The following is a 113,583-nucleotide window of genomic DNA, read 5'->3' as shown; positions in this document are numbered from 1 at the left end:
TGATGGAGCAACTGCCCCATCTGCTGATCGAAGGCATGCTGATCAGCGCCCGCGCGCTGAAAACCTACCGCGGCTACATCTTCCTGCGGGGCGAGTACACCACCGCCGCCAAGCACCTCAACCGTGCTGTGGAAGAGGCCAAGGCCGCGGGCCTGCTGGGCAAGAACATCCTGGGCAGCGGCTTCGACTTCGAGCTGTTCGTCCACACCGGCGCCGGGCGTTACATCTGCGGTGAAGAAACCGCGCTGATCAACTCCCTCGAAGGCCGCCGCGCCAACCCGCGCTCCAAGCCGCCCTTCCCTGCCGCCGTCGGCGTGTGGGGCAAGCCGACCTGCGTGAACAACGTCGAGACCCTGTGCAACGTGCCAGCGATCATCGGCGACGGCGTGGAATGGTACAAATCCCTCGCTCGCGAAGGCAGTGAAGACCATGGCACCAAGCTGATGGGCTTCTCCGGCAAAGTGAAGAACCCTGGCCTGTGGGAACTGCCGTTCGGCGTGACCGCGCGCGAGCTGTTCGAAGACTACGCTGGCGGCATGCGCGACGGCTTCAAGCTCAAGTGCTGGCAGCCAGGCGGCGCCGGTACCGGCTTCCTGTTGCCCGAACACCTGGATGCACAGATGTACGCCGGCGGCATCGCCAAGGTAGGCACCCGCATGGGTACCGGCCTGGCCATGGCGGTCGACGACAGCATCAACATGGTGTCGCTGCTGCGCAACATGGAAGAGTTCTTTGCCCGCGAATCCTGCGGCTTCTGCACCCCTTGCCGCGATGGCCTGCCGTGGAGCGTCAAGCTGCTGCGCGCCCTCGAGAAAGGCGAAGGGCAAGCCGGCGATATCGAGACCCTGCTGGGTCTGGTCGGTTTCCTCGGCCCAGGCAAGACCTTCTGTGCCCACGCACCGGGCGCCGTGGAGCCATTGGGCAGTGCCATCAAGTATTTCCGTCCAGAGTTCGAGGCCGGCATCGCAGCCACCAGTGCTGCCGTCGTCCCGCCCCTGGCCCGGCCGATCGTAGTCGGCGCGTAAACGTATCGAACGAGGGGGGTCCGTGCCGCCCTCGTATCGCCTGAAGACGCCGCGACGCGCCAGGCGAGCACCAAGATTCCATTAGCCACGCCCGCTGACAACGGGCCAACGAAGAACTTTGAACCATGGCCACTATCCACGTAGACGGCAAAGCGCTCGAAGTCGATGGGGCGGACAACCTGTTACAGGCATGTCTGTCACTAGGCCTCGACATCCCTTATTTCTGCTGGCACCCCGCTCTCGGTAGCGTCGGTGCCTGTCGCCAGTGCGCGGTCAAGCAGTACACCGACGAGAACGACACCCGTGGTCGCATCGTCATGTCCTGCATGACGCCCGCCACCGACAACACCTGGATCTCCATCGACGATGAAGAATCCAAGGCCTTCCGCGCCAGTGTCGTCGAATGGCTGATGACCAACCACCCGCACGACTGCCCGGTCTGCGAGGAAGGCGGTCACTGCCACCTGCAAGACATGACCGTGATGACCGGCCACAACGAGCGCCGTTATCGCTTCACCAAGCGTACCCACCAGAACCAGGAACTCGGCCCGTTCATCGCTCACGAGATGAACCGCTGCATCGCCTGCTACCGTTGCGTGCGTTTCTACAAGGACTATGCCGGCGGCACCGACCTCGGCGTGTTCGGTGCCCACGACAACGTGTACTTCGGTCGCGTTGAAGACGGCACCCTGGAAAGCGAGTTCTCCGGCAACCTCACCGAGGTCTGCCCGACCGGTGTGTTCACCGACAAGACTCACTCCGAGCGCTACAACCGCAAATGGGACATGCAGTTCTCGCCGAGCATCTGCCATGGCTGCTCCAGCGGTTGCAACATTTCCCCGGGCGAGCGCTACGGCGAACTGCGCCGCATCGAGAACCGCTACAACGGTTCGGTGAACCAGTACTTCCTGTGCGACCGTGGCCGTTTCGGCTATGGCTACGTCAACCGCACAGACCGTCCACGCCAGCCGCTGCTGAACGACGGCACCAAGCTGAACCTGGACCAGGCGCTGGACAAGGCCGCCGACCTGCTGCGCGGCCGCAATATCGTCGGTATCGGTTCGCCTCGCGCCAGCCTGGAAAGCAACTACGCCCTGCGTGAACTGGTAGGTGCCGAGCACTTCTACAGCGGTATCGAAGCCGCCGAACTGGAGCGCATCCGCCTGGTCCTGCAAGTGCTGAAAAGCAGCCCGCTGCCCGTGCCGACCATGCGCGACATCGAAGACCACGATGCAGTGTTCGTCCTCGGCGAAGACCTGACCCAGACCGCCGCCCGCATGGCCCTGGCCCTGCGCCAGTCGGTCAAGGGCAAGGCCGAAGAAATGGCCGACGCCATGCGCGTCCAGCCATGGCTCGACGCCGCGGTGAAAAACATCGGCCAGCACGCGCTGAACCCGCTGTTCATCGCCAGCCTGGCTGAAACCAAGCTCGACGACGTTGCCGAGGAGTGTGTACACGCCGCTCCCGACGACCTGGCGCGCATCGGTTTCGCCGTGGCCCACGCCCTGGACGCCAGCGCCCCGGCCGTCGAAGGCCTGGACACCGAAGCCCAGGAACTGGCCAAGCGCATCGCCGACGCCCTCCTCGCCGCCAAGCGTCCACTGATCATCGCCGGCACCTCCCTGGGTTCCAAGGCGCTGGTCGAAGCCGCGGCGAACATTGCCAAGGCCCTGAAGCTGCGCGAGAAGAACGGCTCCATCAGCCTGATCGTGCCTGAGGCCAACAGCCTCGGCCTGGCCATGCTCGGTGGCGAATCGGTGGACGCCGCGCTGCAAGCGGTGATCGACGGTAAGGCCGACGCCCTGGTCGTGCTGGAAAACGATCTGTACACCCGCACCGACGCCGCCAAGGTCGATGCCGCGCTGAACGCCGCGAAAGTGGTGATCGTCGCCGACCACCAGAAGACCGCCACCAGCGATCGCGCGCACCTGGTCCTGCCAGCGGCCAGCTTCGCCGAAGGCGACGGCACCCTGGTCAGCCAGGAAGGCCGTGCCCAGCGCTTCTTCCAGGTGTTCGATCCGACCTATATGGATGCCAGCATCCTGGTTCACGAAGGCTGGCGCTGGCTGCATGCCCTGCGCTCTACCCTGCTGAACAAGCCGGTGGACTGGACCCAGCTGGACCACGTGACCGCCGCCTGCGCCCAGAGCAACCCGCAACTGGCGCGCATCGTCGATGCCGCGCCATCGGCGTCGTTCCGCATCAAGGGCCTGAAGCTGGCCCGCGAACCGCTGCGTTACAGCGGCCGTACCGCCATGCGCGCCGACATCAGCGTGCACGAGCCACGTACCCCGCAGGACCAGGACACCGCGTTCTCCTTCTCCATGGAAGGTTACTCGGGCTCCGTGGAGCCACGCTCCCAGGTGCCGTTCGCCTGGTCGCCGGGCTGGAACTCACCGCAAGCCTGGAACAAGTTCCAGGACGAAGTCGGTGGTCACCTGCGTGCCGGTGATCCGGGCACCCGCCTGATCGAAAGCCAGGGCGACAGCCTCGGCTGGTTCGCCAGCGTGCCGCGCGCCTTCTCCCCGGCCCAGGGCACCTGGCAGGCGGTGCCGTTCTACCACCTGTTCGGCAGCGAAGAGAACTCTTCGAAAGCCGCTCCGGTCCAGGAACGCATCCCGGCCGCCTACGTTTCCCTGGCCAAGTCCGAAGCCGATCGCCTGGGTGTCAACGATGGCGCGTTGCTCGCCGTGAAGGTGGCGGGCCAGACACTGCGTCTGCCGCTGCGCATCAACGACGAGCTGGGCGCTGGCCTCGTGGCCCTGCCAGCCGGCCTGGCGGGCATTCCTCCGGCGTTCTTTGGCAAATCCGTTGACGGTCTGCAGGAGGCAGCGCAATGACCTGGTTCACCCCTGAAGTGATCGACGTGATCCTGGCGGTCGTCAAAGCCCTGGTCATCATGCTGGCCGTGGTGGTCGCCGGTGCCCTGCTCAGCTTTGTCGAGCGTCGCCTGCTGGGCTGGTGGCAGGACCGTTACGGTCCGAACCGCGTTGGCCCGTTCGGCATGTTCCAGATCGCCGCCGACATGCTGAAGATGTTCTTCAAGGAAGACTGGACCCCGCCGTTTGCCGACAAGGTGATCTTCACCCTGGCACCGGTCGTGGCCATGAGCGCCTTGCTGATCGCGTTCGCGATCATCCCGATCACCCCGACCTGGGGTGTGGCGGACCTGAACATCGGCCTGCTGTTCTTCTTCGCCATGGCCGGCCTGTCGGTCTACGCGGTGCTGTTCGCCGGCTGGTCGAGCAACAACAAGTTCGCCCTGCTCGGCAGCCTGCGGGCCTCGGCCCAGACCGTGTCCTATGAAGTGTTCATGGGCCTGGCGCTGATGGGCATCGTGGCCCAGGTCGGTTCGTTCAACATGCGCGACATCGTCGACTACCAGGCGCAGAACCTGTGGTTCATCATTCCGCAGTTCTTCGGCTTCTGTACCTTCTTCATCGCTGGCGTGGCCGTGACTCACCGTCACCCGTTCGACCAGCCGGAAGCGGAACAGGAACTGGCCGACGGTTACCACATTGAATACGCCGGCATGAAATGGGGCATGTTCTTCGTTGGCGAGTACATCGGCATCATCCTGATCTCGGCACTGCTGGTCACCCTGTTCTTCGGTGGCTGGCACGGTCCGTTCGGCATCCTGCCGCAACTGTCCTTCGTCTGGTTCGCCCTGAAGACCGCGTTCTTCATCATGCTGTTCATCCTGCTGCGGGCTTCCATCCCGCGTCCGCGTTATGACCAGGTGATGGACTTCAGCTGGAAATTCTGCCTGCCGCTGACCCTGATCAATTTGCTGGTGACTGCTGCGCTTGTGTTGTTGAACACGCCAGCGGGCGCGGTTCAGTGAGGATTTGACCCATGTTCAAATATATTGGCGACATCGTTAAGGGTACTGGTACCCAACTGCGCAGCCTGGTGATGGTCTTCGGCCATGGCTTTCGCAAGCGCGACACCCTGCAATACCCGGAAGAGCCGGTCTACCTGCCGCCCCGCTACCGTGGCCGCATCGTACTGACCCGCGACCCCGATGGCGAAGAGCGTTGCGTAGCCTGCAACCTGTGCGCCGTGGCGTGCCCGGTGGGTTGCATCTCGCTGCAGAAAGCTGAAACCGAAGACGGTCGCTGGTACCCGGACTTCTTCCGCATCAACTTCTCGCGTTGCATCTTCTGCGGCCTCTGCGAGGAAGCCTGCCCGACCACCGCGATCCAGCTGACCCCGGATTTCGAGATGGCCGAGTTCAAACGTCAGGACCTGGTTTACGAGAAAGAAGATCTGCTGATCTCCGGTCCCGGAAAGAACCCTGATTACAACTTCTATCGTGTTGCAGGTATGGCCATTGCCGGTAAGCCAAAGGGCTCCGCGCAAAACGAAGCCGAGCCGATCAACGTGAAGAGCTTGCTGCCTTAAGGAAGAAAGATGGAATTCGCTTTCTATTTCGCGTCAGGTGTCGCCGTTGTCTCCACGCTACGTGTGGTGACCAACACCAACCCTGTGCACGCCCTGCTCTACCTGATCATTTCGCTGATCGCCGTGGCGATGACGTTCTTCAGCCTCGGCGCACCGTTCGCCGGCGTGCTGGAAGTGATCGCCTATGCCGGCGCCATCATGGTGCTGTTCGTGTTCGTGGTGATGATGCTGAACCTGGGCCCCGCCTCGGTTCAGCAGGAACGCATCTGGCTCAAGCCGGGGATCTGGCTCGGGCCGGTGGTGCTCGCCGCCCTGCTGCTGGTGGAACTGCTGTACGTGCTGTTCAGCCACCAGAGCGGTACCGGTATCGGCCACACCACCGTAGACGCCAAGGCCGTGGGCATCAGCCTGTTCGGTCCTTATCTGCTGGTGGTCGAACTCGCCTCGATGCTGCTGCTCGCCGCAGCCGTCACGGCGTTCCACCTGGGCCGCAACGAGGCGAAGGAGTAAGACCATGCCTACTATCGGAACTATCCCTCTGGAGCATGGCATGGCCGTTGCCGGCATCCTGTTCTGCCTCGGCCTGGTCGGCCTGATGGTGCGACGCAACATTCTCTTCGTGCTGATGAGCCTGGAGGTGATGATGAACGCCTCCGCCCTGGCCTTCATCGTCGCCGGTAGCCGCTGGGCGCAGCCGGATGGACAGGTCATGTTCATCCTGGTGATCAGCCTGGCAGCCGCCGAGGCCAGTATTGGCCTGGCGATCCTGTTGCAGCTGTATCGCCGCTTCCACACTCTCGATATCGACGCTGCCAGCGAGATGCGCGGATGAACCTTCTCTATCTGACTTTCCTGTTCCCCCTGATCGGTTTTCTGCTGCTGTCGTTCTCCCGTGGACGCCTCTCGGAAAACCTCGCCGCCCTGATCGGTGTCGGCTCCGTTGGCCTGTCGGCGATTGTCGCGGCTTATGTGATCTGGCAATTCAACGTCGCCCCGCCGGAAGGTGGCCACTACACCCAGGTGCTGTGGCAGTGGATGACCGTTGGCGACTTCAAGCCAACCTTCGCCCTGTACCTGGACGGCCTGTCCGTGACCATGCTCGGCGTGGTGGTGGGCGTGGGTTTCCTGATCCACCTGTTCGCGTCCTGGTACATGCGCGGTGAAGACGGTTACTCGCGCTTCTTCGCCTACACCAACCTGTTCATCGCCAGCATGCTGTTCCTGGTGCTCGGCGACGACCTGTTGTTCCTGTACTTCGGCTGGGAAGGCGTGGGCCTGTGTTCGTACCTGCTGATCGGTTTCTACTACAGCAACCGCAACAACGGTAACGCGGCACTCAAGGCCTTCATCGTCACCCGCATCGGCGACGTGTTCATGGCCATCGGCCTGTTCATCCTGTTCCAGCAGCTGGGTACGCTGAACATCCAGCAACTGCTGGTCGCGGCGCCTGCGAAGTTCCAGGCCGGCGACTTCTGGATCGTCCTGGCGACCCTGATGCTGCTGGGTGGCGCGGTCGGTAAATCCGCCCAGCTGCCGCTGCAGACCTGGCTGGCGGATGCGATGGCCGGTCCTACCCCGGTTTCGGCACTGATCCACGCCGCAACCATGGTGACCGCCGGTGTCTACCTGATCGCCCGTACCCACGGCCTGTTCGCCCTGGCGCCGGACATCCTGCACCTGGTGGGCGTCGTCGGTGGCGTGACCCTGGTGCTGGCCGGCTTCGCCGCGCTGGTACAGACCGACATCAAGCGGATCCTCGCCTACTCGACCATGAGCCAGATCGGCTACATGTTCCTGGCCCTGGGCGTTGGCGCCTGGGACGGCGCGATCTTCCACCTGATGACCCACGCCTTCTTCAAGGCCCTGCTGTTCCTTGCCTCCGGTGCGGTGATCGTTGCCTGCCACCACGAGCAGAACATCTTCAAGATGGGCGGCCTGTGGAAGAAACTGCCGCTGGCCTACGCCAGCTTCATCGTCGGCGGCGCGGCCCTGGCGGCCCTGCCACTGGTCACCGCCGGTTTCTACTCCAAGGACGAGATCCTCTGGGAAGCCTTCGCCAGCGGTAACCATGGCCTGCTGTATGCCGGTCTGGTGGGGGCCTTCATGACCTCGCTGTACACCTTCCGCCTGATCTTCATCACCTTCCACGGTGAAGCCAAGACCGAAGCCCACGCCGGCCACGGCATCAGCCACTGGCTGCCGCTGTCGGTGCTGATCGTTCTGTCGACCGCCGTCGGCGCCATGATCACCCCACCGCTGCACGGTGTGCTGCCACTCAGCGTCGGCCATGCCGGCGGCGAAGCCAAGCACAGCCTGGAACTCGCGTCCGGCGCCATCGCCATCGCCGGTATCCTGCTGGCCGCGCTGCTGTTCCTCGGCAAGCGTCGCTTCGTTACCGCCATCGCCAACAGCGGCATCGGCCGCCTCCTCTCGGCCTGGTGGTTCGCTGCCTGGGGCTTCGACTGGATCTACGACAAACTGTTCGTCAAGCCATATCTGGCGATCAGCCATGTACTGCGCAAAGACCCGCTCGACCAGACCATCGGTCTGATCCCGCGCCTGGCCAAAGGGGGCCACAACTCCCTGAGCCGTACGGAAACCGGTCAACTGCGTTGGTACGCCGCCTCGATGGCTGCTGGTGCCGTGCTGGTTATCGGCGCCGTCGTGCTGGTAGCGGTCTGATATGAACCTTGCGAACTTGCGAAAGGAATTGAGCCCGTCATGATTCTGCCTTGGCTAATCCTGATCCCCTTCATCGGCGGCCTGCTGTGCTGGATGGGTGAGCGCTTCGGCGCCACCCTCCCCCGCTGGATTGCGCTGATCACCATGTCCCTGTTGCTCAGCCTCGGCCTCTGGCTGTGGGCCCACGGCGACTATTCACTCGCTCCGGCGCCTGGCGCCGATCCGACCTGGACCCTGGAGTTCAAGCACGTCTGGATCGAGCGCTTCGGCATCAACGTGCACCTGGCCCTCGACGGCCTGTCGCTGTTGATGATCCTGCTGACCGGCCTCCTGGGCGTGCTTTCCGTCCTCTGTTCCTGGAAAGAGATCCAGCGTCACGTGGGCTTCTTCCACCTGAACCTGATGTGGATCCTGGGCGGTGTCGTCGGCGTGTTCCTCGCCCTCGACCTGTTCATGTTCTTCTTCTTCTGGGAAATGATGCTGGTGCCGATGTACTTCCTCATCGCGCTCTGGGGTCACAGTTCTTCGGACGGCAAGAAAACCCGGATCTACGCCGCGACCAAGTTCTTCATCTTCACTCAGGCTTCCGGCCTGATCATGCTGGTGGCGATCCTCGGTCTGGTGCTGGTCAACTTCAACGACACCGGCGTGATTACCTTCAACTACGCCGACCTGTTGAAGACCAAGATGTCGACCACCACCGAGTACGTGCTGATGCTCGGCTTCTTCATCGCCTTCGCAGTGAAGCTGCCAGTGGTGCCGTTCCACTCCTGGCTGCCCGATGCCCACGCCCAGGCACCGACAGCGGGTTCCGTGGACCTGGCGGGGATCCTGCTGAAGACTGCGGCCTACGGCCTGCTGCGCTTCGCCCTGCCGCTGTTCCCGAATGCCTCGGCCGAGTTCGCGCCGATCGCCATGACCCTGGGTCTGATCGGCATCTTCTACGGTGCCTTCCTGGCTTTCGCCCAGACCGACATCAAGCGCCTGGTGGCATTCTCCAGCGTTTCGCACATGGGCTTCGTGCTGATCGGTATCTACTCCGGCAGCCAGCTGGCCCTGCAGGGCGCGGTGATCCAGATGCTGGCTCACGGTCTGTCGGCGGCAGCACTCTTTATCCTGTGCGGCCAGCTGTACGAACGCACCCACACCCGCGACATGCGTGAAATGGGTGGCCTGTGGTCGAAGATCGCCTACCTGCCAGCCATCAGCCTGTTCTTCGCAGCAGCCTCGCTGGGCTTGCCGGCGACCGGTAACTTCGTCGGCGAATTCCTGATCCTGATCGGTACCTTCGCCAGCGCACCATGGGTCACCGTGCTCGCGACTTCCGGCCTGGTGTTCGGTTCGGTCTACTCGCTGATCATGATTCACCGTGCCTACTTCGGCCCGGCCAAGTCGGACGCGGTCCTGCACGGCATGGACGCTCGCGAACTGATCATGGTGGTCGGACTGGCGGCGCTGCTGATCTACATCGGCATCTACCCGCAACCGTTCCTCGATACCTCTGCCGCCACGATGAGTGGCGTGCAGCAATGGCTCGGCACCGCCTTCACTCAACTCGCTTCGGCCCGGTAAGAGCGCTATGGACTTTACGATTCAACACTTTATCGCGCTTGCGCCGCTGTTGATCACCAGCCTCACCATCATTGTGGTGATGCTGGCTATCGCCTGGCGTCGCAACCATTCGCAAACCTTTCTGCTGTCGGTCGCCGGTCTGAACCTGGCGTTGCTGTCGATCCTGCCGGCCCTGAAAGTCACCCCTCTGGCGGTGACTCCATTGCTGCAGATCGACCAGTTCGCCTGCCTGTACATGGCGCTGATCCTGGTGGCCACCCTGGCCTGCGTCACCCTCGCCCACGCCTACCTGGGCGACGGCGGCACCGGTTACCCGGGCAACCGCGAAGAGCTGTACCTGCTGATCCTGATGGCCGCCGCCGGCGGCCTGGTCCTGGTCAGCGCGCAACACCTGGCCGGCTTGTTCATCGGCCTGGAACTGCTCTCGGTACCGGTCTACGGCCTGGTGGCTTATGCCTTCTTCAACAAGCGTTCGCTGGAAGCCGGCATCAAGTACATGGTGCTGTCGGCCGCCGGTTCCGCGTTCCTGCTGTTCGGCATGGCCCTGCTCTACGCCGAAGCCGGCAGCCTGAGCTTCAACGGCATCGGTCAGGCCCTGGCCGCGACCGGCCTGCCTAGCCCGATGGCCCAACTGGGCCTGGGCATGATGCTGATCGGCCTGGCGTTCAAGCTGTCGCTGGTACCCTTCCACCTGTGGACCCCGGACGTCTACGAAGGGGCTCCAGCGCCTGTGGCGGCCTTCCTGGCCACCGCGAGCAAGGTGGCGGTATTCGCGGTGATGGTGCGTCTGTTCCAGATCTCGCCGGTAGCCAGCAGCGGTGTCCTGAACACCGTGCTGACCCTGATCGCGATTGCCTCGATCCTGTTCGGCAACCTGCTGGCGCTGACCCAGAGCAACCTCAAGCGTCTGCTGGGTTACTCGTCCATCGCCCACTTCGGTTACCTGCTGATCGCCCTGGTGGCGAGCAAGGGCCTGGCGATGGAGGCCATCGGCGTCTACCTGGTCACCTACGTGATCACCAGCCTCGGCGCCTTCGGCGTGATCACCCTGATGTCCTCGCCTTACAAGGGTCGCGATGCGGATGCCCTGTACGAGTACCGCGGCCTGTTCTGGCGTCGTCCGTACCTGACCGCCGTACTGACCGTGATGATGCTGTCCCTGGCCGGTATCCCGCTGACCGCGGGCTTCATCGGCAAGTTCTACATCATTGCCACCGGTGTCGAAGCGCACCAATGGTGGCTGGTCGGTTCCCTGGTCCTGGGCAGCGCCATCGGTGTGTTCTACTACCTGCGCGTCATGGTCACCCTGTACCTGATCGAGCCGAACCTGCGCCGCGTCGACGCCCAGCTGCACTGGGAACAGAAAGCCGGCGGCGTGATGCTGCTGGCCATCGCGGTCCTGGCATTCTTCCTCGGCGTCTACCCACAACCGCTGCTGATCCTGGTCCAGCAATCCGGTCTGGCGGGCTGATCGCTCAAGAACGATCCGCAGCAAAACAAGACGGCGCCTTCGGGCGCCGTTTTGTTTTCCAAAGAAAAACCACCCTGCCCTTCCTCCTGCCATCTGAAAGGAATTGCCTTTCAGGCTTTAAAGACGCGTCCTACGTCTCATCCTGATTGCCAAGTCTAAGGTCATTAAAAGGCGACGAGCGCCATGCGCAACGCCTTGACCTCTCGACCCATTCAACCAAAATATACGCAGATTACGTACAGATCATGGACGCACTTTTTATTGAGCTGCCCCCGTCCCAACGCCATCGACAGGACTACCTGGACGACGAGCTTTTTCGTAGCTTGCAGCTTGAGTTGCTGAAAGCCCCCGAAGCCGGAGATCTCATCGAGGGAACCGATGGCTTGCGCAAGATCCGCTTTGTCGATGAGCGACGGCACAAGGGCAAACGCGGCGGGATCCGGGTGATTTATTACTGGTGGTCCGGAGGCGCCCAATTCTGGCTCTTCACCCTTTACGCAAAGAACGAGCAGAACGACCTGACACCCCATCAGAAAAAACTGCTCAAGCAACTGCTGAACAGAGAAGTCGAGGCGAGAACCCATCATGAAACGTGACATCTTTTCCGAACTGGTCGAAGGTTTCGACGCCCTGGCCAAAGAGCGCCAAGGCAAGCTCACGCTGCGCACCTACAAGGTCAAGCTGAACGCACTGCTCCCGATCACCGCTGAAGAAGTGCTGGCCGTGCGCGAGCAGTTGAACCTGTCCAGATCGGTATTTGCCATGTACCTGCGCACCAATACTCGGACCCTGGAGAACTGGGAGCAAGGACGGGCAAAACCCAACGCTCAGGCCACCACCCTGATCCGCCTGGTACAGCGTTTTCCCGATACGGTGGAGCGGCTGGCAGCATTGGCCTGAAGGTCTGCGCTGGTTCGAAGGACGTCATCGCGGGCAAGCCTCGCTCCGACGGATCACCCTCTTCTGTAGGAGCGAGGCTTGCCCGCGATAACAATGGTCCGGGCACTACAGCTCCCAAAACAGAACGGCACCCGAAGGTGCCGTTGCGCATTACCGATCCACAACCTTACTTGCGCGCCGCCTCCCACGACTTGAGCAGTTCGTTGTAGCTCACGGTCTCGCCCTGGGGTTTCTCGTTGGCCAGTTTCGGTTTCGGCGCGCCCGGTTGGTCGAACCAGTATTGCGCGTCGCGCTCGGGGTTCATTTTCGGGGCGCAGGTGGCCTGGGCTTTCGAGCGCTCGAGCCGGGTCATGATTGCGTCCTGGTCCTTGGCCAGGCCATCGAGTGCCTGTTGCGGGGTTTTCTCGCCGCTGGCCGCTTCGGCGATATGGCTCCACCACAGCTGTGCCAGGCGTGGATAGTCCGGCACGTTGGTGCCGGTCGGCGTCCACTGCACGCGGGCCGGACTGCGATAGAACTCCACCAGGCCACCGAGTTTCGGCGCCAGGTCGGTCATCGCCTGGGAGTTGATGTCCGACTCGCGGATCGGTGTCAGGCCGACGATGGTTTTCTTCAGCGACACGGTTTTCGAGGTCACGAACTGGGCATAGAGCCAGGCCGCGAGTTTCTGTTTCTCCGGAGTGGACTTGAGGAAGGTCCAGGAACCGGCGTCCTGATACCCCAGCTTCATGCCCTCCTCCCAGTACGGCCCCTTGGGCGACGGCGCCATGCGCCATTTCGGCGTGCCGTCGGCGTTCATCACCGGCAGGCCCGGCTTGGTCATGTCGGCGGTGAAGGCGGTGTACCAGAAGATCTGCTGGGCGATATTGCCCTGGGACGGCACCGGCCCGGATTCGGAGAAGGTCATGCCCGCCGCTTCCGGTGGCGCGTACTTTTTCATCCAGTCGACGTACTTGGTGGTGGCGAACACCGCCGCCGGGCCGTTGGTGTCGCCGCCGCGGGTCACGCTGGAGCCCACCGGATGGCAATCCTCGACGCGGATCCCCCACTCGTCCACCGGCAAACCGTTGGGCAAGCCCTTGTCGCCGCCGCCGGCCATGGAGAACCAGGCATCGGTGAAGCGCCAGCCCAGGGACGGATCCTTCTTGCCGTAGTCCATATGCCCGTAGACCCGCTTGCCGTCGATCTCCTTGACGTCTTCGCTGAAGAACTTAGCGATGTCCTCATAGGCCGACCAGTTCACCGGCACACCCAGCTCGTAGCCGTACTTCTCCTTGAACTTGGCTTTCAGGTCGGCCCGCTCGAACCAGTCGGCGCGGAACCAGTACAGGTTGGCGAACTGCTGGTCGGGCAACTGGTAGATCTTGCCGTCCGGCGCGGTGGTGAAGGAGATGCCGATGAAGTCCTTGATGTCCAGGGTCGGCGAGGTGTAGTCCTTGCCCTCGTTGGCCATCAGGTCGGTGATGGATTCGGTCTTGCCATAACGGAAGTGCGTGCCGATCAGGTCGGAGTCGTTGACCCAGCCGTCATAGATATTCTTGTCCGACTGCATCTGGGTCTGCAGCTTCTCCACCACGTCGCCTTCCTGCAGCAGGTCGTGGGTCAGCTTGATCCCGGTGATTTCACTGAAGGCCTTGGCCAGCACCTTGGACTCGTATTCATGGGTGGCGATGGTCTCAGAGACCACGTTGATCTTCATCCCACGAAACGGCTCGGACGCCTTGATAAACCACTTCAGCTCTTCCAGCTGTTGTTCCGCGGTCAGGGTGGATGGCTTGAACTCGCTGCCGATCCATTTTTTCGCGGCGTCCTCGTAGGCGTCGGCCCAGGCCGTCGCGCTCAAGCTGCTCAGAGCCAGCATGGCCGCCAATGAAACGCTATGTCGCAGCTTATTGTTTTTGTCGAACATAGAGACCTCCCGGTTAAGTTCAAAGAGGACCGATACCAATACCTCCCTGTAGGAGCGAGCTTGCTCGCGAAGGTCGCTAACGATGACGCGTAGAACCAGCCTGTACGCGGCGCGCTGGAATTCTTCGCGAGCAAGCTCGCTCCTACAGGAATGGGTATCAGCATTAGCCCCAACGCATCACAGCCAACAGCCACACCAGGGACAGCACGAACGCCACCCAGATGCTCCAGTCGGTGACGCCGATTACCAGCAGATGCAGGTAGGCGCTGCCGAGAAGACCGATAAACAGACGATCGCCACGGGTGGTGGCAATCGGCAGGAAGCCGCGCCGAGGGATGCTCGGCGAACGTAATTCCCACGTGGTCATGCCCAGCAGGATCAAGGCAATGACACCGAAGAATGCCGCCGTCGGGGCGGTCCAGTTCATCCATTCCATCAACGGATCCTCATACCCGGCCCAGGGCGAAGCCCTTGGCCACATGGTTGCGAACAAACCAGATCACCAGCATGCCCGGCAGGATGGTCAGCACCCCGGCCGCCGCCAGCACACCCCAGTCGATACCGGAGGCGGACACGGTGCGGGTCATCACCGCGGCGATCGGCTTGGCGTTCACCGAGGTCAGGGTCCGCGCCAGCAGCAGCTCGACCCAGGAAAACATGAAGCAGAAGAACGCCGTCACGCCGATCCCCGAGCCGATCAGCGGGACGAAGATCTTCACGAAGAACTTGGGAAAGCTGTAGCCGTCGATGTAGGCGGTCTCGTCGATTTCCTTCGGCACCCCGGACATGAAGCCTTCGAGAATCCACACCGCCAGCGGCACGTTGAACAGGCAGTGGGCCAGGGCCACGGCAATGTGCGTATCGAACAGGCCGATGGACGAATACAGCTGGAAGAACGGCAGCAGGAACACCGCCGGCGGCGCCATGCGGTTGGTCAGCAGCCAGAAGAACAGGTGCTTGTCGCCGAGGAAGCGGTAGCGCGAGAACGCATAGGCCGCCGGCAGTGCCACACTCAGGGAAATCACCGTGTTCAGGCTGACGTAATACAGCGAGTTGAGGTAGCCGGTGTACCAGCTGGGGTCGGTGAAGATCACCTTGTAGTTGTGCCAGGTGAAGTCCTGGGGCCACAGGGTCAGGCTGCCGAGGATCTCGTTGTTGCTCTTGAACGACATGTTCAGCAACCAGTAGATCGGCACCAGCAGGAACAGGATGTAGATCAGCAGCGGTATCAGCTTGCGCTTGATCATGGCGGCCGTCCTCAGCGATTGGCGTCGGAGTGGGTCATGGCGGTGTAGAACAGCCAGGACACCAGCAGGATGATCAGGAAGTACACCAGGGAGAACGCCGCGGCCGGGCCCAGGTCGAACTGACCGATCGCCATCTGGGTCAGGGTCTGGCTGAGGAAGGTGGTGGCGTTGCCCGGCCCGCCGCCGGTGAGCACGAACGGCTCGGTGTAGATCATGAAGCTGTCCATGAAGCGCAGCATCACCGCGATCAGCAGCACGCTTTTCATCTTCGGCAACTGGATATGCCGGAACACTGCCCAGTTCGACGCCCGGTCAATGCGCGCCGCCTGGTAGTACACGTCCGGGATCGCCCGCAGCCCCGAATAGCACAGCAGCGCCACCAGCGAGGTCCAGTGCCACACGTCCATCACCAGCACCGTGACCCAGGCATCCATGGTGTTGGCCGCATAGTTGTAATTGATGCCCAGGGCATTCAGCGCCGAGCCCATCAGGCCGATGTCGGCGCGGCCGAAGATCTGCCAGATAGTGCCCACCACGTTCCACGGGATCAGCAACGGAATGGCGAGGATGATCAGTACCACCGACGACCAGCGCCCCTTGCTCGGCATGGTCAGGGCAATGGCTATCCCCAAGGGAATCTCAATCAGCAACACGCAGGCCGAATAGATGAACTGGCGCAGCAACGAGTCGTGCAGGCGCGGGTCGAGCAGCACCTGGCGGTACCAGTCGGCGCCGACGAAATAGCGGCTGGACTGGTCGAAGATGTCCTGCACCGAGTAGTTGACCACGGTCATCATCGGGATCACCGCACTGAAGGCCACCAGCAGGAACACCGGCAATACCAGCCACCAGGCCTTGTTGTTCTGCACTTTGTTCATGGCTGAACCTCGTTCGTGGCGTGGGCCTCCAGCAGGTATTCGTCGGCGTAGACCATCAGCCACTGCGCGGGGAAGCTGATGCAGGCCCTGCCCTGCGGCACTGGCTTGTCTTCGGCCAGGCGCACTTTTAACACCGCGCCGTCGAGGTTCAGGGTCATGATCTTGTAGGTACCCAGGTCCTCGATGTGGACCACGTCGGCCTGCAGCGCCTCCTCGTAAGGCTCGTCCCAGACATGGATGAATTCCGGGCGGATGCCGACTTTCAGGCTCTGGTAATCGCTCTCGGCGATCCGCTGCTGCAAGGCCTCGGGCAGTGCCAGATGGGTGCCGGCGAACCTGACACCGCCGGCCTCTGCCCGGACCTCGATCAGGTTCATCCCCGGGCTGCCGATGAAGTAGCCGACGAAGGTGTGGCTCGGTCGCTCGAACAGCTCCCGCGGGGTGCCGAACTGGACGATCTGCCCGCCGTACATCACCGCGATCTTGTCGGCGAAGGTCGAGGCTTCGAGCTGGTCGTGGGTGACGTAGACCATGGTGATGTTGAACTGCTCGTGGATCTGCTTGAGCTTGCGCCGCAGCTTCCACTTCAGGTGCGGGTCGATCACCGTCAGCGGCTCGTCGAACAGGATCGCCGACACGTCGTCGCGCACCAGGCCGCGGCCCATCGAGACCTTCTGCTTTTCGTCGGCGCTGAGGTTGCGCGCCTTCTTGTTCAACAGCGCCTGCAGGTCGAGGACCTCGGCGATCTCCTGCACCTTGCTGTGCACCTTGGCCTCGGCCATGCCCTGGTTGCGCAGCGGGAAGGCCAGGTTGTCGAACACCGTCATGGTGTCGTAGACCACCGGGAACTGGAAAACCTGGGCGATATTGCGCTTCTCGGGAGTCAGCTCATTGACCACCCGGGTGTCGAACAGCACCTGCCCCTGGGACGGGCTGAGCAGCCCGGAAATGATATTGAGCAAGGTCGACTTGCCGCAGCCGGACGGCCCGAGCAAGGCATAGGCGCCGCCCTGCTCCCAGATGTGGTTCATCTCGCGGATCGCATAGTCCTCGGGACCAGCCGGAGTGCTGGTGTAACTGTGGGCGAGGTTGTGCAAACGGATCTCGGCCATCAGGCAACCCTCGCGACGCGTCGCCCCGGCGCCTGGACCAGACGGCCCTGGGCATCGAAGACGAACAGTTTGTGGGTGGGGATATAAATGCGGATCGGCGCGTCGACGTCATATTCGTGCACGCCGGGCAAGTGCAGCACCAACAGGAATTGTTCGTTGCGCACATGCAGGAAGGTTTCCGAGCCGCTGATTTCCGCCACCTCGACGGTCACCGCCAGCTCCAGGTCGTCGTCGTTGCTCGGCACCAGGGAGATATGGCTGGGCCGCACGCCAAAGCGGAACTCACCCTCGCCGACCGGGCGCAGATCGACGTTCAGCGGAAAGTGCACGAAGTTGGCGAAGCTCACTTCATTGCCCGCGATGCGCCCCGGCATCAGGTTGATCGGCGGTTCGGAGAACAGCTCGGCGGCCAGCACCGTCTGCGGCTGGTGATAGACCTCGGCGGTCTTGCCGCTCTGCACCAGGCGCCCCTCATGGAGAATGGTGGTAGTGCCGCCCAAAGCCAGCGCCTCGTTGGGCTCGGTGGTGGCGTAGATGGCGATGGTGTGGCGGGCCTGGAACAGCTCGCGCATCTCCTGGCGCAGCTCTTCACGCAGCTTGTAGTCGAGGTTGACCAACGGCTCGTCGAACAGGATCAGCTCGGCATCCTTGACCAGCGCCCGGGCCATCGCCGTGCGCTGCTGCTGGCCGCCGGACAGCTCCAGCGGATGGCGCTGCAGGAACTTCTCGATCCGCAGCATCTTCGCCGTCTCCAGCACCTTGCTCTCGATCAGTTGCGCGGCGACACCGGCCTGGCGCAGCGGCGAGGCGATGTTCTCGAACACGGTCATGGTCGGGTAGTTGATGAACTGCTGATAGACCATCGACACGTTGCGCAGCCGCACCGGGCGCCCGGTGACGTCCACGCCATTCATCAGGATGCGTCCGCTGGCGGGCTTGTCGAGCCCGGCGATCAAGCGCATCAGGCTGGTCTTTCCGGACAGCGTACGTCCCAGCAGAACATTGAAGGAACCGGGTTCAAAGCGCAGCGAGATGTCATCGATCCAGGTCTGGCCCTCGACGACACGGCTGACGTGTTCCAGCGTTAATGACATGGCTCGGCCTTTTTTATTATTGGAGTCAAGCGACCGGAGCAGCAGAGCGACTTTCGTGCCAGAACCGCGGCAGCAAACCAAGCCACTGATAAGCCTGATATTTATTCCAAGACAGGTTATCCGCGGGTTCATAGCTGAACAGAAATGAACAACCCGCACTGAACAACTGAACAGTCCGGCGGTTGACAATGAACAAGAGTGAACAACACTGGATGGACGTTTTTGCCGGCAAGATTGCTTCTTGTAGCCGCTGCCGCGGGCTGCAACTACAAAGGCCAGGCCATACGCCAATAACAACAATAAAAGCGTTTTCAGAGACCTACCGCCATGAGCGCACCTGCCTCACCGCTGTCTCACGAGACCATCATCAAGGACTCCTGGAGCCGCTGCCGGGCCTTTGGCCTCAGCCACCAGAGCGCCCCCGCCTTCGATCAACTGCCCGCCGAGCGCATCGCCCAGTTGCTGGAAAGCCAGCATGCCCTGGTGCAGACCACCCACCAGGAAGTCCTGCCCTACTACGAGAACATCCTCAGCAACTCCAATTGCCTGATCATGCTCGCCGACAACCAGGGCCAGGTGCTGACCTCCTGGGGCACCCAGCGTTTTATCGAGCCGAGCCTGGCCCGTGGTTTCAGTGCCGGCGCCAGCTGGCTGGAACACTGCAGCGGGACCAACGCCATCGGCACCGCCCTGGCCTGCGAGCAGGCGGTGCATATCGAGCACGATGAACACTTTCTCAAGGCCAATCGCTTCATGACCGGCTCGGCCGCGCCGATCTTCGATACCGAGCGCCGGGTGATCGCGGTGCTGGATGTCTCCAGCGACAGCTACCTGCCGCCCTCCCACACCCTGGGCATGGTCAAGATGATGAGCCAGACGGTGGAGAACCGGCTGATCCTCAACCTGTTCGAAGGCCGGCATTTCCAGCTGACCTTCAACACCGGCCTGAACAACCTCGACAGCCAGTGGGCCGGCTTGCTGATCTTCGATGAAAGCGGCCAGGTGCTGTCGGCCAACCGCCGCGCCGACAACCTGCTGGGCATCAGCCTGTCGCGGGTCGGCATCGAAAGCCTGTTCAAGGTGTCCCTGCTGGAATTGCTCAACCAGCCGGAAGGCCTGCCCTTCGCCCTGCAGGCCGCCGGACGCAACCGCTTCCATTGCCTGCTCAAGCGTCCAAGGCAGGTGCCGATCCAGGCCCGGGTCTTCGCCGAAGCGCCTGCCCGCCCGGCCCCCGCCAACGCCGATGCCATCGGCCTGAACACCCTGCACTTCGGCGACAGCCGCGTGGAGAAAGCCGTGCGCCAGGCCGAACGGCTGCTGGAAAAGGACATTCCGTTGTTGATCCACGGCGAAACCGGCGTCGGCAAGGAAGTCTTCGTCAAGGCGCTGCACCAGGCCAGCTCGCGGAGCAAACAGGCATTCATCGCCGTCAACTGCGCGGCGATCCCCGCCGAACTGGTGGAGTCCGAGCTGTTCGGCTATGAAAAAGGCGCCTTCACCGGCGCCAACCAGAAAGGCAGCATCGGCCTGATCCGCAAGGCTGACAAAGGCACGCTGTTCCTCGACGAAATCGGCGACATGCCCCTGCCGACCCAGGCCCGCCTGTTGCGGGTGCTGCAGGAGCGCTGCGTGCAGCCGGTGGGCAGCAGCGAACTGTTCCCGGTGGACATCCGCATCATCTCGGCGACCAACCGCTCCCTGCGCGAACAGGTGCAACTCGGGCGCTTCCGCGAGGACCTGTATTACCGCATCGGCGGCCTGACCCTGGAGTTGCCGCCCCTGCGCGAACGCAGCGACAAGCAGGCGCTGTTCAAGCGCATCTGGGAGCAGCACCGCGAGCCCGGCCAATGGGCCGGGCTCAGCCGCGAAGTCCAGGACCTCTTCGAGCGCCACCCCTGGCCGGGCAACCTGCGCCAGGTCAGCAGCGTGATGCAGGTGGCGCTGGCCATGGCCGAAGACCAGCCGATCCGCGCCGAGCACCTGCCGGACGACTTTTTTGTCGACCTGGACATGGAGCCAGCCGCCAGCCACGAACCGCCCGGCGACATCGCCCTGGAAGACAGCGCCGACCTGCACCGCCAGCTCAAGGCCGTGGGCGGCAACATTTCCCAGCTGGCGCGACGGCTGGGGGTGAGTCGCAATACCCTCTATAAAAGATTGCGTCAGCAGGAGGATTGATCCCCCGCCCCCTCCATCCCCAAATGGCAAGCAAACAAAAACCCGCACAAGGCGGGTTTCTGTTTGTAGCCAGTACCGCGATCAGTCAGCCAGACGCCAAGTAGTCCCACCCTTGCCGTCTTCCAGCACCACGCCCATGGCGGTGATCTGGTCGCGGATGCGGTCAGACTCGGCCCAGTCCTTGTTGGCACGGGCCGCCAGGCGCGCCTGGATCAGCGATTCGACCTGCGCCGCGTCGACCCGGCCGGCGGCACCGGCCTGCAGGAAGTCGTCGGCTTCCAGTTGCAGCACACCCAGCACATCCGCCAGTTCCCGCAGGCGCGCCGCCAGACCGGCCGCCGCATTGAGATCGCTCTCACGCAGACGGTTGATCTCGCGCACCATCTCGAACAGCACCGCACAGGCTTCCGGGGTGCCGAAGTCGTCGTTCATCACCTCGGTGAAACGCTCGACGAAGGCTTCGCCACCGGCGGCCGGCACGCTCGGCAGGCCCTTGAGGGCGTGGTAGAAACGCTCCAGGGCGCCCTTGGCGTCCTTGAGGTTGTCTTCCGAGTAGTTGATCGCGCTGCGGTAGTGGCTCGACACCAGCAGGTAACGCACCACTTCCGGATGGTACTTGTCGAGCACGTCGCGAATGGTGAAGAAGTTGTTCAAGGACTTGGACATCTTCTCGCCATTGATGCGGATCATGCCGCAGTGCATCCAGGCATTGGCGTAGGTCTTGCCGGTGGCCGCCTCGCTCTGGGCGATCTCGTTTTCATGGTGCGGGAACTCGAGGTCGCTGCCGCCGCCGTGAATGTCGAAGGTCTCGCCCAGGCAGCAGGTCGACATCACCGAGCATTCGATGTGCCAGCCCGGACGCCCGGCGCCCCATGGCGATTCCCAGCTCGGCTCGCCCGGCTTGGCGGCTTTCCACAGCACGAAGTCCAGCGGGTCCTGTTTCGACTCGTCGACTTCGATGCGCGCGCCGATGCGCAGGTCTTCGATCTTCTTGCGCGACAGCTTGCCGTAACCCATGAACTTGGCCACGCGGTAGTACACGTCGCCGTTGCCCGGCGCGTAGGCGTAGCCTTTGTCGATCAGGGTCTGGATCATCGCGTGCATGCCGGCGATATGGTCGGTGGCACGCGGCTCCATGTCCGGCTTCTTGATGTTCAGGCGCGCTTCGTCTTCGTGCATCGCCGCGATCATGCGCTCGGTCAGCGCTTCGAACGACTCGCCGTTCTCGTTGGCCCGATTGATGATCTTGTCGTCGATGTCGGTGATGTTGCGCACATAGGTCAGGTCGTAACCGCTGAAACGCAGCCAGCGGGTCACCAGGTCGAAGGCGACCATGCTGCGACCGTGGCCCAGGTGGCAGTAGTCGTACACGGTCATGCCGCACACGTACATGCGCACCTTGTTGCCATCGAGCGGCTTGAAGACTTCTTTGCTCTTGGTGAGCGTGTTGTAGATCGTTAGCACAAGGAGTTCCTTAACTGATCACTGACCCCAGGAGTCGCGCAGGGTCACGGTACGGTTGAATACCGGTGCGCCCGGTTTCGAGTCCTTGATATCCGCGCAGAAGTAACCTTCGCGCTCGAACTGGAAACGGTCTTCCGGCTGTGCGTTGCCCAGCGAGGGTTCGGCACGACAACCAGTGAGGACCTGCAGGGAGTCAGGGTTGATGTTGTCCAGGAAACTTGCGCTGTCTTCGGCCTTCTCCGGGTTCGGCGAACGGAACAGGCGATCGTACAGGCGCACTTCGCACTCGACGCTGGCGGCGGCCGGCACCCAGTGGATCACGCCCTTGACCTTGCGGCCTTCCGGGTTCTTGCCCAGGGTGTCGGGATCGTACGAGCAACGCAGCTCGACGATGTTGCCGTCGGCATCCTTGATCGCCTCGTCGGCGCGGATCACGTAGCTGCCACGCAGGCGCACTTCGCCGGCCGGCTCCAGGCGCTTGTAGCCCTTTGGCGGCTCTTCCATGAAGTCGTCGCGGTCGATGTAGATTTCACGAGCGAACGGCAGGACCCGCACCCCCATGTCTTCTTTCGGGTGACGCGGCAATTCGAGGTTCTCGACCTGGCCTTCCGGGTAGTTGGTGATCACCACCTTCAGCGGACGCAGCACGCACATGGCGCGCGGGGCGCTGTGGTCGAGGTCGTCACGGATGCTGAATTCGAGCATGCCGAAGTCCACCACGCCGTCGGAACGGTTGGTGCCGACCATTTCGCAGAAGTTGCGGATGGATTTCGGCGTGTAGCCACGACGACGGAAGCCCGACAGGGTCGACATGCGCGGGTCGTCCCAGCCGTTGACGTGCTTCTCGTCCACCAGTTGCTTGAGCTTGCGCTTGCTGGTGATGGTGTAGTTCAGGTTCAGGCGGCTGAACTCGTATTGGCGCGGCTGCGCCGGCACCGGCAGGTTCTCGAGGAACCACTCGTACAGCGGACGGTGGCTTTCGAACTCCAGGGTGCAGATCGAGTGGGTAATGCCTTCGATGGCGTCCGACTGGCCGTGGGTGAAGTCGTAGTTCGGGTAGATGCACCACTTGTCGCCGGTCTGGTGGTGATGCGCATGGCGGATGCGGTACATGATCGGGTCGCGCAGGTTCATGTTCGGCGAGGCCATGTCGATCTTGGCCCGCAGCACGCGTGCGCCATCCGGGAATTCACCCGCCTTCATGCGGGCGAACAGGTCCAGGTTCTCTTCCACCGAACGGTCACGGAACGGGCTGTTCTTGCCCGGTTCGGTCAGGCTGCCACGGTATTCCTTGGCCTGCTCGGGGGTCAGGTCGTCGACATAGGCCTTGCCCGCCTTGATCAGCTCCACCGCCCATTCGTGCAACTGGTCGAAGTATTGCGAGGCGTAGCGCACTTCACCGGCCCACTCGAAGCCCAGCCACTTGACGTCGCTTTCGATGGCATCGATGTATTCCTGGTCTTCCTTGGCCGGGTTGGTGTCGTCGAAGCGCAGGTGGGTGACGCCGCCGAATTCCTGGGCCAGCCCGAAGTTCACGCAGATCGACTTGGCGTGACCGATGTGCAGGTAGCCGTTGGGCTCCGGCGGGAAGCGGGTCACGATCTGTGTGTGCTTACCCGAGTCCAGGTCCGCCTGGATGATCGGGCGCAGGAAGTTGACCGGCACGGCCGGTCCGGTCTTGGAATTCGAGGTAGGGTCGACAGTGGGCTTGCTCATAGGATCCTTGAACGTACAAGTGCGCGGCCGGTGCGGCCTGATAAATCAAAACGGATATCATAGCCGATGCGGTCAAGCCCCTGACAGAGCGGGCTTTAAATCTGCCGCGATTAATCCGTCGCAAATGAAAAAACAGCCTCGAATTTCACGCCCGGCACGCTAAACTGCGCACCTTGGCGGATTTTTGCCAGCGCGGTTCCGGCCCGCGGGCCCCAGGCCCGCCTCCCGGAACCCGGGAATTCCTTGAAAACGCTCCTCCTTATAAAGAGTACCGATCATGACTCAAGTCAAACTGACCACCAACCACGGCGACATCGTGCTGGAACTGAACGCCGAGAAAGCCCCGGTCACCGTGGCCAACTTCGTCGAATACGTTAAAGCCGGTCATTACGAAAACACCGTATTCCACCGCGTCATCGGTAACTTCATGATCCAGGGCGGCGGTTTCGAGCCAGGCATGAAAGAGAAGAAAGACAAGCGTCCAAGCATCCAGAACGAAGCCGACAACGGTCTTTCCAACGACAAGTACACCGTCGCCATGGCCCGCACCATGGAGCCGCATTCGGCTTCCGCGCAGTTCTTCATCAACGTCGCTGACAACAGCTTCCTCAACCACAGCGGCAAGACCGTCCAGGGCTGGGGCTACGCGGTATTCGGCAAAGTGGTTGCCGGCACCGAAGTGGTCGACAAGATCAAAGGCGTGGCCACCACCATGAAGGCTGGCCACCAGGACGTACCGGCAGAAGACGTGATCATCGAGAAAGCCGAGATCGTTGAGTGATACTGCTGATTTCAGATTTGCATCTGGAAGAGGAGCGCCCGGACATTACCCGGGCGTTTCTGGATTTACTGGGCGGGCGTGCCCGCTCGGCGCAAGCGCTGTACATCCTGGGAGATTTCTTCGAGGTCTGGATCGGCGACGACGCCATGACCCCCTACCAGCTTTCCATTTGCCAGGCACTGCGCGAGCTCAGCGACAGCGGCACGCAGGTTTTCCTGATGCATGGCAACCGCGACTTCATGCTCGGCAAGGCCTTCTGCAAGGCCGCGGGCGCGACCCTGCTCAAGGACCCGAGCGTGGTCGACTTCTATGGCGAACCGGTGCTGCTGATGCACGGCGACAGCCTGTGCACCCGTGACGAAGCCTATATGCGCATGCGCCGTTACCTGCGCAACCCGGTTTCGCTGTGGATCCTCAGGCATTTGCCGCTGCGCACCCGGCACAAGCTGGCGCGCAAGCTGCGCAACGAAAGCCGCGCGCAAACCCGCATGAAGGCCAACGACATCGTCGACGTGACCCCGGACGAAGTGCCGCGGATCATGCAGGAGTTCAAGGTGCGGACCCTGGTCCACGGCCACACCCACCGCCCGGCCATCCACAAGTTGCAGATCGGCGACCAGGCTGCCAAGCGCATCGTGCTGGGCGACTGGGACCGTCAAGGCTGGGCGCTACAGGTGGATGAACAAGGCTTCCAGCTGGCGGCTTTCGACTTCGTCCCATCGCAGTTGGCGTTGCCCCGCTCATAACAGCGCCGCCTTCCGGGCGAACGCTGCGCGTTCTATCGCGAGCAAGCTCGCTCCTACAGAGGGACGTACCTTTTTGTAGGAGCGAGCTTGCTCGCGATAACGCCTCTGCCCCACCGCGATATCAATGCCCCGCCGACGCCGGCCCGGCCTTGGCCGTGAACGGCGGCTTGGCCAGCCACACCAGCAGAATCAGGCCCATGAAGCTCCAGCCCAGCAGCGTGAAGTAGTCCACGGTGGACATCATGTACGCCTGGCCGGTCAGCACCTGGTCCAGCTGCGCGTAGGCCTGGTTGCTGGCACCGCCCAGGGCGCCCAGGGCATCGCGGGTGGCCGGCTCGAAGGTGCTGATGTGTTCACTCATGTAGGCATGGTGCTCGTTCGCCCGACGGATCCAGATCCAGGTGGTCAGCGAAGCGGCGAAGCTGCCACCGAGGGTCCGCAGGAAGGTGGCCAGGCCGGCGCCATCGGCGATCTGGTGCGGTGGCAGGTCCGACATCAGGATGCTCAGGGTCGGCATGAAGAACAGCGCCACGCCGATGCCCATGAACAGCTGCACCAGGGCGATGTGCTGGAAGTCCACTTCGTTGGTGAACCCGGCGCGCATGAAGCAGCTCAGGCCGATCGCCAGGAACGCCAGCCCGGCCAGCAAGCGCAGGTCGAACTTGTGCGCGTACTTGCCGACGAAAGGCGACATCAGCACCGGCAGGATACCGATCGGCGCCACCGCCAGGCCGGCCCAGGTCGCGGTATAGCCCATCTGGGTCTGCAACCACTGCGGCAGGATCAGGTTGATGCCGAAGAAGCCGGCATAACCGCCCACCAGCACGATGGTGCCGATGCGGAAGTTGCGGTGGGCGAACAGCCGCAGGTTGACCACCGGATGGCGGTCGGTCATTTCCCAGATCACGAACACCGCCAGGGCAATCACCGAAATCAGCGTACCGATAATGATGAAATTGGATTCGAACCAGTCCAGGTCATTGCCCTTGTCGAGCACGATCTGCAAGGCGCCGACGCCGACGATCAGGCTCAGCAGGCCGATGTAGTCCATCGGCTGGCGACTGGTCACCACCGGCCGTGCCTTCAGCTGTTGCTTGACCACCCAGGCGGCGAACAGGCCGATCGGTACGTTGATGAAGAAGATCCACGGCCAGCTGTAACTGTCGGTGATCCAGCCGCCGAGAATCGGCCCGGCAATCGGCGCCACCACCGTGACCATCGCCAGCAGCGCCAGGGCCATGCCCCTTTTCGCTGGCGGGTAGACCGCGATCAACAGGGTCTGGGTCATCGGGTACAACGGCCCGGCCACCACCCCTTGCAGCACCCGAAAGCCCACCAGCTCGGGCATGGAAGTGGAAATCCCGCAGAGGAACGAGGCCAGCACGAACAGCAGGGTGGCCCAGATAAACAGCTTCACTTCGCCGAAACGCCGGCTCAGCCAGCCGGTCAGCGGCAAGGCGATGGCGTTGCTCACGGCAAACGAGGTGATCACCCAGGTGCCCTGCTCCGAACTCACCCCGAGGTTGCCGGAGATGGTCGGCAAGGCCACGTTGGCGATGGTGGTGTCGAGCACCTGCATGAAGGTCGCCAGCGACAGGCCGATGGTGCTGAGCAACAGGCTGGGCGGCGTGAAAGAGGCGTTATTGCTCATCGCGAATCCTATGAAGCGAGGCTGGCGCCGCGGCCGCTAACGGCCGCAGCAGAGGGATCGGCGAATCAACGCTGCGCGGTCTTGCCGATGGCGGCGCTGTTGTCGTGGATCAGGCGGGCGATCAGCGCATCGGCCTCGCTCAACTGGCGGTCGTAGACGTTGGTACTGAACGACGCCTTTTGTGGCGGCTGCTGGGCCAGCACCGGGCCGCTCTGGTCGTGCAGGTCGACGTTGACCACCGTCGACAGGCCGACCCGCAGTGGGTGCCTGGCCAGTTCTTCGGCATTCACGTGGATGCGCACCGGCACCCGCTGCACGATCTTGATCCAGTTGCCGGTGGCGTTCTGCGCCGGCAACAGGGCGAAGGCGCTGCCGGTACCGGCGCCCAGGCTGTCGATGGTGCCGCTGTACTTGACCTCGCTGCCGTAGATATCGGCCTCGATGTCCACTGGCTGGCCGATGCGCATGTCACGCAGCTGGGTTTCCTTGAAGTTGGCGTCGATCCACAGCTGGTCGAGCGGGATCACCGCCATCAACGCGGTGCCCGGCTGTACCCGCTGGCCCAGTTGCACGGTGCGCTTGGCGACATAACCGGTCACCGGCGCGATCAGCGTGCTGCGGGCATTGGTCAGGTAGGCCTGGCGCAGTTGCGCGGCAGCCGACTGCACGTCCGGATGGTTGGAGACCACGGTGTCGTCCACCAGCGCGTTGGTGGTGTTGAGCTGCTGCTGGGCATTGGCCAGGGCGTTCTGCGCCGAGGTCAGGTCATCGCGGGCGTGGGACAGTTCTTCCTGGGAAATCGCCCCGCTGGTGGCGAGGGTCCGGCGACGGTTGAAGTTGTCCTGGGCTTTCTGCACTTCGGCCTTCTGCGCCGCCACCTGGGCGCGCATGCCGTCGACATTGCTGTACAAACCGCGCACCTGGCGCACGGTGCGGGCCAGGTTGGCCTCGGCGCTTTGCAGGCCGACCTCGGCATCGTTGGGGTCGAAGTTGATCAGCACCTGGCCTTCATGAACCAGGTCGCCATCGTCGGCGCCGATGCTGACCACCGTACCGGTGACCAGCGGGGTGATTTCCACCACGTTGCCGTTCACATAGGCGTCGTCGGTGCCTTCATTCCAGCGTCCGTAGAGTTCATACCAGGCAAAGACCCCCAGCCCGCCCAGGGCGATCAGCGCCACCAGGCCCAGCAGCATGACCTTGCGTTTGCGCGGGTTGGCGCTGTCCGACGTATTTTCAGGAGCGTTGTTGGTTTCGACAGTGGCCATGATGAGTACCTTGAATTATTGATTGCGCGAGGCTGGGGTCGGGGTGGCCGCGGCCAGATTGTCGGTCTGGAAACCACCGCCCAGGGCTTGCATCAGCTGGATCGACAGGTCGATCTGCTGGGCATTCAGGGTCGCCAGCTGACGCTGGGCCTGCAGCAATTGCTGCTCGATGCTGAGCACGTCCAGGTAATTGCCGATCCCCGAGCCGTAGCGCTGGACCACGGTGTCGTAGGAGTCCTGGGCGATGTCGGTGGCGTGTTGCTGGGCGGCGATTTGCCGACCGATGTCACGCAGCTGGGAGATGGTGTCGCTGACATCCCCCAGGGCAGTCACCAGGCTCTTGTTGTATTGCGCCACGGCCAGGTCGTAGTCGGCGTCCCGGGCATCCAGGTCGGCGCGCAGGCGGCCACCGTCGAAGATCGGCAGCGACACGGTCGGGGCGATGTTGAAGAAGCGGCTGGCCGATCCGAACATCGCATCCCCCAGCAACGCTTGAGTGCCGGCGGCAGCGCTCAGGTTGAGGTTGGGGTAGAAGTTGGTCTTGCCGGCGTCGATGCTCTTGCTCGCCGCCTCGACCCGCCAGCGCGCGGCCACCAGGTCCGGACGGCGGCCCAGCAGTTCCGCCGGCAGCACCGATGGCAACGCCACCGCGCTGGCCTGGAGGACTTTCGGCCGGGCGATGTCGTTGCCCCGGTCCGGGCCTTTGCCGAGCAATACCGCCAGGGCGATCTTGGCGCTCTGCAGGTTTTTCTCGGCGTCGATCAGGCTGGCTTCGGAGCTGGCCTCCAGGCTTTCGGTCTGCTGGTACTGATACTGGCTGTCGATGCCCGAGCTCAGGCGCTTCTGGCTCAGCTCGAGCATCTGCCGGGTGCGCTTGAGGTCTTCATCGGCCAGGTCATGGACGATATGCGCCTGGCCCAGGTCGCTGTAGGCACGGGCCACGTCGGCGGCCAGGGTCAGTTGCGCGGCCTGGCGATCGATCTCGGCGGCGCGCGCCTGGCCCAGGGCGGCTTCCCAGGTATCGCGCTGGCCGCCCCAGAGGTCGAAGGTGTAATTGAAGGTGCCCGTCAGGCTGCGCAGGGTGCTGTAGTTGTCGCCCTGCCCCCTCGGGTCCTGCGAGCGAGACAGGCGCGAGCGGCTGACACTGCCGCTGGCATCCAGGGTCGGCATGCGTGCCGCATCCGCGGCATAGGCCGCCGCGCTGGCCTGGTGCGCGCGGGCGCTGGCGATCTGCATGTCGGGGCTGTCGTGCAGGGCTTCGCGGATCAGGCCATCGAGCTGTGGATCGCCCAGGCTCTTCCACCAGTCGCTCTTCGGCCAGGCCGCCGGCGACAGGGTCACGCCACTCAGGGATTGTCCGGCCTTGAGGGATTTGGCATCGAGGCTCACCCCTTCGGTTGTCAGGCCGCTGTAGTTGGCACATCCGGCCAGGCTCATGGCCAGCAGTACCAGGCTGAAACGGGTACGCAAGGTTTTACTGCTCATTTACTTATCACCTACCCGCAACACGGTGATCGGGTCACCGGCCGCCAGCAAAATTTTCTTGAGGATCTGTTCCAGGGTTTTCAACTCTTCGGGGGTGATGGCGCCCGCCAGTTCGTTCATGGCGTTGGCGCCGATGTGCGGCAGGCAGTCGGCGAGCTTCTGGCCCTCCTCGGTGAGCACCAGGCGCACCTGGCGGCGGTCGTGCTCCGAACGTTGGCGGGCGAGGAAGTCCTTCTGCTCCAGGCGATCGAGCATGCGGGTCATGGAACCGCTGTCGAGGGACAGGTAGCGGCACAGCTCGGCCGGGGTGTCGACGCCGAACTGGGCCATGATGATCAGCACCTTGAACTGCGCGGCGGTGATGCCGTGGGGTTCCATGTGGGTGTCGATGATCCGGTCCTTGAGCAGGGCCGCGCGGCCCAGCAAGAGCCCAAGGTGGCAATTGTGGAAATCGTCTGGGGTGAAGTGCTTCATCTGACCACCTGTTAGCTGCCTAGGCAGCGAAAGTATGTCGAGATATTACTGCCTAGGCAGCCAATATCCAAACAATAATTAGCATGCTCACTATCAAGCTAATTAATGGGAAAGCCTTGACGTCGAAAATCGGGGGGAGGAATACCGGTTGGAGGGGTGGCGAAAGCCCGTCCCCTCGCCAAAGGGGACGGGCTTGCCGACCGCTATCAGAAGTCGCGCTTGTAGAAGATGTCCAGCGAGCTGGCGACGCCGCTGGCCGCTTCCAGGTAGACCTTTTTGCTCAGTTTGTAGCGCAGGGCGATGGTGTTGGCCGGTTCGAAGACCCCCACCCCGTACCGCAGGCTGAGGCGCTCGGAGATATTGCCGCTGGCCACCACGCTGGTGGTGTTACCGCTGCCCTGGGTGTCGAGCTGGAAGTCTTCGATCCCCAGGTTCTTGGCCAGCCCGCCGGTGATGTTCGAGCTGCCCATCAGGCCAAGGCCCAGGGCGGCTTGCGCCAGCATGTTGTTGTCCTCGCCGGTGGTGCTCAAGGGACGCCCGAGCACCAGGTAGGACAGCGCCTGTTCCTGGCTCATCGCCGGCTCCGAGAAGATCTGCGTGGTCGGCTGTTCGGCGCTGCCACTGAGGCGGATCCCGGCGATCACGTCATCGGTCTGGCGGATCGCCTCGATGTCCAGGTACGGCTGGTCGATCGGCCCGGCGAACAGCAGGCGCGCCCGGCGCACGGTCAGGCGCTGGCCGTAGGCGCGGTAGCGGCCGTCGTTGAGCCACAGCTCGCCACGGGTGTCCATGTTGTCACCGATGTGCACGTGGCCTTGCAGGTTGGCGGTCAGGCCGAAACCGGTGAAGCTGAGCTTGTCCTCGCCGACCACCACGTCGATGTCCATCGCCATGGCCATCGGCGCTTTGCCCTCCTCGGTCTGGTGGCCGATGATCACCGTGTCGTCCGACACCTTGACCGTCGATGGCGGCAATTCGCGAACGGTGATTTCGCCCTTGGGCACGTGGACCTTGCCGGCGATCGCCAGCTTGTCGTCCTTCATCGAGATCTTCAGGTCCGGCGCCACGTCCAGCACCGCATAGGGCTCGACGGTGACCGGCAGCTGCGAGCCTTTCAGGCTCAGGTCCACCACCAGCGCCTGGCCCCAGGCGATATTGCCGTTCAGGCTGCCCTGCCCGGCCTTGCCGCTCTTCCAGCCACCGCTCAACTGCACATTTTCACCGGCGATCAGCGCCTGCAATTGCAGGTCCTGGAGGCTGATGGGCAATTCGGGACCGGAGACTTCGCCACCGCTGAGCGCCAGGCTGCCGTTGACCTGCGGCGCCAGCAGTCCACCGGAGATGCGCCCGCTGCCATTGAGGGTGCCGGCAAGCTTCTCGACCATCGGCACGAACGGCCGCGCCACCGCCAGGTCCAGGCCGCTGAGGCGGAACTCGCCGGACAGCGGCTTGTTTTTCGGCAACGGATTGATCTGCGCCTGCAGCATCAGCTCACCGAGCTTGCCGCCACTGAACGCCAGCTGCGTGTCGATACGCTTGGGGTTGAGGGTGGTGTCGAGTTTCAGCGTCTGGTACGGGAAGTCCAGCCACTGCTGCTTTTCCTTGACCCGCAAGGTGCCGCCGCTGGCGTCCAGCAGGATCCGCCCCTGCGGGCCGCCGGCCGGTACGTCCAGCTGGATATCGGCATTGAGCCGGCCCTTCCAGGCGAAGTCCTTGGGCAGCCACTGCGCAAGGCTGTCGATCGGGAACTGCTTGAGGTGGTAGCGCAACTTGGGCTCGGGCATCAGCCGCTGATCCTCGCCACACAGGCTGGCATCGCCGCTGGCCCAGCAATGGGCGCCGAAATTGAGCTTGCCGTCGGCCAGGTATTCGAGCTTCGCCGGGGCTTGCAGCCTCCAGTCCTGGCCACCGGTCTGGATATCGCCGCTGGCCAGGCGTCCGCGCCAGTTGCCCTGGTCCAGCTTGCCGTCCAGGCCCAGCGCCAGCTTGAGCTGCGGGCCTTGCAGGTCCAGTTGCAACTTCTGGCTCTTGATATCGCCCTGGCCGCTGGCCGTCAGCGTCCCCAGCGAGGTTTCGCCGACCTGGATGCCGGCCCCCCTGAGGTCGATCCGCGCCCGTTGCGCGCTGTCCAGGTTGGCATCGAGCTTGAGGCTCTGCAGGCGATTGTCGGCGAACACCAGTTGCTGGCCTTGCAGGTCGAGCTTGCCCTGCGGCGCCTTCAGGGTGCCGGCCACATCGAGGCGGCCGTTGAGCTGGCCACGCAGCTCGGGCCACAGCTGGCCGAGACGTGGCAGCTTGATATCGAGCTGCCCGGCCAGGCGTTGTTGCAGGCGGCCGGAACCGTTGATGCGGTTGTCGCCCAGGCGGATGTCCAGGGCGCTCAGGTTCCACTGCTCGCCAGCGCCATCGGCCTTGGCCTGCAGCACCACGGGCTGGCCGCGCAACTTGCCCTTGAGGTCGAGGTCGGCGTTGAGCTTGAGTTGCTCGTTCTTCATTTCGCCCTGGCTGCGCAGCGGTCCAGCTAACGTACCCGGCAGCTCGGCGACCCAGTACGCCGGGTTGATCGCCGACAGATCCAGCGCGGTATCCCAGGCGATGCCGTCGGCGAATTGCAGGTTCAGGTGGCCTTCGGCCTTGCCCTGGCCGGCCGCCAGCTTGAACTGGGGCAGGAAGATTTTCGTCAGGTCGCCGCTGAACGGGCTGCTGAGGCTGAACGCCCCCGCCGGGCCATCGAGGTCGCCCTTGAAGTTGCCCAGGTAGTTGCCATCGCGGTAGGCGACTTCAGCATTGAAACGGCGCACCGCCACCGCGGGTTCTTCGATCAGCGGGTACAGGCGATGCCAGGGGAAATCCAGCCAGTCGAGCTTGGCTTCGGCGTTCAGGCCCTGGCTCCAATCCAGCTGGCCGGTCAGCTTGAGGTTTTGCTTGTCGTTGGCGGTCAGGTCCAGCGCGGCGATCTGCGCGCCCTTGGCGTCGACCTTGCCTTGCAGCGCCAGTGCCACCGGCCCCTGCTCGGCCGGCAAGGTGGCCTTGCCCAGCAGTTGGTAACCCGCCTTGAGATCACCTTTGCCGGTCAGTTCCAGCTGATTGAGCATCAGGGTATCGGGCAGATCGGCGCTGGCCTTGAAGCCATCGGCGGTGATCCGCACCTCGGCCGGCAGGTTCTCCGCCAGCGGTTGCAGCTCACCGCTCAACCGTCCTTGCAGATAACCGCTGCTGTCGGCCGCAAGCTTGAGGGTCTTCAACAGGTCGCCGTCGACCTTCAGCGCCAGCGCCCAGGATTCGCTGCCGGGCGCCGGCAGGGTCAGGGTACCGGTGGCGCTCAATGGCCAGTCGCCGCTGGGCGACAACAAGCCCGAAAGTTTGAGGCTGAGGTCGTCGCGTTGCAGGCTCACCGAGTCGATCTGCAAGCCCTTGGCCGTCCACTGCGCCGCCAGTTGCAGGCCCTTGAGCTCCTCGGCGCCATTGAACTGCAGGCTGCCGACCCGCACCTGACCCAGCTCGATAGCCAGGGGCAGTTGCAGATCCGGCAGGCTGATCGGGCCGCTGCTTTCTTCTTCCGCACCCGGCGGGAATTGCAGGCTGACCTGCTCCACGTCCAGTTGCTCGATGCACAGGGTCATGCGCATCAGGCACGCCGGCGACCAGGCGAATTTCGGCGCCTGGAGTTCGACCCGGCTGCTGTCTTGCTGCCACAACAGGTGATCGGCGCTCCACTGCCCGCCCAGGCGGCCGGCGAAGTTCTCCACCGTCAAGCCCGGCACCAGGCCCAGGGCCCAGCGACTGCCGGCCTGGGTGCCGAGTATCGAAGCCAGCGCCAGTATCAGCACCGCCACCAGTACAAGCAGCGCCAGCGCCGCGATCTTCAAACCACGCTTCACAGCTCTGGCCCCATGGAAAAGTGCAAGCGAATGCCGCCGTCGTCGTCCAGCGCACGGGCCAGGTCGAGACGGATCGGCCCCACCGGGGAGATCCAGCGCACACCGACGCCGACCCCGGTCTTGAGGTTCGGCAGTTCAAGTTTGTCGAAGGAGTTGCCCTGGTCGACAAAGGTCGCCAGGCGCCATTTTTCCGCGATGGAGTACTGGTACTCGACGCTGCCGGCCACCATGTAGCGCCCGCCGATCCGGTCGCCGTCGGAGTTCTCCGGCGACAGGCTCTGGTAATCGTAACCACGCACGCTCTGATCGCCACCGGCGAAAAAGCGCAGCGATGGCGGGACCTTCTTGTAACCGTTGGTGGCGCTGCCACCGAACTGCACCCGGCCAAGAAACCGGTGGTTGTCCCACACCGTGGTCAGGCCCTTGAGCAGCACGGTGCCATACAGCAGGTTGGTGTCCGAGCCCAGCCCTTCCTTGGCCACCTTGCTGTCGAATTGCAGGCGATAGCCATTGTGCGGGTCGATGCGGTTATCGCTGCGCAGGTAGGAATAACTGATGCCGGGCATCAACAGGGTACTCAGGCCCGAGTCGTCGCCAAGGCGGTATTCCTCGCGCTGCCACTTCAGCGAGATGACCCGCTGCCAGCCGCTGGGCAACTTGCTGTGCCACTCGGGACCGAGGGTGAGCAGTTTACTCAGGGTGTCGGTATTGGAGATTTCTTCGTTCTGGTAGCCGCCGGCAAAACGCAGCTTGTCGGTCAGCGGCGGGTCCAGCGGTATGTCGTAGAACAGGCCGACGTTCTGCCGCGGCGCGGAGATTTCCGCCTCCCAGCCATAGCTGTGGCCTTGGGCATTGACCCAGTGCCGGGTCCAGTTGGCCTTGGCCCGCGGCCCGACGTCGGTGGAAAACCCCAGGCCCAGGCCCATGGTGCGCGGCTTGCGGGTTTCCAGCTGGACCGCCACCGGAATCACCTCGGCGGCGGCCGCGGTCGGCGCCGCGTCGACCCGCACGCCTTCGAAGTAGCCGCTCGATTGCAGCGCCTGGTTGAGTTCGGCGATCAGTTCGGAATCGTAGGGCGTGCCGGCCTTGAACGGCACCATGCGTTGCAGCAGGTCTTCGTCGAACGGCGTATCGCCGGCAAAACTGACCTTGCCCAGGGCGTAGCGCGGACCGCTTTCGTACACCAGTTCGATGTCCGCCACCCCAGCCTGGGGGTCCACGGCCAGCTTCTGCCGGGTGAAACGCCCGCTGAAAAAGCCGTAGCGCGACGCCTGGTTCTGGATCAGCCGCTTGGCGTCTTCGTAATGACCGTGATTGAGGACCGCGCCGCTTTTCAGCTGATCACTTTTGGGCACACGAAAGCCCTTGAGGGAGGCCGCTGGGCCGTCGACCCGGATGGTGACGTTGCGCAGGTGCACCGGCTCGCCAGGATCGATATTCAGCACCAAACGCGGCTTTTCGCCGCCTTTGACTTCGCTGCTGATCTGCGGCTGGTAGTAGCCCAGGGCCTGGGCGGCCTTGCGGGCCTGCTCCTCGGCGCCACGACTGAAGCGCAGCAGCGCCTCCTCGTCGCGATCGCCCACCCCGCCAATGTAGCCTTCCACATTGACCTTGAGTTCATCGTTGGAGGGTTTGACCCTGACGTCCAATTCGCTTTGCGCCAGTGCCGCACAGCTTGTGAACAGCAGCAACAAGCCGCTGGTGAATCTTCCTGAAAACTTCATAGGCGCGAATGCTATCACGAGCTGGGAGCCCGATAGAGCGCACAAATGTGAGGAAAGTTCTGTTCAGCCGGTCGCGCTTTGCAGAACCTGCGGGTTGGCGTGAAAGAAAACGTGCTCACGGATCGGACCGACAGCGATCTCGCCAATCTCTTCGTAACCCTGGCGCTCATAGAACGCCAGGTAACGCGGGTTGCCGGTGTCCAGCACCACGCCCTGGGAATGCTCGTCCACCGCGCACCAGTTGTGCACCGCCTGCAGCAACTGCTCACCGAAATGCCTGCCCTGGAACTGCGGGTGCACGCCCAGCAATGGCAGGACGTGCACCGAGTCGGTGGGCAGGCAACCCAGCACTGCCGCGTGATAGTCCAGGTAACGCCGGGTGCAACGGAAACCGGTACTGAGCACCATGCGCAAGCGCCAGGCCCAGCTCTCGGTAATGCCCAGGCGACGCTGGGGTGGCGCGATCAGGGCGATGCCGATCAGCCGGTCGTTGACCAGCAGGCCAATGGCCGGCAGGTCCTGAATGAAGTGCTGCTTGACCAGCTCCCGCACCGTGGCCCGCACCCGCTGCTCGTAACCCGGGCGTTCGGACTCGAACAGATAGGCGAAGGTCGGCTCGTGGCGATAAGCCTGGTACAGCAGGGAACGGGCTTCGCGCGCGTAGCCGCTGTCGAGCATATGAATGTCGGCGATGGCAGTCGAGGTTTCAGGCATGGCGATGGGTCTCCCCCCTGGGGCCGGCTTGAAGTGGCCGCGCTGAATGGCGGCGAACATGTGCCAGTTCTTGATGTGCTTCATAGCTACGAGCCTTCCAGGCCCGCGATCGTTCCACTACGCTGCGCTGCTCATGGACCTTAGCAGCGCAGCCGCCACGCCGCCACGCTGGCCGCCGCGCGACTTGTCGGCTAGCATCGCAGTTTTGCCAGGACTGCCGACCATGAAGATCGTCTCGTTCAACATCAACGGGCTGCGCGCCCGCCCCCATCAGTTGGCGGCGCTGATCGAAAAGCATCAACCGGACATCATCGGCCTGCAGGAAACCAAGGTATCGGACGACCAGTTCCCCCTGGCCGAAGTCCAGGCGCTGGGCTATCACGTGAATTTCCACGGGCAGAAAGGCCACTACGGCGTCGCCCTGCTTTCGCGCCAGGCGCCACTGGACCTGTACAAAGGCTTCGACGGTGACGATGAAGACGCCCAGCGGCGTTTTATCTGGGGCACCTTCGTCGACGCCAACGGCACCCAGGTAACCATCATGAACGGCTACTTCCCCCAGGGCGAAAGCCGCGACCACCCCACCAAGTTCCCGGCCAAGCAGCGTTTCTACAGCGACCTGCAGCACCTGCTGGAAACCCGTTTCAGCAACGAGCAGCCGCTGGTGGTCATGGGTGATGTGAACATTTCCCCGGAAGACTGCGACATCGGCATCGGCCCGGACAACATGAAACGCTGGCTGAAAACCGGCAAGTGCAGCTTCCTGCCGGAAGAGCGCGAGTGGATGGACCGCCTGAAGAACTGGGGCCTGGTCGACAGTTTCCGTCACCTCAATCCCGAGGTGGTCGATCGCTTCAGCTGGTTCGACTACCGCAGCCGCGGTTTCGAGGACGAGCCCAAGCGCGGCCTGCGCATCGACCTGATCATGGCCTCCCGCGGCCTGCTGCCACGGATCAAGGATGCCGGGGTCGACTACGACCTGCGCGGCATGGAAAAGCCTTCCGACCACGCACCGATCTGGCTCGAACTGAGCTGATCGCCAGGCACAAAAAAGCCCATCCTGCGATGGGCTTTTTTATGGCTTCAGCGTCTCAACACAACTCGACCCGGGTGCTGGTGCCGGCCTGCATGATGGCCTCGATGGCGGACTCACGGGTCGGCTCCGAGTCATACAGGTGGCTGACCAGGATCACCTCCTTGCCGGCCTTGAGATTGAAGTAGGATTTGCCACCAGGGGCGATCTTCTTTTCGTAACTACCCGGGGACGTGCAGTGCTTGCGCAACAGCGCGATGGCTGCCTCGACACTCTCACGACAAGGGTAACGGTCGCTTTGAAGCATGGTCTGCGCGTCCTTGGACTTCAGCAAGAACCTGAAACCTCCGCTGCCATATTGCTTCAGCTCGAACCAGCCACTCATTTCATACTCCTTTGACACAAGCAAATTGCAGCCAGGGCTGCATCGACGCCTGGTGAAGACGAGAATCGGCTTGCGCCAATTCCCCTCCAGACAAAGTTTTCAACTGTACTGAGCCAGCCGTGCCGGGTCTTTAAGAGCATTCCGAAAAGCCACGAGAAGACTCTGATTACCCGCATCAACCGTCATATCTCCGTCACCTCCCTGACTTAATCTCGCCGCACTCGCTCCCGCCATAGAAGGCCATTGCCGCATGTCACGCGTTTGTACCGTCAGTGAACGGGACCTCTGGTGCCGAACCCTCTGCCTGCTGCTGGTCGGCTTCGTTTGCTACGCCCTGCCCTGGTCGGTGTTCGCCGCCCTGCCCCTGGCCGGCGGCGACCAGCCGGTGCTGCGCATCCAGGGTTCCAACACCATCGGCGCCGCGTTGGGCCCGGCCCTGGTCAAGGGCCTGATGCAAGAACAAGGTTTGCTCGACATACGGATCGAGGCCTCAGGCAAAGACAACGAGCGTCGGGTGACCGGCCAGGATGCCCAGGGCCGGCGCGTTTTCGTCGAGATCGCCGCCCATGGCTCCAGTACCGGCTTTGCCGCGTTGAAGAACGCCAGCGCCGACCTCGCCGCCGCGTCACGGCCGATCAAGGACAGCGAACTGGTGGAACTGGAAGCCCTCGGCGACCTGAAAGATCCCGAGGCCGAACAGGTGATCGCCATCGACGGCCTGGCGATCATCCTCCACCCGCAAAACCCGCTGACGCGGCTGGACACCGAACAACTGGCGCGGGTCTTCAGCGGCGAGGTGAAAACCTGGGAAGAACTGGGTGGCATCGGCGGTGCCATTCACCTGTACGCCCGCGATGACCGGTCCGGCACCTACGACACCTTCAAGGAGTTGGTGCTGGCCCAACGCGGCAAGAACCTCAGCGCCACGGCGCAACGCTTCGAGTCCAGCGAGCAGCTCTCCGACGCGGTCAGCCACGATCCCCAGGGCATCGGTTTTATCGGCCTGCCTTATGTGCGCCAGGCCAAGGCCGTGGCGATCGTCGACGGCGGCTCGCAACCGATGTTGCCCCTCGACAGCCTGATCGCTACCGAGGACTACCCGCTGTCACGGCGCCTGTACTTCTACCTGCCACCCGATGAGCAAAACCCCTGGGCCCGCGCCCTGGTGCGTTTCGCCCAGAGCCCCAGGGGCCAGGCGATAGTCGCGGCCAACGGTTTTATTGCGCAGACGGTGCTGGCCATGAGCGTCACCCCCGCCCCGCAGATGCCCGAGGGGTACCAGGCCATCGCCCGGCAGGCGCAGCGCCTGACCGTGAACTTTCGCTTCGAGGAAGGCAGCGCCACCCTCGACAACAAGGCGCACCAGGATCTGACACGGGTCCTGGATTTTCTCAAGCGCCACGACAAACTAGCCAAGCGCGTGACCCTGGTCGGCTTCGGCGACGCCAAGAACGATCCGGCACGCGCGGCGCTGCTGTCCAAGCTGAGGGCGATGACCGTGCGCCGGGAACTGGTGAGAAACGGTGTGGTGCTGCGCGAGATCCGCGGTTTTGGCGCGCAGATGCCGGTCGCGGCCAATACCGCGGACGAGGGACGGATCAAGAATCGGCGGGTGGAGGTCTGGGTGTATTGAGGGAGGGAAAATCGGCGGCGTAATCGAGGACGTTATCGCGGGCAAGCCTCGCTCCTACGGAAGATTCTGTAGGAGCGGAGCCCACGATCGTTTTTAATGCCCGCTGCGCAGCATTTCCTTGGGCACGTACTTGCCGATTTCGAACTTGCCGATAGCCGCGCGGTGCACTTCGTCCGGGCCGTCGGCCAGGCGCAGGGTGCGTTGCATGGCGTACATGTAGGCCAGCGGGAAATCGTTGGAGACCCCGGCCCCGCCATGAATCTGGATGGCCCGGTCGATCACCTTCAAGGCCACGTTCGGCGCCACCACCTTGATCTGGGCGATTTCGCTTTTCGCCACTTTGTTACCGACGGTGTCCATCATGTACGCCGCCTTCAGGGTCAGCAGGCGCGCCATGTCGATCTCCATCCGCGAATCGGCGATCTTGTCGACGTTACCGCCCAGGCGCGCCAGCGGCTTGCCGAACGCGGTACGGCTCACCGCACGCTTGCACATCAACTCCAGTGCGCGCTCGGCCATGCCGATCGAGCGCATGCAGTGGTGAATCCGGCCCGGGCCAAGGCGACCCTGGGCGATCTCGAAGCCACGACCCTCGCCCAGCAGCACGTTCTCGTACGGCACCCGTACGTTGTCGAACAGCACTTCGGCATGGCCGTGGGGGGCGTCGTCGTAACCGAACACCGGCAGCGGCCGGACAATCTTCACCCCGGGGGTGTCGACCGGCACCAGGATCATCGAGTGCTGCTGGTGGCGCGGTGCGTCCGGGTTGCTCAGGCCCATGAAGATCAGGATCTTGCAGCGCGGGTCGCAGGCCCCCGAGGTCCACCACTTCTTGCCGTTGATCACCCATTCGTCGCCATCACGCACGGCGCGGGCGGCCATGTTGGTGGCGTCGGACGATGCCACGTCCGGCTCGGTCATGGCGAAGGCGGAGCGGATCTCGCCGCGCAGCAGCGGCTCCAGCCAGCGTTGCTTCTGCTCTTCATTGGCGTAACGCACCAGCACTTCCATGTTGCCGGTGTCCGGTGCCGAGCAGTTGAAGGGTTCCGGCCCCAGCAGGGAACGGCCCATGATTTCCGCCAGCGGCGCGTATTCGAGGTTGGTCAGGCCGGCGCCGAGTTCCGACTCGGGCAAGAACAGGTTCCACAGGCCCTCGGCCTTGGCCTTGAGTTTGAGCTCTTCCATGATCGCCGTCGGCTGCCAGCGATCGCCTTCGGCGACCTGGCGCTCGAACACGGCTTCAGCCGGATAGACATAAGTGTCCATGAACGCGGTCACGCGCTCACGCAGTTCCTGAACCTTGGGTGAATAGGCGAAATCCATGGGCAGCTACCTTCTTGGCAAGGTGGTTGAGGGCATGGAACCGATGCTAGAACAGCTTACGAAAATTTACCTAGCCTATTCTCGGCGTGTATTAACATTCATCACCGATATATGATTGACTGATCAGGCAGGCCATCAACCCATCCCTCCCGACCCTAACAATAAGAGTGCAGCGCAATGAATCTGAGCAAGGTCGACCTCAACCTTTTCATCGTCTTCGACGCGATCTACACCGAAGCCAACCTGACCCGCGCCGGGCAGATCGTCGGCATCACTCAGCCCGCTGTCTCCAACGCCCTGGCCCGCCTGCGCGAGACCTTCAACGACCCGCTGTTCGTACGAACCGCCCAGGGCATGGTGCCCACGCCCATGGCGCAGAACATCATCGGCCCGGTGCGCAACGCCCTGTCGCTGCTGCGGGTGTCGGTGCAGGAAAGCCGCATCTTCAATCCCTTGCAGGCGGTCAAGACCTACCGCATCAGCATGACCGACCTGACCGAGGCGGTGATCCTGCCGCCGCTGTTCCAGCGCCTGCGGCGCCTGGCCCCGACGGTGATCATCGAGAGCTTCCTGTCCAAGCGCCGGGAAACCACCAAGGAACTGGCCGCCGGCCGCCTGGATTTCGCCGTCGATGCCCCGCTCAACACCGACCCGCAGGTCCGCCACGTCAAGCTGATGGAAGACCGCTACGTCTGCGCCATGCGCAAGAGCCACCCGCTGGCGAACAAGGAAAAACTCAGCCTCGACGACTACCTGTCGCTGACCCATATCCACATTTCCAGTCGCCGCAGCGGCCTGGGTTATGTCGACCTGGCGTTGGGCAAGATGGGCATCCAGCGCAAGATCGCCCTGCGCTCCCAGCATTACCTGATGGCCTCGCAAGTGCTGCAACAGACCGACATGGTCATGACCGTGCCCGAGCGCTTCGCCCGGCGCCATGACCTGCAGGCGTTCAACCTGCCGGTCAACGACGTGCCGCCGCTGGAAACCCACCTCTACTGGCACGAAAGCACCGACCAGGACCCGGCCAACCGCTGGATGCGCGAACAGATGATCGAGTTGTGCCAGCAGGTGACGGCCCACGAGAAAAAACTCGAAAAGTAATCTGTAGGAGCGAGGCTTGCCCGCGATAAGGGAGAACGTGGCGGTTCAGGGAAACCTCAGCGTATCCATCGCGGGCAAGCCTCGTGCCTGCGGATAGGGTTGCATCTTGCTTGACGTATACGTCAACCTCGAATTAGCTTAACGCCAAGACCTTTTTCGAGTGCCCCCATGAGCAGCCAGACCTACAGCATTTCCGACCTCGCCCGCGAGCTCGACATCACCACCCGGGCCATCCGCTTTTATGAAGAACAAGGCCTGCTCGCCCCCGAACGCCGTGGCCAGGAACGCATCTACTCGCCACGGGACAAGGTCAGCCTGAAGTTGATCCTGCGCGGCAAGCGCATCGGCTTCTCCCTGGCCGAATGCCGCGAGCTGATCGAACTCTACGACCCCAGCAGCGGCAACCTGAAGCAGTTGCACAGCATGCTGGCGAAAATCGCCGAGCGCCGCGAGCAGCTGGAGCAGCAGTTGCTGGACATCGAACAGATGAAGCTGGAGCTGGACACCGCGGAAGAGCGCTGCACCCAGGCGCTGGAGCAGACCATTCAGAATCAGAAAAGCGCCGTGCAGTAACCGCCCCGATTACGGTCGCCCGCAAAGCGGCCGCACCAGTAACACAGATAATCTGCCAGACAGACCGTAGCGCCTGGTTTTGCGTCGACTTCGTCGACGATCGCAGCCTGCGGCAGCGGCTACATCAGCGGCCCTACATATAAAAGGTAAAGCCCCATGTCCCTCCCCACCCATGTGCGCCTGGTCGAAGTCGGTCCTCGCGACGGTTTACAGAACGAAGCCCAGCCCATCAGCGTCGCCGACAAGGTGCAACTGGTGGACGCCCTGAGCGCGGCCGGGCTCGGCTATATAGAAGTCGGCAGTTTCGTCTCGCCCAAATGGGTGCCGCAGATGGCCGGGTCCGCCGAGGTGTTCGCGCAAATCCAGCGCAAGCCGGGAGTGACCTACGGCGCCCTCGCCCCGAACCTGCGCGGCTTCGAAGATGCCGTGGCCGCCGGGGTCAAGGAGGTCGCGGTGTTCGCCGCCGCCTCCGAGTCCTTCTCCCAGCGCAACATCAATTGCTCCATCAGCGAGAGCCTGGAGCGCTTCGTGCCGATCATGGAGGCGGCGAAACAGCATGGCGTTACCGTGCGCGGTTACGTGTCCTGTGTGCTGGGCTGCCCTTACGAAGGCGAGGTGGCGCCGGAACAGGTCGCCGTGGTCGCCCGCGAGCTGTACAGCATGGGCTGCTACGAAGTGTCCCTGGGCGACACCATCGGCACCGGCACCGCCGGCGCTACCCGGCGGATGTTCGAGGTGGTGGCCGCCCATGTCCCGCGGGACAAGCTCGCCGGGCACTTCCACGACACCTACGGCCAGGCCCTGGCCAATATCTACGCCAGCCTGCTGGAAGGCATCGCGGTGTTCGACAGCTCCATCGCCGGGCTCGGCGGCTGCCCCTACGCCAAGGGCGCCAGCGGTAACGTCGCCAGCGAGGACGTGCTGTACCTGCTCAATGGGCTGGGCATCAAAACTGGTATCGACATGGAGCGCCTGATCCTCGCCGGCCAGCAGATCTGCTCCGTGCTGGGGCGGCCCACCGGCTCGCGCGTCGCCAAGGCCCGTTACCCAGGTTGAGGGGGTTGCCTGTTTCAGGGTGTTACCGACTGCTCTGGCGCACGCTCGAAACGGGTAACACGGAAACAGTTTGTCGATTTTCTAGCGGTACAGATGAAATGCCATTTTTATCAAACCATTGATTTTAAAGGACTTTAAAAAGTTGGCATGGCTTCTGCTATATCTCTGGCATAACAAGAATAAAAAGCAGCAAAGCTAATAAAAATAAGACGAAACGACTCTGACATAACAAAAACAACACGGCAGAGACGCAGCTAACAGATTTTTTTGGAGAGGATGTGTTTTCCAGGGTGTCTTCAACAACAAGAGCCACCCGCAACCGGGCAGAGAACAATAAAACTACCCCAAGGTAGCTCCCGAACTGGTTGGTCGCTCAAGCGAGAAAATAGATCAGCGCTCAAAAAAATACGTTTGCTCTTGATCCCGGATGGGGATCGCCAAAAACAGCGGTAAAGGGTAACGGTTGCCAAAAACAACAACAGACCGCCCCTCAATAATAAAAAAAGAGCACGCAACGACAAAATTAAAGGGGAGCTTCGGCTCCCCTTTGTGCTTTCTGCCATTCCTGTTTTCTTCCCTGATTCGGCGGCGACCTTGGGGTCGCTATCGCGAGCAAGCTCGCTCCTACAAAGAGCGAGCTTGCTCGCGATGACATCAGGAATGCCCGCGCAACTCCTCGATGCTGATCTCGCGCATCCTGAACTTCTGGATCTTGCCGGTCACGGTCATCGGGAACTCCTCGACGAACTTGAAGTAACGCGGCGTCTTGAAGTGAGCGATACGCTCCTTGCACCAGGCCTGCAGCTCCTCCTCGCTGGCCGTGTGGCCGGGGTGGAACTTGATCCAGGCGACAATCTCTTCGCCGTATTTCGAGCACGGGATGCCGATCACTTGCACGTCGGCCACCGCCGGATGGGTGAAGAAAAACTCCTCCAGTTCGCGCGGATAAATGTTTTCGCCGCCGCGGATGATCATGTCCTTGTTGCGCCCGGCGATGCACACGTAACCCTGCTCGTTCATGGTCGCCAGGTCGCCAGTGTGCATCCAGCCGGCCTGGTCGATGGCTTCAGCCGTGCCCTGCGGGTTGTTCCAGTAGCCCAGCATCACGCTGTAACCGCGGGTGCACAGCTCGCCGATGGTGCCGCGCGGCACGATATTACCCGCCTCGTCGATGATTTTGCTTTCCAGCTGCGGCTGGGTGCGGCCGACCGTGGTCACGCGCAGTTCGAGGTCGTCCGCCGGGCCGGTCTGCAACGACACCGGGCTGGTTTCGGTCATGCCGTAGGCGATCTGCACTTCGCTCATGTGCATCTCGCTGATCACCCGGCGCATCACCTCGATCGGACAGGTGGCCCCGGCCATGATCCCGGTGCGCAGGCTCGACAGGTCGAACTCGGCCCGTTGTGGCTGGTCGAGCATGGCGATGAACATGGTCGGCACGCCATACAGCCCGGTGGCCTTTTCCTCGGCCACGGCGCTCAGGGTCAGCAGCGGATCGAAGGCATCGTTGGGGTAGATCATGGTGGTGCCGTGGGTCACGCAGCCCAGATTGCCCATGACCATGCCGAAGCAGTGGTACAGCGGCACCGGAATCACCAGGCGGTCCTCGTGGCCCAGGCCCAGGCTCTCGCCGACCATATAGCCGTTGTTGAGGATGTTGTAGTGGCTGAGGGTCGCGCCCTTGGGGAAACCGGTGGTGCCGGAGGTGTACTGGATATTCACCGCCTGGTCGGGGTCCAGGCTGTCCTGGAGTTCGCGCAGCGCTTCGACACTGACGCCGGCCCCCAGGTCGGCCAGCTGCGACCAGGGCAGAAAACCCGACGGCGGCTGCGCGTCGAGGCTGATCACGCCGCGCAAATCCGGCAGGCGTTCGCTCTGTAGCTGGCCGATGGACTGCTGCGCCAGCTCGGGTGCCAGGCCCTGCAACATGGCGTGGTAGTCGGAGGTCTTGAACGCACCGGCGCACACCAGCCACTGGCAACCGGACTGCTTGAGCACGTATTCCAGCTCGGAACTGCGGTAGGCCGGGTTGATGTTCACCAGGATCGCGCCGATCTTGGCGCTGGCGAACTGGCTGATGCACCACTGGGCACAATTAGGGGCCCAGATGCCCAGCCGGTCGCCGGTCTTGAGCCCCAGGGCCAGCAGCGCCCGGGCATGCAAATCGACGGTTTCGGCCAGCTGCTGCCAGCTGTAGCGCAGCTGCTGATGACGCACCACCAGGGCTTCGCCCCGAGGGTATGACGCCACCGTGCGATCGAACGCCTGACCGATGGTCAGCGCCAGCAAGGCTTTGTCCTGGGTGCCGCGAGTGTAGCTGCGCCCCGGCGCGGGTGCGGGTGCGGGTTGATCCATGATGACCCCCTATTGTCTTTATTGTAGGAGCGAGGCTTGCCCGCGATTGGAGCGCCGCGATGTCGCTATACGACCGCGTGATCCTTCATCGCCAGCAAGCTCGGCTCCTACAGATTCGCGCAAGTTGACGTTTACGTAAAGGGTGATTGACAGCCACCCGTCGCAGGCTTACGTTAACGTAAAGGTGAGAGCTGAATCAGCCGCTCTCCACAGCCCGACTCCCTTACATAAAAACAAGTTTGAAGGTGCCCCCATGAGCTATCCGACCCTGAACTTTGCCCTCGGCGAAACCATCGACATGCTCCGCGACCAGGTGCAGGCCTTCGTCAAGGCCGAGCTGGCGCCACGGGCGGCACAGATCGACATCGACAACCTGTTCCCCGCCGACATGTGGCGCAAGTTCGGCGACATGGGCCTCTTGGGCATCACCGTGCCGGAAGAATACGGCGGTGCCGGCCTGGGTTACCTGGCCCACGTGGTGGCCATGGAAGAAATCAGCCGCGGCTCGGCTTCGGTCGCCCTCTCCTACGGCGCCCATTCCAACCTCTGCGTCAACCAGATCAACCGCAACGGCAACCACGCACAGAAAAGCCAATACCTGCCCAAGCTGATCAGCGGCGAACACATCGGCGCCCTGGCCATGAGCGAACCCAATGCCGGCTCCGACGTGGTCTCGATGAAGCTGCGCGCCGACAAGCGCGGCGACCACTACGTGCTCAACGGCAGCAAGACCTGGATCACCAACGGTCCCGACGCCAACACCTACGTGATCTACGCCAAGACCGACCTGGAAAAGGGTCCGCACGGCATCACCGCGTTCATCGTCGAGCGCGACTGGAAAGGCTTCAGCCGCAGCAACAAGTTCGACAAGCTGGGCATGCGCGGCTCCAACACCTGCGAGCTGTTTTTCGATGACGTGCAAGTGCCGGAAGAAAACATCCTCGGCGTGCTCAATGGCGGCGTGAAGGTACTGATGAGCGGCCTGGACTACGAGCGCGTGGTGCTCTCCGGCGGCCCGACCGGGATCATGCAGGCCTGCATGGACCTGGTGGTGCCCTACATCCACGACCGCAAGCAGTTCGGCCAGAGCATCGGCGAGTTCCAGCTGATCCAGGGCAAGGTCGCCGACATGTACACCCAGCTCAACGCCAGCCGCGCCTACCTGTATGCCGTGGCCCAGGCCTGCGAACGTGGCGAGACCACGCGCAAGGACGCCGCCGGGGTGATCCTCTACAGCGCCGAACGCGCCACCCAGATGGCCCTGGACGCGATCCAGATCCTCGGCGGCAACGGCTACATCAACGAATTCCCCGCCGGCCGCCTGCTGCGCGACGCCAAGCTGTATGAAATCGGCGCTGGCACCAGCGAGATCCGCCGCATGCTGATCGGTCGCGAACTCTTTAACGAGACGAAGTAAGAGCAGCTGCAAGTTGCGAGCTACAAGCGGCAAGCCATAGCTGCCGTAACGCCGATTTACTCTTGCAGCTTGAAGCTTGTCGCTTCGAGCTGCGCTGGGAGCCCCAATGATTCTGAAGTCTCAGCTCAACCCGAAATCACCAGAGTTCGCGCAGAACGCTGCCAGCATGCTGGCCCAGGTCGATGCCCTGCACACCCTGCTCGCCCAGGTCCAGCAAGGCGGTGGCGCCAAGGCCCAGGAACGGCACACCTCGCGCGGCAAGCTGCTGCCGCGCGAGCGTATCAACCGCCTGCTCGACCCGGGCTCGCCCTTCCTCGAAATCAGCCAACTGGCGGCGTATGAGGTGTATGGCGAAGACGTGCCGGCCGCCGGGGTGATTGCCGGCATCGGCCGGGTAGAGGGTGTCGAATGCATGATCGTGGCCAACGACGCCACGGTGAAAGGCGGCTCCTACTACCCGCTGACCGTGAAAAAACACCTGCGCGCCCAGGCCATCGCCCAGCAGAACCGCCTGCCCTGCATCTACCTGGTGGACTCCGGTGGCGCCAACCTGCCGCGCCAGGACGAGGTGTTCCCCGACCGCGAGCACTTCGGGCGGATCTTCTTCAACCAGGCCAACATGAGCGCCCAGGGCATCCCGCAGATCGCCGTGGTCATGGGTTCCTGCACCGCCGGTGGCGCCTACGTGCCGGCCATGGCCGACGAAGCGATCATGGTCCGCGAACAGGCCACCATCTTCCTCGCCGGCCCGCCGCTGGTGAAGGCCGCCACTGGTGAAGTGGTCAGCGCCGAAGACCTTGGCGGCGCCGATGTGCACTGCAAGATCTCAGGTGTCGCCGACCACTACGCCGACAGCGACGAACACGCCCTGGCGCTGGCCCGGCGCAGCATCGCCAACCTCAACTGGCGCAAGCAGGGCGAGTTGCAGCAACGCGCGCCGATCGTCCCGCTGTATGCCAGCGACGAGCTGTACGGGGTGATTCCGGCGGACGCCAAGCAACCCTTCGATGTGCGCGAAGTCATCGCGCGGCTGGTGGACGGTTCGGTCTTCGATGAGTTCAAGGCGCTGTTCGGCACCACCCTGGTGTGCGGTTTCGCCCACCTGCACGGCTACCCGATCGCCATCCTCGCCAACAACGGCATCCTCTTCGCCGAGGCCGCGCAGAAAGGCGCGCACTTTATCGAGCTGGCCTGCCAGCGCGGCATCCCGCTGCTGTTCCTGCAGAACATCACCGGCTTCATGGTCGGGCAGAAATACGAAGCCGGCGGCATCGCCAAGCACGGTGCCAAGCTAGTGACCGCGGTGGCCTGCGCCAAGGTGCCGAAGTTCACGGTGATCATCGGCGGCAGCTTCGGCGCCGGTAACTACGGCATGTGCGGCCGTGCCTACGACCCACGTTTCCTGTGGATGTGGCCCAACGCGCGGATCGGCGTGATGGGCGCCGAGCAGGCCGCCGGGGTGCTGGTGCAAGTCAAGCGCGAGCAGGCCGAACGTGGCGGACAGACTTTCAGCGCCGCCCAGGAAGCCGAGATCAAACAGCCGATCCTCGATCAGTACGAGCACCAGGGCCATCCGTATTACTCCAGCGCCCGGCTGTGGGACGACGGCGTCATCGACCCGGCGCAGACCCGCGACGTGCTGGCGCTGGCCTTGTCCGCGTCCCTCAACGCCCCTATCGAACAGAGCCGCTTCGGCGTGTTCCGCATGTGACCCGGAGCGCAATCGACATGAACGACTTCAACACCCTGGAACTGCTGAAGGACCCGCGTGGTTTCGCCACCCTGTGGTTCAGCCGTGAAGAAAAGAACAACGCCTTCAACGCCGAAATGATTCGCGAGCTGATCCTCGCCCTGGATCAGGTGCAAAGCGATCCGGCCCTGCGTTTCTTGCTGGTACGCGGCCGCGGCAAGCACTTCAGCGCCGGCGCCGACCTGGCCTGGATGCAGCAGTCGGCCGAACTCGACTACCACACCAACCTCGACGACGCCCGCGAGCTGGCCGAGCTGATGTACAACCTGGCCAAGCTGAAGATCCCGACCCTGGCCGTGGTGCAAGGCGCGGCCTTTGGTGGCGCCCTGGGCCTGATCAGTTGCTGCGACATGGCCATCGGCGCCGACGACGCACAGTTCTGCCTCTCGGAAGTCCGCATCGGCCTGGCCCCGGCAGTGATCAGCCCGTTCGTGGTGCAAGCCATCGGTGAACGCGCGGCACGCCGCTACGCCCTGACCGCCGAGCGCTTCAGCGGCCAGCGCGCCCGGGAAATCGGCCTGCTGTCGGAAAGCTACCCGGCAACCGAGCTGGAGCGACAAGTGGCGTCGTGGATCGACAACCTGTTGCTCAACAGCCCGTGCGCCATGCGCGCCAGCAAAGACCTGCTGCGCGAAGTCGGCAACGGCGCCCTGACCCCGGCCCTGCGTCGCTACTGCGAAAACGCCATTGCCCGCATCCGCGTCAGCCCCGAAGGCCAGGAAGGCCTGCGCGCCTTCCTGCAAAAACGCCCGCCCAGCTGGCAGCCCGCCCCGACCACCAAGGAGCCGCGTTGATGAGCGCCCCTGTCCTGACCACCCTGCTGGTGGCCAACCGCGGCGAGATCGCCTGCCGCGTGATGCGCACCGCCAAGGCCCTGGGCCTGACCACAGTGGCCGTGCACAGCGCCACCGACCGTGACGCCCGCCACAGCCGCGAAGCCGACCTGCGCGTCGACCTGGGCGGCAGCAAGGCCGCCGACAGCTACCTGCAGATCGACAAACTGATCGCCGCCGCCAACGCCAGCGGCGCCCAGGCGATTCACCCCGGCTACGGCTTTCTCTCGGAAAACGCCGGCTTCGCCCGCGCCATCGAAGCCGCCGGCCTGATCTTCCTCGGCCCGCCGGCGTCGGCCATCGACGCCATGGGCAGCAAGTCGGCGGCCAAGGCGCTGATGGAAACCGCCGGCGTGCCCCTGGTCCCCGGTTACCACGGCGAAGCCCAGGACCTGGAAACCTTCCGCGTCGCCGCCGAACGCATCGGCTACCCGGTGCTGCTCAAGGCCACCGCCGGCGGTGGCGGCAAGGGCATGAAAGTGGTGGAGGACGTCAGCCAGCTGGCCGAAGCCCTGGCCTCGGCCCAGCGGGAGGCGCAGTCGTCCTTCGGCGACTCGCGGATGCTGGTGGAAAAGTACGTGCTCAAGCCGCGCCACGTGGAGATCCAGGTGTTCGCCGACCAGCACGGCAACTGCCTGTACCTCAACGAGCGCGATTGCTCGATCCAGCGACGCCACCAGAAAGTCGTTGAAGAAGCCCCAGCCCCCGGCCTGAGCGCCGAACAGCGCAAGGCCATGGGCGAAGCCGCGGTACGCGCGGCGCAGGCCATAGGTTACGTCGGCGCCGGCACCGTGGAGTTCCTGCTGGACGCCCGCGGCGAATTCTTCTTCATGGAAATGAACACCCGCCTGCAAGTGGAGCACCCGGTCACCGAAGCCATCACCGGGCTGGACCTGGTGGCCTGGCAAATCCGCGTGGCCCAGGGCGAAGCGCTGCCGATCACCCAGGATCAGGTGCCGCTGATCGGGCATGCGATCGAAGTGCGGCTGTACGCCGAGGACCCGGGCAACGATTTCCTCCCGGCCACCGGGCGCCTGGCGTTGTACCGCGAATCGGCGGCGGGCCCTGGACGGCGAGTGGACAGCGGCGTCGAGGAAGGCGACAGCGTGTCGCCGTTCTACGACCCTATGCTCGGCAAGCTGATCGCCTGGGGCGAGAACCGCGAGCAGGCGCGTTTGCGTCTGCTGGGGATGCTCGACGAGTTCGCCATCGGCGGGCTGAAGACCAACCTGGCGTTCCTGCGGCGCATCATCGCCCACCCGGCCTTCGCCGCCGCCGAGCTGGATACCGGCTTTATCCCGCGCTATCAGGATCAGTTGCTGCCACCGGCCACCGCCTTGAGCGACGAGTTCTGGCAAGCCGCCGCCCAGGCGTTCGCCCAGAGTCAGCCGGACCAGCTGCGCGCCGACGACCGTCATTCCCCCTGGGCCAAGGCCAATGGCCTGCGCATCGGCCTGCCGCGGGAAACCGTGCTGCACCTCGACTGCGAGGGCCAGGACCGGGCGATCAAGCTGGACACCAACGCGGCCATTGCCTTGCACGGCGAACAGCTGTCGATCGAACACAAGGGACTGCGCCAGCAGCACCGGGCGATTCGCCAGGGCGACAGCCTGTACCTGCAGTGGCAGGGCGAGATGCACCGGGTCACGGCCTATGACCCGATTGCCGCGGTGGAGGCCAGCCACAGTCATCATGGCGGCCTGACCGCGCCCATGAACGGCAGCATCGTGCGGGTCCTGGTGCAGGCCGGGCAGAGTGTCGAAGCCGGCGCGCAACTGGTGGTTCTGGAGGCGATGAAGATGGAACACAGCATCCGCGCACCGCAAGCCGGGGTGGTCAAGGCGCTGTATTGCCAGGAAGGCGAGATGGTCAGTGAGGGAAGTGCCCTGGTGGAGCTGGAATAAGCTCCTGAGGCAGAAGATCGTTCCCGCAGCCTTGCGGGAACGATCGTATTTTTACGTCAGAATTTAGCGGTAGCCTGCACTACCACACCAATAATCCGACACTCATCGCTGTAAAGCGTCTTCGGATAAGTCGGATTCAACGGCACCAGATAACGTTGCCCACCCTCTTCCACCAGCTTGCGGAAAATCGCTTCGGTACTGCCCGGGCATTGCACGATCACCAGCTTGCCGGGAACCGCTTCCACCGCCGGATCCACCAAGATCAACATGTCCTGGGCGATGCTCAGGCCGCTCGGGGCAATCATCGCGTCGCCCACCACGACCAGCCAGAACGCCGAGCCTTCGGCCTGGTAGTCGGAGAGCTCGTAACGCTCGGCGGCGTAGCCCGCGCCACCGGCCTCGCGCACCTCGCCAACGCCCCGCCAGTCGCTGACCGGGTAGCGAAAGTACGGGTTGTACTTCTGCACCAGTGACGGCCCTTCCAGCAGCAACTGGCCCTCGTCATCCACCTGTGGTTTTTCGCGGATCACCAGCGCGACTTCGAGAAAACCCAGGCCGATTTCTTCCAGCACCCGGTTCATGTCTTCGATCTTCGGCTGGCGCCGTTTGCTCAGCCAATGGCCGATGCCGCCCTGGGACATGCCCAGGCGCTCCGCGAGCTTTTCTTGTGTGACCTTGCGGTCCTTCATGTTGGATTTAACCAACTCGATCCATTTGTCCATGGACCGGAACAATACGTTGTGTATTTCCGCCCTCAACACACAAGTTGTAGTATTTGAAACCTAGTCACAAATACATTAAGTATTACCATTCCTCAGACCCTCTTATTCCACGTCAAAGGATGGAACCGCTCATGAGCACAACCAGCAAAGATGCACCGGAACTGGAAACCGATGTCGGCTTCAACGCCCTCAAGGACAGCGAGGCCGCCCGCCGGGCCATGGACTACTACTTGAAGCCGGCTATTGCAGAAGCGTCGATCGACGAGAAGTTCTTCGAAGTCAAAGACAGCATCAGCAGCGAGGAAGCGATGATCCACGCTTCCGACCTGCTGCGTTGTGCCGCGGCCAGCGCCTACGAGGCCGCCGACCACCTGCGGGGAACCCGGCGGGACCTGGCGTTTTCCGTGGTGCACATGATCGACATGGCCAAGGCGCTGGTGGATCGCTCGCTGGACAGCCAGCGCCAGGAATGAGAGGCGCGGCAGAATTCGCCCACGGCCGATCCGGCCGATGAACAAGGCTGACAACAGGGACAGGAAATTATTTTCTAAACGGCGGGGAAAAACATTTGACTTGCAAATGATAATGATTATTATTGCAAGCAACTGGTCGCGAGATCAGTCGATAACCCAAGAGACCTTAGGTCGGACTCCTGGATTATCTCCTCATCAGGCTAATCACGGTTTTTGACCCGGCTTTTTGCCGGGTCTTTTTTTTCTGCCAGTTTTTCTGGCTTGGCTTCAGGCTAATGAAGACTGGGTCCCGCTAAATTGGCGGCGATGATAGCAAAAGAATGCCTCATTGCAAGCCGACGCCCGCCGCAACGGCTCGCAAATGCAAAAACAGCGCTTGAGAATCAATCGCATAGCTTCTAAGCTGCTTTCGCGTCAAGGACGACGCCCCCCTCTCCCGTGGAAATTACCCCGGTATTTTCCCTGCCTTGCTAAAGTAACGGCCATAAAAAATCCTGTTCAGGAATCGACCATGACCGTGGCTCAAAGCTCGTTTCAAATCTCTGCCAATTTCGACAGCGGCAATATCGAAGTACTGGATGCCAGCAACCCCTCGCAAGTCCTGCTGGCCATCAAGCCCGATACTCGCAGCGCGCATTTCCAGTGGTTCCACTTCAAGGCCAGCGGCCTGCGTGTCGGCCAGGAACACTGGTTCCGCCTGAGTAATGCCAGCAAGTCCTCGTACAACAAGGCCTGGAGCGGTTATCAGGCGGTGGCGTCCTACGACCACGTCAACTGGTTCCGCGTGCCGACGATTTTTGAAGGCGACACCCTGCGCTTCTGCCTTGAAGCCACCCAGACCCACGCCTGGTTCGCCTATTTCGAACCCTACAGCCGCGGCCGGCATGACTGGCTGATCGAGCAGGCGCTGATCAAGGCCGGCGCCGAACTGCTGGCCACCGGCAAAAGCGTCGAGGGTCGCGATATCCAGCTGCTGCGCAAAGGCAGCGGCGGCGAAGGCCGACGCAAGGTCTGGATCATCGCCCAGCAGCACCCTGGCGAGCACATGGCCGAATGGTTCATGGAGGGCGTGATCGAACGCCTGCAGCACCGTGACGATGCCGAGCTGAACAGGCTGCTGGCCAGCGCCGATCTGTACCTGGTGCCGAACATGAACCCCGACGGCGCCTTCCACGGTCACTTGCGCACCAACGCCATGGGCCAGGACCTGAACCGCGCCTGGCAGAGCGCCAGCCAGGAGCTCAGCCCGGAAGTGCTGTTCGTCCAGCAGCAGATGGAGCAGTACGGCGTCGACCTGTTCCTCGACGTGCACGGCGACGAAGAAATCCCCCATGTGTTCACCGCCGGCTGCGAAGGCAACCCGGGCTACACGCCGCGCCTGGCCAAGCTCGAGGAGCACTTCCGCAGCCACCTGAAACACAAGACCCGGGACTTCCAGACCACCCACGGCTACACCAGGGACAAGCCCGGCGAAGCCAATATGACCCTGGCCTGCAACAGCGTCGGCGAGAAGTTCGACTGCCTGTCGCTGACCCTGGAAATGCCGTTCAAGGACCACGACGACAACCCCAACCCGCTCACCGGCTGGTCGGGCAAACGCTCGATGCAACTGGGCAAGGACGTCCTCAGCACCGTGGCCGACATGGTCGGCATCCTGCGCTGATCCTGCTGCGCTGGCCGCGGCGCGAACCGCGGCCGGCGCCTATTGCACCGGCACCCGCCGGCAATCCTCGGGCCCGAGCAAGCGCCCATCCGCCGAGCGCAGCTCCAGCGGTCGCAGCGGCAGCCCCTGCTCGCGGTCGACCATCAGCGAATGCGCTTCCCCCTCCTCGTAGAAATACGCCTCGCCCCACTGCCGCAGACCGATGATCAGGTTGAACAGGCCGTTGCCCTTCTGCGTCAGCACGTACTCCTGATAGGCACTGCCGTCGGACGCCGGCAGCACCTCGAAGATGCCGTGGGCCACCAGGGTCCGCAGGCGGGCAGCGAGGATGTTCTTGGCCATCCCCAGATTGCGCTGGAACTCGCTGAAGCGGCGGATGCCGTCAAAGGCATCACGAATGATCAGCAGCGACCACCAGTCACCGATAGCGTCCAGCGAACGGGCCACCGGGCACTCGGCGCCCTCCAGGCTTGTGCGTTTGACCATGATGCAGACTCGCGACAGGAAAGTGGTTGCAATATAAAACCAGCCTCTCTACCGTACAACTGGTTTCATAAAGCAACCAGAACTCACGGAGCCGAGCATGACAGCCGCAATCGCCCCTTTGCCATCCGCCACCATTCCGGCGTCGGTGGTGCTGCTCTTTGCCATTGCCTGCGGGCTGGCGGTGGGCAATGTCTATTACGCCCAACCCCTGCTCGATGCCATGGCCCACAGCCTGGACATGCCGCGAGCGACCATCGGCCTGGTCATCACCCTGACCCAGGTCGGCTACGGTCTCGGCCTGCTGTTCCTGGTGCCGCTGGGCGACCTGCTGAACCGCCGGCGCCTGATCGTCGGCCAGACGAGCTTGTCGGTCGTGGCCCTGTTGATGGTGGCGCTGGCGGCGGACAGCACTTGGCTGTTGCTGGGCATGGCCCTGACCGGGCTGCTCGCGGTGGTGACCCAGGTGCTGGTGGCCTATGCCGCCAACCTGGCCGCGCCAGGCGAACGTGGCCAGGTGGTGGGTAGCGTGACCAGCGGCATCGTGCTCGGGATCCTGTTGGCGCGCACGGTCTCGGGAACCATGGCCGACCTGGCCGGCTGGCGTTCGGTGTACCTGCTGTCGGCCGGGCTGACCCTGCTGATGGCGCTGCTGTTGTGGCGGGTGCTGCCCAAGGTCGAGCAACCGGCGGCAATGCACAGCTACGGCCAACTGATCCGTTCGCTGTTCGGCCTGTTCCGCGAAGAAAAGGTCCTGCGCGATCGAGCGGTGCTGGCGATGCTGATCTTCGGCGCCGGCACCGTGTTATGGACCCCGCTGGTGCTGCCCCTGAGCGCCCCGCCGCTGTCGCTGTCGCACACCGAGATCGGCCTGTTCGGCCTCGCCGGCGCCGCCGGTGCCCTGGGCGCCTCGCGTGCCGGACGCTTGGCCGACCGTGGCCTGGGACAATGGACCAGCGGCCTGGCGCTGAGCCTGATGCTGGCCTCCTGGTTGCCGATCGCCTACACCCAATCGTCGCTCTGGGCCCTGCTGCTGGGGGTGATCGTCTTCGACCTGGGTTTGCAGGCGGTGCATGTCACCAGCCAGAGCCTGATCTACAGCACCCGCCCCGAGGCCCAGAGCCGCCTGGCCGCGGGCTACATGCTGTTCTATTCGATCGGCAGCGCCAGCGGCTCGATCGGCGCCACCGCCCTGTACGCCTGGGCGGGCTGGACCGGGGTATGCCTGCTGGGCGCCGCGATCAATGGCGTGGCGCTGCTGTACTGGCGGTGGAGCCTGAACCCGCGCAAAGCCCCGGTGTGTGCCGGTTGAAACACATTGCCAGGGCTCTTGAGCGCACCGCCCTGCTCTCAGTCCTTGCCGCGCAGCATGCTTTCCAGCACCCCGTCGCGGCGCACCCAGCCATGGAACAGCGCCGCCGCCAGATGCAGCAGCACCGTCAGGAACAGCAGGTAGGCGAGAAAGCCGTGGGCCTTGCGCAACCAGGCGAACAGCGGGGCATTGGCCGGCAGGAGCGACGGCAGCTGCAGCGAACTGCCAAGCATCACCGGGTCGCCCGCCGCCGAAATCATCGCCCAGCCCAGCAGCGGCAGGATCAGCATCAGCGCGTACAGCAGCACATGGGAGGCCTTGGCCGCCAACGCCTGCCAGCCCGGCAGGTCCGCCGGCAGTGGCGGTTGCCGGGTGGAAAAGCGCACGACCAGGCGCACGATCACCAGCAGCAGAATGGCAATGCCCAGCGGCTTGTGCAGGTGGATCAACCACTCATGGCGCTCGGACACCGAGGCCACCATGCCGGCGCCGATAAACAGCATGGCAATGATCATCAGCGCCATCAGCCAGTGCAGCAGGCGCGCCAGTGGCGCGAAATGATTCGGTTGGGCGCTCATGGGCGGGACTCCTGGGCAGCATGGGGCAATTGATCGACTTCACTGGTGCGGCGCAGATAGGAACTGGCGTAGGCCGCCGAACGGGCCGCCAGCAGCGGGTCGTCGGAGGCGGCAATGCCACTCGGCAGCACCAGCGGGTCGTAGTTGATGTCGCGGCATTCGCCCTCGTTCTGCGGCTGGCTGCGCTCCAGCACCAGGGTCCCGGCATTCAGCACCTTGCGCTCGCTGGGCCAGGCCTTGCTGGCATCGTCGGTCGGGTCGCCCGGGTTGGCCAGGGTGATGCTCAAGCGCCAGCGCAACGGCCCCGCGGCCAGGCGCTGCACCAGGTCTTTTTCCAGGAAGTCGTTACCCTCAGGCACCACCGCGCCGGGCGCGTCCTGGGTCAGCGGCACCACGCCCCAGCGCACCGCCTGGCGTTGCCCGGTGGCGCTCACCAGGTAAAACGCGTTGATGCCGTTGTAGGTTTCGGTGGCGTAGCTGACCGAGGGCTTGGCGCTTTTGATCCATTGCAGGAACGGCATGGCTTCCGGGTGGGCGGCGAAAAACGCCGGCACGCTGGCCGGGTTCGGCTTGCCGGTCGCCGGGTCTGGCGCACTGGCCTGCTGCAACTGGTAAAACGCTTCGGGGGTGCCCACCGGGAACACCGGCATGCTGTTCATCCCGGTGCGCCATTGCTGGCCGTTGGCCTGGGTGAAACGCAGCGCCAGGCTGCGGATCGGCACACTGCCGTCAGGTGCATAGGGGTTGCCGGGGGGCAAGGCGAAACGCCCGACCACCGGGGTCCGCGCTTCGTTGAACACCTGGGCGCTGGAATAGCTGCGGGCTTCGCCGCTGCTCTCGAAATAACCGACCACGCACACACCCTTGGCGTGGTTGCGACGGAAGCCCGGATGCACGCCGTTGTTTTTCTCCAGCACATCCACCAGGGCCTTGGGGGTCAGGCGCTGCGGATCGAAAGTGCCGTGCACATAGGCCATGGCGCCGGCCAGGGCCGCGACCACCAGGGCGATCCCGCCCAGGCGCAGGCTCAGGCTGGCCGCGCTCAAGGGCGGACGATCAGGGGGGGATGGACGATCTACCATGAATATCTCCAGGGCCGCGGGCCACAGGTGGAAAGGACAGGTCAGACGTACCCCGGCAAGCTTTATTCCCGTCGCCGATATTTATTTTCCGAGCACTGGAATAACCTGCACGACCAGGCGTCTGGCTGTTGCAAGCACGCTGTTGCAAGCGTAGCGACTGGCCAACGATCCGCAGGACCCCATGAACGATATCGACGAACAGCTGCGTGAAATCATCCCCCGGTTGCGGCGCTTCGCCCTGTCCCTGAGCCGTCAGCCCAGCAGCGCCGACGACCTGGTGCAAGCGAGCCTGGAACGGGCGCTGTCGAGCTGGGGCGAAAAACGCCCCGAGGGCGATCTGCGGGCCTGGCTGTTCGCCATTCTCTACCGCCAGTTTCTCGACGCGCACCGCCGCTCACGGCGTTATGCGCGCATGCTGGAATTCTTCACCGGGCGCGACGACGCCCAGCCTTCGGTGGAACGCAGCGTGGTCGCGCAATCGACCCTGGAAGCCTTCGACCGCCTGCCCGCCGAACAGCGCGCGCTGTTGCTCTGGGTCTCGGTGGAAGGCCTGAGCTACAAGGAAGTCGCCACTATCCTCGACGTGCCCACCGGCACCGTGATGTCCCGCCTGTCCCGGGCGCGCCAGGCCCTGCGCCAGCTCAGCGACGGCGAAATCAGCAGCCCTTCTTTGCGGATACTCAAATGATCAGCCTGCCCCCCAGCGAACGCGATCTGCACGCCTACGTCGACCATCAGCTCAGCGAGAGCGACCGGCGCCTGCTGGAGACCTACCTGAGCAGCCACCCGCAGCTCGCCGCCCAGGTCCAGGCCTGGCAGCAGGACGCCCAGCAGCTGCGCGCGGCCCTCGGCGGCGCTCTGCAGCAACCGGTCAACCCCAACCTCGACCCGGCGCTGATTCGCCAGCGCCTCAAGCGCCAGTCGCGCCGCCACCTGGCCAGCGCCGCGCTGCTGTTGATCGCCCTCGGCGTCGGCGGCCTGAGTGGCTGGCAGGCGCGGGAAATGACCCTGGCCAGTGCTCTGCCGCTGCCAATGACCGACGCCCTGCAGGCCTATCGCCTGTTCGCCCAGCAAGGCGTCCTCCCGGCCGACCTCGAGGTCCGGGGCAACGGCGCCATGCAGGCCTGGCTCGATCGCTACTTCACCCAGGCCGAGCGCCTGCCGGACCTGCGCGAGGCCGGGTTCCAGGCGGTCAGCGGGCGTTTGCTGAGCACCGATCAAGGACCGGCGGCGATGGTGCTGTACGAGGACCAGGGCGGGCACAGGATCAGTTTCTATATCCGCCCGCCGGGACCGAAGAACTACCTGCTGCCCCGGGGCAGCCGCAGCGATGGCGAACTGCAGGCCGACTACTGGTCCGACAGCGGCTACAACTACGCCATGGTCAGCCCCAGCGGTTCGGCGGTGGCGCAGCGGCTGCAGGATACCCAGAAGTTCTGACCCATGGCAGCCGCATCCCCGTGGGCCGGCCTTGAGACCGCCAGAGGTCCTTCGGACCTATCGCAGCCTGCGGCAGCGGCTACCTCGACCCCGTCATCTGGGCCATCACCTTCTCCTGTAGCCGCTGCCGTAGGCTGCGATCGGCAGCGAAGCAGCCGCAGGATCTGCGCCACACCACAAACACCTGCGACTAGCACAATAGGGTCACTCCCTCCTTAAAACCCCACATCCAGCACCACATTGTCGATATAGGTCCCCGCCGGCGGCGTGGCCTGGTCGGTGTAGATCCGGGCGTTGTAGTTGAACACCTGGCTGCCGGTGCCCAGGCCGTTGCCGGGGTTCACCTCGGCGTCGGAACTGGCCCGCCGCGCCGCGCCCACGCTGCCCCAGCGGGTGGTGCCGGCGCTTTTGAAGATGTCGTAGGCCAGGTAGTTGCCCCCCGAGATCATCCGCCGCCGCCCGCCGACGCTGACGGGCTGCTGGCCATCGTCCAGGCCCACGGTGTAGGCACTGCCCTTGGTACAGGCGAGGTTGATGGTCTGCCCGCTGACAGTGGCGAAGGCGCTGATCACCGGCGCGCTGCCGAAGCTGATGTTGGGCGCGGTGATCACGCAGTCGTTGGCCACCGTCAGGTTGACCGTCAGGCTGGCGACGCCGCTGCCGATATCGCGCCCCAGGCATGCGCCCAACGCACCGATCCCCGCGCAGTAGTTCCAGCTCCAGGCAATGCTCAGGGTCTCGGTGTAGATGCCGGCGGCGACGTTGCTGCCGGTGATGCTGCCCAGGTAGACCGGAATGGCCTTGGCCACGGTCGGGCTGCCCAGCAGCCCCAGGGCGTCGACGATGGAGTTGCGCGCGAAGTCGAACTGCACGCCGCGGGTGATGGGGTAATTGGTGCTGTTGTCGCCGTAGATCGTGTAGCCGATGACATCGCCGGTGGGGCCCAGCAGCCCGCTCTGCGAGGAGGTGATGGTGGCGTAGAAATGGTCGTTGCTGGCCATCAGGGTCGCCAACGAGCCGGTGCAGGCCAGGCCGGCGTTGGTGCTGGAAGCAGGTTGCGAGGTGGTGCGCACCAGGATCGAACTGAGGGTGCCGAAACTCGCCGGCGAGGTACTGACCACCGAGCACAGGGCCTGGGCCGCCCCTGGCAACAGCAGCGCCAGCAGCAACAACGCCAGCCCCCAATAACGACGCAACCTGTCCATGTTCACTGACTCCCGATTCCGTTCATAAACCCTCACTGACACACCAGCGGCCCGATCAACGGCACCTGTTCCTGTTCCGGCTCCAGGGCAAAGCTCACCTGGCAGCTGCTGCCGTCGGCGAGGCTGACCCGCAGGTTGTTGTTCGGCGCCAGGTTTTCCAGGTACACCAGGCCGTCCCAGCCCACCACCGTCTGGGCGCCGCTCTGTTCGTGGGTCACCAGGCTGCCCAGGGGCAACTCATGGTGCCGAGCGTCCACCAGGACCACGCTGGCGGCGAGGATGCGGGTCAAGGGGAACTCCACCAGATAGCCGCTGCCACGACGCACCGCGACCCGCTGTTCGACCAGCGGGCTCTGCACGTTGGCCGGCAGGTTCAGCGGGTCGATCTCGTATTTGCCGCGGTAATAGGCGCTGCTCCAGGGCACCAGCAGATGGCCGTTCTTATCGGTGCTTCCTACCAGCTGGTTTTCGTAGCGCACCGGAATATCCCGGTAACCGTCGGTGCTGACCACCACGAAGGCGTCATCGATGCGGTTGGCGGCGAACACCTGGCGGTCCATCCACACCAGCGAACCGCTGGCATCGGCCCAGCGGGTTTGCGCCTCGCTGGAACCATAGACCCCGGCCTGCAATTGCACCGACTGCAAACGCCAGGTCAGGTCGGCCTGGCGGTAGGCCGGCGCATCGCCCTGGGCATATCCGAGATTGAAGCCGAAGCCGCCCTCGCTGGGCACCGCCCGGCTGTAGTTGACCCGCTGCCGGTTCTGCCCGTCCTTGCTGCGTTCGCTGCTCAGGCTGAGGCTGCCGTGGAGGTCGAACGGAATCACCAGTTGGGCCTGGACCGCCCAGTTGCTGTCGCCGATCTCGCGGTTGGCCGACAGGTAGAAACTGCTGCTGCGCCACAGCGGCTTGCTCCAGGTCAGGTTGAGCAGGCGGGTGCGCGAATCGTCCGCGGCGCGCACATCGAAATAGCCGGCGCCGAGGCTGCCGTAGCGCTCGAGGTTGAGGCTCAGGGTCAGCTGTTCGCTGCGCTGGCTGAGGCTGGCGTAGGGGCTGTCCACCAGCGTCAGGTCGGCATAGCCGTCGCGGCGCTGCATGCGCTGGTAGGAGAGGCTGTAGCGTTGGCTGCTGTACTGATAACCGAGGCTGATCTGCTGCCCGCCCTGGCCGTCGAAGCGGCTCTGGCTGATGGCGCTGTTGAGCACACCGAAGTTGCCCAGGCGCAGGTTGCCGCCGAAGCCGCCGAGGGTCAGGGACTCTGCAGCTTCGGCATGGCCTTCCAGGGTCAGGTTATTGCTCAGACCGTAGCGCAGGCTGCCGGAGGTGACGCCTGGGCCATAGCTGAAATCCTTTAGCGTGTAGTCGCGGCGCAGGGTCCCGGCGGCTACCGAGAAATCGCTCAGGCCTTGTCGCAGCAGGCTGCTGGTGACATAGAACGGCACGGTGGTGGACACCTGTCGCCCCAGGGCATCGGTGGTCACCACCACCGCTTCGCCGGCACCGTTGATGAACGGGATATTGGTCAGGGTGTAGGGCCCCGGCTGCAGGTCGGCGCTGCTGGACTTGTAGCCGTTGATAAACAGGTCCACCGAGGACGGCACCGCCGCCTCCCCGGCGAACTGCGGCAAGGGGTAGGTCACCAGATCCGGGCGCACGGCAAAGTCGCGGGACAGTTGCACGCCGCCCAGGCGCACCGCGTTGCTCCAGGGCAAGGCGCCGCTGACCAGGTCGCCGGCCTCGTAGGTCAGCAGGCGCTCGTCGTCGGAGTAGCGCCAGGTCGTGTCGTAGCGGCGGTAGCCGTTGTTCAGCGTGCCCTCGCCGAGGCCGGAAAAGGTCCGCCGGTACTGGCCGGTGTTGGACAGGGTGCCCCAGCTGTCGAACAGCCGCACCTCGTTCCAGGCGGCCAGGTAGGTGCCGGCATCGTCGGTGTCGTTGAGGTACAGATCGTAATTGAGCAAGGCGCCGAAACTGCTCAGCGCCGGGGTTCGTGGATAGGCCTGGCGGCTGCCGATCCGTTGCTCCGGCAGCCAGTCCGGCGGCACCTCCAGCAACAGGCGCTGGCCCTGGCTGTCGTAGTCGCTGTGCAGCCCTCGCAGACTGTCGAGGGCGACCTGCGCATCGAGCCCCTCGGGCAATTTCATCCCGCTTTCCCGCAGGGCCTGGGCCGGCACGAACAGGCGCCCGGCACGTTGCTCGACAGCGATCACTCGCCCGGTATTCATCTGATTGACCACCAGTTCCAGGAACAGCTGGGCATCGCTGATCGCTTCCATGCCGCTGGGCGGCGGCGGCAGTTCGCCCCCCAGGCTGGCGGAGGCGAACACCCAGCAACACAGCCCGCTCGCCGCCCACCCCGGGCGCCAGAAACGACGAGCCGCGCCGAGGCTCATTGTGGCTTTTCGTCCATCGATGGAGACCTTTCTTCCATGGTCAGCCGTGGTTCCCGTTACCGGTCAGCCCGAGCGGCAGCTCTGCAACCCCGCCTGTCCGCGGCGGCAAGCGGCTTTAGCGGGCCGGCGCAACGCTCTGCACCTGCGGCGCGCCATTGACCCGCACCTGCAGCACCGCGTCCGTGGTCGGCGCAGCGGGCAACGGCCAGCGCATGATCGCCCCCGGCAGCACGTAGCCCAGCAGCCCTTCCACCAGGGGCCGGGTCTGCCCCGCCTGCTTGAACGCCACGTCGGTCAGGCGCGCATGCACCGCGCCCTGGTTGCGCACCTCCACGTAATTGCGCCCATCCACCGTCACCTTGCGCCAGCTCAGCTCGGGCACGCCGGCGCTTTTCGGGTCGCGCTGGCGGGTGCTGTCTTCCTTGCTCCAGAGCCCGGCCCCGTAGGCGAACAGCGGCACCGAATAGCGCATCTGGAACCGGATGGCCGCCGCCGTCTTGCCCTCGCCTTCGGCAATCGGCGGCTGGGCCGAGGGGATTTCATCGATGATGATGCGGTAGGCCAGTTCCTGGCCGGGCGGGACTTCGCGGGTCCGGGTCAGGCGCACCAGTTGCTTCTGCCCGGGTGCGATCTTCGCCACCGGCGGGCTGCCGATCACCTCCCGCTGGTTCTGGTACTGGTCCTCGAAGCCGCTCTGGCTCCAGGCAAAGACCCGGATCTGCAGGTTGGCGGTTTCCGTGCCGCGGTTTTCCAGCCACAAGGCGCTGGCTTGCTGGTCGGCCTCCAGCACCGGGTCGATCGGCCAGATCAGCACCGAGCTGGCGGCGCTTGCCTGGGCCGCCCCCAGCAACGCCATGGCCAGCACGGCACAACGAATGGCCTGCAAGCGCCGGGAAGTCGAATACATGCTGCTACTCCTTATGGTCTTGCCCCATCACCACGACAGCTGCACCTGCAGCACATCGCTGTACGTCCCCCCAGGCTGGTTACCCGGTAATTGCATCTGGCCGTAGATCGGCAGGCTGATGTCGTTCGCGTCGCTGTAGGCCACCGCTACGCTCTGGCCGATGCCCAGGCTCTGGCTGAACGCCGCGTCGCGAAACAGCTGGTAAGCCACCCGCGCACTGCCGCCATCGAGCTGCATGTGCCGTCCGCTGCTGTTGTACTGGCCGCCGTCGACACTCATGTTCAGGGTCACCCCCGGCGTGCATTGCAGCTGCACGCTGCTCGCCAGGGCAACCTGCAGCGTGCTGGTGGACAACGCCGACTGGCTGCCGAAGTTCAGGCTGCCATAATTGCTCACCCCGCCCACCACCAGGCACCCGGCGACCACCGTGGCGCTGACCTGGAAGCTCTGGCTGGTCACCGCCGCCAGGGGCAGCGGCAGGCTGCTGGCACCGAGCAGCACCAGCGCCGTGCACGCGTGACGGGCCATGGCGTCAGAAGGTCAGTTCGACGGCGACGGTATCGGTGTAGGTCCCCGCCGGCAGGCCGGCCTTGCCAAGCGCCTTGCCGTAGATATTGACGGTCTGCGCCACACCGGTGCTGGTGGCCAGGTTGATGACATCGTCGATGGCCAGGAGCTGCGAGTGGCCGGAGTCGGTGTACAAGTCGTAAGGCACGAAGTTGCCGCTGCCATCGGCCAGGGCCCGGGTACCACCGGCGGACTCACCGTCATGGGCGCCCGCGCGGACCTTCACCACCGGGCTGGTGCCGCTGGAGCAGAGGATCGACAAGGCCCCGCCGCCGCCACCGAGCACCTGGGCCGTGGCCTGGGTGAACAGGCTGTCGGTGGTGCCGAAGTTCAGGGCGCCGAAGTTCAGGCCGCTGCTGCCGCCTGCGCCGTTGACCTGGCAACTGCTGGTGAGAATCAGGCTGGACGTGATCTGGCCGGTGACCGTCGCGGCCTGGGCACTGGAGAAGATCGCGAGGCCAAGCAGGGCCAGGGCCATCCGGGATACAAACATATGCATGACATTCGTCCTCTTGGGGTTTACCAATCCAGCGTGACCGTCAGGGTGTCGGTGTAGACCCCTGCCGGCAGCGCGCGGGTATTCGCGACCACCGAGCCAAACACCGGGATCGGTACCTGGGCTCCACTGGTAACGGCGAAATTGTGTTGTTGACCGATGCTGTAGCTGTCGCTGCCGGACGCATCGAGGAACAGCCGATAGGCAATGGTCTGGCGGCCATTGCTCAGGCGCCGGGTGCTGCCGTCGCCGTTCAGGCCGCCGTCGATGGTCACGGTGAACCCGGTCACCGAAGGGTTGCAGGCGACTTCCAGGTGGCCATTGCCAGCGCCGCTGAGGCTGGCATTCAGGGGATTGGCCCAGGTCGGGCCGTGCTGGCCGAAATCCAGCAGGCCGAAGTCGCTGAGCGGGCTTTCGGGGGTGCTGGTGGCGCCATTGGTCACTTCACAGCCGGCGATGATGGTCAGCCGCGCATGGATCTGCCCGCTGATCGCCGCTTGCGCGTGCTCAGCCAGCAGTAGCAGGGAACCCAGGGCCGCCAGCGCCCAGCGTCTACTTGTCATACCGCATCCATCCCAGATCCATCAGGATCTCTCCCTTGACCGCTCATGGCGAGCGACTTCCCTGTACCGCCCGGACCCACCGGACGGCTCCTTCACAGTCACTACCAGGTAACCGTCACTTTCAGCAGGTCGGAATAACGACTGACCCGCGGGATCTCGGCCAACGGTTCGATCCGCCCGTACAACGGCAGGTCCACCGACCCCGAGTCCGGCACCCGGCCGCTCACCGGCACGTTCACCGGCAGCGGAATGCGCCGGGCCGGGTCCTGGTACAGGCGATACGGAATGGGTTTGCTGTGTTCGGCACTGCCGGCCAGGTAGCGCACTTCGCCGACGCCTCCGTGTTGTCCGCCGTCGACGCGCAATTGATAAGGGGTGTCCGGGTTGCATTCGAGCCTGGGCCGGCGGGCGTCGAGCAACGCCGCGCTGAGGGGACCGGCGGGGTTGTCGAGGCGCGGGCCGCTGCCGAAATCCAGCACGCCCAGTTGCTCGATGCCGGCATCGCGCTGCTGCCCCACCAGCTGGCAGCCACGCTGTACGTTGACCCGGACCTCCACCTGGAGCTCCGCGGCCCATGCCGTCGCGCCGAGCAGCATGCTCATGACTGCGAAAACCAGCTTGCCATTCAACGCCTCAATCCTTTTGAGGAACGATAGGTACAGCTCAGGTTAGTCAGCGCTGGGGAAATCGCCAGCGTCGGGGGGCAAGCCGCGTGCCAATAAAACAGCCCCCTGAGCGCCCGGTGCACCGTGGTCGAACACAGTGACACGGGCAAAAAGCTGTACCGACCCGAGCTTTTCGTAGAACCAATCGGCGCCTTCAGACAGCGCTGGATGCCGGGCCGGGGATTGGTTAAATTACCGCGCCGGTTCCAGGGGGGGAGCGGGCCTGGAACAATCGGGGTGACACCATTGGCCGCTTTACCGCCAAACCGCTCGCTACGCCCATCGCGCTGGCCCAGGCTGCGCGCGTTCTTCGGCAAGGCCTTCGCCCGGCCCGCCGCCAGCACCAGCCATGGCCGGGTGATTCACGAGTATTTCCGGCACAAGGCCCACGACCAGGGCTACACCCTGAGCCACAGCCAGCAGCGGGTGATCGACTACATGGCCCAGCAGGCCAACGCCCTGCTCCAGCCAGACGCCAGGCCACACGCCAGCCGCAGCCTGTATCTTTATGGCGCGGTGGGACGGGGCAAAAGCTGGCTGCTGGACGGCTTCTTCCGCGCCATCCCGCTGGCGGAAAAACAGCGCCTGCACTTCCACGATTTCTTCGCCCAACTGCATCAGGGCATGTTCCGTCACCGTGAGCAGCCCGACGCCCTGGAGGCCACCCTCGACGAACTGCTCAGCCATTGCCGGGTGCTGTGCTTCGACGAGTTCCACGTCCACGATATCGGCGACGCGATGCTGATCACGCGGCTGTTCAAGGCCCTGTTCCAGCGCGGCATCCTGCTGCTGGTGACCTCCAACTACGCCCCCCAGGGTTTGCTGCCCAACCCGCTCTACCATGCGCGCTTCAAGCCGGTGATCGACCTGATCGCCAGCCGCATGCAGGTGATGGAGGTCGGCGGCCCACACGACTACCGCAGTCAGCCCCGCCGCCATTCGCAGCAGGTATTCACCCAGGGCCGTTACCTGTGGCCCGGCAGCGAGCAGCAGCGCCAGAGCCTGGGCCTGCCACCACGCAACAGCCCGACCTCGGCGCTGATGGTCGGCGCGCGCCAGCTCCAGGTGCGGTTGTGCGAACAACACCGCGTGGGTTTTGCCTTCAGTGACCTGTGCGAACAGCCGACCGCAGTCATGGACTACCTGGAGCTGAGCCGGCGCTTCGATCACTGGATCATCGACGAGCTGCCCGAACTGGGCGAATGCCCGATCGCCGTGCAGCAACGCTTTATCAACCTGATCGACGTGCTGTACGACCAGGACAAGCACCTGACCCTGATCGGCGAACGTTCCCTGCGCGAAAGCCTGGGCGGCAACGCCATCGACCTGGCGCGCACCCGCAGCCGCCTGGGCCAGCTGCAGGAAATCAGCGCGGATACGCCGCCGAGCTGAACCGGCGGTCGCCACTCGCCGCCCCGCGCCGCTATCATGGCGACCATTTCCAGGGCCGTGTGCCCTCCTCCTGCCTGAGTGTCGAACCTGTTCATGGATACCCTTGCCCAACTGCGGGCCGGCCAATTGGCCGGGCTCAAGCGTCTGGACCTGTCTTGCGGACTGACCGAATTCCCCCGGGAAATCTTCGACCTGGCGGACTCGCTGGAAGTCCTCAACCTCAGCGGCAATGCCCTGAGCAGCCTGCCGGACGACCTGCACCGCCTGACCCGCCTGCGGGTGCTGTTCTGCTCCGATAACCACTTCACGCAAATGCCGGCCAGTGTCGGCCAGTGCGCGCAACTGAGCATGGTCGGCTTCAAGGCCAACCGGATCGAACGGGTGCCCGCCGCCGCCCTGCCACCGCTGTTGCGCTGGCTGATCCTCACCGACAACCGCATCGAGGAACTGCCGGACGAGCTGGGCCAGCGCCCGCACCTGCAAAAGCTGATGCTCTCCGGCAACCGCCTGACCCGGCTGCCCCAGAGCCTCGGCCAATGCCACCGGCTGGAGCTGATCCGCATCGCCGCCAACCGCCTCAGCGCATTGCCGGCCTTCCTGCTGGGCCTGCCATGCCTGACCTGGCTGGCCTATGCCGGCAACCCGCTGGAATCCGAGGCCGACGCGGCGGCGCTGGAGTCAGTGGCGCAGATTCCCTGGGCCGAGCTGGAGTTGCAGCAGCGCCTGGGCGAAGGCGCCTCCGGGGTGATTCACCAGGCCCGCTGGCAGCGCCCCGGACAAGCATCAGTCGAGGTGGCGGTCAAGCTGTACAAGGGCAGCATGACCAGCGACGGCTCGCCGCTGCATGAAATGAACGCCTGCATCAGCGCCGGCCGGCACCCGAACCTGATCCGGGTCGAAGGCCGGATCAGCGATCATCCCCAAGGGCAGAACGGCCTGGTGATGCAGTTGATCGAGCCGAGCTACCGCAACCTGGCGGCCTTACCGAGCCTGGCCTCCTGCACTCGCGACATCTACGACGAGAGCAGCCGTTTCAGCGCCGACGCGGCCTTGCGCATGGCCCGCGGCATCGCTTCGGTCGGCGCGCACCTGCACCACCAGGGCATCACCCACGGCGACCTGTACGGCCATAACATTCTGTGGAACCCGGAGGGCGAGTGCCTGCTCGGGGATTTTGGCGCGGCGTCCTTCCATGCGCTGGCCGACACCGAGGAAACCCGGGCCCTGCAACGCATCGAAGTACGGGCCTTCGGCATTCTGCTGGAGGAGTTGCTGGCAAGGATCGAGTCGGGCCTGAGCCCGCGGCAGCACGAACGCCTGCAAGCGCTGGTCAGCGACTGCTGTCAGCCGCAGGTGCTGGCGCGGCCGGGGTTTGCTGAAGTCGGGGACGTGTTGCGGGGGATTTGAAGAGCATCGCCAGCCAGCTCGCTCCTGCTGGAGCTTGCCGGCTGGCGCAAGAATCGCTCAGGTAGCGCGATTCACCGGGCCGGATTAACCCGCCAGGCCGACGAACATGTCCTGCACGTCGTCATGGTTGTCCAGGCCTTCGAGGAAGGCTTCGACTTCCGCCATCTGCTCGTCGGACAGGCCGCTGACCGGGTTCTTCGGCTGGTAGCCCAGCTTGGCCGAGAGCACGGTGAAGCCTTGCTCGGGCAGGGCTTTCTGCACTGCGTCGAGGTCCGCAGGCTCGGTCAGGAACAGGGTCGCGCCCTCTTCGCCCGGCTCGAAATCCTGGGCCCCGGCTTCGATGGCCGCCAGTTCCGGATCGGCGTCCGGGCTGTCCGGCATGGCTTCGATCATGCCGACATGGTTGAAGTCCCAGGACACCGAACCCGAAGCGCCCAGCTGGCCCTTGCGGAAAGCCACGCGGATTTCCGCGACGGTGCGGTTGATGTTGTCAGTCACGCACTCGACGATCAGCGGCACCTGGTGCGGCGCGAAACCTTCGTAGGTCACGCGGTGGTACTGCACGGTCTCGCCGAGCTGGCCCGAACCTTTCTTGATCGCACGCTCCAGGGTCTCGCGGGGCATCGAGGCCTTTTTCGCCTGCTCCACCACCAGACGCAGGTGTGCGTTGGTGGCGACGTCAGCGCCGTTGCGGGCAGCAATGGTGATCTCTTTGACCAGCTTGCCGAAGATCTTGCCCTTGGCGTTGGCTGCTGCTTCTTTGTGTTTAACCTTCCACTGTGCGCCCATTACTCACTCTCTTTGATCTGTGGCGTCGAGTTGGATTTGGCCGACGCGATGGGCAAGTTTATACGGCCTGAAGGCACCAATCGACCAAAAAGTCAGATCCGCGACCACCTGTCCCGCCCCTCAGCCCTTGTCGGCCTTGCCCGCCACGGCGGCGAGCCGGGCCAGGCGCACGTTGCATCGACTGCGCACAGGAGCCGTGTTGGCACGAGGTGACGACCTTTCTCGATAGGCTGCGCGACCGCCCGGCTCGCTCCCTGTAGCCGCTGCCGCAGGCTGCGTTCGGCCCGGAACGGGACGCGCCCTTGAGGCCCCAGGAAGGCCCTGCGGGCCTTATCGCAGCCTGCGGCAGCGGCTACAGGTTCAATGCGTGGGCGCCAGCGCCAGGAAGGCCTGGATCAGGCGCAACTCCCGACGCCGCTCCAGGCAGCCGAGCATGTGTCGGTTCAACAGCCCCTCGCCGATGATCGGCAGCGCCCGCACCCGCGGGTCGGGGCTGAGTTCCAGCGACGACACCACGCCCACCCCCAACTGCGCCGCCACCGCCTCGGTCACTGCCTCGCGGCTGTCGAGCTCCAGCAGCACCTTGGGGTTGATTTCGGCCTGGGCGCAGGCCGCATCAAAGGTGCGACGGGTAATCGAGCTGGGTTCGCGCAGGACCATGATCACCTGGTCCAGCAGCTCCAGCTGCACGCCCTTAGGCTCGGCCAGCCATGGATGGCCCTGCGGCACCAGCGCGCAGATCCGCGACTCGCCGAGGCTCTGCAGGTGCAGGCCCTTGCGCGGTTCGACCTCGGTCAGCACCGCCACATCGGCGTGCTCCGAGAGCAGGGCCGCCAGGGTTTCCTGGGCATTGCCCAGGCGCAGGTTGACGGTAATCCCCGGATAGCGCTCGCGCAGGCTGGCGAGCATCGGCATCACCAAATGCGGGCCGTCCGCCGCCACTTCCAGGCGCCCGGTGAGCAACTGCCGGTTAGCTTCGAGCATGGCCTGGGCCTCTTCGGCCAGGCCGAACAGGGCGCGGGTGATCGCCGCCAGCTTGGTGCCCTCCTCCGTCAGTTCGACCCGGCGTGCGGTACGCCGCAACAGGGTGATCTGGTAGTGCTCCTCCAGCGCCTTGATATGCCCGGTGACCGCCGGCTGGCTGATGAACAGCCGCGCGGCGGCCCGGGTGAAGCTGCCTTCACGGGCCACGGCATCGAATGCGCGCAGTTGGAACAGGTTCATATCTATCGGCCTCACTTATGACTGGCATAACAACAAACAATTTGATTGATAGCGAGGCAAACTGCAATTTAAGCCCCGTAGTTTTTATCCCAAGCGCATCCCATAACGCTTTTGCGAGGACACCCGAATTGAGTACTGCCGCGCCCATCCTGCTCACTCCCGGCCCCCTGACCACTTCGGCCCGTACCCGCCAGGCGATGCTGCTGGACTGGGGTTCATGGGATGACCGTTTCAACCAGCTGACCGCCAGCGTCTGCGAACAATTGCTGGCCATCGTCAACGGCGCCGCCAGCCACCACTGCGTGCCCCTGCAAGGCAGCGGCACCTTCGCCGTGGAAGCCGCCATCGGCACCCTGGTGCCACGCGACGGCAAGGTGCTGGTGCTGATCAACGGCGCCTACGGCAAGCGCCTGGCGAGGATCTGCGAAGTGCTGGGTCGCGATTTCAGCACCTTCGAAACCGCCGAGGACCAGCCCACCACCGCCGCCGACGTCGATCGCCTGCTGCATGCCGATGCCACCATCAGCCATGTGGCGCTGATCCACTGCGAAACCAGCACCGGGATCCTCAACCCGCTGCCGGACATCGCCCAGGTGGTCGCCGGTCATGGCAAACGCCTGATCATCGACGCCATGAGTTCCTTCGGCGCGCTGCCGATCGATGCCCGGCAGGTGCCGTTCGACGCGCTGATCGCCGCGTCCGGCAAGTGCCTGGAAGGCGTCCCCGGCATGGGCTTCGTCTTCGCCCGCAAGGACGCCCTGGCCGCGGCCGCCGGCAACTCGCACTCGCTGGCCATGGACCTGCACGACCAGCACAGCTACCTGCTCAAGACCGGGCAATGGCGCTTCACGCCGCCGACCCATGTGGTCGCGGCGCTGCACGAAGCCCTGCTGCAATACCACGAAGAAGGCGGCCTGCCGGCGCGCCACCAGCGTTATGCCGCCAACTGCCAGGCGCTGCTCGACGGCATGGTGCAACTGGGCCTGCGCAGCTTCCTGCCGGCGGCGATCCAGGCGCCGATCATCGTCACCTTCCACGCGCCGAACGATCCGCGCTACCAGTTCAAGGAGTTCTACGAACGGGTCAAGGCCAAGGGTTTCATCCTCTACCCCGGCAAGCTGACCCAGGTCGAAACCTTCCGCGTCGGCTGCATCGGCCACGTCGACCCGGCCGGGATGCGCGCCGCGGTCCAGGCCATCGCCGATGTGCTGCGGGAAATGCAAGTGCTGGATATCTGACCCCGACACACAACCTGTAGGAGCAGGGGGGACGCCTAGTCCTTGCCCGCGATTGCGGGCACCGCGTTCCATCAGGTCAACCTCGTCATCGTTCATCGCGGGCAAACCTCGCGCCTACACAGGTCTTCAACACATGAACTACAACACCCCCAAGCAGCTGCAAGCCGCGATCCTCGACTGGGCCGGCACCGTGGTCGACTTCGGCTCCTTTGCGCCGACCCAGATCTTCGTCGAGGCCTTCGCCGAGTTCGACGTGCAGGTCTCCATCGAAGAAGCCCGTGGCCCGATGGGCATGGGCAAGTGGGACCACATCCGCACCCTGTGCGACCTGCCGCAGGTTGCCGAGCGTTATCGCCAGGTGTTCGGCCGCACCCCGACCGACGACGATGTCACCGCCATCTACCAGCGCTTCATGCCGCTGCAGATCGAAAAGATCGCCGAACATTCGGCGCTGATCCCCGGCGCCCTGGAAACCATCGCCAACCTGCGCCAGCAAGGCATCCGGATCGGCTCCTGCTCCGGCTACCCGAAGCAGGTCATGGACAAGGTGGTGGAACTGGCGGCGGCCAATGGCTACGTCGCCGACCACGTAGTGGCCACCGACGAGGTGCCAAACGGCCGCCCATGGCCGGCCCAGGCCCTGGCCAACGTGATCGCCCTGGGGATCGACGATGTCGCCGCCTGCGTGAAGATCGACGACACCGTGCCGGGCATTCTCGAAGGCCGTCGCGCCGGCATGTGGACTGTGGCCCTGATCTGCTCCGGCAACGCCCTGGGCCTGACCTACGAGGGTTATCGCGCCCTGGGCAGCGACACCCTGGCCAGCAAGCGCCAGCGCATCCACGGGCTGTTCGAGGGTTCGCGGCCGCACTACATGATCGACACCATCAGCGATTTACCGCAGGTGATCGCCGACATCAACCAGCGCCTGGCCAACGGCGAGATGCCCCAAAGCAGCTGATCGGCCATTGGCCTCCCCCGAGCGGCAGCCCGGCATGGAGCTGCCGTTTTTTTACCGGCACTCGCGCAAACCGCGCATTTGCCCCGGGCAGAGCCTCGGAAACAGGATTACAGTTACAGCACTCCGTCGTTAAGAACGGAGGCTACTGACCTGATGAACGAGGAAGGCTCTATGCCCTGGAAGAACTCCGACAACCGTTACAGCACGGTGTCGATTGCATTGCATTGGCTGATGCTGGTGTTGTTGATCGCGGTCTACGCCTGCATCGAATTACGCGGCATTTTCCCCAAGGGCAGCGGTGGCCGGACGCTGATCAAGGAAGCGCACTTCATGCTCGGCCTGACCGTGTTCGTGCTGGTCTGGCTGCGCCTGCTGGCCCGCAGCCTGGGGGTGGCACCGAAGATCCTGCCCACACCGCCAAGCTGGCAGATGCTGCTGTCCAAGCTGATGCACTGGGCCCTGTACCTGTTCATGATCGCCATGCCGATCCTCGGCTGGCTGATCACCAGCGCCGAAGGCCATCAGGTGATGTTCTACGGCATCGACCTGCCGCTGCTGGTGGCTGAAGACAAACAGTTCGCCAAACAGGTCGAAGGCTGGCACGTGCTGCTGGGCACCGTCGGCTACTGGCTGATCGGGCTGCATGCGGTGGCCGGGCTTTACCACCACTACTTTATGCGCGACAACACCCTGCAACGCATGCTGCCCAAGCGCGGCTAAGGCTGCGCCGGCTCGGCGAAACCCCGGCGGCCCTGCAAGCCGCCGGTATGGACGAAGACCAGGCGGCTGCCGGCGGCAAAGCGCCCGGCCTCCACCTGTTGCTTGAGGGCCAGCAAGGCCTTGCCGGTGTACAGCGGCTCCAGGGGGATGCCGCTGTGGCGTTCAGTCTCTTCGATAAACGCCAGCAGCAGCGGATCGACCTTGGCGAAACCGCCGCGACTGCTGTCGAACAGCTCATAACCCCCGTCCTGCAAGCCCGCCTCCCGCACAATAGCCGCCACCTGTTGCGCGACACCGTGATCGTCCGGCACTGCCAGGGCGCCATACACCGGGTGGGCGCCGGCCTCCCCCAACACCAGCCCGGCCAGGGTGGTGCCGGTGCCGGCGGCCAGCCACCAGCCGTGATAGTCGTCCCAGCCCAAGGCATTCAGTTGACTGCGCATCTGGTTCACCAGCGGCATGCAGCCGCTGGCCCCGAGCAAGCCGCCACCGCCCTCCGCCACCGGGAACAATTCAGGGTACTGGGCCTGCCAGGGCTGCCAGAAGCCTGGCTCATGCCGCGCTCGGTAGCCGCCGTAGCCGAGCCAGTGCAGCTGCATGCCGAAGCCTTGCAGGTCGAGCACGGTGGGCGTGTCCTGCGGATGACCGCGCAGCAGCCCCACGGTAGCGAAACCAAAACGCTTGCCGGCGGCCGCCAATGCATGCAGGTGATTGGAGTGAGCACCGCCCAGGCTGATGATGCCCCGGGCACCGGCCTCGCCAGCCGCCGCCAGATGCGGGGCGAGCTTGAACCATTTGTTGCCGGAGATCAGCGGGTCGATCTGGTCCAGGCGCAGGACCGCCACTTCCACCCCGGCGCGGGACAGCCAGTCGAGGGCCAGGGGTTGCAGGGGCGCGCTGGGCAGCCAGTGGAAAGGTCCGAGGCTCATGAAGCAAGACGGTGATGCATGACTGGCAACTTCTGGATAGCGGGGGCAGGAAGTCTACCAGCCTGAAGGGCCCTATCGCAGGCAAGTCGGATCGCCGCCCGCTCGCTCCTACAGACGAAGACCGTGGGGCTTTTTGTAGGAGCGAGGCTTGCCCGCGATGGCGTCGGAACAGACATAAAAAAGCCACCGGGGCTCTTCGCAGAACCCCGGTGGCCATGATTACCGCTGGATCAGAGTTCAGCGGCCAGGCGCGAGCCCTGATTGATCGCACGCTTGGCGTCCAGCTCGGCGGCCACGTCGGCGCCACCGATCAGGTGCACGTTCTGCCCGGCGGCCACCAGGCCTTCGTGCAGTTCGCGCAGCGGATCCTGGCCGGCGCAGATCACGATATTGTCCACCGGCAACACCTGCGGCTCGCCACTCTCGCCGATGCGGATATGCAGGCCGGCGTCGTCGATCTTCAGATACTCGACGCTGTTGAGCATCTGCACCTGCTTGTTCTTCAGGCCGGTGCGGTGAATCCAGCCGGTGGTCTTGCCCAGGCCGTCGCCGACCTTGGAGGTCTTGCGCTGCAGCAGGAACACCTGGCGCGCCGGAGCATGACGCTCGGGCTTGATACCGGCGACGCCGCCACGGGCCTCCAGGTGCGTGTCGATGCCCCACTCCTTCCAGAACGCTTCACGGTCCTGGCTGGTGGCCACGCCCTGATGCACGAGGAACTCGGAGACGTCGAAGCCGATGCCGCCAGCCCCGATCACCGCCACTTTCTGGCCCACTGGCTTGCGCTGCAGCAGCACGTCCAGGTAGCTCAGGACCTTGGCGTGGTCGACGCCCGGGATCGCCGGCGTGCGCGGGGCGATACCGGTGGCCAGGATGATTTCGTCATAACCGCCGGCCACCAGTTGCTCGACATCGACCCGACGGTTCAGGCACAGCTCGACGTTGGTGGTCTGCAGCTTGCGCTTGAAGTAGCGCAGGGTTTCGAAGAACTCCTCCTTGCCCGGCACGCGCTTGGCGACATTGAACTGGCCGCCGATTTCGCTGGCCGAATCGAACAGCGTCACCTGATGGCCGCGCTCGGCCGCCACGGTCGCGGCGGACAGCCCGGCGGGGCCGGCGCCGACCACGGCGATCTTCTTGATCTGCTGCACCGGCAGGTAGTTGAGTTCGGTCTCGTAGCAGGCCCGCGGGTTCACCAGGCAACTGGTGAGCTTGCCGCCGAAGGTGTGGTCCAGGCAGGCCTGGTTGCAGCCGATGCAGGTGTTGATTTCATCGCCACGCCCCGCGGCTGCCTTGTTGACGAACTCCGGGTCGGCAAGGAACGGCCGCGCCATGGAGACCATGTCGGCGTCGCCTTCGGCGAGGATCTGCTCGGCCACTTCCGGAGTATTGATGCGGTTGGTGGTGATCAGCGGGATGGACACCGAACCGCGCAGCTTGGCCGTGACCTTGCTGAAGGCGGCACGCGGCACCTTGGTGGCGATGGTCGGGATCCGCGCTTCGTGCCAGCCGATACCGGTGTTGATGATGGTCGCGCCGGCCTGCTCGATGGCCTTGGCCAGCTGCACGATTTCTTCCCAGGTGCTGCCGCCTTCCACCAGGTCGAGCATCGACAGGCGGAAGATGATGATGAAGTTCGGGCCTACCGCTTCGCGCACGCGGCGGACGATTTCCACCGGCAGGCGCATGCGGTTTTCGTAGCTGCCGCCCCAGCGGTCGGTACGGTGGTTGGTGTGCGCGGCGAGGAACTGGTTAATGAAGTAGCCTTCGGAGCCCATGATCTCGACGCCGTCGTACTCGGCCTGCTGCGCCAGGGTCGAGCAAGTGACAAAGTCGCGAATCTGCTTCTCGATGCCCTCTTCGTCCAGCTCCTTGGGCTTGAACGGGTTGATCGGCGCCTGGATCGCGCTCGGCGCCACCTGTTTCGGGCTGTAGGCATAACGCCCGGCATGGAGGATCTGCATGCAGATCTTGCCGCCCGCCTCGTGGACCGCGCGAGTGACGATACGGTGCTTGAGCGCCTCTTCTTCGGTGGTCAGCTTGGCCGCGCCGGAGTACACGCCGCCCTCGTCGTTCGGGCCGATGCCGCCGGTCACCATCAGGCCGACGCCACCGCGGGCACGCTCGGCGAAGTAGGCGGCCATGCGTTCGAAACCGCCGGGCTTTTCTTCCAGGCCGGTGTGCATCGAGCCCATCAGGGTACGGTTGCGCAGGGTGGTAAAGCCCAGGTCCAGCGGGGCCAGCAAATGCGGGTAGTGAGCGGCGGCCATCGGTAACTCCACATCGAACGATCACGGAAAAAATGCGGAAGCTCTGCGGCTCCCGTCGGTCATGTTCGACAGACTAAGAGCAGCCCCCAAGGCGCTCAATGACCGTAACTGACAACTTATTGATCCAAATGCGCAGCCCGCCCTTGGCAATCGTGGACATGGGCCCTACCCTAGTCAGCGAATCCCGCACACGGCTGCCGACTGTCTTCCCATGCGCAAACTTCTTTACTTCACCTTCACCCTGGCCCTGATTGCCGCCCTGACCAGCTACACCCTGTGGACCCGCGAGCGGCCGATCGGTCATTACCTGTCCGACCTGCGCATCCAGCTCGCGGTGGACCAGGGCACCCCTGCCGACCATGGCAACCTGCTGGGTATCCAGCCCGAGCTGTTCCCCACCGATTACCAGAGCCCCGAGCGTCTGCACCGCAAGCTCGCGGCCTACCTGCAACAGGCCCGGGACCGGGGGCTGCTGAACGAAAAGACCGTGGTGGTGCTGCCGGAGCACATCGGCACCTGGCTGATGGTCAGCGGCGAGAAAAACGAGCTGTATCAGGCCGCCAGCCTGAAAGAGGCGATGAACTGGCTGGCGGTAAGCAACCCCCTGCCCTTCCTGCGCGCCCTGATCACCGCCAAGGGTGACAATCGCCTGAACGACGCGCACCTGCGGATGAAGGCCAGGAGCATGGCCGAGCAGTACCAGCGGCTGTTCGGCGGCCTGGCCAAGGAATTTGGCATCACCCTGGTGGCGGGCTCCATTGTCCTGCCGGAACCGGTGATCGAAGGCAGCAACCTGCGCATCGGCAGCGGCGCGCTGTACAACACCACCCTGGTCTTCGGCAGCGATGGCCTGCCGATCGGCCAGCCGCAACGCCAGCTGTACCCGACCTTCGACGAGCGCGGTTTTATCCAGGCCAGCGCCGACCAGGCTGTCCAGGTGGTCGACACCCCGGCCGGCCGCCTGGGCGTGCTGATCGGCAGCGACAGCTGGTACCCGGACAACTACCGCAAGCTCAACGCCCAGGGCGCGCAACTGGTGGCGGTCCCGGCCTTCGTCATGGGTCGTGGTGCCTGGGACAGGCCATGGCGCGGCTACAAGAACCTCTCGACCCCAAGCGAGGTCAGCCTCAAGCCTGAAGAAGTCAGCGAAGGCGAGGCCTGGCGCCGCCTGACCCTGACCAGCCGCGCGCCCAGCAGCCTGGCCAGCACCGGCGTCAGCGTGTTCCTGCGCGGCCAGTTCTGGGATCAGGGCAGCGCCGGGCAAAGCTTCATCAACAGCAACGGCGAGCACTTCGCCGATGGCGATGCCCGTGGCGCGCGTTTGCTGAATATCTGGTTGTAAGTCCATGAAGCCCCAGCCGATGCGCCTCGGAGACCTGTCGGTGGGCTTCGTCCATAGCCTGGCCGACGCCGTGCGCAGCCATGGCCTCGACCCGCAGCCGCTGCTGGAACAATACGGACTGGACGCCGCGCGCCTGGCCGAGGCCGGGGCGCGGTTGTCGATTCCCCGTTACATGCGCCTGGGCCACGCGGCGATTCAACTGACCGGCGATCCGGCGCTGGGGTTGCGCATGGGCCAGCTCAGCCGCCTGAGCCAGGCCGGGCTGGCGGGCGTCACCGCCGCCCAGGCGCCGACCGTACGCGAAGCCGCGCGCTGCCTGACCCGTTTCGAAGCTTTGTATGGCTCGAACTATCGCGGCCAGTCGAGCTTCCATGAAGACGCCGACGGCGCCTGGCTGCGCTTCTATTCCATCAGCCCCTACAACGCCTACAACCGCTTTGTGGTGGATTCGATCCTGGCCGGCTGGCTGCAGCAACTGGGCAGCCTCGGCTCGCCGGTCAAGGCTGAACGCATCGAGATCGAGTTTGTCCAGACCGATTACCGCGAACGCTACAACAGCCTGGGGGATTGCCCGATCCTGTTCGGCGCCGAGCACAATCAGTTGCGCCTGAGCCAGGCCACCCTGGCCCAGCGCAATGTCGAGCACTGCCCCAGTACCTGGCGCCATCTGCTGCAACTCTGTGAACGGGAACTGGAGCAACTGACCCGCACCCGCAGCCTGCGTGAACGCATCACTCAGTTGCTGGGGCCTTTGCTCAATGGTGGCCGGGAGCCCGACCTGGAAGAAGTGGCGGCACGCCTGAAGCTGCCAACCTGGACCCTGCGCCGCAAACTCGCCGAGGAAGGGACGCAGTTTCGCGCCATTCTCAACGACACCCGCCGCGATCTGGCCATGACCTACATTCGCGATACCGAACTGGCCTTCGGGGAAATTGCCTATCTGTTGGGGTTTGCCTCAGCCGAGGCCTTTCAACGCGCCTTCAAGCGCTGGAGCGGCCAGACACCGGGTGAATTTCGTCGCAGCCACCGGCAGTCAGCCTGAAAAAAACGCCACCGGCGTTACAGCTCGGTGGCGTCTTCTGCGGGTTCCAGCGGGTCCAGTTCAAAGGCCTGGAATTCCAGCAGTTCTTCTTGGTAATCGTCCATCGCGGACTCCTTGTGTGTGGCCTGTGGGTGGGGCTTAGGTAACCTGCGTGCTGAGTCGTCTTCTTACTGACTGAGCCGTCAGCATAAAGTGCCGATGTGACAGAAAAAAAACCGTGCGCAATCTCCGTCCCTCAGATGGAACGTAGCAGCTGGCAACGGATTTACCCGCGAGCTGGCAAAGAAATCTTCAGAGAGGACTGGCAACCGCGGGATCGACACCAGGGTCGATCTCGCAGCTATCCGCAGATGCTTACTGTGGCAGTGCCGGAATCGGCTCTGTCGGCGCCGGCAAGGTGCTGGCGGGAGGCGGGGTCACTATCTCGGTGGCCGGCGTCGGCTCGGCAGGTGCGCTCGGTGCGATGGGCGCCGCTTCCGCGGGTGGCGCTAGCGGTTGCGAGAGGTTCGAGGCGGGTGGCGCAACGGGCGAAGTGGCCGGAGTCGGCTCGGCAGCCGGTACAGCAGGCGGTACGACAGGTGCCGGTTGCGGCGTCACGGGCGCCGGGGCTGGTGCTGCGGCAGGCTCCGCGGGCTTGGGTTCGGGCATGCCCAGATCGGTCTTCGGCTTCTCGATGATATGCGCGGCCTTTTTCGCTTCCTGCGGCAGGAACAGCTCCACCAGGGCGAAATAACGCTCGTAGAACTTCGCCGAGGAAACCGTCTCGCTGGCGACCTTGACCATCGAGTCGTCGGTCGAGCCGATCGGCATCGACACCGAACCCAGCACGCCCACCCCCAGGCTCGCCGAGTTGTTGACCTTCTTCAGGGCATAACGGTCTTGCAGGGCATTGGCGAACACCGTGGAGCGGTGATTGGTGCTGCCGTCCTGGGCGCACACCACGCTGAAGCTGATCTCCATGTGGGTTTCGCCCGTCTGCTGGAAGCTCTTGTGACCACTGACCAGTTTCGGATCGCTGCTGGTGATGATGTAGCCCTGGCTGAGCAGGGCGCGACGGGCGGCCTCGCAGGACGCCGTGTCACTCACCGGGTAATTGCGCGAAAAGGTGCCGGAGTCATCGAAGTTTTCATGCTCGTAAATGGCGGTCTTCTGCGACGAACAACCGGCGACGGCCGCCAGCAGCAGCGTCAACCCGGCGGCACGCAGGTGAAATGATCTATGCATCGAAAATCCTGAGGAAAACGGTCCGGGGCGTATTGTGCAACAGTTCGAGGCCACAGGGCGCGCGGATTAGTGTCTTAAGGTGAATACAAGGTTACTGACCACGGTTTGCCGGAAAAAGTCGCGCGCACAGATGATCGATGAACACACGTAGCTTGGCGGCAGTGTGCCGGCTCGCAGGCCAGAGCAGCCAGAAGGTGCCGTTGTGTTCGAGATGCTCGTCCAGCACCCGCTGCAACTCGCCCCGCTCGACCGCTTCGTGAACCATGAAGTCGGGCAGGCAGGCGATCCCCAGGTCGCGCCGTACCGCGTGGTCCAGCGCTTCGATCGAGGTACTGACAAAACGTGTCGGCAGCAGCGGTTCCGGGGCGTCGACCGCTCGTCGCAATGGCCAGTGCTCGATTTTGCCCGTGTTGTGGAAGGTATGCCGCAAGCACCCGTGGTTAGCCAGGTCCGCGGGCGTCTGCGGAACGCCATGCTCGCGAAAGTACTCAGGCGTCCCCACCAGCACCAGGCGGTACTGCCCCAAGGACCGGGCCACCAGCCGTGAGTCACCGGGGCTGCCGGTACGTATCACGGCATCGAACCCCTCTTCCACGACATCCACTATGCGGTCCGTCAGCACGATATCCAGCTCGATCTCCGGATAACGCTGCATGAACTCCACCAACACCGGCATCACCAGGCCATGCACCTGCGGCAGGCTGACCCGCAGCTTGCCCCTCGGAGCATTGGAAGACTTGCACAGATCGAATTCGGCCGCCTCGACCTCGGCGACAATCCGGCGGCAGCGCTCGAGAAAACCTGCACCTTCGGCGGTCAGGGTGATGCTGCGGGTACTGCGATGAAACAGTTGGGTCTCCAGGCGCTCCTCGAGCCGCGCGATGCTCTTGCCGACAGCCGAAGACGATACCCCCAACAACCGCCCCGCCTCGGTAAAACTGCGGGTTTTCGCCACTTGCAGGAAGACTGAGATATTGCTCAACCAGTCCATCGCCAACCTCGCTATTGCGGACATGGATGTCCGATAAGTTCGGAACCTTAGCCTATTTTTCTCTTTATCACAGCGCCCTACCCTCAGCCTCCCTACTTCCTGAAACCTGTAGCGAGCCTGAGACCATGACCGAACCTCTTGCCACCGTCGACCTGCTGGACATTGAATCCAGACGTCACGACCGACTTCCGCTGAGCGGCCTGCTGGCGCTGGCGACCGCCGGGTTCATCACCATCCTTACCGAAGCCATGCCAGCCGGCCTGTTGCCACAAATGAGCCAGGACCTGGCGGTGTCCCCGGCGCTGGTGGGCCAACTGGTTACGCTGTACGCCATTGGTTCGCTCCTGGCGGCGATCCCGCTGGTGATCCTCCCCCAGGGCTGGCGCCGCCGGCCCTTGCTGATGATCGCGATAGGCGGCTTTGCGCTGGTCAACAGTGTCACCGCGTTCTCCACCCAATACAGCCTGATCCTGGTCGCGCGCTTTTTTGCCGGGATATTCGCCGGGCTGCTCTGGGCCCTGCTGGCCGGATATGCCAGCCGCATGGTCGCACCGCACCTGCAAGGCCGGGCCATCGCCGTCGCCATGCTTGGCGCACCGTTGGCGCTGTCCCTGGGAGTGCCGGCGGGCACACTGCTCGGTGCATTGGTCGGCTGGCGGGCCAGCTTTGCCTTGATGACGGTGCTGACTCTGGTTCTACTCGGCTGGGTGCGCTGGCAGGTGCCGGACTTTCCCGGCCTGCGCAGCGACAAGCGCCTGTCGCTGAGGAGTGTGTTTGCCCTGCCCGGGGTCAAGCCGGTGCTGTTCGTGACCTTCGCTTATGTCCTGGGCCACAACATCCTCTACACCTATATCGCGCCGCTCCTTGAGCCGGCCGGTATCACCGGGCAGATCGACCGGGTGTTGCTGGTATTCGGGTTGACCGCGGTGCTGAGCATCTGGGTCGTCGGCCTGCTAATCGATCGCTGGTTGCGGCGGCTGGTGCTGGTCAGTTGCATCCTGTTCGGCCTCTGTGCACTGCTGCTGGCGCTGCGCCCCGACGCGCCAGCCGCGGTCTACGCCTCGATGGTCCTCTGGGGCTTGTCGTACGGTGGCCTCGGCACCCTGCTGCAGACAGCCCTGGCGAAGACTTCCGGTTCCTCTGCCGACGCCGCGCAGTCGATGCTGGTGACCGCCTGGAACCTGGCCATCGCCGGTGGCGGGCTGGTGGGGGGCATACTGCTGGAAGGTCCCGGGGTACTGTCGTTTCCCTGGGTGATCATCGGCCTGCTGCTGGTTTGCCTGGTAGTGGTCGTGAACGCCCGCCGCCATGGGTTTCCCGCCATAGGCTGAAAACAAAAACCCCGGCGCGTTGGCCGGGGTCTCTGTTTGTGACTTCAGTCAGGCATCAGAAGCGCTTGATGTCAGCCTGGTTTTCCAACTGCTTGCGGTACGCCGCGAAGTCTTGCTGCCCCATACGCGAGGCGAGGAAGCGGCGGTACTGAGCCTTTTCTTCGTCGCTCGGTGCAGCGGCTTCGTTCACACCATTGAGCTGCAGGACCACCAGGCTGCCGTTCGGCAGGGTCACGCTGCTGAAGGTCGGCTTGTCCTTGGCCGCTGGCTTGGCCATGCGGAACAGGGCCTGCAACACGATCGGCTCGACGCCTTCCTGGCCGCGGGTCACTGCTTCGGAAACCTTCCAGTTCTGGCCATCGACAGGCGCCTTCAGCGCAGTCTTGCCTTCGCGCAGGCTGGCGATCAAGGCATCGGCCTTGGCCTTGGCGGCAGCACTGGCGTGCTCCTTGGCCAATTGCGTGCGGATGCTGCTGGCGACGCTTTCCAGCGGCAGTTGCTCTGGCTTGCGATGCTCTTTGGCGCGCAGGACCACTACGGTTTCCGGATCCAGTTCGATGGCGGTGCTGTTGGCACCTTCATCCAGCACTTCAGGGCTGAAAGCAGCCTGAATCACCGCACGGTTGGCAGCGATGCCCTCGCCTCCTTCACGCCCGAATGGAGCAGAAGTGTGCACGGTCAGTTTCAGCTCTTGAGCCGGCTGGGCCAGATCCGAGGCTTCGAACGAGGAGTCTTCCAGTTGCTTGGTCGCCTCGACAAAACGCTGCTCGACCTGCTGGGTTTTCAGCTCGCGGGTCAGCTTGTCTTTCAGGCTGGCGAAGCTCGGCACTTCAGGTGCCTCGACGCCCAGCAGCTTGATCAGGTGGAAACCGAAACCGGTGCGTACCGGCGCCGAAACCTGATCCTTGTTCAAGGCGTACAACGCTTCCTCGAAGGCCGGGTCATAGACGCCAGGGCCGGCATAACCGAGGTCACCACCGTTGTTCGCCGAACCCGGGTCCTGGGAGAACTCCTTGGCCAGCGCCTCGAAGCTTTCGCCCTTGGCCAGGCGCGCCTGGATCTCTTCGATCTTGGCCTTGGCCTGTGCTTCGTTCACCTTGTCGTTCACTTCGATCAGGATGTGTGCGGCACGGCGTTGCTCGGACAGGTTGGCGGTTTCTTTCTGATACAGCGCCTGCAGCTCTTCGTCCTTGACGCTGACCTGATCGAAGAAGGAAGCCTTCTTCAACTCCAGGTAGTCGATGACCACCTGGTCCGGCGACATGAATTCCTTGGCGTGTTCGTCGTAGTAAGCCTTGACCTCGTCGTCGGTCAGCTTGACTGCCGCCGGGTCGGCCTTGATGGTCAGGGAGGCATAATCGCGGGTCTGCTTTTCCAGGCGAGCGAATGCCAGCACCTGTGCATCGGTGACAAAACCGCTGCCAGCCAGACCGGCGCGCACTTGGCCAATCAGCATTTCCTGAGCCAGCATCTGACGGAACTGCATCCGGCTATAACCCAGCTGACGGATCACCTGGTCGAAACGCTCAGGGCTGAACTTGCCGTCCACCAGGAATTCCGGCGTTTGCAGGATCACCTGGTCCAGAGCGGCGTCAGAGAAGGCGAACTTGGAGTTTTCCGCGCCTTGCAGCAGCAGCTTGCGGTCGATCAGACCTTTGAGAGCCGCTTCACGCAGCAGCTTCTCGTCGAGCAAGGAAGCATCGAAATCCTTGCCCAGTTGTTGCATGAGCTGACGGCGTTGCATATCAACCGCCTGGCTCAACTCATTCTGGGTGATTTCTTCACCATTGACCTTGGCCGCGTCCTGACTGGTGGAAGTGGCTTGAAAAATGGCATCGAAACCGGTCAGCGCCATCAGTGCGACGATGACCCCGATAATGGTCTTGGCAATCCAGCCTTGTGAATTGTCCCTGATATTCTGCAGCATGCGTCCCCCAGAAACGGTTGTACTTCAAATTAAGCAACCGTGGAGCGTGGGTAGAGTCCGGATAGAAGAAAGGCGCATCCGAGGATGCGCCTTTCTCGTAACTGGCGAAGCGGACAGAGGTTCGAACCCTCGATCCCCGATGTGACAAACCGGATTTCTAACCGGCTGCCCTACCGCTCCGCTGCCAGGTCGGGAAAGACCCCGACCCGGGTAGGCAAAGGCTTGAAGGAAGCTTAGTTAACGGCTTCTTTCAGTGCTTTACCAGCTTTGAAACCTGGTTTTTTGGCTGCAGCGATTTCCAGCGTCTTACCGGTCTGTGGGTTACGACCAATGCGAGCAGGACGATCGGTAACAGAGAAAGTACCGAAACCAACCAGTACAACGGAGTCGCCAGCCTTAAGAGCGCCAGTGACGGATTCGATTACTGCATCCAGCGCACGGCCAGCAGCAGCTTTCGGGATATCAGCAGATGCAGCGATAGCATCAATCAGTTCCGACTTGTTCACTCTAAGTCCCCTTATATATCTATTTGAGTATGATTCTAAGTTTTTTGGTGAAAGCAAAAACCAGTGCTGAATGGCCTACAGACACTTAAGAGCCGCTTTATAACAAGGGCTCTAAAAAGCTGTCAAGGAAGCCCCCCAGGCTAATGCGTACTAATGCGTGCTAATTCTTTCCTTAGAGTCAGACTCGCGTTTTTCATCCTTTGCAACTATCTCGGGAGCCACATCCGGCAAGGGCTCCGGCGCGTATTGCAGCGCAATTTGGAGGACTTCGTCAATCCATTTAACTGGCTTAATTTGAAGATCCTGCTTGATATTGTCAGGAATTTCCTTCAAATCGCGCACATTTTCTTCTGGAATGATGACAGTCTTGATTCCACCACGATGTGCTGCAAGAAGTTTCTCTTTCAAACCACCGATCGCCAACACTTGGCCACGCAGGGTAATTTCCCCGGTCATGGCCACATCAGCCCGTACCGGAATGCCGGTCAATGCCGAAACCAGGGCCGTGCACATGCCTACGCCAGCACTAGGGCCATCTTTCGGGGTCGCCCCTTCCGGCATATGGATATGGGTGTCGCGCTTCTCGTGGAAGTCCAGGGGGATCCCCAGGCTCTTCGCACGGCTACGCACCACCGTCAGCGCCGCAGTGATCGATTCGACCATCACGTCACCCAGCGAACCGGTCTTGATCAACTGACCTTTGCCAGGCACCACGGCCGCTTCGATGGTCAGTAGCTCACCACCGACCTGGGTCCAGGCCAGGCCTGTTACCTGACCGATCTGATCCTGCTGCTCGGCCAGGCCATAGCGGAATTTGCGCACGCCGAGGAAATGCTCCAGCAGGTCGGAAGTGACCTTCACCGAGAAGCGTTTTTCAAGCGCATGCTCCTTGACCGCCTTGCGGCAAACCTTGGCGATCTGGCGCTCCAGCCCACGCACACCGGCTTCGCGGGTGTAGTAACGGATGATGTCGCGAATGGCTTCTTCGTCGAATTCCAGCTCGCCCTTCTTCAGGCCGTTGGCCTGAATCTGCTTGGGCGACAGGTATTTGACCGCGATGTTGATCTTCTCGTCCTCGGTGTAACCCGGCAGACGAATCACCTCCATCCGGTCCAGCAACGCTGGCGGAATATTCATCGAGTTGGAGGTGCAGAGGAACATCACATCGGAGAGGTCGTAATCGACTTCCAGATAGTGGTCGTTGAAGTTGTGGTTCTGCTCGGGGTCGAGCACTTCGAGCAATGCCGAAGCCGGATCGCCACGCATGTCGCTGCCCATCTTGTCGATTTCATCGAGCAGGAACAGCGGGTTGCGAACGCCCACTTTCGTCATCTTTTGAATCAATCTTCCTGGCATCGAACCGATGTAGGTACGACGATGGCCACGAATTTCCGCCTCATCACGCACGCCGCCGAGGGCCATGCGCACGAATTTACGGTTGGTGGCGTGGGCAATCGACTCCGCCAGGGAGGTTTTACCGACCCCAGGAGGCCCGACCAGGCACAGTACCGGGCCACGAATCTTCTTCACGCGCTTTTGCACGGCGAGGTATTCGAGAATCCGCTCTTTGACTTCTTCCAGGCCATAGTGATCCGCATCGAGGATATCTTCGGCGCGCGCCAGGTCCAGACGAACCTTGCTCTGCGCCTTCCACGGCACCTGAACCAGCCAGTCGATGTAGGAACGCACCACTGTGGCCTCGGCCGACATCGGCGACATTTGCTTGAGCTTGTTCAGCTCGGCCTGGGCCTTGGCCAGGGCGTCCTTTGGCAAGCCGGCGGCGTCGATGCGCTTTTTCAGCTCTTCGACTTCGTTATGACCTTCGTCACCGTCGCCCAGCTCTTTCTGAATGGCCTTCATCTGCTCATTCAGGTAGTACTCGCGCTGGCTGCGCTCCATTTGTTTCTTCACGCGACCGCGAATGCGCTTCTCGACCTGCAACAGATCGATTTCCGCATCCAGCAACGCCAGCACGTGCTCGACACGCGCCGACAGGTCGATGATTTCGAGAATTTCCTGCTTCTGCTCGATTTTCAGCGCCATGTGCGCAGCCATGGTATCTACCAGGCGGCTCGGCTCATCGATGCTGTTGAGGGACGACAGCACTTCGGCAGGGACTTTCTTGCCCAGCTGCACGTACTGCTCGAACTGGGACAACAGGCTACGGACAAAGACTTCCGACTCGCGCTCAGGAGCGTCCACCTCGTCAATCAGGGCGACTTCGGCACGGCAGTGGCCATCCACTTCGCTGAAACGCTCCACAGCACCCCGCTGCTCGCCCTCGACCAGTACTTTGACGGTACCGTCAGGCAACTTGAGCAATTGCAGAACAGTGGCAATGGTACCTACGCGATAGAGTGCATCTTCACCGGGATCATCATCAGCAGGATTTTTCTGAGCCAACAGAAGAATCTGCTTGTCGCCCGTCATCGCGGCCTCGAGGGCTTCGATAGACTTCTCGCGCCCCACGAACAGCGGGATAACCATGTGCGGATAAACCACGACATCACGCAATGGCAAGAGAGGCAATTCGATGGTTGTCTTCATGATTTCGCCTCTACGGCGGCCATAAGGCCGTAAACAGATGGAAGTAAGCTTGAAACCAAGATGGGGGCTGCCTCGAAAAAAAACAAGCTCAAAGACAGTACTTTAAAGGCAGTAAAAGCAAAGGGGCCCGAAGGCCCCTTCTGTCAAACCAGCAGTCCGGCGCTTAGGCGTCCGGGGCTGCCTTGGCAGTCGGCTCACTGTTTTCATAGATATACAGTGGCTTGGACTTACCTTCTATAACGCTTTCGTCGATCACTACTTTACTTACCTCGGACTGCGAGGGGATTTCGTACATAGTGTCGAGCAACACGCCTTCGAGAATCGAACGCAATCCGCGAGCACCAGTCTTGCGCTCAAGCGCACGCTTGGCGACCGACTTGAGGGCATCGGTACGGAATTCCAGATCGACGCCTTCCATCTCGAACAACTTGGCATACTGCTTGGTCAAGGCGTTTTTCGGCTCGGTGAGGATCTGGATCAACGCTGCCTCATCCAGCTCGTCCAAGGTCGCAAGAACCGGCAGACGACCCACGAACTCCGGAATCAGGCCGAACTTGACCAGATCGTCCGGTTCGACTTCACGCAGGGATTCGCCGACCTTCTTGCCCTCTTCCTTGCTGCGTACTTCAGCATTGAAGCCTATGCCGCCGCGAGTCGAACGGTTCTGGATAACCTTTTCCAGACCCGAGAACGCACCACCGCAGATGAACAGGATGTTGCGCGTATCGACCTGCAGGAACTCTTGCTGCGGATGCTTGCGACCACCTTGAGGCGGAACGGAAGCCACAGTGCCTTCGATCAGTTTCAACAGGGCCTGCTGCACGCCTTCGCCCGAAACGTCACGGGTAATCGAAGGGTTGTCAGACTTGCGGGAAATCTTGTCGATTTCATCGATATAGACGATGCCCATTTGAGCTTTCTCTACATCGTAATCGCACTTCTGCAGCAGTTTCTGAATGATGTTCTCGACGTCCTCACCCACATAACCGGCTTCGGTCAGGGTGGTGGCGTCAGCAATGGTGAACGGTACATTCAACAGGCGCGCCAGGGTCTCTGCCAACAGAGTCTTGCCCGAACCTGTAGGGCCGATCAGCAAGATGTTGCTCTTACCCAGTTCGACCTCGTCATTCTTTTTGTCACGTTGGTTGAGGCGCTTGTAGTGGTTGTATACCGCTACCGCCAGAACCTTTTTCGCACGTTCCTGACCAATCACATACTGATCAAGGATGCCGCTGATTTCTTTAGGCGAAGGCAATTTATGCGCGCTGCTTTCGGCCTGTGCTTCCTGCACCTCCTCACGGATGATGTCATTGCACAGGTCGACGCACTCGTCGCAGATAAAGACCGAGGGGCCGGCAATCAATTTGCGTACTTCATGCTGGCTTTTGCCACAGAAGGAGCAATAAAGCAGTTTGCCGTTGTCCTCGCCGTTGCGGGTGTCAGTCATTCGATCGATCCAAATCCGATAGGCTTGCAACACAAGATGAAGGCAATTGCGGGCTTTTTCAAGTCCGCAGGTGGCCGGTTAAACCAACCACCTACATTTGAGTTGCTTAGGCAGGCATTTGACGCTTGGTGATCACAGAGTCGATCAGGCCGTATTCAGCCGCACGCTCTGCGCTCATGAAGTTGTCGCGCTCGGTGTCGCGCTCGATGGTCTCGAGGCTCTGACCGGTGTGATGAGCCAGCAGCGAGTTCAGGCGCGAACGGATGTGCAGGATTTCCTTGGCATGGATGTCGATATCCGAAGCCTGGCCCTGGAAACCGCCCAAAGGCTGGTGAATCATCATCCGCGAGTTAGGCAGGCAGTGACGTTTGCCCGCTGCGCCACCGGCAAGCAGGAAAGCCCCCATGCTGCAGGCCTGGCCGATGCAGATGGTGGAAACGTCCGGCTTGATGAATTGCATGGTGTCGTAGATCGACATACCCGCAGTCACCGAACCGCCTGGCGAGTTGATGTAAAGATGGATGTCCTTGTCCGGGTTTTCCGCTTCAAGGAAGAGCAATTGTGCCGCGACCAGGTTGGCCATGTAGTCTTCTACCGGGCCAATCAGGAAGATCACCCGCTCCTTGAGGAGGCGCGAGTAGATGTCATAGGCGCGTTCGCCACGGGCGGACTGCTCGATAACCATCGGGACCAGGCCGCCTGCGGCCTGGATGTCAGAGCTCTGCTGATAATAAGAATTGCGGGACATGTCCTGCAGTCACTCCCAAATAGTCATGTCTTGAATACGCATAAGCCAGCACGAAGGCTGGCTTATGGTGTGTATTTTCGAACGAGTAAAAAATCAGTCGGCTTGTGGTGCTTCTACCGGCTTGACCGCTTCTTCGTAAGAGACCGATTTGTCGGTCACGCTAGCTTTCTGCAGAACAGTATCCACAACTTGTTCTTCCAGCACAACCGAACGGACTTCGTTCAGTTGCTGCTCGTTCTTGTAGTACCAGGACACGACCTGCTCCGGCTCTTGGTAAGCAGAAGCCATTTCCTGGATCAGCTCACGCACGCGGGCCTCGTCAGGCTTGAGGTCGAATTGCTTGACCACTTCAGCCACGATCAGACCCAGTACGACGCGACGCTTGGCTTGTTCTTCGAACAGCTCGGCCGGCAGTTGATCAGGCTTGATGTTGCCACCGAACTGTTGAACGGCCTGAACGCGCAGACGGTTCACTTCGTTGTCCAGCAGAGCCTTAGGCACTTCGATCGGGTTGGCAGCCAGCAGGCCGTCCATTACCTGGTTCTTGACCTTGGACTTGATGGCCTGACGCAGTTCACGCTCCATGTTCTTGCGAACTTCGGCACGGAAACCTTCCAGACCGGCTTCCTTGATGCCGAATTGAGCGAAGAACTCTTCGGTCAGTTCTGGCAGCTTAGGCTCGGAAACAGTGTTGACGGTCACGGTGAACTCGGCAGCTTTGCTAGCCAGGTCCAGGTTCTGGTAGTTCTCAGGGAAAGTCAGGTTCAGAACGCGTTCTTCACCAGCTTTGGCGCCGACCAGGCCTTCTTCGAAGCCCGGGATCATGCGGCCGGAACCCAGCACCAGCTGAGTACCCTTGGCGGAACCGCCAGCGAACACTTCACCGTCAACCTTGCCGACGAAATCGATGTTCAGTTGGTCTTCGTTTTGAGCGGCACGGTCGGCCACTTCAAAGCGAATGTTCTGCTTGCGCAGGATTTCCAGCATGTTGTCCAGGTCGGCATCAGCCACGTCAGCGCTCAGACGCTCAACGGCGATGGACTCGAAACCGGCAACGGTGAACTCAGGGAACACTTCGAACGTTGCAACGTATTCCAGATCCTTGCCCTTCTCCAGAACCTTTGGCTCAACCGAAGGAGCGCCAGCCGGGTTCAGCTTCTGCTCGACAACAGCTTCGTAGAAGGAAGCCTGGATCACGTCGCCCACAGCTTCTTGACGCGCATCAGCTTCATAACGCTGACGGATCACGCTCATTGGGACTTTGCCAGGACGGAAGCCTGGAATCTTGGCCTTTTGGGCAGTCTGCTGCAGACGCTTGTTGACCTGTGTCTCGATGCGCTCAGCCGGCACGGTGATGCTCATGCGGCGCTCAAGAGCAGAAGTATTTTCAACAGAAACTTGCATGGATATTCCTCGTTGCACAGACGTTAGCCGGCCGTTTCCGACCCCAGAATCAAGGGCATGCATTCTAGTGGGTCAAACTCAAGAAGTCACCCTACTGAAAACGGGTAAAAAAACAGCTGGCGATTTAAAGGCGGGGACCAACGGTTGAGCCTCGCCCTGAGAGCAAATACAGCGAATCAAACCAGGGCCTCTGCACCAACGCTTCTATATATAGAAGGAATGGCGCATCACCTCCCCGATAGCCGGACCAAACCACAGCCCGACTGGTAAACCTTCAGCATTCCAGCGACAAAAGGACGAGTGTTTCGTCGCTTCCTTGGTCCACCACCTGCGACCCGCTGGAAATACAGACTTCTGAAACGAAAACGGCGCAGCCCTTTTCAGGTGCTGCGCCGTTATCTGCTATATAAATAGCTACTTAATTGGTGCGGACGAAGAGACTCGAACTCTTACACCTTGCGGCGCTGGAACCTAAATCCAGTGTGTCTACCAATTCCACCACGTCCGCGTATCAAGCTTTTAAAGCAAAGGCGCCAGACTATTAATCTGGCGCCTTTCGGAATATGGGGTGGACGATGGGGATCGAACCCACGACAACAGGAGTCACAATCCTGTGCTCTACCAACTGAGCTACGCCCACCATATTGCGTTGTTGCGTTACTTGTGCCAAAGCTGCCTAATGGCGCACCCGGCAGGACTCGAACCTGCGACCATCCGCTTAGAAGGCGGATGCTCTATCCAGCTGAGCTACGGGCGCCTTATTAATCTGTATTCTTTAATGATTACAAACTAAGTGCTTTCAGTCGTTACGAGCTAAACATCAACTCTGCCCGACCTTCTTAACCAGTGCTAGGCTGTGCCCGACAAGTGCGACGAATGTTATAGACGAGCCGTTAGGTCGTCAACTCTTTTTTGAAAAAAATTCATTTAATTAAAGGAGTTAGGGGAATTTGCAGACCAAGCGCCTTTGCCCTCACGTCCTGGCATGCGAGAATGCGTTCTCTTTTTCTCTCCCTCTCGATGGTTAATCACGCGTCATGACTGCACAACTAATCGACGGCAAAGCGATCGCCGCTAGCCTGCGCCAGCAGATCGCCAAACGTGTCGCCGAGCGTCGCCAGCAAGGCCTGCGTACTCCAGGCCTCGCGGTGATCCTGGTCGGCAGCGACCCGGCCTCTCAGGTTTATGTCTCGCACAAGCGTAAAGACTGCGAAGAGGTCGGCTTTCTTTCAAAAGCCTATGACTTGCCTACAGGCACCACTCAAGAAGAACTGGCCGGCCTGATCGACCGCCTCAACGATGACCCGAACATCGATGGCGTCCTGCTACAGCTGCCACTGCCCGAACACCTCGATGCCTCCAAACTGCTGGAACGCATCCGCCCGGATAAAGACGTGGATGGTTTCCATCCTTATAACGTCGGCCGCCTGGCCCAACGCATCCCCCTGCTGCGTCCATGCACCCCGAAAGGCATCATGACCCTGCTGGAAAGCACCGGTGCCGATCTGTACGGCATGGATGCAGTCGTGGTCGGCGCTTCCAACATCGTCGGTCGCCCGATGGCGATGGAGCTGCTGCTGGCCGGCTGCACCGTTACTGTTACCCACCGCTTCACCAAGGATCTGGCCGGCCACGTCGGGCGTGCCGATCTGGTGGTCGTGGCCGCCGGCAAGCCGGGCCTGGTCAAGGGTGAATGGATCAAGGAAGGCGCCATCGTCATTGACGTCGGCATCAACCGCCAGGAAGACGGCAAGCTGGTGGGCGATGTGGTCTACGAGACCGCCCTGCCCCGCGCTGGCTGGATCACCCCGGTACCGGGGGGCGTCGGCCCGATGACGCGTGCCTGCCTGCTGGAAAACACCTTGTACGCGGCAGAAACGCTGCACGACTGACCCTGGGAAACATCCCGGATAAAAAGAACCCCGCCATTGGCGGGGTTCTTTGTTTCTGCTCGCCGAAAACCTGGACCGAATACCCCGCTTGCAGCGGACGATCTACTCATCAGAAAGAAGAGGATCGAACTGGTACAAATCTGGTACAGGATGAAATTTAATTTACCTGGAGCCCTTTACCTACGGGCGTGTAGCTCTTTCCTGGCACATACTCATAAAATGTAACGTTTTTCTGAAAGCAGCCCGTTGCAGAACGGCATATCCACTTCATGAGTCCGCCCGCGTGAAAATCCGTCTTTCTATCCTGAGCCTATTTTTTGCACTTACAGGCACCTTTATCACGCAGAGCGCCGTCGCTCGCGAAACCACCGAAGCGCCGCGCGATCCCTCCCAACTGCATATTGCCTCCGGCAGCGCCCTGCTGCTGGACCTGCAGACCAACAAGGTCATTTATTCCAGCAATCCCGACGTGGTCGTGCCCATCGCGTCGGTGACCAAGCTGATGACCGGTCTGATCGTACTCGACGCCAAACAACCGCTGGATGAATACATCTCCGTGGACATCAGCAACACCCCGGAAATGAAAGGTGTGTTTTCCCGGGTCAAGCTCAAGAGCGAGCTGCCGCGCAAGGAGATGCTGCTGATCGCCCTGATGTCGTCGGAAAACCGTGCCGCCGCCAGCCTCGCCCACCACTACCCGGGCGGGTATGCAGCCTTTATTGCCGCCATGAACGCCAAGGCCAAGGCACTGGGCATGACCAGCACGCACTATGTCGAGCCGACCGGCCTGTCGGTCCATAACGTGTCCACCGCACGGGACCTGAGCAAACTGTTGCTGGCGGCGCGCAAATACCCGCTGCTGAGCGAGCTGAGCACCACCAAGGAAAAGACCGTGGCGTTCCGCAAACCCAACTACACCCTGGGCTTTCGCAACACCGATCACCTGGTCAACAGGGCCAACTGGGACATCAAGCTGACCAAGACCGGCTTTACCGATGAAGCAGGCCACTGCCTGGTACTGGTGACCAGCATGAGCAACCGCCCGGTCGCCCTGGTGATTCTCGACGCCTTCGGCAAATACACGCACTTCGCCGATGCCAGCCGCATCCGCCAGTGGCTGGAAACCGGTAAAAGCGGCTCGGTACCGAATGCCGCCTTGAGCTACAAGGCCGGCAAAAACCTGAAAAGCCGTCAGAGCGGCGTCGCCCAAACTGCCGAATAGAAGCTGGCAGACCCAAAAAAGGCCGCGGATCTGTCGATCGCGGCCCTTTCAAAGACGGCGCCCCTGGGCGCCGTCAGCGTTTCTGCAACCTCAGTTGGCGCTCAACGCCTTGGTCGCTCGTGCTGCCGCGTTCTCCTGCCCGGCCTGGGCCAACTCATCGGCCGCCCTCAGCCAACGCTGGCGATCGACCTGGGCGGGTACCTGGGTCGGCCCCTGAATCAGCACCGCCCAGTGCCCCGCACTGCTCCAGGCCGATTCGAATTTGGCAAAGTCCATCAACAGACGACGATTCATTCCCGCTCGCAGCAACACCGTCTGCTTGTGCCGGTTATAGCCCGCCAGCACGGCATAGCGAGGTTCGGCCCAGAACGCCGAGCCTTCGGTGTAACGCACCATCACCGGGTATCCCGCGGCAACCTGGGTCAGCAGCGCCGCTAAATTGTCGTCCAGCGGATAGACCACCATCCCGTACTCACGCGCCAGGGTCAGCATGTTCTGCTGCAACTTCGCCTCGGCGCCTGGCAGGTGCAACGGCTTGTCCAGTAGGCCCGGGGTGATCACGATACCTTGCTGGGACAGCATGCTGGCCAGGGTGCCCGGGCCGCTCTGATAGGTTTCGCCGCGGAAAAACGGTACGCCGTTGAGTTCCACCCGCTCGGGCAGGCGCTGAATCTCCGGCTGCACGCTGCTGGCGCAACCGGCCAGCGTCAGGGCGCAGGCGCCCGCCAACAACAGTGTTCGAAATCGCAGAAACATCCGTTCCATCATGACTCTCTTGTGCAGACGCCAAGCCAGGAGCCCCGGCCGAAACGCTGATCATAGGGCGCCACGAGGCAAGGGTATAGCGTCAAGCCGCAGTAATTTGCGCCTCATAGAGCAAACCGTTTGATGACACTCGACTATTGGTCAATGGCTTGAAACACAACCGCGACTAGACTGTCCATTGCAACGAGTGTGTGCCCCGGACAGGGCAAAAAGGAGGCATGTATGAGCCTGACAACGACAATCCTGATGCTGATCGGCGGCTGGCTGGCCGTCGCCGCTGCCATGCTATGGGGCGTCCTGCGGATCGCTCGCCGGCACCATCATCCGCGCTTGCCGACTCCCGCCGCGAAAACCGCAAAACCGGCCCGGCATCACGCCACCGCGCACTGACTGGCGCCTTTTCTCCTATCCAATAAAAACGGCGGCCTGTGTCCTTGAACACAGGCCGCCGTCGATTGTTGCCGCGAATCAGGCTTCGACTTCCGCCTCCGCCGTCACGCGCTTCTGCCGGGCACGACGGGCCAGCATGTTCAGCCCCTCGATGGCCGCCGAGAAAGCCATGGCCGCGTACACATAACCTTTTGGTACATGGGCACCGAAACCTTCGGCGATCAGCGTCATGCCGATCATGATCAGGAAGCCCAGGGCCAGCATGACCACCGTCGGGTTGTCATTGATGAATTTGGCCAGAGGCTCGGCCGCCAGCAGCATCACCAGTACCGACACCACCACCGCGATGATCATGATCGGCAAGTGCTCGGTCATGCCGACGGCAGTGATGATGCTGTCGATGGAGAACACCATGTCCAGCATCAGGATCTGGCCGATCGCCGCGGCGAACCCCAGGGACACGCCAGCAGTCTCGCTTTTGCTGTCCTGCGGCTCCGGGTCCATGCTGTGATGGATCTCCGTGGTGGCCTTCCACAGCAGGAACAGGCCGCCGGCAATCAGGATCATGTCCTTCCAGGAGAAGACCTGGCCGAAGACATCGATCACCGGCTCGGTCAGTTGCACGATAAAGGCGATGGTGCTGAGCAACGCCAGACGCAGGATCAGGGCCATGCCGATACCGATCCGCCGGGCCTTGGCCCGGTGTTGCTCGGGCAGCTTGTTGGTCAGGATCGAAATGAAGATCAGGTTATCGATGCCGAGCACGATTTCCATGACCACCAGGGTTGCCAGGGCGACCCAGGCGGTGGGGCTGGCAGCGAGTTGTAAAAGATATTCCATGGCTCAGTCCTGAGTCGGGGGTATGGGGGAATCAGATTTCCTGGGACGACGAGGTGGCTTCTTTGGCCTCGTCCGCCGGCTTTTCCTGCTTGCTGATCAAGCCTTGGGTCGCGTCGCTGATCGCCTGTTCGGCGGCCTTGTGCGTGTCGTCGATCGCCTGCTTGGCGTTTTCCGCGGCCTTGCCCAACAGCTGCTGCGCGCTTTTTTCCGCCTGCTCGCAACCGGCAAGGGTGATCAACGACAACGCCAGCAACGATGCGGCGATGGATTTATAGGTCATTGCGCTTTCCTCGTTAGAACGGACCGGGCCGAGACGATGGCCCGTCAATAGCGAGGCATTCTATGGAAGCGAACACTTCAGGAAAATTCGTATTTTTAACGGCTATACTTCGATTTTTACGAATCAAAGCCAGCCATGCTCAATTACCGTCAACTGCATTACTTCTGGGTCGTCGCCAAGACCGGCAGCATCGTCCGGGCCTGCGAGCAACTGAACCTGACCCCGCAAACCATCAGCGGGCAGATCACCCTGCTCGAACAAACCTATGGCATCGAGTTGTTTCGCCGGGTCGGCCGGCAACTGGAGTTGACTGAAGCCGGGCGCCAGACCCTGCCCTACGCCGAGCAGATGTTCCAGCTGGGCGGCGAACTGGAAGCCATGCTCCAGGCCCAGCCCAACGAGCAGCAGATCCTGTTCCGGGTCGGCGTGGCCGATGTGGTGCCCAAATCGATCGTCTATCGCCTGATCGCCCCGACCATGGAGCTGAGCGAACCGATCCGCATCACCTGCCGCGAGGACAAGCTCGAACGCCTGCTGGCCGACCTGGCCATCCAGCGCCTGGACCTGGTGATCTCCGACAGCCCCATGCCCTCACATCTTGATATCAAGGGCTACAGCCAGAAACTCGGCGAGTGCGGCATCAGCTTTTTCGCCACCGAAGAACTGGCCGAGCGCTATGGAACGAACTTCCCCCATAGCCTGCATGGCGCTCCGCTGCTGATTCCCGGGCAGGAAACCGTGGTGCGCAGCCGCCTACTGCGCTGGCTGGCCGAGCAGCAGATACAACCCAGGATCATCGGTGAGTTCGACGACAGCGCCTTGATGCAGGCATTCGGTCAGTCGGGCAGCGGGATCTTCATCAGTCCCAGCGTGATCGCCGACGAAGTGCGGCGCCAATACGGCGTACAACTGATCGGCCAGACCGACGCGGTCAGCGAGTCGTTCTACGCCATTTCGGTCGAACGCAAGGTCAAGCACCCCGGCATCGTGGCGATCACCGAAGGCGCCCGCCGCGAGCTGTTTACCGCCATGGGCGCCTGAGGAGGATCAGGCGCAGCTGGCCTGTGGTTTGAGGGTCATCAACAGCAGGGCCAGCAGGATCGACACCAGAATAAAACCAGCGGCGGCAAACCCCAGGCTACCCAGCCCCAGGGTATCGATGACCCGGCCGCCGACCATCGCGCCCAGGCCGATCCCCAGGTTGGCCCCGGCGATGTTCAACGACGCGGCAAACGCCGGCGCCTGAGGCGCGGCCTTGATCAGACGGACATGGCTGACCAGAAACAGCGCCGCCTGGGTCACGCCCCAAACACCCATGGCCGCCGCCAGGCCCAGCGGCGAGTGGATGCTCGGCACCAACGCCACCATGCCGCCAATCATCAAGGCGCAGAAGCCCATGGACGCCAGCAACGGATGACGGTCCACCGCGCGGCCGCCCAGCGAGTTGCCGATCAGCCCCACCGCGCCGAAGCCCATCAGGCACCAGCCGACCAGCGTGCCGTTGAAACCGGCCAGGCGCTCGAGGATGTCCGCCAGGTAGGTGTAGGCGGTGAACATGCCACTGAACACCAGGATCGACAGCAGCACATGCCCCTGCATCAAGGGGCTGCGCAGGATGCCGAACTGCGAGCGCAGGCTGGCCTGCTCGTTGTGCACGCGGGTCTGCGGCAGGTAGACATACAGCAGCAGCGCCTTGGCAAACGCCACCAGCGCCAGGATGCCGAACGCACTGCGCCAGCCGAAGGCATCGGAAATCAGCGTGCCCACCGGAATACCGAACACCGTGGCGCAGACAATACCGAAGCCGATCTTGGCGATGGCCCGTCCGGCGTAGTCGGGGCCGACGATATCCACCGCGGTTTCGCTGGCCAGGGCCCAGAACACCGGCAAGCCCAGCGCCGGGATCAGCCGCGCCACCGCCATCACCCAGATATTCGGCGCCAGCGCCGCCAGGGTATTGGCCAGGCCGAACATCACCAGTACCGAGATGAACAGACGCTTGCGCTGGAAACGGGCGAAATAGGCCGTCAGGAACGGCCCGAACGCCGCCACGGTGAAGGCGAACAAGGTCACCAGCAGGCCGGCCTGCGGCACGCTGACCGCAAGATCCCGGGCAATCGAAGGCAGCAGGCCGACAATGATGAACTCCGTCGTCAGCACGGTAAAACCGGCGGCTGACAACAGCAGAATGGGCAACAGCATGGAAAACTCCGGAAACGACGACATCAGCGATGGCCTGGGGGCCCGCTGACTGGAGATGAAAAGAGGATGGCGAATCCTAACAGAATGTGTCCGCGCATGTCTGGGGTAGCGGCGAAAAAACCGCAGGCTACTCTAGAAGGCTCGGGTGGCAGATCGTCACATCCGTGGGCGAACCCCGTGTGATAAAGTCCGCCCCCTGCCGCAACACCCCGTACCTCCAGCAACTCACCAGCACGGCGTCCCCCGTCGACGCACGGCATATTAAAAAAATCAGAGATACCGCTATGACTGCTTCACCCCCGTCGCTCCTGGAAAAACTCAAACGCACCAGTCTGGTCACGCAGATCGTCATTGGCCTGGTCGCCGGTATCGCCCTGGCGTTGCTGGCCCCCGAACTGGCGAAATCCACCGCCTTTATCGGCAAGGTCTTTATCTCGGCACTGAAAGCCGTCGCGCCGATCCTGGTGTTCGTGCTGGTGATGGCCTCCATCGCCAACCACAAGCACGGCCAGGAAACCCATATCCGCCCGATCCTCTGGCTCTACCTGCTGGGCACTTTCGCCGCGGCGGTGGTGGCGGTGATCGCCAGCAGCCTGTTCCCCTCCTCCCTGGTGCTGAGCACCCATGACGTCGCCATCTCCGCCCCCGGCGGCATCAGCGAAGTCCTGCAAAGCCTGCTGCTGAGCGTGGTGGACAACCCAGTCAGCGCGCTGATGAACGCCAACTTCATCGGCATCCTGGCCTGGGCCATCGGCATGGGCGTGGCCATCCGCCATGCCGGCAACACCACCCGCACCGTGCTGGACGACCTGTCCAATGGCGTGACCCTGATCGTGCGAGTGGTGATCCGCTTCGCCCCGCTGGGCATCTTCGGCCTGGTGGCCTCGACCCTGGCCACCTCGGGCTTCGGCGCCCTGCTCGGTTATATGCATCTGCTGGCGGTGCTGATCGGCTGCATGCTGTTCGTCGCGCTGGTGATGAACCCGCTGATCGTGTTCTGGAAGATCCGCCGCAACCCGTTCCCGCTGGTGCTCATGTGCCTGCGTGAAAGCGGCATCACCGCGTTCTTCACCCGCAGTTCGGCGGCCAACATTCCGGTCAACCTGGAACTGAGCAAGCGCCTGGGCCTGCATGAAGACACCTACTCGGTGTCTATCCCGCTGGGGGCCACCATCAACATGGCCGGCGCCGCCATCACCATCACCGTGCTGACCCTGGCCGCCGTGCATACGCTGGGCATTGCCGTCGACCTGCCCACCGCCGTGCTGCTCAGCGTGGTCGCCGCCATCTGTGCCTGCGGTGCCTCCGGCGTCGCCGGCGGTTCGCTGCTGTTGATTCCGCTGGCGTGCAGCCTGTTCGGCATCCCCAGCGAAATCGCCATGCAGGTGGTCGCCGTCGGCTTCATCATCGGCGTGCTGCAGGACTCGGCGGAAACCGCACTGAACTCCTCCACCGACGTGCTCTTCACCGCCGCCGCGTGCATGGCCCAGGAAGAGAAGGTCCGCCAGACCGCCTGAGCCTGCATGCACAGCGCGCACTAAAAAGCCCGGCAAGGCTCGCACCTTGCCGGGCTTTTTTATCGGCTTAGCAGCCGGCTACATCAGAAGGCGCTATTTCAGAAAGCACCCATGTAGTCGCGCTTGCCGATTTCCACGCCGTTGTGACGCAGGATCGCGTAGGTGGTGGTGACGTGGAAGAAGAACTGCGGCAGACCGTAGGTCAGCAGGTAGGACTGGCCGCTGAAGCGCTTCTCTTTCGGGGTGCCCGGACGGGTGACGATCTCGATGCCTTCCTTGCCATCGATCTGCACCGGCTGGATGCCGTCGATAAAGGCCAGGACCTTGGCCAGCAGCGCCTGCAGCTCGGCAAAGGTGGTTTCAGTGTCGTCGTACTTCGGCACTTCGACTTCGGCCAGGCGGGCCGAAACGCCCTTGGCGAAATCGACGGCGATCTGCACCTGACGGATCAGCGGGAACATGTCCGGGTACAGGCGGGCCTGCAGGAAGGCATTCGGGTCGATGTTCTTCGCCGTGGCGTGGGCTTCGGCCTTGTTCAGGACATCGCTCAGGGCGTTGAGCATTTGCTTGAAGACAGGAACGGAGGCGGCGTACAGGGAAATGGTCATGGTGATCTCGACAGGCTGACGGAAAAAAGCGGAAACAAAGGTGGCGCGATTATAGACCTGCCTGAGCCTCGCCGGCGGCTTGTCTTTTATCCAGCAAGGATTAGGCTAGTCGCCTTCGACAGCATAGGGAAAGCGCGATGAGCATCGAGCAAGAAACCTCCAGCGAGCAATTGCAACTGACCAGCACCGAACTGCGCATTCTCGGGTCGCTGATCGAGAAGCAGGCAACCAGCCCGGAAACCTATCCGCTGACCCTCAATGCCCTGGTCATCGCCTGCAACCAGAAAACCAGCCGCGAACCGGTGATGAACCTCACCCAGGGCCAGGTCGGCCAGAGCCTGCGCGCCCTGGAAAACCGCGGCTTCGCCCGCCTGGTAATGGGCAGCCGCGCCGACCGCTGGGAGCATCGCCTGGACAAGGCGCTGGAACTGGTGCCGGCGCAAGTGGCACTCGCCGGCCTGCTGTTCTTGCGCGGCCCGCAGACCGTCAACGAACTGCTGACCCGCAGCGGGCGCATGCATGATTTCGAAGACAGCGAACAGGTGGTACATCAACTGGAGCGCCTGATCGCACGCGGCCTGGCGCTGCTGATTCCGCGCCAAGCCGGCCAGCGCGAAGATCGCTACATGCACGCCCTGGGAGACCCGGCGGATATCGAGGCGATCCTCGCCGCCCGGCAGAACCCGGTGGAGCGCAGTTCGGGCAGCGGCGTATCGGCGGAACGCATCGAAGAGCTGGAAGCGCGCATCGCCGCCCTCGAAGAGCGCCTGGCGAAACTCGAAGGCTGATCGCCCCCGCCCCCTGCGGCAGCGCCTGGTAGCCGCTGCCGCAGTCGGCGCAACGTCTCAAAGACTACAAAAGCCCCTACTCCCCGTCCCAGTAATCCACCCCGTCCGCATGCCGCGCCACCGCGACGAATCCCGAGGCGTTGCCCTCATCGTCGATCTTGAAGTCCTTCATCACCACATACTTGCCGGAATCCGGGTATTCGCAGATATCCGGCGCCTCCTGGGTGCTGACCGCCAGATAGCGCAGCTCGCCCTGGCTGGTGTTGATGATCTGGTGCGCGGTGTCCATGTCGCCCGGCGGGCAGGCGATCACATCGCCGGCGCGGATGGCAAAACGCTCGGCGCCGAGACGGATCTCGCCCTCGCCGGCGACTATGTAGAACATCTCTTCGTTGACGCGATGATTATGGAAGGGGCTGGCGCGCATCCCCGGGCCCAGGGCAATCAGCCGGTAGCCGAGCTTCCGGGCACCCAGTTGCTGGCCGATACGGGCGATGCGCTGGACATAACGGCCGGCGGTGTCGCCGGTGGGGCTCAGGGCTTCAGGCAGCGGCTGAAGGTCCGCCTGATCCAGATTGAGAATGGCAGGTGGCATAACGGTCCTCGATCACGGTGGCGTGGAACAGGGGCAAGTCTTGGCTTGCTGGCGACCAGTATAGGCAGGGCTTCGCGCGCCACCGACCTGCCCTGCTCCACCCACCGATCAGGCCCGGGCGAAGGCCACCGCCTGCTGGAACTGCTCGGCGCTGGGGCGCACGCCGGTGTACAGCACGAACTGCTCCAGCGCCTGGATGGCGATCACTTCCAGGCCGGTGATCACCTGTTTGCCTTCGGCCCGGGCGCGCAGGATCAGCGGGGTTTCCGCCGGCACCGCTACCACGTCGAACACGGTGCGCGCGGCCTGGATCGCCTCGACCGGGAACGCCAGCTGGTCGGCCTCGGGACCGCCGCTCATACCGATCGGGGTGACGTTGATCAGCATCTGCGGGCGCAACTCGCCCAGCTCAGCCTGCCAGGCATAGCCCAGGGAGTCGGCGAGGGCCTGCCCGGCTTGGGCATTGCGGGCAACTATCACGCCATCGTGGTAGCCACCATCGCGCAAGGCGCTGGCCACCGCCTTGGCCATGCCGCCGCTGCCGCGCAGGGCAAAGCGGGTGTCCTTGGGGATCCGGTGGCTGTCGAGCAACTGGGCGACGGCGATGTAATCGGTGTTGTAGGCCTTGAGGTGGCCGTTGGTGTTGACGATGGTGTTGATCGACTGGATAGCGCTGGCCGAGGCGTCCAGTTCGTCCACCAGGGCAATGCAGGCCTCCTTGAACGGCATGGACACGCCACAGCCGCGAATGCCCAGGGCGCGGATCCCACCGACGGCGCCTGGCAGGTCCTGGCTGCTGAACGCCTTGTAGTAGAAGTTCAGGCCCAGCTGTTCATACAAATGATTGTGAAAGCGCAGGCCGAAATTCCCCGGACGCCCTGACAGCGACATACACAACTGGGTGTCTTTGTTGGGGTTCATCTGCATGTTGATCTCCTTGGAACGCACTTTCGGATAGACGGGATTAGCCAGTCATCGGGTTCTGCCCGATCATATCGACAGCGCCTGAAAGACGGGCCTGTCGCCTACGGACGAGGGTAAAGAAGCCGGTACAGACCTTACACAAAATTTACCCGGCGGCTGTGCAGTTTTTCAGAAAAAAGCTGTCTTAGAAGTATCCCCGCGACAGTCCTCGCGTCTATTGCAGACCGAGCGCTGGGGTCGGAACCGAGGAATAGCCATGATGCGTAAAATCCCCAAGATAGCCTTGCTCATTGGTGCACTTGCTGTCGCCGGTCAAGCGTCCGCCCACGGTGGCGGTGGTTGGGGTGGCCCGGCGGTAGTCGGTGCCGTGGTCGGCGCAGCGGTGGTGGGTTCGGTGATCGCCAGCCACAGTCGCCCGGTCTACGTGCAACAACCGGTCTATGTTCAGCCGCAACCGGTGTATGCCGCGCCGCCACCGGTCTACTACCAGCCACAGCCGGTGTACGTGGAAGGCCCGCCGGTCTATTACCGTCCGGCCCCGGTGTATTACGGCCCGCCTCGCGGCTACTACGGCCCGCCACGCCATTACTACTATGGCCCTGGCCGCTGGTAATTCCGGCGACCGCACACCCACAGGCCCCGCCTTCACCAGCGGGGCCTGTTGCGTTTGAAACAACCCTGAAATGTCTGAATAAATCTTGCAGAGGTCGCTGCCGGGACAGCTTTTGCGATTCAATCCGGCAATAGTGTTGCCAAAGGCAGCCCCTACGCTGAAGCCCACAATTGTCATATTTATGTCATGTCAGGTCCGCAAGATCGGATCTGTCCACAAAACGGCCCCATAACAACAAGGACGACGCCCATGCCGACACAAAACCCCCATCACTCCCCCACTCTGGGTACCGCGAGCAAGGTGTACAGCGCCCTGACCGAACTCAAGCACCTGGAAGGCCACCGCAGCGCCAAGTTCCTGGCCTTGCTGGCCGAGCACCTGGTGCGCAAGGGCCTGTTGCACGACCCGGAAGTGGTCTACATGCTCGATCAGGTCGTCGACTGATCGGGCTGGCGCTTTTTTCGCCGGTATCGATGTCCACTATCGAGCGCGGTGATTTTTCGTCGAACCTCTCGGTCCGTAAGGTAGCCCCATTGATTGATGGAGGTACTTATGCCCAAGGTTCAGATCATGTCCGTTATCGGTAGCGCCGTTCCCACCTCGCTCAGGGAGCTGGGGCTGCTGGCGTGTTGGTACCTGGTGCGCGACGGCGAACCGGTCAGCGGCCCGCTCACTTCGCTGACCGCCGCCCAGGCCCTGTCGCAAAAGATCGAGCAGCGCGTCCTGCATGCCTAAGGCAGCGGCAGCTGTGTCCGCGGCCGGGTATCGACGAACAGGTCCCAGCTCGAGATGAACAGCGCGGCGATCAACGGCCCGATGACAAAGCCGTTCAGGCCGAAGATCGCCAGGCCCCCCAGGGTCGAAATCAGAATCAGGTAGTCCGGCATCCTGGTGTCCTTGCCCACCAGGATCGGGCGCAGCACGTTGTCCACCAGGCCGATCACGAACACCCCGTACAAGCCCAGCAACACGCCTTGCCAGATCGCCCCGCTGAGCAGGAAGTACAGGGCCACCGGGCCCCAGACGATCGCCGCGCCCACCGCCGGCAACAACGACAGCAAGGCCATCAGCACTGCCCACAGCAGCGGGCTGGGAATCTCCAGAAACCAGAAAATCAGCCCGCCCAGCAGCCCCTGACTGACTGCCACCAGCACGTTGCCCTTCACCGTGGCCCGCACCACCCGACTGAACTTGAGCTGCAACCGGCGCTTCTGGTGCTCGGCCAACGGCACCGCGATGCGCACCTTGCGTACCAGTTCGGCGCCATCGCGCAAAAAGAAGAACAACAGGTACAGCATCACGAAAAAGCTCACCACGAACTTGAAGGTGCCCTGGCCGACGCTGAAAGCCTGGGTGGCGAAGAACTGGCTGCCTTGCAGCGCGCTCTTGACGATCTTCTCGCGCACGCTCTCCAGCTCACCCAGGCCGAAGCGGTCCAGCAGCTGCTGGAAGTACAGCGGCAGGCTGTGCTTGAACCGGTCCAGCTGACCGGCGATGTCCAGTTCGCCGCTTTCGATGCTCTGGTAAAGGTTGGCGCCCTCCTGCACCAGCAGGGTGCTGATGATGACCACCGGCAGAATGGCGCTCACCAGGCAGATGCTCAGGGTGCAAAAGGCCGTCAGGTTGCGTGGCCAACCGAACTTGATTTGCAGGCGCCGATGCAGCGGGTCGAACAGGATGCCGAGAATCACCGCCCAGAACACCGCGCCGTAAAAGGGCAGCAGGATCCAGATGAAGGCGACGGTCACCAGGGTCAGCAGAAGCAACAGGCTTTTGTGTTGCATGAGGTGCTGGTTCATGTCCGCTCCCCGTCAATAAGGTCCAGGACACCGCAAAGCGCCCCTAAAGCGTTAGTCCGCCGGTGTTCGGCCAAGTGCCCTGTTTTATTCGTCGAGCATAGATCCAGATCAATGAAGTCTGTTGGCCCAGGCCTTACCCTCGCGACCTTTTGCCATCGACAAACCGCCATGACGCCCCTGACCCGCCCCGAACTGCTCGCCCCCGCCGGCACTCTGAAAAACATGCGCTACGCCTTCGCCTATGGCGCCGATGCGGTATACGCCGGCCAGCCGCGCTACAGCCTGCGGGTGCGCAACAACGAATTCGACCACGCCAACCTGGCCCTCGGCATTCGCGAGGCCCAGGCCCAGGGCAAGCGCTTCTACGTGGTGGTCAACATCGCCCCGCACAACGCCAAGCTCAAGACCTTCCTCAAGGACCTGGAGCCGGTGATCGCAATGGCTCCGGACGCGCTGATCATGTCCGACCCGGGGCTGATCATGCTGGTGCGCCGGCACTTCCCGCAGATGCCGATCCACCTGTCGGTGCAGACCAATACGGTGAACTGGGCCAGCGTCGAGTTCTGGCAGCAACAGGGCCTGAGCCGGATCATCCTGTCCCGCGAACTGTCCCTGGAAGAGATCGAGGAAATCCGCCAGCAGGTGCCGGCCATGGAGCTCGAGGTATTCGTCCATGGCGCCCTGTGCATGGCCTACTCCGGGCGCTGCCTGCTGTCGGGCTACATGAACAAGCGCGACGCCAACCAGGGCACCTGCACCAATGCCTGCCGCTGGAAATACCAGGCAGAAGAAGCGACGGAGAACACCCTCGGCGAGATCGTCCAGCAGTTCCAGCCGGAGCCGACCCTGGGCCTGGGGGCGCCGACCGAGCAGGTGTTCCTGCTGCGCGAGGCCAATCGCCCGGACGAAGCGATGCCGGCCTTCGAGGACGAGCACGGCACCTACATCATGAACGCCAAGGACCTGCGTGCGGTGCAGCACGTCGAGCGCCTGACGCGCATGGGCGTGCACTCGTTGAAGATCGAGGGCCGCACCAAGTCGCACTTCTATTGCGCCCGTACCACCCAGGTCTATCGCCGGGCCATCGACGACGCGGTAGCCGGCCGAGAGTTCGACCGCAGCCTGATGAACGACCTGGAGTCCCTGGCCCAGCGTGGTTACACCGAAGGTTTCCTGCGCCGCCATGTGCACGACGAATACCAGAACTACCTGAACGGCAGCTCGGTATCGGAACGCCAGCAGTTCGTCGGCGAACTCACCGGCGAGCGCCGTGACCGGCTGGCGGAAGTGAAAGTGAAGAACCGCTTTGCCCTGGGCGACCATATGGAGCTGATGACCCCCAAGGGCAACTTCCACTTCGACCTGCATCAGTTGCAGAACATCCATGGCGAGCCGATCGAGGTCGCGCCGGGGGACGGGCATACGGTGTACCTGCCGATCCCGGACGCGGTGGATCTGCGCTTTGCCCTGTTGATGCGCGACGTGACGCCGAACAGCGCGGTGTAATCCTGATTGCGGTGGCGTCTCTGATGACGCCATCGCGGGCAAGTCGGATCGCTGCCCGCTCGCTCCTACAGAGGATAACGAGCTACCCGCGATACGCTTGAACGCTTAGATACGGAACTGCCCCACCAGCTTGCCCAGGCGCTGGCCGAGGTCGGCCAGGCTGCGTGAGGTCTGGGCGCCGAGCTGGGTTTCGTCGGCGACGCTGTCCACCGCCACTGCGATCTGGTGCACGCTGCGGTTGATCTCTTCGGCCACCGCGGTCTGTTCTTCCGCGGCGCTGGCGATCTGCGCGTTCATCGAGTTGATGGTGCCGATCAGTTGCGCCATGGCATCCAGCGAAGCCCCGGCTTCGTTGGCCTGGTGCGAGGTGCCGTCGCCGGCATCGCTGGAGCGGCGCATGGCCTCCACGGCGGTGCGCGTGCCCTGTTGCAGGCGGTCGATCATGCCCTGGATTTCCTGGGTGCTCTGCTGGGTGCGGCTGGCCAGTGCCCTGACCTCGTCGGCCACCACCGCGAAGCCACGCCCGGCCTCACCGGCCCGCGCTGCTTCGATGGCCGCGTTGAGAGCCAGCAAGTTGGTCTGTTCGGCGATGGAACGGATCACGTCGAGCACACTGACAATCGACGCCACGTCTTTCTGCAGGCTGTCCAGGGAGGTGCCGCTGCTGCGGATATCGCTGACCAGCGCATGAATCTGCTGGATGCTGCCATCCACCACGCGCTTGGCCGCCTGGCCTTCCTCGTCGGTCTGCTGCGCCGCCACCGCCGCGCCCTGGGCGCTGCGTGCCACTTCCTGGGCCGCCGACGACATTTCATTGATCGCCGTGGCCACCTGATCGGTCTCGTGGCGCTGGCGCTCCATGGCCTGCTCGGAACGCTGGGCCTGTTCGGACACCTGGGTCACCAGGCCGGTGAGCTGGCCGGTCATCTCGGTGATCTGCCGCACCAGGCCGTGGATCTTGTCGACGAAACGGTTGAAGGAGCCGGCCAGGTCGCCCAGCTCGTCCTGGCTGGTGATGGCCAGGCGGCGGGTCAGGTCGCCTTCGCCGGCGGCGATATCGTCGAGGTTGAGCTTCATCAGGTTCAGCGGCCGCAGGATGGTATTGGCCACCAGCATGCCGATGGCGGCGATCACCAGCAGCACCACCACGGCGATACCGATGATGCTCAGGACCATGCCCCGCATGCGCTGGTTGACGCTGGCCTCGACCTCGGCCACCTGGGCGTCGATGCCGTCCAGATTCACCGAGGAGCCGACGATCAGGTCCCACTTGGGCAGGTATTCGGTGTAACCCAGTTTCGGCACCAGCACGTCGCTGCCCGGCTGGGTCGAGCTGTACTGCACATAGTGCGTGCCGTCCTTGCCGACCTTGACCAGCTCGCGGTTGACGTACACGCCGTTGGGGTCGCGGTTGTCCTTGAAGCTCTTGCCGACGCCGTCCGGGCTGTTGCCCTTGAACAGGCGCACGGTCTCGGAGTCGTAGCCGAAGAAGTAACCGTCCTTGCCGTAGGTGATGTTCGACAGCAGCTTCACCACCTGGGCGCGGGCCGCGGTATCGCCAGGCGCCGCCGCGTCGTAGAGCGGCTTGACCGTGCTCAGGGCCACCTCCACATAGCTTTGCAGCGTGGTCTTGGCCTCGCCGAGCAGGCGCTGCCGGGTCTCGTCCACCTCGTTCTGCGCCTGCTGCTTGAGCATGACGACCGTGGTCAGGCTGATCACCAGCGCAAACAACAGCACCGGGAGGACCGCGAGGGACAGGACTTTGCCCTTCAGACTTAAGCGCATAGGAGGTTCACTCTTGATTTTATTGGCGTGATACAGCCTTAACGGCACGCCACCACAAAAGTTGAGCCCGCGGGAAGATGAAGGGAATCTGGGGTCACGCAGCGCCCTTGAGATTTATCGCGAGCAAGCTTCGCTCCTACAGATACGACGCTTCTGTAGGAGCGAAGCTTGCTCGCGATAAGGACAACACAGTACAGCTGAAACCACGCGGCCTCAGAGCACCATCGCCGCGACCCAGCCGAACGCCAGCAGCGGCAGGTTGTAGTGCAGGAAGGTCGGGACCACGGTGTCCCAGATGTGGTGGTGCTGGCCGTCGATGTTCAGGCCGGAGGTCGGGCCCAGGGTCGAGTCCGAGGCCGGCGAGCCAGCGTCGCCCAAGGCACCGGCGGTGCCGACGATGCAGACGATGGCCAGCGGGCTGAAGCCCAGTTGCACGCACAGCGGCACGAAGATGGTCGCCAGGATCGGCACGGTGGAGAACGACGAGCCGATGCCCATGGTCACCAACAGCCCCACCAGCAACATCAACAAGGCGCCGACACCCTTGCTGTGGCCAATCCAGCTGGCCGAAGACTCCACCAGGCTCTTCACCTCGCCGGTGGCCTTCATCACCTCGGCGAAACCGGCGGCGGCGATCATGATGAAGCCGATCATCGCCATCATCTTCATGCCTTCGGTGAACAGGTCGTCGGTCTCGCGCCAGCGCACGATGCCCGACACCGAGAAGATCAGGAAGCCGGACAGCGCGCCGATAATCATCGAATCCAGCAACAGCTGGATGACAAAGGCCGCGACAATCGCCAGGCCCGCCACCAGCAGCGTGCGCGGGTTGTATTGCACCGTCACCTGCTCGACTTTCTCGATCAGCTGCAGGTCATACACACGCTTCTTGCGGTAGCTGACAAAGGCCAGCAGCAGGCCGAAGACCATGCCCAGCGCCGGAATGCCCATGGCGTGGGTGACATTGATATTGCTGATGTCCACGCCGCTGCGGGCGACGTTGGCCAGCAGTATCTCGTTGAGGAAGATATTGCCGAACCCCACCGGCAGGAACATGTACGGGGTGATCAGGCCGAAGGTGATGACGCAGGCGATCAGCCGTCGGTCCAGTTGCAGTTTGCTCAGCACATACAACAGTGGCGGCACCAGCAGCGGGATGAAGGCGATATGGATCGGCAGGATGTTCTGCGAGGCGATCGCCACCACCCACAACAGGCCGATCAGCAGCCATTTGACGTTGCCGCCGCCATTGGCGTCCTGGCGGTCCACCAACAGCAGGATCTTGTCCGCCAGGGCGTGGGCCAGGCCGGACTTGGCGATCGCCACCGCAAAGGCGCCGAGCAAGGCGTAGGACAGGGCCACAGTCGCTCCGCCGCCGAGGCCGTTGTTGAAAGCCTTGAGGGTCGCCTCGATGCCCAGGCCACCGGTCAACCCTCCCACCAGCGCGCCTACGATCAGCGCGATCACCACATGCACGCGGGACAGGCTGAGGACCAGCATGACGCCAACCGCGGCAATTACTGCATTAATCATCGTTACCTCATGGCACTGCGACGGGAAAACGCCGCAAAAGGAATGAGTCCGGCCAGAGGGCATGGCTGCCGACGCCGGATTGGAAAAGGAGGGTCTTATTAGAGGGCGCGCACTTTGCAGCAGCGGGCAACGCTTGTCAAAACCCGCCCCCCGCCAACACGTTCCCTGTAGCCGCTGGCGTAGCCTGCGATAAGGTCCGAAGGACCTTCCGAGGCCCTCAAAAGCAGCGCCCACTTCGTGGTCGAGCGCAGCCTGCGGCAGCGGCTACAGGAGACGGTGGCTTAGGGGCGAATCCGCAGCAAGCCAGCCCCCGGGGGAAATTCGAACGAGCGTTTAAAGAAGGCCGTTCTGCGGCCGATACGTTGCAAAGTCTCAAATAAATATCGAATAAGGACGTCTCCATGTCGCTCAGACAACTTTCCATCCAGTGGAAAATCACCTTGCTCGCCGGACTCTGCCTGGCCGGCATCGTGACCCTGCTGGTGGGGCTTTCGCTGTACCGCATGGAGCACAGCTCCGCACTGGTGAAGGCTTCGAGCATGGAGATGCTCAACGAAGCCGCCCAGGCCCGCATCGAGGCCCAGGGCGAAGTCCAGGCGCTGGGCATCCGCCAGCAATTCATGGACGCCTATCAATACGGCCACGGCTTCTCGCGCCAGGTGCTGTTCCTGCGCGAACAGGCCGAGAAGCGCTTCCTCGATGCCTTCGACCTGCGCGAGGACCTGACCCGCCAGGTGAAGTCGGCGCTGCAAGCCAACCCCGACCTGCTCGGCCTGTCGCTGGTGTTCGAGGCCAATGCCCTGGACGGCAAGGACGAACTCTTCAGCGGCCAGGGCGAACTGGGCAGCAACGACAAGGGCCGTTTCGCCCTCTACTGGTCACAGCCGACCCCGGGCAAGCTGACCTCCATGGCGCTGCCGGAAAGCGACATGAGCGACACCACCACCGGCCCCAGCGGCCAGCCGGCCAACGCCTGGTTCACCTGCCCGCGCAGCACCCTCAAGCCCTGCGTGATCGAGCCCTACTTCTATGCGATCGACGGCCAGAACGTGCTGATGACCAGCATCGTGTTCCCGCTGCTGGTGAACGGCAAAGTCATCGCCTCGCTGTCGGTGGACATCAACCTCAACAGCCTGCAATCGGTCAGCCAGCAAGCGAGCAAGGAACTCTACGACGGCCAGACCACGGTCAGCATCATCAGCCCGGTCGGCCTGCTCGCCGGCTACAGCGCCGACGCCAGCAAGCTCAGCCAGCGCCTGGACCAGCTGGACCAGGCCAACGGCGGCGAACTGATCCGCCTGCTGTCGGCCAGCCCCCAGACCCAGAGCCTGAACGACGACAGCGAACTGAAAGTGCTCGCGCCCTTCACCCCGATTCCCGGCGGCAAGCCCTGGGGCGTGCTGCTGCAAGTGCCGGAGCGGGTCCTGGTGGGCCCGGCCGAAGCGCTGAAGAACCAGCTGGACCAGAGCAATAAGGCCGGCACCCTGGTCGAGCTGGGCCTGGGCCTGCTGGCCGCGGTGCTCGGCCTGCTGCTGGTGTGGCTGATGGCGCGCAGCGTGACCCGGCCGATCCTCGGCGTGGCACACATGCTGGAAGACATCGCCAGTGGCGAAGGCGACCTGACCCGGCGCCTGGCCTACGACAAACAGGACGAACTGGGCCAGCTGGCCGGCTGGTTCAACCGCTTCCTCGACAAGCTGCAACCGATCATCGCCGAGGTGAAACGCTCGGTGCAGGACGCCCGCGGCACCGCCGACCAGTCCTCGGCCATCGCCACCCAGACCAGCGCCGGCATGGAGCAGCAGTACCGCCAGGTCGATCAGGTGGCTACCGCCTCCCACGAGATGAGCGCCACCGCCCAGGACGTCGCCCGCAGCGCGGCCCAGGCCGCCCAGGCCGCCCGCGATGCCGACCAGGCCACGCGCCAGGGCCTGAGCGTGATCGACCGCACCACCGCGAGCATCGACCACCTGGCGGCCGACATGAGCACCGCCATGACCCAGGTCGAAGGCCTGGCCGCCAACAGCGAGAAGATAGGTTCAGTGCTGGAAGTGATTCGCGCCATCGCCGAGCAGACCAACCTGCTGGCCCTCAACGCCGCCATCGAGGCCGCCCGCGCCGGCGAGGCCGGGCGCGGTTTCGCGGTGGTCGCCGACGAAGTGCGCAACCTCGCCCGCCGTACCCAGGAGTCGGTGGAGGAAACCCGCCAGGTCATCGAGGAGCTGCAAAGCGGCACCCAGGAAGTGGTCGGTTCGATGGGCAACAGCCATCGCCAGGCCCAGGGCAGCGTCGAGCAGGTCGGCCAGGCGGTCACCGCCCTGCGGCAGATCGGCGACGCGGTGACGGTGATCAGCGACATGAACCTGCAGATCGCCAGCGCCGCCGAAGAGCAAAGCGCGGTGGCCGAGGAGATCAACAACAACGTGGCGACCATTCGCGACGTCACCGAGTCGCTGTCGGAGCAGGCCAACGAATCGGCGCGGGTCAGCCAGTCGCTGAACAGCCTGGCCAACCAACAGCAGAGCCTGATGGATCAGTTCCGGGTCTGAAGAGTCTCATCGCGAGCAAGCTCGCTCCTACACTGACGGCGCCGTCTC

At 63.2% G+C, this 113,583-nt stretch carries 98 protein-coding genes, 3 tRNA genes and 1 pseudogene (1 of these 102 cut by a window edge); 48 read left to right on the top strand and 54 right to left on the bottom strand.

Going from position 1 to position 113,583, the window contains the following annotated elements; translation table 11 throughout:
- The 11 genes from nuoF to PVZ80_RS01660 form a co-directional block, all read left to right on the top strand.
- Positions 1 to 1,025: the 3' portion of an NADH-quinone oxidoreductase subunit NuoF gene (nuoF, locus tag PVZ80_RS01710; RefSeq protein ID WP_009049785.1), read on the top strand. It extends 334 nt beyond the left edge of the window; only the last 1,025 of its 1,359 coding nucleotides appear in the window; the start codon falls outside the window, past its left edge; the stop codon is at positions 1,023 to 1,025.
- Between the two features lie 125 nt (positions 1,026 to 1,150).
- Complete coding sequence (gene nuoG / locus PVZ80_RS01705) at positions 1,151 to 3,865, top strand: NADH-quinone oxidoreductase subunit NuoG (RefSeq protein WP_273863357.1); 2,715 nt, start codon at positions 1,151 to 1,153, stop codon at positions 3,863 to 3,865.
- On the top strand, positions 3,862 to 4,869 hold the full coding sequence (nuoH, locus tag PVZ80_RS01700) for an NADH-quinone oxidoreductase subunit NuoH (protein WP_007929607.1): 1,008 nt from the start codon (positions 3,862 to 3,864) through the stop codon (positions 4,867 to 4,869). Before nuoG ends, nuoH begins: the two co-directional genes overlap by 4 nt.
- An 11-nt stretch (positions 4,870 to 4,880) precedes the next feature.
- Complete coding sequence (nuoI, locus tag PVZ80_RS01695; protein ID WP_003223795.1) at positions 4,881 to 5,429, top strand: NADH-quinone oxidoreductase subunit NuoI; 549 nt, start codon at positions 4,881 to 4,883, stop codon at positions 5,427 to 5,429.
- 9 nt (positions 5,430 to 5,438) lie between these two features.
- Positions 5,439 to 5,939 carry an NADH-quinone oxidoreductase subunit J gene (nuoJ, locus tag PVZ80_RS01690; protein ID WP_009049787.1) on the top strand — a complete coding sequence of 167 codons (501 nt, stop codon included), beginning with the start codon at positions 5,439 to 5,441 and terminating at the stop codon, positions 5,937 to 5,939.
- Positions 5,940 to 5,952: 13 nt separating this feature from the next.
- Positions 5,953 to 6,261 carry an NADH-quinone oxidoreductase subunit NuoK gene (gene nuoK, locus PVZ80_RS01685; protein WP_023964387.1) on the top strand — a complete coding sequence of 103 codons (309 nt, stop codon included), beginning with the start codon at positions 5,953 to 5,955 and terminating at the stop codon, positions 6,259 to 6,261.
- The gene (nuoL, locus tag PVZ80_RS01680; protein WP_009049789.1) at positions 6,258 to 8,111 is read left to right on the top strand and encodes an NADH-quinone oxidoreductase subunit L; all 1,854 of its coding nucleotides are present in this window, start codon (positions 6,258 to 6,260) and stop codon (positions 8,109 to 8,111) included. The genes nuoK and nuoL overlap by 4 nt, the downstream gene beginning before the upstream one ends.
- A 39-nt stretch (positions 8,112 to 8,150) precedes the next feature.
- Positions 8,151 to 9,683, top strand: coding sequence for an NADH-quinone oxidoreductase subunit M (gene nuoM / locus PVZ80_RS01675; RefSeq protein ID WP_009049790.1), 1,533 nt, complete (start codon positions 8,151 to 8,153; stop codon positions 9,681 to 9,683).
- Positions 9,684 to 9,690: 7 nt separating this feature from the next.
- Positions 9,691 to 11,154, top strand: a complete 1,464-nt coding sequence (gene nuoN / locus PVZ80_RS01670; RefSeq protein WP_009049791.1) for an NADH-quinone oxidoreductase subunit NuoN — start codon at positions 9,691 to 9,693, stop codon at positions 11,152 to 11,154.
- 245 nt (positions 11,155 to 11,399) lie between these two features.
- Positions 11,400 to 11,750: a toxin gene (locus PVZ80_RS01665; protein WP_273863356.1), complete on the top strand. Its 351-nt coding sequence runs from the start codon at positions 11,400 to 11,402 to the stop codon at positions 11,748 to 11,750.
- Positions 11,740 to 12,054: a helix-turn-helix domain-containing protein gene (locus PVZ80_RS01660; protein WP_009049793.1), complete on the top strand. Its 315-nt coding sequence runs from the start codon at positions 11,740 to 11,742 to the stop codon at positions 12,052 to 12,054. The genes PVZ80_RS01665 and PVZ80_RS01660 overlap by 11 nt, the downstream gene beginning before the upstream one ends.
- A gap of 166 nt (positions 12,055 to 12,220) precedes the next feature.
- Here the strand turns inward: PVZ80_RS01660 and PVZ80_RS01655 are convergent, their stop codons facing one another.
- The 6 genes from PVZ80_RS01655 to PVZ80_RS01630 all read right to left on the bottom strand — a co-directional run bounded on the left by PVZ80_RS01655 (position 12,221) and on the right by PVZ80_RS01630 (position 18,294).
- Positions 12,221 to 13,963: an ABC transporter substrate-binding protein gene (locus PVZ80_RS01655; RefSeq protein WP_273863355.1), complete on the bottom strand. Its 1,743-nt coding sequence runs from the start codon at positions 13,961 to 13,963 to the stop codon at positions 12,221 to 12,223.
- A 163-nt stretch (positions 13,964 to 14,126) separates the two neighbouring features.
- Positions 14,127 to 14,399: a DUF2160 domain-containing protein gene (locus PVZ80_RS01650; protein WP_009049795.1), complete on the bottom strand. Its 273-nt coding sequence runs from the start codon at positions 14,397 to 14,399 to the stop codon at positions 14,127 to 14,129.
- A 10-nt stretch (positions 14,400 to 14,409) separates the two neighbouring features.
- Positions 14,410 to 15,210 (bottom strand): carbohydrate ABC transporter permease, encoded by an 801-nt coding sequence (locus PVZ80_RS01645; protein ID WP_273863354.1) that lies wholly within the window; start codon positions 15,208 to 15,210, stop codon positions 14,410 to 14,412.
- Positions 15,211 to 15,221: 11 nt separating this feature from the next.
- A complete protein-coding gene (locus PVZ80_RS01640; RefSeq protein WP_009049796.1) occupies positions 15,222 to 16,088 on the bottom strand; it encodes a carbohydrate ABC transporter permease in 867 nt (288 codons plus the stop codon).
- Positions 16,085 to 17,200: an ABC transporter ATP-binding protein gene (locus PVZ80_RS01635; protein ID WP_124314097.1), complete on the bottom strand. Its 1,116-nt coding sequence runs from the start codon at positions 17,198 to 17,200 to the stop codon at positions 16,085 to 16,087. The genes PVZ80_RS01640 and PVZ80_RS01635 overlap by 4 nt, the downstream gene beginning before the upstream one ends.
- Positions 17,200 to 18,294 carry an ABC transporter ATP-binding protein gene (locus tag PVZ80_RS01630; protein ID WP_009049798.1) on the bottom strand — a complete coding sequence of 365 codons (1,095 nt, stop codon included), beginning with the start codon at positions 18,292 to 18,294 and terminating at the stop codon, positions 17,200 to 17,202. Before PVZ80_RS01630 ends, PVZ80_RS01635 begins: the two co-directional genes overlap by 1 nt.
- A 327-nt stretch (positions 18,295 to 18,621) precedes the next feature.
- Here PVZ80_RS01630 and PVZ80_RS01625 point away from each other — a divergent pair, with 327 nt between their 5' ends.
- On the top strand, positions 18,622 to 20,472 hold the full coding sequence (locus PVZ80_RS01625; RefSeq protein WP_273863353.1) for a sigma-54-dependent Fis family transcriptional regulator: 1,851 nt from the start codon (positions 18,622 to 18,624) through the stop codon (positions 20,470 to 20,472).
- An 81-nt stretch (positions 20,473 to 20,553) separates the two neighbouring features.
- On the opposite strand, the gene cysS is transcribed toward PVZ80_RS01625, so the two are convergent.
- Positions 20,554 to 21,936, bottom strand: coding sequence for a cysteine--tRNA ligase (cysS, locus tag PVZ80_RS01620; protein ID WP_016701906.1), 1,383 nt, complete (start codon positions 21,934 to 21,936; stop codon positions 20,554 to 20,556).
- A gap of 18 nt (positions 21,937 to 21,954) precedes the next feature.
- On the bottom strand, positions 21,955 to 23,652 hold the full coding sequence (locus tag PVZ80_RS01615) for a glutamine--tRNA ligase/YqeY domain fusion protein (protein WP_009049801.1): 1,698 nt from the start codon (positions 23,650 to 23,652) through the stop codon (positions 21,955 to 21,957).
- A 277-nt stretch (positions 23,653 to 23,929) separates the two neighbouring features.
- Between PVZ80_RS01615 and PVZ80_RS01610 the strand changes: the two genes are divergently transcribed.
- Together PVZ80_RS01610 and lpxH are read left to right on the top strand one after the other, a co-directional pair.
- Positions 23,930 to 24,433 (top strand): peptidylprolyl isomerase, encoded by a 504-nt coding sequence (locus PVZ80_RS01610; RefSeq protein WP_007929634.1) that lies wholly within the window; start codon positions 23,930 to 23,932, stop codon positions 24,431 to 24,433.
- Complete coding sequence (gene lpxH, locus PVZ80_RS01605) at positions 24,430 to 25,179, top strand: UDP-2,3-diacylglucosamine diphosphatase (protein ID WP_025804721.1); 750 nt, start codon at positions 24,430 to 24,432, stop codon at positions 25,177 to 25,179. Before PVZ80_RS01610 ends, lpxH begins: the two co-directional genes overlap by 4 nt.
- 121 nt (positions 25,180 to 25,300) lie before the next feature.
- Here lpxH and PVZ80_RS01600 read toward each other — a convergent pair whose 3' ends face one another.
- The 7 genes from PVZ80_RS01600 to PVZ80_RS01570 form a co-directional block, all read right to left on the bottom strand.
- Complete coding sequence (locus PVZ80_RS01600; RefSeq protein WP_009049803.1) at positions 25,301 to 26,830, bottom strand: DHA2 family efflux MFS transporter permease subunit; 1,530 nt, start codon at positions 26,828 to 26,830, stop codon at positions 25,301 to 25,303.
- A 65-nt stretch (positions 26,831 to 26,895) separates the two neighbouring features.
- Positions 26,896 to 28,098, bottom strand: a complete 1,203-nt coding sequence (locus PVZ80_RS01595; protein ID WP_273863352.1) for an efflux RND transporter periplasmic adaptor subunit — start codon at positions 28,096 to 28,098, stop codon at positions 26,896 to 26,898.
- 15 nt (positions 28,099 to 28,113) lie between these two features.
- Positions 28,114 to 29,583: an efflux transporter outer membrane subunit gene (locus PVZ80_RS01590; protein ID WP_028682812.1), complete on the bottom strand. Its 1,470-nt coding sequence runs from the start codon at positions 29,581 to 29,583 to the stop codon at positions 28,114 to 28,116.
- Entirely contained in the window at positions 29,584 to 30,057 is a 474-nt protein-coding gene (locus PVZ80_RS01585; protein ID WP_009049806.1) for a MarR family winged helix-turn-helix transcriptional regulator, read from the bottom strand.
- Positions 30,058 to 30,263: 206 nt separating this feature from the next.
- On the bottom strand, positions 30,264 to 33,938 hold the full coding sequence (locus tag PVZ80_RS01580) for a translocation/assembly module TamB domain-containing protein (protein WP_273863351.1): 3,675 nt from the start codon (positions 33,936 to 33,938) through the stop codon (positions 30,264 to 30,266).
- Entirely contained in the window at positions 33,935 to 35,662 is a 1,728-nt protein-coding gene (locus PVZ80_RS01575) for an autotransporter assembly complex protein TamA (RefSeq protein ID WP_041986271.1), read from the bottom strand. The genes PVZ80_RS01580 and PVZ80_RS01575 overlap by 4 nt, the downstream gene beginning before the upstream one ends.
- Before the next feature lie 63 nt (positions 35,663 to 35,725).
- Complete coding sequence (locus tag PVZ80_RS01570) at positions 35,726 to 36,376, bottom strand: GNAT family N-acetyltransferase (RefSeq protein ID WP_009049809.1); 651 nt, start codon at positions 36,374 to 36,376, stop codon at positions 35,726 to 35,728.
- A gap of 223 nt (positions 36,377 to 36,599) precedes the next feature.
- Here PVZ80_RS01570 and xthA point away from each other — a divergent pair, with 223 nt between their 5' ends.
- A complete protein-coding gene (gene xthA, locus PVZ80_RS01565; RefSeq protein WP_016701913.1) occupies positions 36,600 to 37,412 on the top strand; it encodes an exodeoxyribonuclease III in 813 nt (270 codons plus the stop codon).
- A 55-nt stretch (positions 37,413 to 37,467) separates the two neighbouring features.
- On the opposite strand, the gene PVZ80_RS01560 is transcribed toward xthA, so the two are convergent.
- Positions 37,468 to 37,794: a YegP family protein gene (locus PVZ80_RS01560; protein ID WP_009049811.1), complete on the bottom strand. Its 327-nt coding sequence runs from the start codon at positions 37,792 to 37,794 to the stop codon at positions 37,468 to 37,470.
- A 250-nt stretch (positions 37,795 to 38,044) separates the two neighbouring features.
- Between PVZ80_RS01560 and PVZ80_RS01555 the strand changes: the two genes are divergently transcribed.
- Positions 38,045 to 39,427 (top strand): phosphate ABC transporter substrate-binding/OmpA family protein, encoded by a 1,383-nt coding sequence (locus tag PVZ80_RS01555; protein ID WP_273863350.1) that lies wholly within the window; start codon positions 38,045 to 38,047, stop codon positions 39,425 to 39,427.
- 93 nt (positions 39,428 to 39,520) lie between these two features.
- Here the strand turns inward: PVZ80_RS01555 and PVZ80_RS01550 are convergent, their stop codons facing one another.
- Positions 39,521 to 40,750, bottom strand: a complete 1,230-nt coding sequence (locus PVZ80_RS01550; RefSeq protein WP_009049813.1) for an acyl-CoA dehydrogenase — start codon at positions 40,748 to 40,750, stop codon at positions 39,521 to 39,523.
- A gap of 177 nt (positions 40,751 to 40,927) precedes the next feature.
- On the opposite strand from PVZ80_RS01550, the gene PVZ80_RS01545 reads away from it, so the two are divergent.
- From PVZ80_RS01545 to PVZ80_RS01535, 3 genes are all read left to right on the top strand, one after another.
- Positions 40,928 to 41,854: a LysR family transcriptional regulator gene (locus PVZ80_RS01545; protein WP_009044615.1), complete on the top strand. Its 927-nt coding sequence runs from the start codon at positions 40,928 to 40,930 to the stop codon at positions 41,852 to 41,854.
- Positions 41,855 to 42,022: 168 nt separating this feature from the next.
- Positions 42,023 to 42,427, top strand: coding sequence for a MerR family transcriptional regulator (locus tag PVZ80_RS01540; RefSeq protein WP_007929654.1), 405 nt, complete (start codon positions 42,023 to 42,025; stop codon positions 42,425 to 42,427).
- Positions 42,428 to 42,583: 156 nt separating this feature from the next.
- Positions 42,584 to 43,483: a hydroxymethylglutaryl-CoA lyase gene (locus PVZ80_RS01535; RefSeq protein WP_009049814.1), complete on the top strand. Its 900-nt coding sequence runs from the start codon at positions 42,584 to 42,586 to the stop codon at positions 43,481 to 43,483.
- 654 nt (positions 43,484 to 44,137) lie between these two features.
- Here the strand turns inward: PVZ80_RS01535 and PVZ80_RS01530 are convergent.
- Entirely contained in the window at positions 44,138 to 45,838 is a 1,701-nt protein-coding gene (locus PVZ80_RS01530; protein ID WP_273863347.1) for an AMP-binding protein, read from the bottom strand.
- Positions 45,839 to 46,091: 253 nt separating this feature from the next.
- Between PVZ80_RS01530 and PVZ80_RS01525 the strand changes: the two genes are divergently transcribed.
- The 4 genes from PVZ80_RS01525 to PVZ80_RS01510 all read left to right on the top strand — a co-directional run bounded on the left by PVZ80_RS01525 (position 46,092) and on the right by PVZ80_RS01510 (position 51,742).
- Positions 46,092 to 47,255, top strand: coding sequence for an isovaleryl-CoA dehydrogenase (locus tag PVZ80_RS01525; protein ID WP_009049816.1), 1,164 nt, complete (start codon positions 46,092 to 46,094; stop codon positions 47,253 to 47,255).
- 106 nt (positions 47,256 to 47,361) lie between these two features.
- A complete protein-coding gene (locus PVZ80_RS01520) occupies positions 47,362 to 48,966 on the top strand; it encodes a carboxyl transferase domain-containing protein (RefSeq protein WP_016701920.1) in 1,605 nt (534 codons plus the stop codon).
- A 17-nt stretch (positions 48,967 to 48,983) separates the two neighbouring features.
- Positions 48,984 to 49,799 carry a gamma-carboxygeranoyl-CoA hydratase gene (locus tag PVZ80_RS01515; protein WP_273863346.1) on the top strand — a complete coding sequence of 272 codons (816 nt, stop codon included), beginning with the start codon at positions 48,984 to 48,986 and terminating at the stop codon, positions 49,797 to 49,799.
- Positions 49,799 to 51,742: an acetyl/propionyl/methylcrotonyl-CoA carboxylase subunit alpha gene (locus PVZ80_RS01510; protein WP_041986286.1), complete on the top strand. Its 1,944-nt coding sequence runs from the start codon at positions 49,799 to 49,801 to the stop codon at positions 51,740 to 51,742. Before PVZ80_RS01515 ends, PVZ80_RS01510 begins: the two co-directional genes overlap by 1 nt.
- A gap of 56 nt (positions 51,743 to 51,798) precedes the next feature.
- On the opposite strand, the gene PVZ80_RS01505 is transcribed toward PVZ80_RS01510, so the two are convergent.
- Positions 51,799 to 52,464 (bottom strand): LexA family protein, encoded by a 666-nt coding sequence (locus PVZ80_RS01505; protein ID WP_009049820.1) that lies wholly within the window; start codon positions 52,462 to 52,464, stop codon positions 51,799 to 51,801.
- Positions 52,465 to 52,595: 131 nt separating this feature from the next.
- Between PVZ80_RS01505 and PVZ80_RS01500 the strand changes: the two genes are divergently transcribed.
- Entirely contained in the window at positions 52,596 to 52,937 is a 342-nt protein-coding gene (locus tag PVZ80_RS01500) for a DUF6124 family protein (RefSeq protein WP_009049821.1), read from the top strand.
- A gap of 511 nt (positions 52,938 to 53,448) precedes the next feature.
- Positions 53,449 to 54,600: a M14 family metallopeptidase gene (locus PVZ80_RS01495; protein ID WP_110175851.1), complete on the top strand. Its 1,152-nt coding sequence runs from the start codon at positions 53,449 to 53,451 to the stop codon at positions 54,598 to 54,600.
- Between the two features lie 39 nt (positions 54,601 to 54,639).
- Here the strand turns inward: PVZ80_RS01495 and PVZ80_RS01490 are convergent, their stop codons facing one another.
- On the bottom strand, positions 54,640 to 55,086 hold the full coding sequence (locus PVZ80_RS01490; protein WP_009049823.1) for a winged helix-turn-helix transcriptional regulator: 447 nt from the start codon (positions 55,084 to 55,086) through the stop codon (positions 54,640 to 54,642).
- Positions 55,087 to 55,183: 97 nt separating this feature from the next.
- Here PVZ80_RS01490 and PVZ80_RS01485 point away from each other — a divergent pair, with 97 nt between their 5' ends.
- The gene (locus PVZ80_RS01485) at positions 55,184 to 56,395 is read left to right on the top strand and encodes an MFS transporter (protein WP_110175850.1); all 1,212 of its coding nucleotides are present in this window, start codon (positions 55,184 to 55,186) and stop codon (positions 56,393 to 56,395) included.
- Positions 56,396 to 56,433: 38 nt separating this feature from the next.
- Here the strand turns inward: PVZ80_RS01485 and PVZ80_RS01480 are convergent, their stop codons facing one another.
- Together PVZ80_RS01480 and PVZ80_RS01475 are read right to left on the bottom strand one after the other, a co-directional pair.
- Positions 56,434 to 56,973, bottom strand: a complete 540-nt coding sequence (locus tag PVZ80_RS01480; protein WP_016701926.1) for a cytochrome b — start codon at positions 56,971 to 56,973, stop codon at positions 56,434 to 56,436.
- Positions 56,970 to 58,055 carry a catalase family peroxidase gene (locus PVZ80_RS01475; RefSeq protein ID WP_110175849.1) on the bottom strand — a complete coding sequence of 362 codons (1,086 nt, stop codon included), beginning with the start codon at positions 58,053 to 58,055 and terminating at the stop codon, positions 56,970 to 56,972. The genes PVZ80_RS01480 and PVZ80_RS01475 overlap by 4 nt, the downstream gene beginning before the upstream one ends.
- A 181-nt stretch (positions 58,056 to 58,236) precedes the next feature.
- Between PVZ80_RS01475 and PVZ80_RS01470 the strand changes: the two genes are divergently transcribed.
- Both PVZ80_RS01470 and PVZ80_RS01465 read left to right on the top strand, forming a co-directional pair.
- Positions 58,237 to 58,743, top strand: coding sequence for an RNA polymerase sigma factor (locus tag PVZ80_RS01470; RefSeq protein ID WP_009044629.1), 507 nt, complete (start codon positions 58,237 to 58,239; stop codon positions 58,741 to 58,743).
- A complete protein-coding gene (locus PVZ80_RS01465; RefSeq protein WP_009049827.1) occupies positions 58,740 to 59,495 on the top strand; it encodes an anti-sigma factor family protein in 756 nt (251 codons plus the stop codon). Before PVZ80_RS01470 ends, PVZ80_RS01465 begins: the two co-directional genes overlap by 4 nt.
- Positions 59,496 to 59,710: 215 nt before the next feature.
- Here PVZ80_RS01465 and PVZ80_RS01460 read toward each other — a convergent pair whose 3' ends face one another.
- The 7 genes from PVZ80_RS01460 to PVZ80_RS01430 all read right to left on the bottom strand — a co-directional run bounded on the left by PVZ80_RS01460 (position 59,711) and on the right by PVZ80_RS01430 (position 66,225).
- On the bottom strand, positions 59,711 to 60,700 hold the full coding sequence (locus PVZ80_RS01460; RefSeq protein WP_016701928.1) for a Csu type fimbrial protein: 990 nt from the start codon (positions 60,698 to 60,700) through the stop codon (positions 59,711 to 59,713).
- 32 nt (positions 60,701 to 60,732) lie between these two features.
- Positions 60,733 to 63,090, bottom strand: a complete 2,358-nt coding sequence (locus PVZ80_RS01455; protein ID WP_273863344.1) for a fimbria/pilus outer membrane usher protein — start codon at positions 63,088 to 63,090, stop codon at positions 60,733 to 60,735.
- 115 nt (positions 63,091 to 63,205) lie between these two features.
- Complete coding sequence (locus tag PVZ80_RS01450) at positions 63,206 to 63,997, bottom strand: fimbrial biogenesis chaperone (protein ID WP_273863343.1); 792 nt, start codon at positions 63,995 to 63,997, stop codon at positions 63,206 to 63,208.
- A 27-nt stretch (positions 63,998 to 64,024) separates the two neighbouring features.
- The gene (locus PVZ80_RS01445) at positions 64,025 to 64,525 is read right to left on the bottom strand and encodes a Csu type fimbrial protein (RefSeq protein ID WP_273863342.1); all 501 of its coding nucleotides are present in this window, start codon (positions 64,523 to 64,525) and stop codon (positions 64,025 to 64,027) included.
- A gap of 4 nt (positions 64,526 to 64,529) precedes the next feature.
- The gene (locus PVZ80_RS01440; RefSeq protein WP_009049832.1) at positions 64,530 to 65,063 is read right to left on the bottom strand and encodes a Csu type fimbrial protein; all 534 of its coding nucleotides are present in this window, start codon (positions 65,061 to 65,063) and stop codon (positions 64,530 to 64,532) included.
- Between the two features lie 20 nt (positions 65,064 to 65,083).
- Positions 65,084 to 65,623, bottom strand: a complete 540-nt coding sequence (locus PVZ80_RS01435) for a Csu type fimbrial protein (RefSeq protein ID WP_009049833.1) — start codon at positions 65,621 to 65,623, stop codon at positions 65,084 to 65,086.
- A 101-nt stretch (positions 65,624 to 65,724) separates the two neighbouring features.
- Entirely contained in the window at positions 65,725 to 66,225 is a 501-nt protein-coding gene (locus PVZ80_RS01430) for a Csu type fimbrial protein (protein WP_435307279.1), read from the bottom strand.
- Positions 66,226 to 66,534: 309 nt separating this feature from the next.
- Between PVZ80_RS01430 and zapE the strand changes: the two genes are divergently transcribed.
- Entirely contained in the window at positions 66,535 to 67,680 is a 1,146-nt protein-coding gene (gene zapE, locus PVZ80_RS01425; RefSeq protein ID WP_041986298.1) for a cell division protein ZapE, read from the top strand.
- Positions 67,681 to 67,773: 93 nt separating this feature from the next.
- Positions 67,774 to 69,087, top strand: coding sequence for a leucine-rich repeat-containing protein kinase family protein (locus tag PVZ80_RS01420; RefSeq protein WP_101282847.1), 1,314 nt, complete (start codon positions 67,774 to 67,776; stop codon positions 69,085 to 69,087).
- Positions 69,088 to 69,171: 84 nt separating this feature from the next.
- Here PVZ80_RS01420 and PVZ80_RS01415 read toward each other — a convergent pair whose 3' ends face one another.
- Both PVZ80_RS01415 and PVZ80_RS01410 read right to left on the bottom strand, forming a co-directional pair.
- Positions 69,172 to 69,876, bottom strand: coding sequence for a YebC/PmpR family DNA-binding transcriptional regulator (locus PVZ80_RS01415; protein WP_009049837.1), 705 nt, complete (start codon positions 69,874 to 69,876; stop codon positions 69,172 to 69,174).
- 360 nt (positions 69,877 to 70,236) lie between these two features.
- Positions 70,237 to 71,100: a LysR substrate-binding domain-containing protein gene (locus PVZ80_RS01410; RefSeq protein WP_124340470.1), complete on the bottom strand. Its 864-nt coding sequence runs from the start codon at positions 71,098 to 71,100 to the stop codon at positions 70,237 to 70,239.
- A 128-nt stretch (positions 71,101 to 71,228) separates the two neighbouring features.
- Here PVZ80_RS01410 and PVZ80_RS01405 point away from each other — a divergent pair, with 128 nt between their 5' ends.
- From PVZ80_RS01405 to PVZ80_RS01395, 3 genes are all read left to right on the top strand, one after another.
- A complete protein-coding gene (locus tag PVZ80_RS01405) occupies positions 71,229 to 72,338 on the top strand; it encodes a 2-aminoethylphosphonate--pyruvate transaminase (RefSeq protein ID WP_273863340.1) in 1,110 nt (369 codons plus the stop codon).
- A gap of 133 nt (positions 72,339 to 72,471) precedes the next feature.
- Complete coding sequence (phnX, locus tag PVZ80_RS01400) at positions 72,472 to 73,299, top strand: phosphonoacetaldehyde hydrolase (RefSeq protein WP_273863339.1); 828 nt, start codon at positions 72,472 to 72,474, stop codon at positions 73,297 to 73,299.
- Positions 73,300 to 73,470: 171 nt separating this feature from the next.
- Entirely contained in the window at positions 73,471 to 74,019 is a 549-nt protein-coding gene (locus PVZ80_RS01395; RefSeq protein WP_009049841.1) for a cytochrome b, read from the top strand.
- Here the strand turns inward: PVZ80_RS01395 and PVZ80_RS01390 are convergent.
- Complete coding sequence (locus PVZ80_RS01390; protein WP_273863338.1) at positions 74,016 to 74,948, bottom strand: 1-aminocyclopropane-1-carboxylate deaminase/D-cysteine desulfhydrase; 933 nt, start codon at positions 74,946 to 74,948, stop codon at positions 74,016 to 74,018. The genes PVZ80_RS01395 and PVZ80_RS01390 overlap by 4 nt on opposite strands.
- Before the next feature lie 230 nt (positions 74,949 to 75,178).
- On the bottom strand, positions 75,179 to 77,218 hold the full coding sequence (locus PVZ80_RS01385; protein ID WP_009049843.1) for an NADPH-dependent 2,4-dienoyl-CoA reductase: 2,040 nt from the start codon (positions 77,216 to 77,218) through the stop codon (positions 75,179 to 75,181).
- Positions 77,219 to 77,429: 211 nt separating this feature from the next.
- Here PVZ80_RS01385 and PVZ80_RS01380 point away from each other — a divergent pair, with 211 nt between their 5' ends.
- Positions 77,430 to 78,560, top strand: a complete 1,131-nt coding sequence (locus PVZ80_RS01380; protein ID WP_273863337.1) for a carbon-nitrogen hydrolase family protein — start codon at positions 77,430 to 77,432, stop codon at positions 78,558 to 78,560.
- A 4-nt stretch (positions 78,561 to 78,564) separates the two neighbouring features.
- Positions 78,565 to 79,602, top strand: a complete 1,038-nt coding sequence (locus PVZ80_RS01375; RefSeq protein ID WP_053269488.1) for an AraC family transcriptional regulator — start codon at positions 78,565 to 78,567, stop codon at positions 79,600 to 79,602.
- Between the two features lie 354 nt (positions 79,603 to 79,956).
- Here PVZ80_RS01375 and PVZ80_RS01370 read toward each other — a convergent pair whose 3' ends face one another.
- Entirely contained in the window at positions 79,957 to 80,826 is an 870-nt protein-coding gene (locus tag PVZ80_RS01370; protein WP_273828645.1) for a DUF2242 domain-containing protein, read from the bottom strand.
- 91 nt (positions 80,827 to 80,917) lie between these two features.
- Positions 80,918 to 81,817: a LysR family transcriptional regulator gene (locus PVZ80_RS01365; RefSeq protein ID WP_038633698.1), complete on the bottom strand. Its 900-nt coding sequence runs from the start codon at positions 81,815 to 81,817 to the stop codon at positions 80,918 to 80,920.
- 125 nt (positions 81,818 to 81,942) lie between these two features.
- Between PVZ80_RS01365 and PVZ80_RS01360 the strand changes: the two genes are divergently transcribed.
- On the top strand, positions 81,943 to 83,148 hold the full coding sequence (locus PVZ80_RS01360; RefSeq protein WP_273863336.1) for an MFS transporter: 1,206 nt from the start codon (positions 81,943 to 81,945) through the stop codon (positions 83,146 to 83,148).
- Between the two features lie 55 nt (positions 83,149 to 83,203).
- Here the strand turns inward: PVZ80_RS01360 and PVZ80_RS01355 are convergent, their stop codons facing one another.
- The 9 genes from PVZ80_RS01355 to PVZ80_RS01315 all read right to left on the bottom strand — a co-directional run bounded on the left by PVZ80_RS01355 (position 83,204) and on the right by PVZ80_RS01315 (position 92,484).
- Entirely contained in the window at positions 83,204 to 85,075 is a 1,872-nt protein-coding gene (locus PVZ80_RS01355) for a SurA N-terminal domain-containing protein (protein ID WP_023964295.1), read from the bottom strand.
- 233 nt (positions 85,076 to 85,308) lie between these two features.
- A complete protein-coding gene (locus tag PVZ80_RS01350) occupies positions 85,309 to 85,638 on the bottom strand; it encodes an HU family DNA-binding protein (RefSeq protein WP_020296819.1) in 330 nt (109 codons plus the stop codon).
- 93 nt (positions 85,639 to 85,731) lie between these two features.
- Positions 85,732 to 88,128, bottom strand: a complete 2,397-nt coding sequence (lon, locus tag PVZ80_RS01345; protein WP_016701944.1) for an endopeptidase La — start codon at positions 88,126 to 88,128, stop codon at positions 85,732 to 85,734.
- A gap of 163 nt (positions 88,129 to 88,291) precedes the next feature.
- Entirely contained in the window at positions 88,292 to 89,575 is a 1,284-nt protein-coding gene (clpX, locus tag PVZ80_RS01340) for an ATP-dependent Clp protease ATP-binding subunit ClpX (RefSeq protein WP_007927204.1), read from the bottom strand.
- A gap of 106 nt (positions 89,576 to 89,681) precedes the next feature.
- On the bottom strand, positions 89,682 to 90,323 hold the full coding sequence (clpP, locus tag PVZ80_RS01335) for an ATP-dependent Clp endopeptidase proteolytic subunit ClpP (RefSeq protein WP_007927205.1): 642 nt from the start codon (positions 90,321 to 90,323) through the stop codon (positions 89,682 to 89,684).
- Positions 90,324 to 90,416: 93 nt separating this feature from the next.
- Positions 90,417 to 91,727, bottom strand: coding sequence for a trigger factor (gene tig / locus PVZ80_RS01330; protein ID WP_009049851.1), 1,311 nt, complete (start codon positions 91,725 to 91,727; stop codon positions 90,417 to 90,419).
- A gap of 423 nt (positions 91,728 to 92,150) precedes the next feature.
- Positions 92,151 to 92,235, bottom strand: a tRNA-Leu gene (locus PVZ80_RS01325).
- A gap of 56 nt (positions 92,236 to 92,291) precedes the next feature.
- Positions 92,292 to 92,367, bottom strand: a tRNA-His gene (locus PVZ80_RS01320).
- Positions 92,368 to 92,407: 40 nt separating this feature from the next.
- Positions 92,408 to 92,484: transfer RNA gene (locus PVZ80_RS01315), tRNA-Arg, on the bottom strand.
- Positions 92,485 to 92,764: 280 nt separating this feature from the next.
- Here PVZ80_RS01315 and folD point away from each other — a divergent pair.
- Together folD and pbpG are read left to right on the top strand one after the other, a co-directional pair.
- Positions 92,765 to 93,619, top strand: a complete 855-nt coding sequence (folD, locus tag PVZ80_RS01310) for a bifunctional methylenetetrahydrofolate dehydrogenase/methenyltetrahydrofolate cyclohydrolase FolD (RefSeq protein ID WP_009049852.1) — start codon at positions 92,765 to 92,767, stop codon at positions 93,617 to 93,619.
- 283 nt (positions 93,620 to 93,902) lie between these two features.
- Positions 93,903 to 94,841 (top strand): D-alanyl-D-alanine endopeptidase, encoded by a 939-nt coding sequence (pbpG, locus tag PVZ80_RS01305; RefSeq protein WP_009049853.1) that lies wholly within the window; start codon positions 93,903 to 93,905, stop codon positions 94,839 to 94,841.
- A 90-nt stretch (positions 94,842 to 94,931) separates the two neighbouring features.
- Here the strand turns inward: pbpG and PVZ80_RS01300 are convergent, their stop codons facing one another.
- Complete coding sequence (locus tag PVZ80_RS01300) at positions 94,932 to 95,606, bottom strand: PA2778 family cysteine peptidase (protein WP_037005966.1); 675 nt, start codon at positions 95,604 to 95,606, stop codon at positions 94,932 to 94,934.
- A gap of 222 nt (positions 95,607 to 95,828) precedes the next feature.
- Here PVZ80_RS01300 and PVZ80_RS01295 point away from each other — a divergent pair, with 222 nt between their 5' ends.
- A complete protein-coding gene (locus PVZ80_RS01295) occupies positions 95,829 to 95,996 on the top strand; it encodes a hypothetical protein (RefSeq protein ID WP_009049855.1) in 168 nt (55 codons plus the stop codon).
- Positions 95,997 to 96,074: 78 nt separating this feature from the next.
- On the opposite strand, the gene PVZ80_RS01290 is transcribed toward PVZ80_RS01295, so the two are convergent.
- The gene (locus PVZ80_RS01290; RefSeq protein WP_038577699.1) at positions 96,075 to 96,836 is read right to left on the bottom strand and encodes a TerC family protein; all 762 of its coding nucleotides are present in this window, start codon (positions 96,834 to 96,836) and stop codon (positions 96,075 to 96,077) included.
- Positions 96,837 to 96,867: 31 nt separating this feature from the next.
- On the bottom strand, positions 96,868 to 97,116 hold the full coding sequence (locus tag PVZ80_RS01285) for a hypothetical protein (protein WP_009044657.1): 249 nt from the start codon (positions 97,114 to 97,116) through the stop codon (positions 96,868 to 96,870).
- A 135-nt stretch (positions 97,117 to 97,251) separates the two neighbouring features.
- On the opposite strand from PVZ80_RS01285, the gene nhaR reads away from it, so the two are divergent.
- Positions 97,252 to 98,157, top strand: a complete 906-nt coding sequence (gene nhaR / locus PVZ80_RS01280; RefSeq protein ID WP_009049858.1) for a transcriptional activator NhaR — start codon at positions 97,252 to 97,254, stop codon at positions 98,155 to 98,157.
- Positions 98,158 to 98,163: 6 nt separating this feature from the next.
- On the opposite strand, the gene PVZ80_RS01275 is transcribed toward nhaR, so the two are convergent.
- Positions 98,164 to 99,318, bottom strand: coding sequence for an MFS transporter (locus PVZ80_RS01275; protein ID WP_009049859.1), 1,155 nt, complete (start codon positions 99,316 to 99,318; stop codon positions 98,164 to 98,166).
- A 284-nt stretch (positions 99,319 to 99,602) separates the two neighbouring features.
- Between PVZ80_RS01275 and sstT the strand changes: the two genes are divergently transcribed.
- Positions 99,603 to 100,835 carry a serine/threonine transporter SstT gene (gene sstT, locus PVZ80_RS01270; RefSeq protein WP_110175838.1) on the top strand — a complete coding sequence of 411 codons (1,233 nt, stop codon included), beginning with the start codon at positions 99,603 to 99,605 and terminating at the stop codon, positions 100,833 to 100,835.
- 98 nt (positions 100,836 to 100,933) lie between these two features.
- Here the strand turns inward: sstT and PVZ80_RS01265 are convergent, their stop codons facing one another.
- Positions 100,934 to 101,443: a DUF1993 domain-containing protein gene (locus PVZ80_RS01265; RefSeq protein ID WP_110175837.1), complete on the bottom strand. Its 510-nt coding sequence runs from the start codon at positions 101,441 to 101,443 to the stop codon at positions 100,934 to 100,936.
- Positions 101,444 to 101,580: 137 nt separating this feature from the next.
- Here PVZ80_RS01265 and PVZ80_RS01260 point away from each other — a divergent pair, with 137 nt between their 5' ends.
- A complete protein-coding gene (locus tag PVZ80_RS01260) occupies positions 101,581 to 102,231 on the top strand; it encodes a YceH family protein (RefSeq protein WP_009049862.1) in 651 nt (216 codons plus the stop codon).
- A gap of 76 nt (positions 102,232 to 102,307) precedes the next feature.
- Here PVZ80_RS01260 and PVZ80_RS01255 read toward each other — a convergent pair whose 3' ends face one another.
- Positions 102,308 to 102,826: a cupin domain-containing protein gene (locus PVZ80_RS01255; RefSeq protein ID WP_028682977.1), complete on the bottom strand. Its 519-nt coding sequence runs from the start codon at positions 102,824 to 102,826 to the stop codon at positions 102,308 to 102,310.
- Between the two features lie 108 nt (positions 102,827 to 102,934).
- Positions 102,935 to 103,753 carry a shikimate 5-dehydrogenase gene (locus PVZ80_RS01250; RefSeq protein WP_038633703.1) on the bottom strand — a complete coding sequence of 273 codons (819 nt, stop codon included), beginning with the start codon at positions 103,751 to 103,753 and terminating at the stop codon, positions 102,935 to 102,937.
- Positions 103,754 to 104,006: 253 nt separating this feature from the next.
- On the opposite strand from PVZ80_RS01250, the gene PVZ80_RS01245 reads away from it, so the two are divergent.
- The 3 genes from PVZ80_RS01245 (at position 104,007) to PVZ80_RS01235 (ending at position 105,098) form a co-directional block, all read left to right on the top strand.
- Positions 104,007 to 104,363 carry a hypothetical protein gene (locus tag PVZ80_RS01245; RefSeq protein ID WP_007927233.1) on the top strand — a complete coding sequence of 119 codons (357 nt, stop codon included), beginning with the start codon at positions 104,007 to 104,009 and terminating at the stop codon, positions 104,361 to 104,363.
- Positions 104,364 to 104,612: 249 nt separating this feature from the next.
- Positions 104,613 to 104,807, top strand: a complete 195-nt coding sequence (locus PVZ80_RS01240; RefSeq protein WP_007927235.1) for a hypothetical protein — start codon at positions 104,613 to 104,615, stop codon at positions 104,805 to 104,807.
- 108 nt (positions 104,808 to 104,915) lie between these two features.
- Positions 104,916 to 105,098 carry a hypothetical protein gene (locus PVZ80_RS01235; RefSeq protein ID WP_007927236.1) on the top strand — a complete coding sequence of 61 codons (183 nt, stop codon included), beginning with the start codon at positions 104,916 to 104,918 and terminating at the stop codon, positions 105,096 to 105,098.
- Here the strand turns inward: PVZ80_RS01235 and PVZ80_RS01230 are convergent.
- Positions 105,095 to 106,162: an AI-2E family transporter gene (locus tag PVZ80_RS01230; RefSeq protein ID WP_101282858.1), complete on the bottom strand. Its 1,068-nt coding sequence runs from the start codon at positions 106,160 to 106,162 to the stop codon at positions 105,095 to 105,097. The genes PVZ80_RS01235 and PVZ80_RS01230 overlap by 4 nt on opposite strands.
- Before the next feature lie 168 nt (positions 106,163 to 106,330).
- On the opposite strand from PVZ80_RS01230, the gene trhP reads away from it, so the two are divergent.
- Positions 106,331 to 107,668: a prephenate-dependent tRNA uridine(34) hydroxylase TrhP gene (gene trhP, locus PVZ80_RS01225; RefSeq protein WP_124315271.1), complete on the top strand. Its 1,338-nt coding sequence runs from the start codon at positions 106,331 to 106,333 to the stop codon at positions 107,666 to 107,668.
- A gap of 105 nt (positions 107,669 to 107,773) precedes the next feature.
- Here trhP and PVZ80_RS01220 read toward each other — a convergent pair whose 3' ends face one another.
- Positions 107,774 to 109,453 (bottom strand): methyl-accepting chemotaxis protein, encoded by a 1,680-nt coding sequence (locus tag PVZ80_RS01220; protein ID WP_009049867.1) that lies wholly within the window; start codon positions 109,451 to 109,453, stop codon positions 107,774 to 107,776.
- Positions 109,454 to 109,666: 213 nt separating this feature from the next.
- A complete protein-coding gene (locus tag PVZ80_RS01215; RefSeq protein ID WP_162473262.1) occupies positions 109,667 to 110,983 on the bottom strand; it encodes a Na+/H+ antiporter family protein in 1,317 nt (438 codons plus the stop codon).
- A gap of 404 nt (positions 110,984 to 111,387) precedes the next feature.
- On the opposite strand from PVZ80_RS01215, the pseudogene PVZ80_RS33915 reads away from it, so the two are divergent.
- Positions 111,388 to 112,677: pseudogene (locus tag PVZ80_RS33915) on the top strand (HAMP domain-containing protein); the annotation flags it as partial.
- A gap of 102 nt (positions 112,678 to 112,779) precedes the next feature.
- The gene (locus PVZ80_RS33910; RefSeq protein WP_375538567.1) at positions 112,780 to 113,535 is read left to right on the top strand and encodes a methyl-accepting chemotaxis protein; all 756 of its coding nucleotides are present in this window, start codon (positions 112,780 to 112,782) and stop codon (positions 113,533 to 113,535) included.
- The last annotated feature ends 48 nt before the right edge of the window (positions 113,536 to 113,583 follow it).

Origin of the sequence: Pseudomonas sp. B3G-3, from assembly GCF_028640915.1 — a bacterium.
In the GTDB taxonomy this organism is placed as follows: domain Bacteria; phylum Pseudomonadota; class Gammaproteobacteria; order Pseudomonadales; family Pseudomonadaceae; genus Aquipseudomonas; species Aquipseudomonas chlororaphis_I.
Note: the sequence above shows the minus strand (reverse complement) of the source record. Positions and strands in the feature narration are given on the sequence as shown.

Excerpts from the sequence above, each read along its gene's own strand:
- PVZ80_RS01550 (WP_009049813.1), bottom strand. The coding sequence starts at position 40,750 with ATGGATTTCGCCTATTCACCCAAGGTTCAGGAACTGCGTGAGCGCGTG.
- nuoL (WP_009049789.1), top strand. The coding sequence starts at position 6,258 with ATGAACCTTCTCTATCTGACTTTCCTGTTCCCCCTGATCGGTTTTCTG.
- PVZ80_RS01430 (WP_435307279.1), bottom strand. The coding sequence starts at position 66,225 with ATGAGCATGCTGCTCGGCGCGACGGCATGGGCCGCGGAGCTCCAGGTG.
- PVZ80_RS01480 (WP_016701926.1), bottom strand. The coding sequence starts at position 56,973 with ATGAGCGCCCAACCGAATCATTTCGCGCCACTGGCGCGCCTGCTGCAC.
- nuoM (WP_009049790.1), top strand. The coding sequence starts at position 8,151 with ATGATTCTGCCTTGGCTAATCCTGATCCCCTTCATCGGCGGCCTGCTG.
- PVZ80_RS01355 (WP_023964295.1), bottom strand. The coding sequence starts at position 85,075 with ATGCTGCAGAATATCAGGGACAATTCACAAGGCTGGATTGCCAAGACC.
- PVZ80_RS01450 (WP_273863343.1), bottom strand. The coding sequence starts at position 63,997 with ATGTATTCGACTTCCCGGCGCTTGCAGGCCATTCGTTGTGCCGTGCTG.
- PVZ80_RS01455 (WP_273863344.1), bottom strand. The coding sequence starts at position 63,090 with ATGAGCCTCGGCGCGGCTCGTCGTTTCTGGCGCCCGGGGTGGGCGGCG.
- PVZ80_RS01445 (WP_273863342.1), bottom strand. The coding sequence starts at position 64,525 with ATGGCCCGTCACGCGTGCACGGCGCTGGTGCTGCTCGGTGCCAGCAGC.
- PVZ80_RS01240 (WP_007927235.1), top strand. The coding sequence starts at position 104,613 with ATGCCGACACAAAACCCCCATCACTCCCCCACTCTGGGTACCGCGAGC.
- PVZ80_RS01665 (WP_273863356.1), top strand. The coding sequence starts at position 11,400 with ATGGACGCACTTTTTATTGAGCTGCCCCCGTCCCAACGCCATCGACAG.
- nuoJ (WP_009049787.1), top strand. The coding sequence starts at position 5,439 with ATGGAATTCGCTTTCTATTTCGCGTCAGGTGTCGCCGTTGTCTCCACG.
- PVZ80_RS01220 (WP_009049867.1), bottom strand. The coding sequence starts at position 109,453 with ATGCGCTTAAGTCTGAAGGGCAAAGTCCTGTCCCTCGCGGTCCTCCCG.
- PVZ80_RS01485 (WP_110175850.1), top strand. The coding sequence starts at position 55,184 with ATGACAGCCGCAATCGCCCCTTTGCCATCCGCCACCATTCCGGCGTCG.
- PVZ80_RS33910 (WP_375538567.1), top strand. The coding sequence starts at position 112,780 with ATGGAGCAGCAGTACCGCCAGGTCGATCAGGTGGCTACCGCCTCCCAC.
- PVZ80_RS01365 (WP_038633698.1), bottom strand. The coding sequence starts at position 81,817 with ATGGACTGGTTGAGCAATATCTCAGTCTTCCTGCAAGTGGCGAAAACC.
- PVZ80_RS01475 (WP_110175849.1), bottom strand. The coding sequence starts at position 58,055 with ATGGTAGATCGTCCATCCCCCCCTGATCGTCCGCCCTTGAGCGCGGCC.
- PVZ80_RS01295 (WP_009049855.1), top strand. The coding sequence starts at position 95,829 with ATGAGCCTGACAACGACAATCCTGATGCTGATCGGCGGCTGGCTGGCC.
- PVZ80_RS01525 (WP_009049816.1), top strand. The coding sequence starts at position 46,092 with ATGAGCTATCCGACCCTGAACTTTGCCCTCGGCGAAACCATCGACATG.
- PVZ80_RS01440 (WP_009049832.1), bottom strand. The coding sequence starts at position 65,063 with ATGCATATGTTTGTATCCCGGATGGCCCTGGCCCTGCTTGGCCTCGCG.
- PVZ80_RS01595 (WP_273863352.1), bottom strand. The coding sequence starts at position 28,098 with ATGGCCACTGTCGAAACCAACAACGCTCCTGAAAATACGTCGGACAGC.
- PVZ80_RS01650 (WP_009049795.1), bottom strand. The coding sequence starts at position 14,399 with ATGGAATGGATGAACTGGACCGCCCCGACGGCGGCATTCTTCGGTGTC.
- nuoI (WP_003223795.1), top strand. The coding sequence starts at position 4,881 with ATGTTCAAATATATTGGCGACATCGTTAAGGGTACTGGTACCCAACTG.
- PVZ80_RS01625 (WP_273863353.1), top strand. The coding sequence starts at position 18,622 with ATGAGCGCACCTGCCTCACCGCTGTCTCACGAGACCATCATCAAGGAC.
- PVZ80_RS01300 (WP_037005966.1), bottom strand. The coding sequence starts at position 95,606 with ATGGAACGGATGTTTCTGCGATTTCGAACACTGTTGTTGGCGGGCGCC.
- PVZ80_RS01640 (WP_009049796.1), bottom strand. The coding sequence starts at position 16,088 with ATGAACAAAGTGCAGAACAACAAGGCCTGGTGGCTGGTATTGCCGGTG.
- PVZ80_RS01615 (WP_009049801.1), bottom strand. The coding sequence starts at position 23,652 with ATGAGCAAGCCCACTGTCGACCCTACCTCGAATTCCAAGACCGGACCG.
- PVZ80_RS01465 (WP_009049827.1), top strand. The coding sequence starts at position 58,740 with ATGATCAGCCTGCCCCCCAGCGAACGCGATCTGCACGCCTACGTCGAC.
- PVZ80_RS01385 (WP_009049843.1), bottom strand. The coding sequence starts at position 77,218 with ATGGCCGCCGCTCACTACCCGCATTTGCTGGCCCCGCTGGACCTGGGC.
- PVZ80_RS01470 (WP_009044629.1), top strand. The coding sequence starts at position 58,237 with ATGAACGATATCGACGAACAGCTGCGTGAAATCATCCCCCGGTTGCGG.
- PVZ80_RS01235 (WP_007927236.1), top strand. The coding sequence starts at position 104,916 with ATGCCCAAGGTTCAGATCATGTCCGTTATCGGTAGCGCCGTTCCCACC.
- nuoN (WP_009049791.1), top strand. The coding sequence starts at position 9,691 with ATGGACTTTACGATTCAACACTTTATCGCGCTTGCGCCGCTGTTGATC.
- PVZ80_RS01660 (WP_009049793.1), top strand. The coding sequence starts at position 11,740 with ATGAAACGTGACATCTTTTCCGAACTGGTCGAAGGTTTCGACGCCCTG.
- PVZ80_RS01535 (WP_009049814.1), top strand. The coding sequence starts at position 42,584 with ATGTCCCTCCCCACCCATGTGCGCCTGGTCGAAGTCGGTCCTCGCGAC.
- PVZ80_RS01570 (WP_009049809.1), bottom strand. The coding sequence starts at position 36,376 with ATGCCTGAAACCTCGACTGCCATCGCCGACATTCATATGCTCGACAGC.
- PVZ80_RS01435 (WP_009049833.1), bottom strand. The coding sequence starts at position 65,623 with ATGACAAGTAGACGCTGGGCGCTGGCGGCCCTGGGTTCCCTGCTACTG.
- PVZ80_RS01255 (WP_028682977.1), bottom strand. The coding sequence starts at position 102,826 with ATGCCACCTGCCATTCTCAATCTGGATCAGGCGGACCTTCAGCCGCTG.
- PVZ80_RS01600 (WP_009049803.1), bottom strand. The coding sequence starts at position 26,830 with ATGAGCAATAACGCCTCTTTCACGCCGCCCAGCCTGTTGCTCAGCACC.
- trhP (WP_124315271.1), top strand. The coding sequence starts at position 106,331 with ATGACGCCCCTGACCCGCCCCGAACTGCTCGCCCCCGCCGGCACTCTG.
- PVZ80_RS01490 (WP_009049823.1), bottom strand. The coding sequence starts at position 55,086 with ATGGTCAAACGCACAAGCCTGGAGGGCGCCGAGTGCCCGGTGGCCCGT.
- nuoG (WP_273863357.1), top strand. The coding sequence starts at position 1,151 with ATGGCCACTATCCACGTAGACGGCAAAGCGCTCGAAGTCGATGGGGCG.
- nuoH (WP_007929607.1), top strand. The coding sequence starts at position 3,862 with ATGACCTGGTTCACCCCTGAAGTGATCGACGTGATCCTGGCGGTCGTC.
- PVZ80_RS01250 (WP_038633703.1), bottom strand. The coding sequence starts at position 103,753 with ATGCAGATGAACCCCAACAAAGACACCCAGTTGTGTATGTCGCTGTCA.
- tig (WP_009049851.1), bottom strand. The coding sequence starts at position 91,727 with ATGCAAGTTTCTGTTGAAAATACTTCTGCTCTTGAGCGCCGCATGAGC.
- PVZ80_RS01390 (WP_273863338.1), bottom strand. The coding sequence starts at position 74,948 with ATGAGCCTCGGACCTTTCCACTGGCTGCCCAGCGCGCCCCTGCAACCC.
- PVZ80_RS01275 (WP_009049859.1), bottom strand. The coding sequence starts at position 99,318 with ATGCTGTTGCCCATTCTGCTGTTGTCAGCCGCCGGTTTTACCGTGCTG.
- PVZ80_RS01360 (WP_273863336.1), top strand. The coding sequence starts at position 81,943 with ATGACCGAACCTCTTGCCACCGTCGACCTGCTGGACATTGAATCCAGA.
- PVZ80_RS01655 (WP_273863355.1), bottom strand. The coding sequence starts at position 13,963 with ATGTTCGACAAAAACAATAAGCTGCGACATAGCGTTTCATTGGCGGCC.
- PVZ80_RS01230 (WP_101282858.1), bottom strand. The coding sequence starts at position 106,162 with ATGAACCAGCACCTCATGCAACACAAAAGCCTGTTGCTTCTGCTGACC.
- clpX (WP_007927204.1), bottom strand. The coding sequence starts at position 89,575 with ATGACTGACACCCGCAACGGCGAGGACAACGGCAAACTGCTTTATTGC.
- PVZ80_RS01395 (WP_009049841.1), top strand. The coding sequence starts at position 73,471 with ATGCCCTGGAAGAACTCCGACAACCGTTACAGCACGGTGTCGATTGCA.
- PVZ80_RS01515 (WP_273863346.1), top strand. The coding sequence starts at position 48,984 with ATGAACGACTTCAACACCCTGGAACTGCTGAAGGACCCGCGTGGTTTC.
- lon (WP_016701944.1), bottom strand. The coding sequence starts at position 88,128 with ATGAAGACAACCATCGAATTGCCTCTCTTGCCATTGCGTGATGTCGTG.
- PVZ80_RS01610 (WP_007929634.1), top strand. The coding sequence starts at position 23,930 with ATGACTCAAGTCAAACTGACCACCAACCACGGCGACATCGTGCTGGAA.
- PVZ80_RS01590 (WP_028682812.1), bottom strand. The coding sequence starts at position 29,583 with ATGAGCAGTAAAACCTTGCGTACCCGTTTCAGCCTGGTACTGCTGGCC.
- xthA (WP_016701913.1), top strand. The coding sequence starts at position 36,600 with ATGAAGATCGTCTCGTTCAACATCAACGGGCTGCGCGCCCGCCCCCAT.
- PVZ80_RS01420 (WP_101282847.1), top strand. The coding sequence starts at position 67,774 with ATGGATACCCTTGCCCAACTGCGGGCCGGCCAATTGGCCGGGCTCAAG.
- PVZ80_RS01285 (WP_009044657.1), bottom strand. The coding sequence starts at position 97,116 with ATGACCTATAAATCCATCGCCGCATCGTTGCTGGCGTTGTCGTTGATC.
- PVZ80_RS01410 (WP_124340470.1), bottom strand. The coding sequence starts at position 71,100 with ATGAACCTGTTCCAACTGCGCGCATTCGATGCCGTGGCCCGTGAAGGC.
- PVZ80_RS01530 (WP_273863347.1), bottom strand. The coding sequence starts at position 45,838 with ATGGATCAACCCGCACCCGCACCCGCGCCGGGGCGCAGCTACACTCGC.
- phnX (WP_273863339.1), top strand. The coding sequence starts at position 72,472 with ATGAACTACAACACCCCCAAGCAGCTGCAAGCCGCGATCCTCGACTGG.
- PVZ80_RS01460 (WP_016701928.1), bottom strand. The coding sequence starts at position 60,700 with ATGGACAGGTTGCGTCGTTATTGGGGGCTGGCGTTGTTGCTGCTGGCG.
- PVZ80_RS01245 (WP_007927233.1), top strand. The coding sequence starts at position 104,007 with ATGATGCGTAAAATCCCCAAGATAGCCTTGCTCATTGGTGCACTTGCT.
- PVZ80_RS01545 (WP_009044615.1), top strand. The coding sequence starts at position 40,928 with ATGAATCTGAGCAAGGTCGACCTCAACCTTTTCATCGTCTTCGACGCG.
- PVZ80_RS01375 (WP_053269488.1), top strand. The coding sequence starts at position 78,565 with ATGAAGCCCCAGCCGATGCGCCTCGGAGACCTGTCGGTGGGCTTCGTC.
- PVZ80_RS01370 (WP_273828645.1), bottom strand. The coding sequence starts at position 80,826 with ATGCATAGATCATTTCACCTGCGTGCCGCCGGGTTGACGCTGCTGCTG.
- PVZ80_RS01645 (WP_273863354.1), bottom strand. The coding sequence starts at position 15,210 with ATGATCAAGCGCAAGCTGATACCGCTGCTGATCTACATCCTGTTCCTG.
- PVZ80_RS01500 (WP_009049821.1), top strand. The coding sequence starts at position 52,596 with ATGAGCACAACCAGCAAAGATGCACCGGAACTGGAAACCGATGTCGGC.
- PVZ80_RS01505 (WP_009049820.1), bottom strand. The coding sequence starts at position 52,464 with ATGGACAAATGGATCGAGTTGGTTAAATCCAACATGAAGGACCGCAAG.
- PVZ80_RS01510 (WP_041986286.1), top strand. The coding sequence starts at position 49,799 with ATGAGCGCCCCTGTCCTGACCACCCTGCTGGTGGCCAACCGCGGCGAG.
- nhaR (WP_009049858.1), top strand. The coding sequence starts at position 97,252 with ATGCTCAATTACCGTCAACTGCATTACTTCTGGGTCGTCGCCAAGACC.
- PVZ80_RS01630 (WP_009049798.1), bottom strand. The coding sequence starts at position 18,294 with ATGTCATTAACGCTGGAACACGTCAGCCGTGTCGTCGAGGGCCAGACC.
- PVZ80_RS01380 (WP_273863337.1), top strand. The coding sequence starts at position 77,430 with ATGCGCAAACTTCTTTACTTCACCTTCACCCTGGCCCTGATTGCCGCC.
- PVZ80_RS01560 (WP_009049811.1), bottom strand. The coding sequence starts at position 37,794 with ATGAGTGGCTGGTTCGAGCTGAAGCAATATGGCAGCGGAGGTTTCAGG.
- PVZ80_RS01415 (WP_009049837.1), bottom strand. The coding sequence starts at position 69,876 with ATGGGCGCACAGTGGAAGGTTAAACACAAAGAAGCAGCAGCCAACGCC.
- PVZ80_RS01260 (WP_009049862.1), top strand. The coding sequence starts at position 101,581 with ATGAGCATCGAGCAAGAAACCTCCAGCGAGCAATTGCAACTGACCAGC.
- PVZ80_RS01495 (WP_110175851.1), top strand. The coding sequence starts at position 53,449 with ATGACCGTGGCTCAAAGCTCGTTTCAAATCTCTGCCAATTTCGACAGC.
- PVZ80_RS01575 (WP_041986271.1), bottom strand. The coding sequence starts at position 35,662 with ATGAAGTTTTCAGGAAGATTCACCAGCGGCTTGTTGCTGCTGTTCACA.
- PVZ80_RS01265 (WP_110175837.1), bottom strand. The coding sequence starts at position 101,443 with ATGACCATTTCCCTGTACGCCGCCTCCGTTCCTGTCTTCAAGCAAATG.
- folD (WP_009049852.1), top strand. The coding sequence starts at position 92,765 with ATGACTGCACAACTAATCGACGGCAAAGCGATCGCCGCTAGCCTGCGC.
- PVZ80_RS01585 (WP_009049806.1), bottom strand. The coding sequence starts at position 30,057 with ATGAAGCACTTCACCCCAGACGATTTCCACAATTGCCACCTTGGGCTC.
- PVZ80_RS01540 (WP_007929654.1), top strand. The coding sequence starts at position 42,023 with ATGAGCAGCCAGACCTACAGCATTTCCGACCTCGCCCGCGAGCTCGAC.
- PVZ80_RS01635 (WP_124314097.1), bottom strand. The coding sequence starts at position 17,200 with ATGGCCGAGATCCGTTTGCACAACCTCGCCCACAGTTACACCAGCACT.
- sstT (WP_110175838.1), top strand. The coding sequence starts at position 99,603 with ATGACTGCTTCACCCCCGTCGCTCCTGGAAAAACTCAAACGCACCAGT.
- PVZ80_RS01555 (WP_273863350.1), top strand. The coding sequence starts at position 38,045 with ATGTCACGCGTTTGTACCGTCAGTGAACGGGACCTCTGGTGCCGAACC.
- clpP (WP_007927205.1), bottom strand. The coding sequence starts at position 90,323 with ATGTCCCGCAATTCTTATTATCAGCAGAGCTCTGACATCCAGGCCGCA.
- PVZ80_RS01520 (WP_016701920.1), top strand. The coding sequence starts at position 47,362 with ATGATTCTGAAGTCTCAGCTCAACCCGAAATCACCAGAGTTCGCGCAG.
- PVZ80_RS01290 (WP_038577699.1), bottom strand. The coding sequence starts at position 96,836 with ATGGAATATCTTTTACAACTCGCTGCCAGCCCCACCGCCTGGGTCGCC.